109 protein-coding genes and 6 tRNA genes (2 of these 115 cut by a window edge) are annotated in these 115,343 nt (G+C 62.1%); 24 read left to right on the plus strand and 91 right to left on the minus strand.

Features of this window, described 5'->3' with window-relative positions:
• Together GC425_RS00545 and GC425_RS00550 are read left to right on the plus strand one after the other, a co-directional pair.
• Positions 1-136 carry the final stretch of a hypothetical protein gene (locus GC425_RS00545; protein WP_151841524.1) on the plus strand. Its footprint begins 620 nt before the window's first position, so 136 of the gene's 756 nt are visible here — the last part of the coding sequence; its start codon lies off the left edge, out of view; it ends in the stop codon at positions 134-136.
• Between the two features lie 93 nt (positions 137-229).
• A complete protein-coding gene (locus GC425_RS00550) occupies positions 230-985 on the plus strand; it encodes a glutamine amidotransferase (protein WP_151844160.1) in 756 nt (251 codons plus the stop codon).
• On the opposite strand, the gene GC425_RS00555 is transcribed toward GC425_RS00550, so the two are convergent.
• Positions 982-2,613, minus strand: a complete 1,632-nt coding sequence (locus GC425_RS00555) for an ABC-F family ATP-binding cassette domain-containing protein (protein ID WP_151844159.1) — start codon at positions 2,611-2,613, stop codon at positions 982-984. The genes GC425_RS00550 and GC425_RS00555 overlap by 4 nt on opposite strands.
• A 94-nt stretch (positions 2,614-2,707) precedes the next feature.
• Between GC425_RS00555 and GC425_RS00560 the strand changes: the two genes are divergently transcribed.
• Complete coding sequence (locus tag GC425_RS00560) at positions 2,708-3,877, plus strand: lycopene cyclase family protein (protein ID WP_151841527.1); 1,170 nt, start codon at positions 2,708-2,710, stop codon at positions 3,875-3,877.
• On the opposite strand, the gene GC425_RS00565 is transcribed toward GC425_RS00560, so the two are convergent.
• The 7 genes from GC425_RS00565 to GC425_RS00595 all read right to left on the minus strand — a co-directional run bounded on the left by GC425_RS00565 (position 3,856) and on the right by GC425_RS00595 (position 10,275).
• Positions 3,856-4,272 (minus strand): metal-sulfur cluster assembly factor, encoded by a 417-nt coding sequence (locus GC425_RS00565; RefSeq protein WP_151841528.1) that lies wholly within the window; start codon positions 4,270-4,272, stop codon positions 3,856-3,858. The two genes, GC425_RS00560 and GC425_RS00565, sit on opposite strands and share 22 nt — an antisense overlap.
• Before the next feature lie 36 nt (positions 4,273-4,308).
• Positions 4,309-4,785: a Fe-S cluster assembly sulfur transfer protein SufU gene (gene sufU / locus GC425_RS00570; protein ID WP_151841529.1), complete on the minus strand. Its 477-nt coding sequence runs from the start codon at positions 4,783-4,785 to the stop codon at positions 4,309-4,311.
• 22 nt (positions 4,786-4,807) lie between these two features.
• Positions 4,808-6,058: a cysteine desulfurase gene (locus tag GC425_RS00575; RefSeq protein WP_151841530.1), complete on the minus strand. Its 1,251-nt coding sequence runs from the start codon at positions 6,056-6,058 to the stop codon at positions 4,808-4,810.
• Between the two features lie 35 nt (positions 6,059-6,093).
• Positions 6,094-6,849: a Fe-S cluster assembly ATPase SufC gene (gene sufC, locus GC425_RS00580; protein ID WP_151841531.1), complete on the minus strand. Its 756-nt coding sequence runs from the start codon at positions 6,847-6,849 to the stop codon at positions 6,094-6,096.
• Between the two features lie 101 nt (positions 6,850-6,950).
• Positions 6,951-8,147 (minus strand): Fe-S cluster assembly protein SufD, encoded by a 1,197-nt coding sequence (gene sufD, locus GC425_RS00585; RefSeq protein ID WP_151844157.1) that lies wholly within the window; start codon positions 8,145-8,147, stop codon positions 6,951-6,953.
• Between the two features lie 4 nt (positions 8,148-8,151).
• The gene (sufB, locus tag GC425_RS00590; protein ID WP_151841533.1) at positions 8,152-9,588 is read right to left on the minus strand and encodes a Fe-S cluster assembly protein SufB; all 1,437 of its coding nucleotides are present in this window, start codon (positions 9,586-9,588) and stop codon (positions 8,152-8,154) included.
• A gap of 9 nt (positions 9,589-9,597) precedes the next feature.
• Entirely contained in the window at positions 9,598-10,275 is a 678-nt protein-coding gene (locus GC425_RS00595) for a metalloregulator ArsR/SmtB family transcription factor (protein ID WP_151841534.1), read from the minus strand.
• Positions 10,276-10,436: 161 nt separating this feature from the next.
• On the opposite strand from GC425_RS00595, the gene mptB reads away from it, so the two are divergent.
• The 4 genes from mptB to GC425_RS00615 all read left to right on the plus strand — a co-directional run bounded on the left by mptB (position 10,437) and on the right by GC425_RS00615 (position 15,241).
• A complete protein-coding gene (mptB, locus tag GC425_RS00600; RefSeq protein WP_187767964.1) occupies positions 10,437-12,203 on the plus strand; it encodes a polyprenol phosphomannose-dependent alpha 1,6 mannosyltransferase MptB in 1,767 nt (588 codons plus the stop codon).
• 64 nt (positions 12,204-12,267) lie between these two features.
• Positions 12,268-13,221, plus strand: a complete 954-nt coding sequence (locus GC425_RS00605) for an ABC transporter ATP-binding protein (RefSeq protein WP_225733013.1) — start codon at positions 12,268-12,270, stop codon at positions 13,219-13,221.
• Positions 13,222-13,363: 142 nt separating this feature from the next.
• Positions 13,364-14,104 (plus strand): ABC transporter permease, encoded by a 741-nt coding sequence (locus tag GC425_RS00610; RefSeq protein ID WP_151844301.1) that lies wholly within the window; start codon positions 13,364-13,366, stop codon positions 14,102-14,104.
• Positions 14,105-14,170: 66 nt separating this feature from the next.
• Positions 14,171-15,241, plus strand: a complete 1,071-nt coding sequence (locus GC425_RS00615; RefSeq protein WP_374707620.1) for a heme A synthase — start codon at positions 14,171-14,173, stop codon at positions 15,239-15,241.
• A 53-nt stretch (positions 15,242-15,294) separates the two neighbouring features.
• On the opposite strand, the gene GC425_RS00620 is transcribed toward GC425_RS00615, so the two are convergent.
• On the minus strand, positions 15,295-16,233 hold the full coding sequence (locus tag GC425_RS00620) for a heme o synthase (protein WP_151844156.1): 939 nt from the start codon (positions 16,231-16,233) through the stop codon (positions 15,295-15,297).
• Positions 16,234-16,417: 184 nt separating this feature from the next.
• On the opposite strand from GC425_RS00620, the gene tkt reads away from it, so the two are divergent.
• The 5 genes from tkt (at position 16,418) to pgl (ending at position 23,087) form a co-directional block, all read left to right on the plus strand.
• Entirely contained in the window at positions 16,418-18,517 is a 2,100-nt protein-coding gene (gene tkt, locus GC425_RS00625) for a transketolase (protein ID WP_151844155.1), read from the plus strand.
• Positions 18,517-19,623, plus strand: coding sequence for a transaldolase (gene tal / locus GC425_RS00630; RefSeq protein ID WP_151844154.1), 1,107 nt, complete (start codon positions 18,517-18,519; stop codon positions 19,621-19,623). Before tkt ends, tal begins: the two co-directional genes overlap by 1 nt.
• A gap of 71 nt (positions 19,624-19,694) precedes the next feature.
• Complete coding sequence (zwf, locus tag GC425_RS00635; RefSeq protein ID WP_151841538.1) at positions 19,695-21,236, plus strand: glucose-6-phosphate dehydrogenase; 1,542 nt, start codon at positions 19,695-19,697, stop codon at positions 21,234-21,236.
• A gap of 55 nt (positions 21,237-21,291) precedes the next feature.
• Positions 21,292-22,317: a glucose-6-phosphate dehydrogenase assembly protein OpcA gene (locus GC425_RS00640; protein ID WP_151844153.1), complete on the plus strand. Its 1,026-nt coding sequence runs from the start codon at positions 21,292-21,294 to the stop codon at positions 22,315-22,317.
• Complete coding sequence (pgl, locus tag GC425_RS00645) at positions 22,317-23,087, plus strand: 6-phosphogluconolactonase (protein WP_151844152.1); 771 nt, start codon at positions 22,317-22,319, stop codon at positions 23,085-23,087. Before GC425_RS00640 ends, pgl begins: the two co-directional genes overlap by 1 nt.
• A gap of 55 nt (positions 23,088-23,142) precedes the next feature.
• Here pgl and secG read toward each other — a convergent pair whose 3' ends face one another.
• The 44 genes from secG to aspS all read right to left on the minus strand — a co-directional run bounded on the left by secG (position 23,143) and on the right by aspS (position 70,439).
• A complete protein-coding gene (secG, locus tag GC425_RS00650; protein ID WP_151841541.1) occupies positions 23,143-23,376 on the minus strand; it encodes a preprotein translocase subunit SecG in 234 nt (77 codons plus the stop codon).
• A gap of 105 nt (positions 23,377-23,481) precedes the next feature.
• Positions 23,482-24,264, minus strand: coding sequence for a triose-phosphate isomerase (gene tpiA / locus GC425_RS00655; protein ID WP_151844151.1), 783 nt, complete (start codon positions 24,262-24,264; stop codon positions 23,482-23,484).
• A 2-nt stretch (positions 24,265-24,266) separates the two neighbouring features.
• Positions 24,267-25,478, minus strand: coding sequence for a phosphoglycerate kinase (gene pgk, locus GC425_RS00660; protein WP_151844150.1), 1,212 nt, complete (start codon positions 25,476-25,478; stop codon positions 24,267-24,269).
• 112 nt (positions 25,479-25,590) lie between these two features.
• Positions 25,591-26,598 carry a type I glyceraldehyde-3-phosphate dehydrogenase gene (gene gap / locus GC425_RS00665; protein WP_151844149.1) on the minus strand — a complete coding sequence of 336 codons (1,008 nt, stop codon included), beginning with the start codon at positions 26,596-26,598 and terminating at the stop codon, positions 25,591-25,593.
• Positions 26,599-26,687: 89 nt separating this feature from the next.
• Positions 26,688-27,674 (minus strand): DNA-binding protein WhiA, encoded by a 987-nt coding sequence (gene whiA, locus GC425_RS00670; protein ID WP_151844148.1) that lies wholly within the window; start codon positions 27,672-27,674, stop codon positions 26,688-26,690.
• A 109-nt stretch (positions 27,675-27,783) separates the two neighbouring features.
• A complete protein-coding gene (yvcK, locus tag GC425_RS00675) occupies positions 27,784-28,806 on the minus strand; it encodes a uridine diphosphate-N-acetylglucosamine-binding protein YvcK (RefSeq protein ID WP_151844147.1) in 1,023 nt (340 codons plus the stop codon).
• 6 nt (positions 28,807-28,812) lie between these two features.
• Positions 28,813-29,700: an RNase adapter RapZ gene (gene rapZ / locus GC425_RS00680; protein ID WP_151844146.1), complete on the minus strand. Its 888-nt coding sequence runs from the start codon at positions 29,698-29,700 to the stop codon at positions 28,813-28,815.
• 10 nt (positions 29,701-29,710) lie between these two features.
• On the minus strand, positions 29,711-31,813 hold the full coding sequence (uvrC, locus tag GC425_RS00685; protein WP_151844145.1) for an excinuclease ABC subunit UvrC: 2,103 nt from the start codon (positions 31,811-31,813) through the stop codon (positions 29,711-29,713).
• Positions 31,814-31,816: 3 nt separating this feature from the next.
• Positions 31,817-32,266 (minus strand): PH domain-containing protein, encoded by a 450-nt coding sequence (locus GC425_RS00690; RefSeq protein WP_225733040.1) that lies wholly within the window; start codon positions 32,264-32,266, stop codon positions 31,817-31,819.
• 142 nt (positions 32,267-32,408) lie between these two features.
• The gene (ribH, locus tag GC425_RS00695) at positions 32,409-32,891 is read right to left on the minus strand and encodes a 6,7-dimethyl-8-ribityllumazine synthase (RefSeq protein ID WP_151844144.1); all 483 of its coding nucleotides are present in this window, start codon (positions 32,889-32,891) and stop codon (positions 32,409-32,411) included.
• Positions 32,892-32,893: 2 nt separating this feature from the next.
• Positions 32,894-34,153, minus strand: a complete 1,260-nt coding sequence (locus tag GC425_RS00700) for a bifunctional 3,4-dihydroxy-2-butanone-4-phosphate synthase/GTP cyclohydrolase II (RefSeq protein WP_151844143.1) — start codon at positions 34,151-34,153, stop codon at positions 32,894-32,896.
• A gap of 7 nt (positions 34,154-34,160) precedes the next feature.
• The gene (locus GC425_RS00705; RefSeq protein WP_151844142.1) at positions 34,161-34,790 is read right to left on the minus strand and encodes a riboflavin synthase; all 630 of its coding nucleotides are present in this window, start codon (positions 34,788-34,790) and stop codon (positions 34,161-34,163) included.
• Between the two features lie 56 nt (positions 34,791-34,846).
• Positions 34,847-35,917, minus strand: a complete 1,071-nt coding sequence (gene ribD / locus GC425_RS00710) for a bifunctional diaminohydroxyphosphoribosylaminopyrimidine deaminase/5-amino-6-(5-phosphoribosylamino)uracil reductase RibD (RefSeq protein WP_151844141.1) — start codon at positions 35,915-35,917, stop codon at positions 34,847-34,849.
• A 26-nt stretch (positions 35,918-35,943) separates the two neighbouring features.
• Entirely contained in the window at positions 35,944-36,630 is a 687-nt protein-coding gene (gene rpe / locus GC425_RS00715; RefSeq protein ID WP_151844140.1) for a ribulose-phosphate 3-epimerase, read from the minus strand.
• 4 nt (positions 36,631-36,634) lie between these two features.
• On the minus strand, positions 36,635-38,194 hold the full coding sequence (locus tag GC425_RS00720; protein ID WP_151844139.1) for an RsmB/NOP family class I SAM-dependent RNA methyltransferase: 1,560 nt from the start codon (positions 38,192-38,194) through the stop codon (positions 36,635-36,637).
• Between the two features lie 3 nt (positions 38,195-38,197).
• Positions 38,198-39,184, minus strand: coding sequence for a methionyl-tRNA formyltransferase (gene fmt, locus GC425_RS00725; protein ID WP_151844138.1), 987 nt, complete (start codon positions 39,182-39,184; stop codon positions 38,198-38,200).
• A gap of 7 nt (positions 39,185-39,191) precedes the next feature.
• The gene (gene def / locus GC425_RS00730) at positions 39,192-39,695 is read right to left on the minus strand and encodes a peptide deformylase (RefSeq protein ID WP_151841556.1); all 504 of its coding nucleotides are present in this window, start codon (positions 39,693-39,695) and stop codon (positions 39,192-39,194) included.
• Positions 39,696-39,705: 10 nt separating this feature from the next.
• Complete coding sequence (locus GC425_RS00735; protein WP_151844137.1) at positions 39,706-41,775, minus strand: primosomal protein N'; 2,070 nt, start codon at positions 41,773-41,775, stop codon at positions 39,706-39,708.
• Between the two features lie 20 nt (positions 41,776-41,795).
• Positions 41,796-43,016 (minus strand): methionine adenosyltransferase, encoded by a 1,221-nt coding sequence (gene metK / locus GC425_RS00740; RefSeq protein ID WP_151841558.1) that lies wholly within the window; start codon positions 43,014-43,016, stop codon positions 41,796-41,798.
• A 66-nt stretch (positions 43,017-43,082) separates the two neighbouring features.
• Positions 43,083-44,363 (minus strand): bifunctional phosphopantothenoylcysteine decarboxylase/phosphopantothenate--cysteine ligase CoaBC, encoded by a 1,281-nt coding sequence (gene coaBC / locus GC425_RS00745; protein ID WP_231699710.1) that lies wholly within the window; start codon positions 44,361-44,363, stop codon positions 43,083-43,085.
• Between the two features lie 91 nt (positions 44,364-44,454).
• Positions 44,455-44,706: a DNA-directed RNA polymerase subunit omega gene (gene rpoZ, locus GC425_RS00750; RefSeq protein WP_151842376.1), complete on the minus strand. Its 252-nt coding sequence runs from the start codon at positions 44,704-44,706 to the stop codon at positions 44,455-44,457.
• 57 nt (positions 44,707-44,763) lie between these two features.
• Positions 44,764-45,348, minus strand: coding sequence for a guanylate kinase (gmk, locus tag GC425_RS00755; RefSeq protein WP_151841560.1), 585 nt, complete (start codon positions 45,346-45,348; stop codon positions 44,764-44,766).
• Positions 45,349-45,350: 2 nt separating this feature from the next.
• Positions 45,351-45,671 (minus strand): integration host factor, actinobacterial type, encoded by a 321-nt coding sequence (mihF, locus tag GC425_RS00760; RefSeq protein ID WP_151841561.1) that lies wholly within the window; start codon positions 45,669-45,671, stop codon positions 45,351-45,353.
• A gap of 177 nt (positions 45,672-45,848) precedes the next feature.
• A complete protein-coding gene (gene pyrF, locus GC425_RS00765) occupies positions 45,849-46,703 on the minus strand; it encodes an orotidine-5'-phosphate decarboxylase (RefSeq protein ID WP_225723440.1) in 855 nt (284 codons plus the stop codon).
• Positions 46,704-46,705: 2 nt separating this feature from the next.
• Complete coding sequence (gene carB, locus GC425_RS00770; RefSeq protein WP_151841563.1) at positions 46,706-50,026, minus strand: carbamoyl-phosphate synthase large subunit; 3,321 nt, start codon at positions 50,024-50,026, stop codon at positions 46,706-46,708.
• Positions 50,027-50,082: 56 nt separating this feature from the next.
• The gene (carA, locus tag GC425_RS00775; protein ID WP_151841564.1) at positions 50,083-51,219 is read right to left on the minus strand and encodes a glutamine-hydrolyzing carbamoyl-phosphate synthase small subunit; all 1,137 of its coding nucleotides are present in this window, start codon (positions 51,217-51,219) and stop codon (positions 50,083-50,085) included.
• Between the two features lie 123 nt (positions 51,220-51,342).
• Positions 51,343-52,698, minus strand: a complete 1,356-nt coding sequence (locus GC425_RS00780) for a dihydroorotase (protein WP_151841565.1) — start codon at positions 52,696-52,698, stop codon at positions 51,343-51,345.
• A gap of 17 nt (positions 52,699-52,715) precedes the next feature.
• A complete protein-coding gene (locus GC425_RS00785; RefSeq protein ID WP_151841566.1) occupies positions 52,716-53,669 on the minus strand; it encodes an aspartate carbamoyltransferase catalytic subunit in 954 nt (317 codons plus the stop codon).
• Positions 53,670-53,676: 7 nt separating this feature from the next.
• Positions 53,677-54,279, minus strand: a complete 603-nt coding sequence (gene pyrR / locus GC425_RS00790; RefSeq protein ID WP_151841567.1) for a bifunctional pyr operon transcriptional regulator/uracil phosphoribosyltransferase PyrR — start codon at positions 54,277-54,279, stop codon at positions 53,677-53,679.
• Positions 54,280-54,443: 164 nt separating this feature from the next.
• Positions 54,444-55,013: a transcription antitermination factor NusB gene (nusB, locus tag GC425_RS00795; protein WP_151841568.1), complete on the minus strand. Its 570-nt coding sequence runs from the start codon at positions 55,011-55,013 to the stop codon at positions 54,444-54,446.
• Between the two features lie 29 nt (positions 55,014-55,042).
• Positions 55,043-55,606, minus strand: coding sequence for an elongation factor P (efp, locus tag GC425_RS00800; protein ID WP_151841569.1), 564 nt, complete (start codon positions 55,604-55,606; stop codon positions 55,043-55,045).
• An 80-nt stretch (positions 55,607-55,686) separates the two neighbouring features.
• Complete coding sequence (locus GC425_RS00805; RefSeq protein WP_151844135.1) at positions 55,687-56,778, minus strand: Xaa-Pro peptidase family protein; 1,092 nt, start codon at positions 56,776-56,778, stop codon at positions 55,687-55,689.
• A gap of 6 nt (positions 56,779-56,784) precedes the next feature.
• Positions 56,785-57,225, minus strand: a complete 441-nt coding sequence (gene aroQ, locus GC425_RS00810; RefSeq protein WP_151841571.1) for a type II 3-dehydroquinate dehydratase — start codon at positions 57,223-57,225, stop codon at positions 56,785-56,787.
• Positions 57,226-57,277: 52 nt separating this feature from the next.
• Positions 57,278-58,363, minus strand: a complete 1,086-nt coding sequence (gene aroB, locus GC425_RS00815) for a 3-dehydroquinate synthase (protein ID WP_151841572.1) — start codon at positions 58,361-58,363, stop codon at positions 57,278-57,280.
• An 8-nt stretch (positions 58,364-58,371) separates the two neighbouring features.
• The gene (locus tag GC425_RS00820; RefSeq protein ID WP_151841573.1) at positions 58,372-58,878 is read right to left on the minus strand and encodes a shikimate kinase; all 507 of its coding nucleotides are present in this window, start codon (positions 58,876-58,878) and stop codon (positions 58,372-58,374) included.
• On the minus strand, positions 58,878-60,110 hold the full coding sequence (aroC, locus tag GC425_RS00825; protein ID WP_151841574.1) for a chorismate synthase: 1,233 nt from the start codon (positions 60,108-60,110) through the stop codon (positions 58,878-58,880). Before aroC ends, GC425_RS00820 begins: the two co-directional genes overlap by 1 nt.
• Positions 60,111-60,122: 12 nt before the next feature.
• Positions 60,123-60,587 (minus strand): prepilin peptidase, encoded by a 465-nt coding sequence (locus tag GC425_RS00830; RefSeq protein WP_151844134.1) that lies wholly within the window; start codon positions 60,585-60,587, stop codon positions 60,123-60,125.
• Positions 60,588-60,610: 23 nt separating this feature from the next.
• On the minus strand, positions 60,611-61,516 hold the full coding sequence (locus GC425_RS00835) for a shikimate dehydrogenase (protein ID WP_257821579.1): 906 nt from the start codon (positions 61,514-61,516) through the stop codon (positions 60,611-60,613).
• Between the two features lie 18 nt (positions 61,517-61,534).
• Positions 61,535-62,689: an endolytic transglycosylase MltG gene (gene mltG, locus GC425_RS00840; RefSeq protein ID WP_151841577.1), complete on the minus strand. Its 1,155-nt coding sequence runs from the start codon at positions 62,687-62,689 to the stop codon at positions 61,535-61,537.
• Positions 62,690-62,756: 67 nt separating this feature from the next.
• Entirely contained in the window at positions 62,757-63,236 is a 480-nt protein-coding gene (ruvX, locus tag GC425_RS00845) for a Holliday junction resolvase RuvX (RefSeq protein WP_151844132.1), read from the minus strand.
• A gap of 2 nt (positions 63,237-63,238) precedes the next feature.
• On the minus strand, positions 63,239-65,902 hold the full coding sequence (gene alaS / locus GC425_RS00850; protein WP_151844131.1) for an alanine--tRNA ligase: 2,664 nt from the start codon (positions 65,900-65,902) through the stop codon (positions 63,239-63,241).
• 71 nt (positions 65,903-65,973) lie between these two features.
• Entirely contained in the window at positions 65,974-67,365 is a 1,392-nt protein-coding gene (locus GC425_RS00855) for a replication-associated recombination protein A (RefSeq protein ID WP_151844130.1), read from the minus strand.
• A complete protein-coding gene (locus GC425_RS00860; protein WP_231699709.1) occupies positions 67,365-68,633 on the minus strand; it encodes a phosphotransferase in 1,269 nt (422 codons plus the stop codon). Before GC425_RS00860 ends, GC425_RS00855 begins: the two co-directional genes overlap by 1 nt.
• Positions 68,634-68,639: 6 nt before the next feature.
• Positions 68,640-70,439: an aspartate--tRNA ligase gene (aspS, locus tag GC425_RS00865; RefSeq protein WP_151844129.1), complete on the minus strand. Its 1,800-nt coding sequence runs from the start codon at positions 70,437-70,439 to the stop codon at positions 68,640-68,642.
• Between the two features lie 121 nt (positions 70,440-70,560).
• Between aspS and GC425_RS00870 the strand changes: the two genes are divergently transcribed.
• Complete coding sequence (locus tag GC425_RS00870) at positions 70,561-71,508, plus strand: neutral zinc metallopeptidase (protein ID WP_151844128.1); 948 nt, start codon at positions 70,561-70,563, stop codon at positions 71,506-71,508.
• Positions 71,509-71,563: 55 nt separating this feature from the next.
• On the opposite strand, the gene hisS is transcribed toward GC425_RS00870, so the two are convergent.
• Together hisS and GC425_RS00880 are read right to left on the minus strand one after the other, a co-directional pair.
• Positions 71,564-72,868, minus strand: coding sequence for a histidine--tRNA ligase (gene hisS / locus GC425_RS00875; RefSeq protein WP_151844127.1), 1,305 nt, complete (start codon positions 72,866-72,868; stop codon positions 71,564-71,566).
• A gap of 32 nt (positions 72,869-72,900) precedes the next feature.
• Complete coding sequence (locus GC425_RS00880) at positions 72,901-73,578, minus strand: MBL fold metallo-hydrolase (protein ID WP_151844126.1); 678 nt, start codon at positions 73,576-73,578, stop codon at positions 72,901-72,903.
• 122 nt (positions 73,579-73,700) lie between these two features.
• On the opposite strand from GC425_RS00880, the gene GC425_RS00885 reads away from it, so the two are divergent.
• The gene (locus tag GC425_RS00885) at positions 73,701-74,588 is read left to right on the plus strand and encodes a peptidylprolyl isomerase (protein ID WP_151844125.1); all 888 of its coding nucleotides are present in this window, start codon (positions 73,701-73,703) and stop codon (positions 74,586-74,588) included.
• 70 nt (positions 74,589-74,658) lie between these two features.
• On the opposite strand, the gene GC425_RS00890 is transcribed toward GC425_RS00885, so the two are convergent.
• The 25 genes from GC425_RS00890 to GC425_RS01010 form a co-directional block, all read right to left on the minus strand.
• Positions 74,659-76,932: a bifunctional (p)ppGpp synthetase/guanosine-3',5'-bis(diphosphate) 3'-pyrophosphohydrolase gene (locus GC425_RS00890; protein WP_151844124.1), complete on the minus strand. Its 2,274-nt coding sequence runs from the start codon at positions 76,930-76,932 to the stop codon at positions 74,659-74,661.
• 60 nt (positions 76,933-76,992) lie between these two features.
• Positions 76,993-77,568 (minus strand): adenine phosphoribosyltransferase, encoded by a 576-nt coding sequence (locus tag GC425_RS00895; protein WP_231699708.1) that lies wholly within the window; start codon positions 77,566-77,568, stop codon positions 76,993-76,995.
• The gene (locus GC425_RS00900) at positions 77,561-79,159 is read right to left on the minus strand and encodes an ABC transporter substrate-binding protein (protein WP_192930378.1); all 1,599 of its coding nucleotides are present in this window, start codon (positions 79,157-79,159) and stop codon (positions 77,561-77,563) included. The genes GC425_RS00895 and GC425_RS00900 overlap by 8 nt, the downstream gene beginning before the upstream one ends.
• A 59-nt stretch (positions 79,160-79,218) precedes the next feature.
• Positions 79,219-80,418 carry a protein translocase subunit SecF gene (gene secF, locus GC425_RS00905; RefSeq protein ID WP_151841589.1) on the minus strand — a complete coding sequence of 400 codons (1,200 nt, stop codon included), beginning with the start codon at positions 80,416-80,418 and terminating at the stop codon, positions 79,219-79,221.
• Complete coding sequence (gene secD / locus GC425_RS00910; protein WP_225723506.1) at positions 80,418-82,184, minus strand: protein translocase subunit SecD; 1,767 nt, start codon at positions 82,182-82,184, stop codon at positions 80,418-80,420. Before secD ends, secF begins: the two co-directional genes overlap by 1 nt.
• Before the next feature lie 181 nt (positions 82,185-82,365).
• A complete protein-coding gene (gene yajC, locus GC425_RS00915; protein ID WP_151841591.1) occupies positions 82,366-82,677 on the minus strand; it encodes a preprotein translocase subunit YajC in 312 nt (103 codons plus the stop codon).
• A gap of 5 nt (positions 82,678-82,682) precedes the next feature.
• Positions 82,683-83,774, minus strand: coding sequence for a Holliday junction branch migration DNA helicase RuvB (gene ruvB, locus GC425_RS00920; protein WP_151841592.1), 1,092 nt, complete (start codon positions 83,772-83,774; stop codon positions 82,683-82,685).
• 9 nt (positions 83,775-83,783) lie between these two features.
• Positions 83,784-84,416 carry a Holliday junction branch migration protein RuvA gene (gene ruvA, locus GC425_RS00925; RefSeq protein WP_151841593.1) on the minus strand — a complete coding sequence of 211 codons (633 nt, stop codon included), beginning with the start codon at positions 84,414-84,416 and terminating at the stop codon, positions 83,784-83,786.
• 41 nt (positions 84,417-84,457) lie between these two features.
• Positions 84,458-84,955: a crossover junction endodeoxyribonuclease RuvC gene (gene ruvC / locus GC425_RS00930; protein WP_370451967.1), complete on the minus strand. Its 498-nt coding sequence runs from the start codon at positions 84,953-84,955 to the stop codon at positions 84,458-84,460.
• A gap of 130 nt (positions 84,956-85,085) precedes the next feature.
• Entirely contained in the window at positions 85,086-85,838 is a 753-nt protein-coding gene (locus tag GC425_RS00935) for a YebC/PmpR family DNA-binding transcriptional regulator (protein WP_151841595.1), read from the minus strand.
• A 40-nt stretch (positions 85,839-85,878) separates the two neighbouring features.
• Positions 85,879-86,760, minus strand: a complete 882-nt coding sequence (locus GC425_RS00940) for an acyl-CoA thioesterase II (protein ID WP_187767966.1) — start codon at positions 86,758-86,760, stop codon at positions 85,879-85,881.
• A 68-nt stretch (positions 86,761-86,828) separates the two neighbouring features.
• The gene (locus GC425_RS00945; RefSeq protein WP_370451968.1) at positions 86,829-87,296 is read right to left on the minus strand and encodes a hypothetical protein; all 468 of its coding nucleotides are present in this window, start codon (positions 87,294-87,296) and stop codon (positions 86,829-86,831) included.
• A gap of 11 nt (positions 87,297-87,307) precedes the next feature.
• Positions 87,308-88,459, minus strand: coding sequence for a glycosyltransferase family 4 protein (locus GC425_RS00950; RefSeq protein WP_151841601.1), 1,152 nt, complete (start codon positions 88,457-88,459; stop codon positions 87,308-87,310).
• Positions 88,456-89,400, minus strand: coding sequence for a phosphatidylinositol mannoside acyltransferase (locus tag GC425_RS00955; RefSeq protein WP_151841603.1), 945 nt, complete (start codon positions 89,398-89,400; stop codon positions 88,456-88,458). The genes GC425_RS00950 and GC425_RS00955 overlap by 4 nt, the downstream gene beginning before the upstream one ends.
• 3 nt (positions 89,401-89,403) lie before the next feature.
• Complete coding sequence (gene pgsA, locus GC425_RS00960) at positions 89,404-90,078, minus strand: phosphatidylinositol phosphate synthase (protein WP_151841604.1); 675 nt, start codon at positions 90,076-90,078, stop codon at positions 89,404-89,406.
• Between the two features lie 3 nt (positions 90,079-90,081).
• Positions 90,082-90,615, minus strand: a complete 534-nt coding sequence (locus GC425_RS00965) for an HIT domain-containing protein (RefSeq protein ID WP_151842381.1) — start codon at positions 90,613-90,615, stop codon at positions 90,082-90,084.
• 72 nt (positions 90,616-90,687) lie between these two features.
• Positions 90,688-92,685 (minus strand): threonine--tRNA ligase, encoded by a 1,998-nt coding sequence (thrS, locus tag GC425_RS00970; protein WP_151844297.1) that lies wholly within the window; start codon positions 92,683-92,685, stop codon positions 90,688-90,690.
• A 125-nt stretch (positions 92,686-92,810) separates the two neighbouring features.
• Positions 92,811-94,007 (minus strand): Dyp-type peroxidase, encoded by a 1,197-nt coding sequence (locus GC425_RS00975; RefSeq protein WP_151844122.1) that lies wholly within the window; start codon positions 94,005-94,007, stop codon positions 92,811-92,813.
• 30 nt (positions 94,008-94,037) lie between these two features.
• A complete protein-coding gene (locus GC425_RS00980; RefSeq protein WP_151844121.1) occupies positions 94,038-94,367 on the minus strand; it encodes a hypothetical protein in 330 nt (109 codons plus the stop codon).
• A 15-nt stretch (positions 94,368-94,382) separates the two neighbouring features.
• Positions 94,383-94,928 carry a copper resistance protein CopC gene (locus GC425_RS00985; RefSeq protein ID WP_231699707.1) on the minus strand — a complete coding sequence of 182 codons (546 nt, stop codon included), beginning with the start codon at positions 94,926-94,928 and terminating at the stop codon, positions 94,383-94,385.
• Between the two features lie 184 nt (positions 94,929-95,112).
• Positions 95,113-95,188, minus strand: a tRNA-Gly gene (locus tag GC425_RS00990).
• Positions 95,189-95,243: 55 nt separating this feature from the next.
• Positions 95,244-95,315: transfer RNA gene (locus GC425_RS00995), tRNA-Cys, on the minus strand.
• 53 nt (positions 95,316-95,368) lie between these two features.
• Positions 95,369-95,441 (minus strand) — tRNA-Gly (locus GC425_RS01000).
• A gap of 36 nt (positions 95,442-95,477) precedes the next feature.
• Positions 95,478-95,552 (minus strand) — tRNA-Val (locus tag GC425_RS01005).
• Between the two features lie 23 nt (positions 95,553-95,575).
• Positions 95,576-95,648: transfer RNA gene (locus tag GC425_RS01010), tRNA-Gly, on the minus strand.
• A 215-nt stretch (positions 95,649-95,863) separates the two neighbouring features.
• Between GC425_RS01010 and GC425_RS01015 the strand changes: the two genes are divergently transcribed.
• From GC425_RS01015 to msrB, 3 genes are all read left to right on the plus strand, one after another.
• Positions 95,864-95,935: transfer RNA gene (locus tag GC425_RS01015), tRNA-Val, on the plus strand.
• Positions 95,936-96,054: 119 nt separating this feature from the next.
• Complete coding sequence (locus GC425_RS01020) at positions 96,055-97,344, plus strand: glycosyltransferase family 87 protein (protein ID WP_151844120.1); 1,290 nt, start codon at positions 96,055-96,057, stop codon at positions 97,342-97,344.
• A 36-nt stretch (positions 97,345-97,380) separates the two neighbouring features.
• Positions 97,381-97,806, plus strand: a complete 426-nt coding sequence (gene msrB, locus GC425_RS01025; RefSeq protein ID WP_151841608.1) for a peptide-methionine (R)-S-oxide reductase MsrB — start codon at positions 97,381-97,383, stop codon at positions 97,804-97,806.
• Here the strand turns inward: msrB and GC425_RS01030 are convergent.
• Together GC425_RS01030 and hemE are read right to left on the minus strand one after the other, a co-directional pair.
• Positions 97,803-99,206 (minus strand): FAD-dependent oxidoreductase, encoded by a 1,404-nt coding sequence (locus GC425_RS01030; protein WP_151844119.1) that lies wholly within the window; start codon positions 99,204-99,206, stop codon positions 97,803-97,805. The genes msrB and GC425_RS01030 overlap by 4 nt on opposite strands.
• Complete coding sequence (hemE, locus tag GC425_RS01035) at positions 99,203-100,330, minus strand: uroporphyrinogen decarboxylase (RefSeq protein WP_151844118.1); 1,128 nt, start codon at positions 100,328-100,330, stop codon at positions 99,203-99,205. The genes GC425_RS01030 and hemE overlap by 4 nt, the downstream gene beginning before the upstream one ends.
• A 171-nt stretch (positions 100,331-100,501) precedes the next feature.
• On the opposite strand from hemE, the gene GC425_RS01040 reads away from it, so the two are divergent.
• Complete coding sequence (locus GC425_RS01040; protein ID WP_231699733.1) at positions 100,502-101,104, plus strand: DUF3000 domain-containing protein; 603 nt, start codon at positions 100,502-100,504, stop codon at positions 101,102-101,104.
• On the opposite strand, the gene dxs is transcribed toward GC425_RS01040, so the two are convergent.
• From dxs to dut, 5 genes are all read right to left on the minus strand, one after another.
• The gene (gene dxs, locus GC425_RS01045; RefSeq protein WP_151844117.1) at positions 101,101-103,023 is read right to left on the minus strand and encodes a 1-deoxy-D-xylulose-5-phosphate synthase; all 1,923 of its coding nucleotides are present in this window, start codon (positions 103,021-103,023) and stop codon (positions 101,101-101,103) included. The genes GC425_RS01040 and dxs overlap by 4 nt on opposite strands.
• Before the next feature lie 122 nt (positions 103,024-103,145).
• Positions 103,146-104,567 (minus strand): class I SAM-dependent RNA methyltransferase, encoded by a 1,422-nt coding sequence (locus GC425_RS01050; protein ID WP_231699706.1) that lies wholly within the window; start codon positions 104,565-104,567, stop codon positions 103,146-103,148.
• Positions 104,564-105,202 (minus strand): DUF3159 domain-containing protein, encoded by a 639-nt coding sequence (locus tag GC425_RS01055; RefSeq protein ID WP_151844294.1) that lies wholly within the window; start codon positions 105,200-105,202, stop codon positions 104,564-104,566. The genes GC425_RS01050 and GC425_RS01055 overlap by 4 nt, the downstream gene beginning before the upstream one ends.
• Positions 105,203-105,255: 53 nt before the next feature.
• On the minus strand, positions 105,256-105,993 hold the full coding sequence (locus GC425_RS01060; RefSeq protein ID WP_151844116.1) for a DUF3710 domain-containing protein: 738 nt from the start codon (positions 105,991-105,993) through the stop codon (positions 105,256-105,258).
• 3 nt (positions 105,994-105,996) lie between these two features.
• Complete coding sequence (gene dut, locus GC425_RS01065) at positions 105,997-106,446, minus strand: dUTP diphosphatase (RefSeq protein ID WP_151844115.1); 450 nt, start codon at positions 106,444-106,446, stop codon at positions 105,997-105,999.
• Positions 106,447-106,604: 158 nt separating this feature from the next.
• On the opposite strand from dut, the gene GC425_RS01070 reads away from it, so the two are divergent.
• Entirely contained in the window at positions 106,605-107,111 is a 507-nt protein-coding gene (locus GC425_RS01070; protein WP_151844114.1) for a DUF3093 domain-containing protein, read from the plus strand.
• A 34-nt stretch (positions 107,112-107,145) separates the two neighbouring features.
• On the opposite strand, the gene GC425_RS01075 is transcribed toward GC425_RS01070, so the two are convergent.
• The gene (locus GC425_RS01075) at positions 107,146-107,442 is read right to left on the minus strand and encodes a DUF4193 domain-containing protein (protein WP_151844113.1); all 297 of its coding nucleotides are present in this window, start codon (positions 107,440-107,442) and stop codon (positions 107,146-107,148) included.
• 142 nt (positions 107,443-107,584) lie between these two features.
• Positions 107,585-108,616: an inositol monophosphatase family protein gene (locus GC425_RS01080; RefSeq protein ID WP_231699705.1), complete on the minus strand. Its 1,032-nt coding sequence runs from the start codon at positions 108,614-108,616 to the stop codon at positions 107,585-107,587.
• A 46-nt stretch (positions 108,617-108,662) separates the two neighbouring features.
• Here GC425_RS01080 and ppgK point away from each other — a divergent pair, with 46 nt between their 5' ends.
• Positions 108,663-109,427, plus strand: a complete 765-nt coding sequence (ppgK, locus tag GC425_RS01085) for a polyphosphate--glucose phosphotransferase (protein WP_151844111.1) — start codon at positions 108,663-108,665, stop codon at positions 109,425-109,427.
• Positions 109,428-109,566: 139 nt separating this feature from the next.
• A complete protein-coding gene (locus GC425_RS01090) occupies positions 109,567-111,066 on the plus strand; it encodes an RNA polymerase sigma factor (protein ID WP_374707632.1) in 1,500 nt (499 codons plus the stop codon).
• 10 nt (positions 111,067-111,076) lie between these two features.
• Here GC425_RS01090 and GC425_RS01095 read toward each other — a convergent pair whose 3' ends face one another.
• Positions 111,077-112,810, minus strand: coding sequence for a DEAD/DEAH box helicase (locus GC425_RS01095; protein ID WP_151842386.1), 1,734 nt, complete (start codon positions 112,808-112,810; stop codon positions 111,077-111,079).
• A gap of 37 nt (positions 112,811-112,847) precedes the next feature.
• Positions 112,848-113,090, minus strand: a complete 243-nt coding sequence (locus GC425_RS01100; protein ID WP_151841620.1) for a DUF3039 domain-containing protein — start codon at positions 113,088-113,090, stop codon at positions 112,848-112,850.
• A gap of 59 nt (positions 113,091-113,149) precedes the next feature.
• Between GC425_RS01100 and GC425_RS01105 the strand changes: the two genes are divergently transcribed.
• The 3 genes in view from GC425_RS01105 to dtd are tightly spaced (at most 11 nt apart) and all read left to right on the plus strand, a layout consistent with a single transcriptional unit that may run on beyond the window.
• Positions 113,150-113,560: a DUF3099 domain-containing protein gene (locus GC425_RS01105; RefSeq protein ID WP_192930376.1), complete on the plus strand. Its 411-nt coding sequence runs from the start codon at positions 113,150-113,152 to the stop codon at positions 113,558-113,560.
• An 11-nt stretch (positions 113,561-113,571) separates the two neighbouring features.
• Positions 113,572-115,161, plus strand: a complete 1,590-nt coding sequence (locus tag GC425_RS01110; RefSeq protein WP_151844108.1) for a methyltransferase — start codon at positions 113,572-113,574, stop codon at positions 115,159-115,161.
• Positions 115,158-115,343: the start of a D-aminoacyl-tRNA deacylase gene (dtd, locus tag GC425_RS01115; RefSeq protein ID WP_151844107.1), read on the plus strand. The gene runs 270 nt beyond the window's last position; 186 of the gene's 456 nt are visible here — the first part of the coding sequence; the start codon lies at positions 115,158-115,160; its stop codon lies off the right edge, out of view. The genes GC425_RS01110 and dtd overlap by 4 nt, the downstream gene beginning before the upstream one ends.

A 115,343-nucleotide genomic window follows, 5' to 3' on the forward strand; every position in this document is an offset into this window, starting at 1 on the left:
GTTGGAGCCTGAGGCGTTCAATGGATGGACTGTTGCGCGGTGGATTGATGGCCACGAGGAACACACGGCGACCATTGCGACGGGACTGACGCGTCAGCAGATCTGTGCGGGGTTGACGCACGCCGGGGTGCGCTGAGCCTGCGTCAACGGTTCTCCTTCACGCAAAGCACACGGCCGTGGCCCGGCTGAAATCTAGTAAATAGACCAAGCGGTCTGTTATGCTGAGTGTGTGACGTTCGTACTATTGTGTCCTCGCCGCGGCGAAGAGGTCCTCGCCGCCGAATACCAGGACTTCCTCCGCTTCGCCCAACTCTCCGAACACGAATTGGAACAGCGCGCCCTCGACACCCCAGAGGCGACCCTGGGCGACATGACCGGCGTGACCGGCGTGTTTATCGGTGGCTCCCCCTTCACCATCACCGATCCCTACGACGAGCACTGGCAGGACGCGATCTCCCGCAAGCTGGTGGACTTCATCACCTCGCAGGTCGAGGCCGGCGAGGAGGGCATCCCCATCTTCGCCGCCTGCTACGGCACCGCGATGGTCGCTCATTACCTGGGTGGGAAGGTCAATGCGTCCTATTCCGAGACCCCAGGGGTGTCTACCGCATTTTTAACCGACGCCGGCCGCCGCGACCCCCTCACGTCCCGGATCACCTCGCCGTTTCGCGTGATGACCGGGCACAAGGACTCTGTGGTGGAGCTGCCACCGAACGCTACCCTGCTGGCGACGAGCCCTCAGTGCCCCACCCAGATGTACCGCCTGGGAGACACCATGTGGGCTAGCCAATTCCACCCCGAGATGGATGGGGATGCGATTACGCGCCGTCTGAGTTTCTACGAAGAGGATGGCTACGTGGATCCTCAGAAGCTCGCGGCCACGTACGCCGCCTTCAAGGGGCACGATACGTCGGTCTCCAACAGCTTGTTGAAGCACTTCGCTGACTTCTGTAGGGAACGCGCCGCAGCGCGAGCTTCCCGTTAGGCCAACTCCACGATCTCCATGTACTCGTCGTTCCACAGATCCTCGGTGCCATCGGGAAGGACGATGACGCGCTCTGGCTCCAAGGCCTTCACAGCACCGGGGTCGTGGGTCACCAGCACCACCGCACCGGTGTAGGTGCGCAGCGCATCGAGCACCTGCTCGCGCGACTGGGGATCCAGGTTGTTCGTCGGCTCGTCCAGCAGCAGGACATTCGCTCGGGAACTCACCAGCGTCGCCAATGCCAAACGGGTCTTCTCGCCACCGGACAGCGTGCCCGCCGGCTGATCCAGCTGCTCCCCGGAGAACATGAACGCGCCGAGCAGGCCGCGCAGGTCCTGCTCGCCGGCGTCCGGGCAGGCCTCGATGGCGTTTTGCCACACGGATTTCTCCCCATCGATCGTGTCGTGCTCCTGGGCGAAGTAGCCCACCTTCAGCCCGTAGCCGCTGACAATGCCGCCCTCGCCATCGGTTCTCTCCACCCCGGCGAGAAGCTTCAACAGCGTGGTCTTACCAGCGCCGTTGAACCCCAGCACCACCACGCGGCTGCCCTTGTCAATGGCCAGGTCAACGCCCGCGAACACTTCCAGGGAGCCGTACATCTTCGTCAGTCCCTTGGCGTTCATGGGGGTCTTGCCGCACGGCGCCGGCTCTGGGAAGGAGATGGACGCCACCCGGTCCTCTACGCGTACCTCGTCCAGACTGTCCATCATCCGGTCGGCGCGGGCTGCCATCTGCTTGGCAGCCTTCGCCTTCGTGGCCTTGGCGCCGAGCTTATCCGCCTGCTGTCGCAGCGCACTGGCCTTCTTCTCTGCATTCGCACGTTCGCGTCGACGGCGGGCTTCGTCGGTCGCGCGGGCGTCGAGATATTTCTTCCAGCCCATGTTGTACACGTCGGCCTCGCCGCGCACGGCGTCCAGGAACCAGATCTTATTGCAGACGTCCTCCAGCAGCTCCACGTCGTGGGAGATCATGATCAGGCCGCCCTCGTGCTTCGACAGGAAGCCGCGCAGCCACGTGATGGAGTCGGCATCCAGGTGGTTGGTGGGCTCGTCCAGCAGCAACGTGGTTTGGGAACGGCCCGATCCGGACGTCGCTGCGAAGAGAATCTGCGCTAGCTCCACACGGCGGCGCTGACCACCGGAGAGCGTTTTCAGCTGTTGATCCAGCACGCGTTCCGGAAGACCGAGAGCGTCGCAGATGCGAGCGGCCTCACTGTCCGCCTCGTAGCCACCCAGCGCCTGATAGCGCTCCTCCAGGCGGGAGTACTTCCGAATCGCGGCATCCCGCTTCGACTCGGACTCGCTGAACTCCATCAACTCCTGTTGACGTTCCATCTGGTTGCGGATCTGATCCAGCCCGCGGGCGGAGAGCACACGGTCGCGCGCGGTCTGCTCAATATCGCCCTCCTTGGAGTCCTGCGGCAGGTAACCCAGTTCGCCGGAGCGGGTGACGGAACCACCATAGGGCTCGCCCTCCCCCGCAAGGATGCGCATAGTGGTGGTTTTGCCCGCGCCATTGCGACCAACCAAGCCGATGCGGTCACCCGGCTGCACCCGCAGCATTTGCCCTGGGGCGTTCAGGAGGGTTCGGGCTCCAACACGTACTTCGAGGTCATTGGTCACAATCACAAAGAGCCAGCTTAGCAGCCTCCACGCACGGTGGCGCTACCTGTCTGCCGAAGCGGTGGTTGGTGGCATTCGAGGATTGGTTACACTCGGTCGGGTGGACGATCTTCATATCCTTGGCGCCGGCCCCGCGGGTGCGTTCCTTGCTCTGCGCGCCGCGCACCGGGGACTCCGCCCCCATATCCATGATCCACGAGGGCTGCGGGTATGGCCTGCCACGTATGGGATACTCGACGCCCAGCATCTCCCCTCCTGGCTTCTCCCCTATCTCTCGGCCCCCTATGAGTTAAGGGTCGTGGCTCGCGAGACGGTCAGCCCGGATTTTCACTATCGGATCCTGGATAACGCGGCTGTGGTGGAAGCGGTGCGCCAGGTTGCGGTGGTGCACACCGAGAGCGTGGACGCGGAGGGTATTCGGCAACTGTCTTCTGTATCGGCGGCATCTTCTGCACTGCCTGTGGTGGACTGCACCGGTGCCCCACGAGACAACGCGGCGTTTCAGATTGCCGTGGGCGTGGTGATGGATAAAGCCGCCGAGCCTACGTTCATGGATTGGAGCCCCTCGGGGGAACTGCCGTCCTTCCTCTACGTGCAGAACTTGCCTGATGGGACGCTGTTTGAGGAAACTCTGTTGGCGCATCGGCTGCGCCCGTCGGCGGAAGAGTATCACCGAGTGGTGGCGCAACTGCGGGAGCAGCTGAGGGACCGGCTGGATGCTCAAGGCGTGGTCGCCCGGGACGCGTTCGACAGCGCGGTGCTGCGGGAGGAACACGTGTGCATCCCCATGGGCACACGAGCGCAGGCGCGAGACGGCAGCGTATGTTTCGGCGCTCGCGCGGGCTTGATTAACCCCGCGACGGGCTATTCTGTGGCACATTCCGCCGCGTGGGCGGATACGCTGCTGGATGAGATCCTGGGCATACGCCAGTCGTGGCGGCGCTGGGTAGCTGCGCAGGCCAATAAGGAGCTGGCATTCTGGCTGCGAAACCTCGGTGCCGAGCTCATCATGCGTGCAGAGGGTGACACACTCCAGGACTTTTTCCAGCACTTCTTCCGGCTTGAGACGCAGCATCAGGTGGCCTACCTCGAAGGACACAATGGTCTTGGGGTTGCCAGGACCATGTGGACACTGCGGAAACATACAGGAATCCGCCACGCGTTCCTCCAACCGTTGTGGAGGAGCCCGTGGCGGATTCTGGGGCACACCCTGCGCCGGGGCCGCAGGCAGTGCCAGGCCTCGCGGCGTTACACCGAGAAGCCGAGGTAGCGCAGCTGCTCGCGGCCTTCGTCGTTAATCATCTGAGGGCCCCACGCCGGGGTCCACACCCAGTTGATCTGCAGCTCGCTGATCTCATCCACGTTGCCCAGCACCGCGGAGTTAGCCTGATCCTCGATCATGTCCTGAAGCGGGCAGGCCGGAGACGTCAAGGTCATGTTGACCACGGCACGGTGACCGTCCTCAACCCAGATGTCATACACCAGTCCAAGATCAACCACGTTGATCCCCAGCTCCGGGTCAATCACATCCATGAGGTACTCCTCCACCTTCCCGGCAAGAATAGCCATCTCCGCCGGGCGCTCCTTCGGCCCTTCGGGAACAGCCTCTAAGGGGTTGGGGTCCATCTCTGGGGAGGATGGGTTGGGGTTGTCCTGCTCAGTCATGGTTTTACCTCGTCGCTTGTGTTTTTCGTGAGAGTTCTATTCTGCTGTCTCGGCATCGTCGCCTGCTTGCGGTTTGGCGCCCGCGTCGTACGCGGCAGCCTCGAAGGCCTTCCAACCCAGCAGCGCGCACTTCACACGAGCCGGATACTTCGACACTCCAGAAAACGCAACACCGTCGCCGATTATTTCATCGTCGCCGTCCACCTTGCCGCGGGAGGTGATCATGCGCTCAAACTCGGCGAGCTTCTCGAAGGCCTCCCGGACGGGCTTGCCCACGATCTCCTCGGCCATCACGGAGGTGGAGGCCTGGCTGATGGAGCACCCGATGGCGTCGTAGGACACATCGGTCACGGTGGAGCCGTCCTCGGACAGCGTGACACGCAGCGTCAGTTCATCGCCACATGACGTGTTTACGTGGTGCACTTCGGCGTCGAAAGGATCACGCAACCCCGCGTGCTGCGGGTGCTTGTAGTGGTCAAGGATGACCTCTTGGTACATCGATTCCAATTTCATAAAACTACCTTAAGCCCCACTACTACTGTTCCACCGTGCCGAAAAAGACCTGAGCCGAACGGATAGCCTCCGCCAAACGATCCACCTCATCCGTGGTGTTGTAGAGGTAGAAGCTTGCACGTGCCGTGGCCTGCACACCCATGCACGTGTGCACAGGCCACGCGCAGTGGTGGCCCACACGAATGCTCACACCGTGATCGTCCAGAACCTGGCCCAGATCATGAGGGTGAATCCCGTCCACCACGAAGCTCACCGCGCTGCCGCGGGATTCCGTTGTGGTGGGACCGATGATCCTCAAGCCCTCGATCTCTTGAAGCTTCTGCAGAGCATAGTCCGTGAGTTCCAGCTCGTGGTCATGAACGTTGTCCATGCCCACCTCAGACAGGTAATTCACCGCGGCCCCCAGGCCCACTACCTGGCTGGTCATCTGGGTTCCCGCCTCAAAGCGCTGAGGAGCTTCCGTGAATGTGGTTCCCTCCATCGTGACCTTCTCGATCATCGACCCGCCGGTTAAAAATGGAGGCAGCACATTCAGGTGTTCCTTCTTGCCGTACAACACGCCCACACCATTCGGGCCGAGCATCTTGTGCCCGGAGAAGGCCGCGAAATCAACATCCAGGTCATGGAAGTCCACGGGCATATGTGGCACGGATTGGCAGGCATCCAGCACAAACACTGCGCCGACTGCGTGCGCCCGCGAGACAGCCTCGCGAACGTCCAGCACCGCACCCGTCACATTCGACTGGTGCGTGAGCGCAACCACCTTCGTCTTAGGAGAAAGCTCCAGAGAGTCCAGGTCGATGCGGCCATCCTCCGTGGCTGAATACCAGCGAAGAGTTGCGCCGGTGCGCCGGGCGAGCTCCTGCCATGGCACAAGGTTTGCGTGGTGCTCAATTTCGGAGACCACGATCTCATCTTCCGGCCCCACAGCCAGGTCGCCCGAGCGTGGATCGCCCAGAACGAAGGCCACCTCGTTGAGCGCCTCGGTGGCGTTTTTCGTGAAGGCAAGCTCGTTCCATTCGGCGCCCACGAAGTCCGCGATGGCCTCGCGCGCGTCTTCATAAGCATCCGTTGCCTCTTCCGCGATTTGGTAGGCACCGCGATGAACGGGAGCATTGTGTGTCGTCAGGAAGGCACGCTCAGCATCGAGCACCTGGACAGGGCGTTGGGCTGTGGCGCCGGAGTCCAGGTACACCAAGGAGTGGCCGTCACGGACGGTGCGGCTCAAGATGGGAAAATCCTCGCGGATCTTCTCCGTGTTTAGGTGTGACATGTGTCCTTATAAATCTCTGTCGACGTATGCGTGCTTTAGATGAACTTCTCGTAGCCCTCGGCCTCGAGCTGCTCGGCCAATTCCGGACCACCGGACTGAACGATCTTGCCCTTGGCAAAAACGTGCACGAAGTCAGGCTTCACGTAGTTCAAAATGCGCTGGTAGTGCGTAATCATCAGCACACCACCGTTCTCGCGCTCCTTGTAGCGGTTGATTCCCTCGGAGACCACGCGCAAGGCGTCGACATCCAGACCGGAGTCCGTCTCATCCAGGATCGCAAATTTTGGCTTCAGCAGTCCCAGCTGAAGAACCTCGTGGCGCTTCTTTTCACCACCGGAGAAGCCTTCGTTGACGGAACGCTCGGAGAAGGAAGGATCGATGGACAGCTCATCCATCGCGGTGCGTGCTTCCTTGACCCACTCGCGGATCTTCGGAGCCTCGCCGCGCACGGAGGTGGCTGCCGAGCGCAGGAAGTTAGCCATGGACACACCCGGAACCTCAACCGGGTACTGCATAGCCAGGAACAGGCCGGCGCGGGCACGCTCGTCCACCTCCATGTCCAGGAGGTTCTCGCCGTCCAGGAGGACCTCGCCCTCGGTGATTTCGTAGCGTGGGTGTCCTGCGATGGCGTAGGACAAGGTGGACTTACCGGAGCCGTTTGGGCCCATGATGGCGTGGGTTTCGCCGGAGTTAATGGTCAGGTTTACGCCGTGCAGAATGGGCTTGGGCTGCTCATTCTCATCGGCGGGAACCACCTGTGCGTGCAGGTTCTTAATCTCAAGAGTGCTCATTGCGTGTACTCGTTCGCTTTCTTTCAAAATGGTGTTCGCGTGGGGCGAACTGGTGCAGGAACAGTGTTCTTCAAGGACGTCAGTGTGTGAAGGCGCTGGCTCTACAGGACGGTGGAGGCCAATTCGCGCTCCACCTTCTGCTCGAGGTCCTCTCGGATGGATTCAATCGGGATGCGCTTGATCACATCGGTGAAGAATCCGCGGACAATCAGCATCTTGGCCTCGGCAGCGGAAATACCGCGCGACTGCAGGTAGAACATGTGCTCATCATCGAAGCGACCTACCGTCGCGGCGTGTCCCGCGCCCACAATCTCACCGGTCTGGATCTCCAGGTTCGGAACCGCGTCAGCTCGAGCACCAGGGGACAGCAGCAGGTTGTTGTTCTTCTCGTAGGTGTCCGTGCCCGTCGCCTCAGGACGGATCAACACGTCGCCAATCCACGCGGTCCGGGCCTCGGACTTGTCGTCCTCGCCCGTGGACTGCAAAGCGCCCTTGTAGAGCACGTTGGAGCGGCAGTTCTTGATCGAGTGGTCCACCAGCAGGCGCTGCTCGAAGTACTGACCGGAGTCTGCGAAGTACAGGCCCAGCATCTCGGCGTCGCCACCGGGGCCGGTGTAGCGCACGTGTGGAACGGAGCGCACGACCTGGCCGCCGAAGGCTGCGTAGTAGTGACGCACGGTGGCGTCCCGGCCCACCTGGAGGTGGGAGTTGGACAGGTGCACTGCGTCAGGAGCCCAATCCTCCAGCACCACGGTGGTCAGCTGCGCGCCGTCGCCGATGACGAACTCGAGGTTGTCAGAGTGTGCGCCGGAGCCCGTGTAGTGCACAAACACCACGGCCTCAGCGTGAGCCTCCACCTCGATGACCAAGGAACCATAGGACACGGTGTCCTCCCCCGGTCCCTCAATCGTCACCACGACAGGCTCAGAGAGCACCGCGTTGGATGCGACGCGCACGTAATCGGCCTTCGGCGTGTTCTCCCACGCCTGAGCCGCCGCACGATCGACGGGGGCTCCTGCGCGACCGAGCTTGGCGTCGGACATATCCAATTCCTCAACGCTGACGTCGTCGGTTACGCCCGTCACAGAGACCGACGCCCGCTTGCCCTGCGACGCCGAGCCATCGTGGAGACCACGCAACTTGCGCAAGGGGGTGAAACGCCAGTCCTCGTCGCGTCCCTTCGGAATGTCGAAATCTGCGGAGGAAAAGGACGTAAAGCGGTCACCCTTGGTCTGGTGGTCCGTGCCAGCAGCGACAGGGGTGATCGTTGCTTCAGTTTCGTTAAGAGGTGTTGACATAGGTTTAGCCCACCGATCCTTCCATCTGCAGTTCAATCAGGCGGTTCAACTCGAGCGCGTACTCCATCGGCAATTCCTTCGCGATGGGCTCCACGAAACCGCGCACAATCATGGCCATGGCTTCTTCTTCTGGCAATCCACGGGACATGAGGTAGAACAGCTGATCCTCAGACACCTGGGAGACTTTGGCCTCGTGACCCAGCGTGACATGGTCATTGCGAATGTCGTTGTATGGGTAGGTGTCCGACCGGGAAATGGAATCCACCAGCAGGGCGTCACACTCCACGTTGGACTTGGAGTGGTGCGCGTCCTTGTTGATCTGCACCAGGCCGCGGTAAGCCGCGCGTCCACCGGCGCGCGCCACGGACTTGGACACGATATTGGAGCTGGTGTGTGGCGCCATGTGCACCATCTTCGCTCCGGTGTCCTGGAACTGGCCCTCGCCAGCAAAAGCGACGGACAGAACCTCACCCTTAGCCTGCGGGCCGGTCATCCACACGGCAGGGTACTTCATGGTGACCTTGGAGCCGATGTTTCCATCGACCCATTCCATGGTTGCGCCCTCTTCGCACTTGGTGCGCTTGGTCACCAGGTTGTAGACGTTGTTCGACCAGTTCTGGATGGTGGTGTAGCGGCAGCGTCCACCCTTCTTCACGATGATCTCCACCACGGCGGAGTGCAGGGAATCCGTCTTGTAGATCGGAGCGGTGCAACCCTCGACGTAGTGCACGTACGCATCCTCGTCCACGATGATGAGGGTGCGCTCGAACTGACCCATGTTCTCCGTGTTGATGCGGAAGTATGCCTGCAGCGGGATGTCCACGTGCACGCCCTTAGGCACGTAGATGAAGGAACCGCCGGACCACACGGCAGTGTTCAGAGCAGAAAACTTGTTATCGCCGGCGGGGATTACCGTGCCGAAGTACTCCTCGAAGAGCTCGGGGTAGTCGCGCAGTCCCGTGTCCGTATCCACGAAGATCACGCCCTGGCTCTCCAGGTCCTCGCGGATCTGGTGGTAGACAACCTCAGATTCGTACTGTGCCGCCACACCTGCGACCAGGCGCTGGCGCTCAGCCTCAGGAATGCCCAGCTTGTCGTAGGTGTTCTTGATGTCCTCTGGAAGGTCTTCCCAGGTCTGGGCCTGCTTTTCCGTGGAGCGCACGAAGTACTTGATGTTGTCGAAATCAATGCCGGACAGGTCGGCGCCCCAGGTAGGCATGGGCTTCTTGTCGAAGATCTCCAAGGCCTTCAGGCGGCGCTCGCGCATCCACTCCGGTTCGTCCTTCTTGGCGGAGATGTCTCGCACGACCTCTTCGTTGAGGCCACGTCGAGCGGACGCTCCGGCCTCGTCGGAATCGTGCCAGCCATAACCATAGGCGCCGATGGAGTTGATGATCTCTTCATCAGTCTGCGGTTGTGGGGTTTGTGCAGCTTGTGTCATAGGTTCTTGTTAGCTTTCCTTCTTGGGGGAAGGGGAAATGGTCGTAAGCGGAATGTGAGTGGTGCAAATACCGTTACCGTCGGCGATTGTAGCCAAAGGTTGGGTGTGTTGACCGAGCAGTTCCGCAACCACCCGGTGTTCAGCCGCGCAGAGCTCGGGGAACTCGTGCGCAACATCTTGGATTGGGCAGTGATGGCGACAAATCTGTACGCCAGTCGCAGCGTCGTTAACAGTGGCGGCGTAGCCCTTTTCCGTCAGCCGCTCTGCGATGAACCGTGCCCGGGCGACCACATCATCGGAGGAAGGAGCCCCTTCCATCTCTTCTGCAGATCCCAGAAGTTCGATGATGCGTTCGTGAGCAAAGTTTTCAACTGCCTCTTCTCCCCCGGCGTTTCGCAACGCGCGAAGAGCAAGTACAGCCAAGGTGTCGTAATCATGTCCGAATTTCGCCCGGCCCTTATCGGTCAGGCGAAAGAGTTTTGCGGGACGTCCGCGTTGCCCGGATTTGGGTCCGGTGACGGTCTCGGCAAGGCCTTGGGCGACAATATTGTCCAAGTGTCGCCTCACGCCAGCGGCGCTGAGTCCGAACTCGTCACTGATGTCGGTGGCGCTGACGGGGCCGTGCCTAAGTACGTGCATGAGGATGCGGTGGCGCGTATCGGCTTCACTGTGTTGAGTGGTGCTCATGGGGCCTCCTTCGTTCCTCGATCGTACTCCGCAAAAAGGATTAGACAACACGAGTGTGTCGTAAATCTGAGTAATTGTCTACTAAGGTAAGCCTGAAATATAGGGACACACATCGCGAAACAACATCGCTTTTGGGCAACGCGCGGGTAGGCTCAATAGCCATGACGTCTTCCCCGGAGCCCTCAGCGCACGGTTTCTTTCGCTCCTGCGCCGCGCTGATGCCGCGCCTCGGTGCAGCCGGGTCCCGTTTCTCCCGGCTCCACCTGGAGACTTCGCTGGACGACGACGAGCTCACCGATCACAAGCATATGGGTGTGGAGGCCCACCAGTTCCCTGAGTATGTGGAGTGGGATTCAGTGTCCCGGCGCCGCCTCCACATCGCCACCCTGGTGGGAACGATTGGCTCGGTCCTGCTGGCTGTCGGTGGTCTGGGCGCCGGGGCGTTTCCGGTGATCGGCAATCCTTATTGGGAAATCCCACTGGTGGGGATTCTGGCCCGCATGCTGCACACCACTACCGTCATGTGCTTCGTGGGTATCGCCCTGTTGGTGCTGGGATGGTTCCTGTTGGCTCGGTTTACACTGCCGCGCCGCCACCGCGTGATGCTGTATCTTCCACCGCGCACGCTCTGGCGGATTTTCGTGTGCTGGACCTTCCCCATTCTGTTCACGGCACCGATGTTCACCCAGGACATCTATTCTTATCTGGCTCAAGGGTCGATCACCGCGCAGGGCATTGACCCGTATTCCGGAGGGCCGGTGGATCTGCTGGGCGTACACAACGAGTTAGCGCGGTCGGTGCCTCTCATGTGGTCGCACTCCCCGTCCCCGTATGGCCCGGTGGCGATGACGTATGGCGCAGTGATCAGCCTTGTGACCAACGATTCCATCGTGCTGGGGATTTTGTGCCACCGTGTGGTGTCCATCGCGGGCTTATGGATGTCCGCATGGGCGTTGTCCCGCTTGGCGCGTCGCTGCGGAGTGGCCCCACAGACGGCGCTGTGGGTGGGCGTGTTGAACCCCCTGGCGATCCTGCACCTGGTGGGTGGCATCCACAATGAGTCGGCGATGATGGGCTTGCTGTTGATGGGCTTCGAGCTGGTGCTGACGGGGCTGCAGGATCAGGATCGTTCATCCCGACGCCGAGCGTTGGTGCTCGCAGGTTTCATCTTGATGTCGATGGCGGGCTTGGTGAAGGTGACCGCGTTCGTCGCTTTGGGTTTTGCGGGCGTGGCGGTTGCGCTGTGGCGAGGTGGTCGGATTATTGATCTGCTTCGGGCTGCCGTCTTTGCGGCAGTGGTGGCGGCGCTGACGTCGATCACCTTGTCGCTCGTGACGGGAACGGGCTTCGGATGGATCACCTCCCAGGGCGGGGCGGCAGAGATCGTCAGTTGGATGTCGCTGACCACCTTGACGGGGCTGGCCAGCAACATCCTCGCGATGTATTTGGGTTTGGGCGATCACCTGAATGCCTCACTGTTTCTCTTCAGAGCTTTGGGCGCGGGTGTTGCTGCAGTGTGGCTGGCGCGCATGTTGTGGGCGGCGTTTAAGAGCCGTATTCACCCGCTGGGTGCCTTCGGCGTGTCCACGCTCGTGATGATTTTCTTCTTCCCCGTGGTGCAGCCCTGGTATCTCCTGTGGGCCATCATGCCCCTGGCCGCGTGGGCGAATCGGCGGGCATTCCAGCAAGCGACCGTGCTGTATTCCACGGCCTTTAGCTTCGCCATTCTGCCCCGTGGGTTGGGTCTGCCGCCCCTGACGGTGGTGTATATCTATGCGATGTCTGTGTTCGTATTGGCTGTGCTATTAGGGGTGTTCTGGCTGATTGCACGCAGTCATCCGGAGCTACGGCAGGCACTGGCCAGTACCCGCATTCAGCACCTTCAGCGAGTGCGGGAGGCACAGGGGCAGGCGAAGCAACAACAATAATTGTGCGGTGGATCACGCTAGCTGAAGTTCAGGGTGTGAGGGGCACAAACTAAGGTGGAGAATTGTGAAAGAAAACAGCGACACACGGAGCCAGCAGCCAGTCCTGGAGTTGAATCATGTGGTGAAAGCCTTCGGGTCTCATACCGCAGTTAATGATCTCTCGCTGACTGTCCATGCCGGTGAAGTTGTTGCCCTGCTTGGTCCCAACGGCGCAGGAAAAACCACCACGGTGGAAATGTGCGAAGGCTTTCAGAAACCCACCAGCGGAAGCGTGACCGTATTTGGTTTGGATCCCCATGCCCAGACGGACGAGGTGCGCCGCCGCATCGGTGTGATGCTGCAGGGCGGTGGCGCGTATCCAGGCATCCACGTGGGCGAGATGCTGAACCTGGTGGCAAGCTACTCTAGAAACCCCCTGGATACCGAATGGCTGCTCCACACTGTGGGACTGGAGCGGCACGTGAAGACCCCCTACCGTCGCCTCAGTGGTGGCCAGCAGCAGCGCCTTAGTTTGGCCTGCGCCCTGGTGGGCCGCCCAGAGCTGGTTTTCTTAGATGAACCGACCGCGGGGTTAGATGCACAATCGCGCATCGCGGTCTGGGAGTTGATCCGCGCGCTGCGCCGCGACGGTGTGGCCGTGGTGCTGACCACGCACCTCATGGACGAGGCCGAGGCTCTGGCCGATCACGTGGCCATCATCGACCGAGGTAGCCTGGTCGCCTTTGGTACTCCAGCCGAGATGACGGCAGGAACTTCCCAGAGCCAGAGTCTGACCGTCGTTGTGGATCAGGAACTGGATGAAACTACCCTCAACGCTCAGGTCTCGCCGGCCTCCATCGAGGAGATCAAGCCCCTGCATTACGAGTTCACCACGCCGGGGCCGGTCTCCCCTGCCCACGTCACGGCCCTGGCCCAGGCCATCGAGAGCCAAGGCGTGCTGATCCGCAGCCTGAGCGTGGACCGGCGTTCTCTGGAGGACGTGTTCTTGTCCATGACGGGACGAGAGATCCGGCAATGAGACGCAGGACTGACACGGCGAGATCGATGACCAGCCATACCGCGACAGGCCGCACAGAGTACACCGAGACAGACCGCCAAGAGTAAGGAAGAATTCAGTGAGCGAGCGATTTTCCCCCGGCACATTTACCCCTGAGCCGGCCATGGCGTCGAAAAGGACAATTGTTGCCTCCCAGGCCAAGGTGGAGTCCTTGCTCTTCCTCCGGCACGGCGAGCAGCAGTTGTTGTCCATGATCATTCCCTTAGGCGTGTTGATCGGGCTGTCGCTGCTGCCCATCGTGGATATGGAGGATCCGGTCCACCGCGTCTTTCCGATGAGCATGGCCGTGGCGCTGATGGGTGCAGGCTTTACGGGACAAGCCATTGCCGTGGCTTTTGACCGACGCTACGGCGCGCTGAAACGCATCGGCGCCTCTGGCGTTCCCAAGTGGGCGCTGATCAGCGGAAAGGTTGTGGCCGTGCTGGCCGTTGTAGCCGTGCAAGTGGTCATTCTGACGGCTGTGGCACTGCTGCTGGGGTGGCACATGAGTCTGCCCGGCCTGCCAGCGGCACTCATCATCGGCGTGGTGGGAGTGGCGGCGTTCACCAGCCTGGGATTGTTCCTCGGCGGAACATTGAGCTCCGAGATGGTTCTGGCGCTGGGCAACACTATCTGGTTCATCTTCATGGGCGCTGCCGCGTACGTCACGATGGCCACGGAACTCAGCGAGTCCGCCACGCGCTTCCTTATGCTCATCCCCTCCGTGGCGCTCATGGAAGGGCTGCAGGATGCGTTCACCGACGGCGCGTTCAACATCCTGGCCTTCGTGATTCTGGCCGGATGGGGTGTGCTGGGGGCCGGCCTGGCGCTCAAGACGTTCTCCTTCACCATGAACTCGGACTAACTCGATGAACTCACGCACACAGTCACCCGCACAGCCCCTAACAACTTCTTTTAAGGTGCACCTTCCATGAACACTGACCTCATCCCCGACACGCTGCGCAAGCGCCAGGACTCAGCCACAGGCTTCGACCGCATCATGCTGCCTATCTACCGTGGCTGGTATCGCGTGGATGCGTCGATTTTTAACCGACGCTCAAGCGTGCCTCCCATGAAGCGGCAGTTCATCTATGCGCTGATCATGCTGATCGCCCAGACCGGCATCACGTTTACCGGTTCGTTGGTGCGCATTACCGGCTCCGGCTTGGGTTGTGACACCTGGCCCCAATGCCACCCGGGTTCCTTTGTTCCCGTCTCGGGAAGCGCTCCGTGGATTCACCAGCTCATTGAGTTCGGCAACCGCATGCTGACCTTCGTGGTGGCTCTGGCCTGTGTGCTTGCCTTTACGTCGGTCCTGCGTGCCGCCCGTCGTACTCAGATTCTGCATCTGGCGTTCTTCCAGGGAATCGGAGTGATCCTGCAGGCCGTGATCGGTGGAATTACGGTTCACCTGGACCTGGCCTGGTGGATGGTGATGGCCCACTTCCTACCATCGATGATTCTGGTGTTCTTCGCCGCCAAGCTCGTGATTCGTGTGACGGAGCCCGACGATGGTACCAAGACCAACCTCATGGCCAAGCCGCTGCGCATCGCCATGGACCTGTCCGTGCTGGCTTTGGCTATCAACCTGGTCACGGGAACGATGACCACCTCTGCGGGCCCGCACGCCGGTGATGCGGCGATCCTTCCGGAACACCGCCTGCAGATTCCGTTGTTTGAAATGGCGCAGGTGCACGCTCACTTCATGTACCTGTACCTGGGCCTCACGGCCAGCCTCATCGCCGGGTTGTTCGCGACGAAGACCACGCGCCAGGTACGTCGCACCGCATGGTGGGTTGTTGCAGCCATCATCGTTCAGGGCGGAATCGGCATCATGCAGTACCAGCTGGGAGTGCCGCGCTGGACCGTGCCGCTGCACGTCATTGGAACCGGCATCGTGACGGCTCTGGCGGGCCTGTTCTGGGCTCAGAAGTTCCGCTGGACGGGCGGTTCCGCGCACGCTACGGGATCTGTTGAGGGCGACGCCGCCCGCGCCGAATAGCGCTAGACACCCAACGGTGCTAGACGCCGAACCGCGCGAGCGGTCGAGACGGGCTAGAAGCCGAGCAGCTGCCAGACCGTGTCCCAGCCCAACACGGCGTCCACGGACAGAGCCACGAAAAGCACGGACAGGTAGTTGTTCGACAGGAAGAACAACTTCATGGGCTTGACCGGCGTACCGGCCTTCACACCAGAGTGCAGGCGGTGCGCCATAATGATGAACCACGCACCGGAGGCCACCGCCGCGACCGCATAAATCCAGCCCGCAGCCGGAACCAGCAGCAACGACGTGATGACCGTAGCCCAGGTGTACAGCAGAATCTGGCGTGTCACCTCCAGCGGTGGCTTAACCACGGGCATCATCGGCACACCCGCAGCCTCGTAGTCCTCGCGGTAGCGCATCCCCAGCGCCCAGGTGTGAGGCGGGGTCCAGAAAAAGATGATCATGAACAGGATGATCGCCTGGGACCAGGACGCCCAGCCGGCATTCAGCGCACCCACAGTGTTATCGGTGGTGGCAGCCCAGCCAACAATCACAGGCATGCAGCCGGCGGCACCGCCCCAAATGACGTTCTGCCAGGTCCGGCGCTTCAGCCACTTCGTGTAGACAAAGATGTAGAACCAGTTGGTAAGAACAATGAAGAACGCGGCGAGCCAGGACTTGCAGAGGAACCCCAGCCACAGGACGGACAGAATCAACATGGCCCACGCGAACACCCGGGCCTGCCCTACGGTGACGGAGTCCTTGGCGATCGGGCGGCGTCGGGTACGGCGCATCACCTGATCGATGTCGTAATCCGCAACCATGTTGAAGGTATTGGCGGCTGCTGCACCCATCCATCCACCGATCAGAGTCAGCAGAATAAGGCCCAGGTGTATATCGCCGCGTGCGGCCTGCAGCATAGCGGGAATGGTCGCTACCAAGAGTAGTTCGATAACCCTAGGCTTGGTCAAAGCAACATAGGCCTTAACTCTGTCAGCGATCTGATTCACCGCTTGCCTCGCCTCCAATACACGATTTCACACGTCTGTTCTACGCTACCCGAGTTGAGGCTGAACACGAAAACAACACAGGCGTTTCGGACAGATGTGACTATTCGGGGTTAGGATAGGTTTTATCTGTAAAAAACGTGGCGCGCAATTGCATAAGAATTGCAGCATAAGAAAGGCTTCATTCGTGACTCTGTCTCCGGAACTGTCCGCCCTTACCGTCCGTAATTACCCAGCTGAGTGGACTGACACAGACACCCGTGCCGTGGACCTGGCACGCGTTTTGGCCGCCGACGCCGTCGAGAACTGTGGATCCGGCCACCCAGGAACGGCCATGAGCCTCGCTCCCCTGGCGTACACCCTCTACCAGCGCGTGCTGCGCCACGACCCGCAGGACACCCAGTGGGTAGGCCGCGACCGCTTCGTCCTGTCCGTGGGACACTCCTCCCTAACCCAATACATCCAGCTGTACCTCGGCGGATTCGGCCTTGAGTTGGAGGACCTGAAGGCACTGCGCACCTGGGGCTCCAAGACCCCGGGCCACCCAGAGGTGGGCCACACGGACGGCGTGGAGATCACCACCGGGCCACTGGGCCAGGGCCTGGCCTCCGCCGTGGGTATGGCGATGGCGTCCCGCCGCGAGCGCGGGTTGTTGGATCCGGACGCGCCTGCCGGCAAGTCTCCTTTTGACCACTACATTTACGTCATCGCCTCTGACGGTGATGTGCAGGAGGGCGTGACCGGCGAGGCTTCCTCCCTGGCGGGCACCCAGCAGCTCGGCAATCTGATTGTGTTCTGGGATGACAACGGCATCTCCATCGAGGACGACACCACCATTGCCTTCACCGAGGACGTCTCCAAGCGCTACGAGGCCTACGGCTGGCAGACCCTGAAGGTCACCGGCGAGGACGTGGAAGGCATCCTGGACGCCGTGGAGCAGGCCAAGAAGGACACCACCCGGCCTACCTTCATCCGTATGCGTTCGGTGATCGCCTACCCCGCACCCACCAAGATGAACACCGGCGGCTCACACGGTGCAGCCCTGGGCACAGAGGAGATCACTGGCATCAAGAAGGAGCTGGGATTCCCCGATGAGCCGTTCCCCGTCGAGGATGAGGTTGTGGAGCACACCCGCAAGCTCGTGGAGCGCGGCGCCCAGGCGCATGCGCAGTGGAACAAGTCCTTCGACGAGTGGGCCACGGCCAACCCTGAGAAGAAGGCCCTGCTGGACCGTCTGACCGCCCGTGATTTGCCGTCTGATTTCGACGCCGAGCTTCCCACCTGGGACGCTGGTGAGTCCGTGGCAACACGCAAGGCCTCTGAGGCTGCCTTGCAGGCCCTCGGTAAGACCCTGCCTGAGCTCTGGGGCGGCTCCGCGGACCTGGCAGGATCCACGAACACCATCATTAAGGGGGAGAAGTCTTTTGGCCCCGAATCCATCACCACCAACGCGTGGACCACGGATCCGGCAGGCCGTAACTTGCACTTCGGTATCCGCGAGCACGGCATGGCCGCCATTTTGAACGGCATTGCCCTGCACGGCCTGACCCGCCCGTACGGCGCTACCTTCCTGCAGTTCTCCGACTACGCCCGAGGCGCCGTGCGCCTGGGCGCGCTGATGGAGACTGACGTGTACCACGTGTGGACGCACGACTCCATCGGTCTGGGTGAGGACGGCCCGACCCACCAGCCTGTCGAGCACCTGGCCGCGTTGCGTGCGATCCCGAACCTCGCTGTGCTGCGCCCTGCCGATGCGAACGAGACGGCAGCGGCATGGGCTGCAGCGCTGAAGGCGCCAGCCGGTCCGAAGGCTTTGATCCTCACCCGTCAGAATGTTCCCGTGCTGGACGGTACGAAGGACAAGGCCGCCGAGGGCGTCTCTAAGGGAGCGTATGTCCTGGTGGAATCCTCCACGGACACGCCTCAGGTGATCCTTCTGGCCACCGGCTCCGAGGTTCAGCTGGCCGTGGAGGCCGCGCAGGCTCTGGAGAATGAAGGCATCGGCACGCGGGTGGTATCCGTGCCCGTCATGGAGTGGTTCCTGGAGCAGGACGCAGACTACATCGAGTCCGTCTTGCCGAGCGACGTCACAGCACGCGTATCCGTGGAGGCCGGCATCGCGATGCCGTGGCACCGCTTCACCGGCCTGCACGGCCGCAACATCTCCCTGGAGCACTTCGGTGCCTCCGCGGACTACCAGACGCTGTACCGTGAATTCGGTATCACCGCGGACGCTGTGGTCGCCGCGGCGAAGGACTCCCTCAAGCAAGCTGGAGGTGACCAGTAATGGCAGCACCACAGACTATCGCGGCATTGTCCTCGGCGGGAACGTCCGTATGGCTGGATGACCTTTCCCGAGACCGCATTAAGACCGGCAACCTCGCAGAGGTGATCGAGACCAAGGGCGTGGTGGGTGTGACCACCAACCCTGCTATCTTCGCCACCGCTATGACCAGCGGCAACGCGTATGATGCCCAGCTGAAGGAACTGTCCGAAGCCGGTGTGGGAGCGGATTCCGCCGTCTTCGATATGGCTATCGATGACGTTCGGGACGCCTGCGACATCTTCGCACCGGTCTTCCGGGACACCGACGGCGTGGACGGCCGGGTCTCCTTGGAGGTTGATCCCCGCCTCGCCAAGGACCGCGAAGCCACCGTGGCGCAGGCCAAGGAGCTGGCCCACAAGGTGGATCGCCCCAACCTGATGATTAAGATCCCGGCCACGGAAGAGTGCCTCCCCGCCATCACCGATGTCCTGGCGGAAGGCATCAGCGTGAACGTCACGCTGATCTTCTCCGTTGCGCGCTACCGCCAGGTCATGCAGGCCTTCATCGAGGGCATCGCGGCAGCTCGGGACAACGGTCACGATATTTCCACGATCCACTCCGTCGCATCCTTCTTCGTCTCCCGGGTGGATACGGAAATTGATAAGCGTCTGGACGCCATCGGCACCGACGAGGCGCTGGCACTCAAGGGCACGGCCGCCGTGGCCAACGCCCGCCTGGCCTATGCGGCCTTTGAAGACGCGCTGCTCAACAACCCGGACTGGGAGGAGCTTCGCGCGGCGGGAGGCCGGACGCAGAGACCACTGTGGGCGTCGACGTCGGTCAAGGATCCATCCTTGCCTGACACGCTCTACGTCACTGAGTTGTCCGGGCCGCACACGGTGAATACCATGCCGGAGGCCACTCTGGATGCCACGATCGACCACGGTGAGGTCACGAGCGATACGCTCAGCGGCACCGGAGAGGCGTCCCACGAGGTGTTCAGTAAACTCTCGGACCTTGGTATCGACCTCGCTGACGTGTGGACCGTGCTGGAGACTGAGGGCGTGGACAAGTTCGTGGCGTCCTGGCAGGACTTGCTCGCGGCATTGGATGAGCAGCTGCGCTAACATTACGGCGCCGCGTCGTTCTCCAGCACCACTCCCCAACCATTATCGACCCTAAGAGGACAGCATCGTTCATGACTAATGACCACGCCGACCAGTGGACGAACCCCCTGCGCGACAGGCTGGACAAGCGCCTGCCGCGCATCGCGGGACCATCGGGACTCGTGATTTTCGGAGTTACCGGAGACCTCGCACGTAAGAAGCTGCTGCCGGCCGTGTACGACCTGGCCAACCGTGGACTGCTTCCCGCGGGATTTTCCCTCATCGGTTATGGACGACGCGACTGGTCCAAGGAGGAGTTCGAAGGACAGGTCGCGGCCGCGGTCAAGGAACGGGCCCGCACCCCGTGGCGCGAGGCCGTGTGGAAGCGCCTCGCCGAAGGAATCTTCTTTGTCACGGGCGACTTCACCACGGATTCCGCCTTCGATGAGCTGGCGGCCAAGACCCGCGAGATCGACGAGGAACGCGGCACCGCCGGCAACTGGGCCTACTACCTGTCCGTCCCGCCGGACCACTTCCCGCAGGTGTGCCATCAGCTGGAACGCTCCGGCATGGCGGACACGTCGGACGGTGGATGGCGCCGCGTGGTCATCGAAAAGCCCTTCGGCCACGACGAGGAATCGGCTCGCGAGCTCAACAAGATTGTGAACGATGTGTTCCCCGAGTCCAGCGTGTTCCGCATCGATCACTACCTGGGCAAGGAAACCGTGCAGAACATCCTGGCCATGCGCTTTGCGAACCAGCTGTTCGATCCGTTGTTCAACAGCCACTACGTGGATCACGTCCAGATCACGATGGCTGAGGATATCGGCCTGGGTGGCCGCGCCGGATATTACGATGGCATCGGCGCTGCCCGCGACGTGATCCAGAACCACTTGCTGCAGTTGCTGGCTCTGATCGCGATGGAAGAACCCGTGACCTTCCACCCGGCTGAGCTGCAGGTGGAGAAGATCAAGGTGCTGCGCGCCACCAGGCCTGTAGGCCCCTTCGCGCAAACCACCGCGCGCGGCCAGTACACCTCGGGCTGGCAGGGCTCGGAGGAAGTCAAGGGGCTCCGCCAGGAGGATGGCTTCGATCCCGAGTCCACCACGGAGACCTACGCCGCGGCCACCTTTGAAATTAATTCCCGACGCTGGGCGGGCGTCCCCTTCTACCTCCGCACCGGAAAGCGGCTGGGGCGCCGCGTCACGGAGATCGCCTTGGTATTCAAGCAGGCTCCTCACCTGCCCTTCGGGCCCGGACAGATCAACTCCTTGAGCAACAATATGCTGGTCATCCGCGTGCAACCGGATGAAGGTGTGCTGGTGCGCTTCGGATCGAAGGTCCCCGGATCCACCATGGAGGTCCGCGATGTGAACATGGACTTTTCCTACTCAGAGGCCTTCACGGAGGAATCCCCGGAGGCTTACGAGCGCCTGATCCTGGACGCCCTGCTGGACGAGGCGTCCCTCTTCCCCACCAACGAGGAAGTGGAGCTGTCCTGGAAGATCCTGGATCCGATCCTGGAGTATTGGGCCGAGAGCGGCCGTCCGGAGGACTACCCGGCGGGTACGTGGGGTCCTCAGGGGGCCGACGAGATGATGAGAAGAAATGGCCGCGAATGGCGCCGTCCATAGCGAGCAGTGCCGAGAACTTTTGTGGACACCCTAGGAAGAAATAAAGGACGCAAGGATGATTATTGATCTTCCCGATACCACCACTCAGGCCCTCAGCAAAAAGCTACGTGACGTGCGTGAAGAATGGGGCGAGTTAACCATCGGTCGCGTGCTGACGTTGATCGTGGTGGCCAGTGGCGAGGACGACATCGACGCCATTTTGGATACCCTGCACGACGCCTCACGAGAGCACCCCTCTCGCGTGATCCTGCTGGTGTCCCATGGCGACGCGGACAACAACACCCTGGATTGCCAGATCCGCATGGGTGGCGACGCCGGCGCCTCCGAGGTGATCGTGATGCATCTCCACGGCGCCCTGGCGAAGCACTGCGCGTCGGTGGTGACTCCCCTGCTGCTACCGGACACACCGATCGTGGCATGGTGGCCGGGTAAGGCGCCGCGCAATCCTGCCGCGGATCCGATTGGTGCCATCGCCCAGCGCCGCATCACCGATGCGTGTGTGGAGGGTGATCCTGATCCTTTTTATCGACGCCGGCTCACCTATTCCCCGGGCGACACGGACCTGGTCTGGTCTCGCATTACCTTGTGGCGTGCCGTGCTGGCCTCGATGGTGGATCGTCCTCCGCACGAGGAGATCCTGTCCGCGGAGGTGCATGGTCCCGCCCTTGATCCGTCGGTGGATATCGCCGCAGGATGGCTCGCTGACCGGCTGGATGTGCCCGTGTCTCGCATCACCACGGATGCGGACGCGATCCCGCGCGACGACCACGGAGAGATGACCCTGGGTATTCAAAAGACGGTGCTGTACCGCCCGTCCGGGCAGTCCATCGTGGAGATTGTGGATGCGTCCACTGCCTCGTTGACGGTGGCGGGCAAAACGAGCTTGGTGACGTTGTCCCGACGTGTGCTGGCTGACTGCCTGGCAGAGGAGCTGCGCCACCTGGATCCGGATGAAACCTACGGGCGGGCACTGCGCCGCCTCGTGAGGGTGCACCGTCCGGGTCACTCCATGAACCGTGCGGCGGCTACGGGAGTGGCTGCTTCTGATACCACCGACGACTTTGAAGGATCGCATCGCTAATGACTAACTCGGATGTCACCATTCGTGTCTATGAGAACCAGACGGCACTGGCTCAGGCCGCAGCCCGGGAGTTTGTGGCGACGGTGTGCACGCTACAGAACACGAAGAACATGGTGAACGTGGTGCTCACCGGCGGTGGTGCTGGTGTGGAGACGCTGCGCCAGATTGCTGCCCTCGACGCCGCGGCGCGCCAGCAGGCGGAGTCCTTCCCCATTCAGGCTATTGATTGGAATCGGGTGAACGTGTTCTTCGGTGATGAGCGCTACCTTCCCGAGGGTGATCCCGAGCGCAACGATACCCAGGCGCAGGAGGCCTTGCTGGCGCACGTCGACGTGCCCGAGTTCAATATCTTCCGCTACGCAGCCCCATCGCCCGAGGATGATTATGCCGGTGAGGGGCTGGATCGTGCGGCTGAGTCCTATGCGCAGCTGATTCAGGAACATGCGCCCGACGGGTTCGATGTGCACCTGCTGGGCATGGGTCCCGAGGGGCACATCAATTCGCTGTTCCCCCACACCGAGGAGCTCCTCCAGCCGAAGGATTGTGTGGTGCCCGTACGAGACTGCCCGAAGCCTCCGGCCAACCGTGTGAGTCTGTCCATCGACGCGGTCAACGACGCGGACCACGTGTGGCTACTCGTCGCCGGAGCGGCGAAACGCGAGGCTGCCGTACAGGTGGCAGAAGGTGGAAATGGCGCCCAGTGGCCAGCTGCGTTGGCCACTGGGCGCCAGTCCACGGTGTTGTGGGTGGACCAGGAGGCACAGCCCTAATCAATCGTGAGGTGATGACTTCATGGCGGAGGGCTTCTCCGTAGTGGAGGGCGTCTTATCCGTAGTGGAGGACCAAGCCCAGCGCCATGATGGCGATCAGCCACACCACAGCGGTGCCGACCGTCAAACGATCCAGGTTCTTTTCTGCAACGGTGGAACCGGACAAGTTGGTCTGCATGCCACCACCGAAGAGGCTAGACAGGCCACCGCCCTGTCCCTTGTGCAGCAGCACGGACAGGCCCAGCAAGAGGCTGGTGATGACCAGAATGATCTGCAAGGCGAGGATCAATGTCTTCCCTTTTCTTCGCGTCTATAAGTCTAAAGATAACAGCACAAATCTACCCGCCGAGGCGGGGGAAAGCAACGTGACGCGCTGCCTTTTCGCCGTCGAAGGCTAGCGCCTCGCAGCTCCCGCCACGAGGCGAGCAAAGTCAGCGCCGTCGAGGCTTGCCCCACCGACCAGGCCACCATCCACATCAGGCTGGGCGATCAGCTCGCCGATGGAATCGGCCTTGACCGAACCGCCGTAGAGAATCCGGATGGACTGCGCCGTCTCCGCAGAGGTCAGCTCCTCCAGAAGCCCACGGATCGCGTGGCACACTTCCTGCGCATCCGCGGCGGAGGCAACTTTTCCCGTTCCGATGGCCCACACGGGTTCGTACGCGATGACCGTACGGGCCAGATCCTCGGCCGACAGTCCCTTCAGTGATTCGCGGGTTTGCGTTACCACATACTCCACGTGCTCCCCTGCCTCACGCACATCCAGTGGCTCACCCACGCACACGATGGGGCTCATGTTGTGCTTCAGCGCGGCGGTGGCCTTGCGGGCGACAAGCTCATTGCTTTCCCCGTGGTATTCACGGCGCTCGGAGTGGCCCACCACAACCCAGGAGCATCCCAGCTTCGCGAGCATCGCCGCGGACACCTCGCCGGTGTAAGCGCCGGACTCGTGCACGCTCACATCCTGCGCACCATAGGTGAGCAGCAGCTTGTCCCCGTCCACCAGGGTCTGCACAGAGCGAATATCGGTAAACGGTGGGATAAACGCCACGTCCACGTACTCGTAGTAGTCCTTCGGCAGGGCAAAGTCGAACTTCTGAACAACCTGCAGCGCCTCAAGGTGATTTAAGTTCATCTTCCAGTTACCGGCGATGAACGGCTTACGTGTTGCGGCCATGACTAGTCCTCCAGAACTTCCACACCCGGCAGCTGCTTGCCCTCGAGGAACTCGAGGGACGCGCCACCACCGGTGGAGATGTGGCTGAAGCCCTCTTCGTCTAGACCCAGGGTGCGCACTGCGGCGGCCGAGTCTCCACCGCCCACGACGGAGAACGCACCGGCCGCGGTGGCGTCGATAATGGATTGAGCAACGCCCTTTGTGCCGGCGGCGAAGCTCTCGAACTCGAATACGCCCATGGGGCCGTTCCAGAACACGGTCTTGGCGGACGCCAGGATCTCGCCGAAGGCAGCGGCGGACTCCGGTCCGATGTCCAGTCCCATCCAGCCCTCTGGGATGGAGTTCAGATCCACGGTGCGGTGAGCGGCGTCCTTGCTGAAAGTCTCCGCGACCTCCACGTCCACGGGCAGCGCAATGACGTCGCCGAAACGCTCCAGGAGGTCCTTGCAGGTATCAATCATGTCCTCCTGCAGCAGCGAACCGCCGACGGCGTAGCCCTTGGCCGCCAGGAAGGTGAAGCACATGCCGCCGCCGATGATGAGGTGATCGACCTTCGGCGCCAGCGCCTCGATCACGCCCAGCTTGTCGGAGACCTTGGAGCCGCCCAGCACCACAACATAGGGCTTCTCAGGGGCCTCGGAGACCTTCTTCAGGACGTTCAGCTCAGCCTCCACGAGGCCGCCGGCGTAGTGCGGAAGCTTCTTGGCCACGTCGTACACGGAGGCCTGCGCGCGGTGCACCACACCGAATCCATCGGACACGAAGGCGCCATTGTCGGCGGTCAGCACCGCCAGCTCCGCGGCGAAAGCCTCGCGCTCGGCGTCGTCCTTGGAGGTTTCACGGGCATCGAAACGAACGTTTTCCAGCAGCAGAATGTCGCCGTCGTTCAGTCCGTTCGCCCGCTCATGGGCGTCCTCGCCCGTGACATCCGACGCCAACGGCACCCACTGATCAAGGCGCTCCGCCAAAGCCTCGGCCACGGGCTCCAGGGAGAGTTCGGGGCGAACCTCGCCCTTCGGGCGGCCCAGGTGTGCCGCGACGACGACGCGGGCACCGGCGTCCAGCAGCGCACGCAGGGTGGGGATCGAGGCATCAATGCGGCCGGGGTCGGTGATGGTGCCCTCGGACAAAGGAACGTTGAGGTCCGCGCGGACCAAGACGTGACGGCCTTCCACGCCTTCGTTGATGAGGTCCTGAACTGTCTTCACAGTCATGTGGTTGTTCTCCATTTCTTGGTCTGTATCAGTGCCATTAAACAGTGACATCCACCCGTGGTGCGTGATTGCCTCGCGGGTGGAGTCCATAAGGGGGTAGTCGGCTCGTTGCTTAGAGTCGTTCGCCAACGTAGGTGGCCAGGTCGACCAGGCGGCAGGAGTAGCCCCACTCGTTGTCGTACCAGGAGACTACCTTCACCTGGTTGCCGATGACCTTGGTCAAGCCGGAGTCAAAGATGGACGAATGTGGGTCAGTGACGATGTCCGTGGAGACCAGCGGCGCGTCGTCGGAGTAGGACGCGATGCCCTTCAAAGGGCCCTCGGCAGCCTTCTTCAGAGCGGCGTTCACGGTCTCGACGGTGACGGGCTTTTCCGTTTCGATGGTCAGGTCCGTCATCGAGCCGGTGATGATGGGCACGCGCACGGCGTAGCCATCCAGCTTGCCCTCCAGCTCAGGAAGCACGAGGGACACGGCCTTGGCCGCACCCGTGGAGGTGGGCACGATGTTCACAGCGGCGGCGCGTGCGCGGCGAAGGTCGCGGTGTGGTGCGTCGTGGAGGCGCTGGTCGCCGGTGTAGGCGTGAACGGTGGTCATAAGTCCCTTGACGATCCCGAACTCATCGTTGAGGACCTTGGCCAGCGGTGCCAGGCAGTTGGTGGTGCAGGAGGCGTTGGAGATGATGTGGTGGTTCCCCGGGTCGTAGGACTCGTGGTTGACACCCATGACGAAGGTCGCGTCCTCATTCTTCGCCGGTGCGGAGATGATGACCTTCTTGGCGCCGGCCTCGAGGTGGGCCTTCGCGTCCTGGGCGTTGGTGTAGCGGCCCGTGCATTCGATCACGATGTCGGCACCCAGCTCGCCCCACTTCAGGTTGGCCGGATCCTCCTCTTCAGTGACGGTGATGCGCTTGCCGTCCACGGTGATGGACTCGTCATCGTGCTCGACGGTGGCGTTCAACGGGCCTAGCACCGAGTCGCGCTCCAGGAGCGCAGCCAGTGTTGCGTTGTCGGTGAGGTCATTCACACCCACAACGTCAATATCCGCGCCATAATCGCGAATGGCGCGGAAGAAGTTGCGGCCGATGCGGCCGAAGCCGTTGATGCCAACCTTGATAGTCACAGTGGGGACTCCTCGTTGTTGTGGGGATATGTTTACTACCCCCGAGGATACGCGGGAAATGCCCACTGTGCCGGGCAGATCGCAGGAGGCTAGTCCAGGTTGTCCAGCATCTCCGGCTTCACGGCGTGGTGGGTATCCTCGATACCCAGCTCTTCGGCCCGCTTATCCGCGGTGGACAGCAAACGGCGGATACGGCCCGCCACCGCGTCCTTCGTCATGGGCGGCTCGGCCTTCTGACCCAGCTCCTCCAAGGACGCCTGGCGATAACGCACGCGCAGGTGGCCGGCCTCCGCCAGGTGCGACGGCACATCATCGCCCAGGATCTCGAGGGCGCGTTCCACGCGCGCCGCAGCCATCACTGCGGCGCGGGCGGAACGGCGAAGGTTGGCGTCGTCAAAATTGGCCAAGCGGTTGGCGTCCGCACGATTCTCACGGTGCTTACGCTGCTCCTCCCACTGAGCCCGCGAGTTCTCCGCCCCCATCAGGGACAGCAGCGTGGAGATGGAATCACCATCACGAATCACCACACGGTGGATCCCCCGGGCCTCCTTCGTCTTCGCGGTGATATCCACACGGCGAGCACAGCCCACCAACGCCAGCGCGGCTTCGTTGCCGGGGGTGGATACCTCCAAGGCACTGGAGCGCCCCGGTTCGGTGAGGGAACCATGAGCCAGGAACGCGCCACGCCAGGCAGCCACACATTGATCGGTGGTACCGCCAATGATGAAGCGCGGTAATCCCCGCACCGGCCGCCCCGCGCGGTCGATCAGATGCGTACGGCGAGCGAGCTCCGTGCCGCCCTCCGACCACTTGATGATGAAGCGCTGATTGCGCCTCAAGTTTCCAGCGCCGATGGTTTGCATCTCCGCGCGCAGGTGAAAGAGCGTCTCCACCTGGTCCATGACGCGTTGGGCGGTGCACAGGGAGTCCACCTCGGCCTCGACCACAAGGCGGCGGCCCACGACGTGCAAAGCTCCGCAGTAGCGCAATAAGCTGGCAACTTCCGCCACCATGACGTCCGGTTGCGTCACGTGGACGGCAGCTATCTCAGCCTTCACTTCCCCTGTCAGGGCCATCGGGTTGTCCTTTCACCGTTGGTAGTCACACACTAGTGACCACTATACAAATTGACGTTGTCTGGGCTGCCGAGTCACTCATGTGGAGAACCGGCAGCCCGCACACCTGTTAGAGCGATTCCGGAAGTTCCTTCAGCGTCCCGGCCGATTGCGCACAGAAGATTTCTTGGAACACAGTCGCTACCTTGTCCGCCTTGTGCGTATCGGTCCAGCGGCCACGGCCATCGTCTTCACGCACGTCGCGGAAGAGGATCCGCGCCCCCAGCTTTTCCGCGGCGTTGCGCAGCTGCCGTTTATCCCGCGCGTTCGGGACGCTGGACGGATCTGCAATGACGATATCCATACTCAGGTCGTGGGCATGCTGGTGCAGCATGTGCAGGTGGTGCTCCATAGACATGCCGGACATCTCCCCGATCTCCGGCACCAGGTTAAGCAGCAAGACCTTCGGCGCGTCCGAGCCATTCATCGCCTCCACTAGCTGAGGCACCAGGACGTGCGGAATCACGCTGGAAAACCAGGATCCGGGCCCCATCGTCACCAGGTCGGCGTTCGTGATTGCTTCCACAGCGGCCGGCGATGCGTTGGGCTTGTCGGGAATGAGCCGGACGCGCCGCACCTGTCCCACCGTCGACGCCACGGCCACCTGCCCCCGCACGCTCACGATCTCCTGCGGGTCCTCTTCTATATCGGCCACCGCGGCCTCCAGGTCCAGCGGGATCGGACACATGGGGATGACACGCCCGTGCACCCCGAAGAGGTCTCCGATTTCGTCGAGGGCCGCCAGCTCGTCCCCCATCACCTGGGCAAGGCCCGTGATGAGGAAGTTGCCCACGGCGTGCCCCTTCAGGGCGCCCTTACCGCCAAAGCGGTGCTGGATCGTGTTCTGCCACAGCAGCCCACGCTCCGTGTCCTGGGCCAAGGCGGCCAGCGCCATGCGCAGATCGCCCGGGGGAAGGCAGTCAAACTCGCGCCTCATGCGTCCCGAGGAGCCGCCGTCGTCGGCAACGGTAACGATGGCACTCACGTGATCGGCCACGATGCGTGCGGCGCGCAAGGTATTGAACAGGCCGTGCCCGCCGCCCAGGGAAGCAATGCGTGGGATTCGAGGGGCTGCGTGGTTGAGGTCAGTCATGGGAACCTACTTCGCCAGATCTCGGTGAGACACCCGCGCCGTCAACCCCTGCAGGTCGAAGCGGCGCTGTAGCTCCTCGGCCAGGGCCACGCTACGGTGGTGACCGCCGGTGCAGCCTACACCCAGGCTGAGGAACTTTTTGCCCTCGTGGATAAACCCGGGAATTGTTGCCATGACCATGTTTTCCGCGGCATCCAGAAATGCGGTGGAATCCGGCTGACCCAGAACATAATCCTTGACCTGCTGGTCAGTTCCGCGGAATCCCTTGAGCTCGGGAATCCAATAAGGGTTCGCCAAAAAACGCGCGTCGAGCAGCATGTCAATATCCTTTGGAGGCCCATGCTTAAACCCGAAGGATTGAATATTGATCCGGAATTGCGCGCGGCCATCCCCGGTAAAGAGCTCTTCGATAGTGCGGCGCAACTCGTGAACATTGAGGGTGGAGGTATCCAACACGATGTCCGCATTTTTGCGCAGATCCGCCAGGATCGCGCGTTCCTGGTTGATGCCGTGCTGCAACGTGCCCTCTTCCTGCAAGGGGTGCGTGCGGCGTAGCGCCTCGTAGCGGGAAATGAGGGTCTCGTCGGAGGCATCGAGGTACAGTACCGTGGGGCGCTTACCCGCCCGCTGCAGGGTGCTCAGCACCCCGTTGAGGGAGCCCGCGAACGCCAGGGAACGGACGTCGGTGGAAATGGCCAATCGCTCGATGGGCGAGTCATCCTCGCAGGTCATCTCCACCATGCGCAGGATCAACTCGGGCGGCAGATTATCCGCAACGTACCAGCCCATGTCCTCCAGCACTGCGGCGGCGGCCTTCTTTCCCGCACCGGAAATGCCGGTCAGTACAATCAGTGACGGCGATGAATTGTCGGAGGATCGTTCGGCAGCCTGCATAGCGACAATCCTACGTGATCTCCGTGTCCGAAGGTGCCGTTTTCTCCGCGCTGGGGGCGCCCGTATCCTGCAACGCCTCCACAATCGCGGTCGCCAGCGCCGGGCCGAACCCGGGCACAGCACAAATATCGTCTACACTCGCGGATTTCACCTTGGCGACCGAGCCAAAAGCCTTGACCAGTTGTGCCCGGCGTTGCGGGCCGAGGCCAGGAATATCGTCCAGCACACTGCGGCGCATTCTGGCGGAACGCTGCTGGCGATGGAACGTGATGGCAAAGCGGTGTGCCTCGTCGCGAATCTGCTGCACCAGGTAGAGCGCCTGTGAATTGCGGGCCACGATGACCGGATACTCCTCCCCCGGCACCCACAGCTCCTCCAGGCGCTTGGCGATGCCCACCAGGAACACGTCCGTGACGCCCAGCTCCTCCAGCACTGCCGCGGCGGCGTTGACCTGGGGCTGGCCGCCGTCGACGATGAACAATTGGGGCGGGTAGGCGAACTTACGCGCCGCCTGTTCGTCCGTATTTTCCCCCGACGCCGGGCCTAGCTCCTCCTCACCCTCCAGAAGATCGCCGGCTTCGTCTCCGAGCGGCACGGAAGTGGAGTCTGTGTGATGGCGGGCGAAGCGGCGCCGCACCACTTCGGCGATGGAGGCGACATCGTCGGAGTGGCCGTCGCCGGCGGCGTCGCGAATCTTGTAGCGTCGGTAGTCGCTCTTCTTTGGCAGTCCGTCTTCGAACACCACCAGCGAGGCGACCACATCTGTGCCCTGGATGTGGGAAATGTCGATACATTCGATGCGTAGCGGCGAGGTGTCCATCCACAGGGCCTCTTGCAGCTCCTGCAGGGCCGCGGAGCGGGCCGTCAGATCCCCGGAGCGCTTCAGCTTGTGGTGAGCCAAGGCCTGCTGAGCATTGTTTTCCGCGGTGGTGAGCAAGGCCTTCTTATCCCCACGTTGGGGCACCCGCACCGTCACCTGTGAGCCGCGGAGGCTGGAGAGCCACTCGGTGAGTTCGTCGGCCTGCTCCGGCTGGTATTGCACCAGCACCTCCCGAGGAATGTGCTCGTAGCGCAGGGGGGTCTGTTCGAGCGGCCCTTCCGACTGCGCCCGGGGAGCGTCCGAGGCGGGGCTGTCGGCACCGGCGACTGCCGCCTCCGTGGCCTCGGCGAAGGCTGCTTCGTCGCCATAAAACTGGTGAATAAACTGCGCCAGCAACGCCTCGTTGCTGGTCTCTTGCTTCTCGACCACCCAGCCGCGCTGGCCGTGGATACGGCCGCCGCGCACGTGAAAGATCTGAACGGAGGCCTCCAGCTCATCCGTGACAAAGGCGATGAGGTCCGCGTCCGTGGAATCGGAGAACACTACCGCCTGCTTCTCCATCGCCTTATCCATGGCCTGCAGCTGGTCGCGTAAGGACGCTGCACGTTCGAAATCCAGCTCCTCCGCAGCCTGTTCCATATCCCGGCGGACTCTGCGCGTGACGCGATCGGTGTTGCCGGACAGGAAACTCATGAACTGGTTCACTTGAGCGCGGTGGTCCTCAGCGCTGATGTTGCCCACGCAGGGTGCGCTGCACTTATCGATATAGCCCAGCAGACAGGGCCGCCCCATCGCCTGGTGCCGGTTGAAGACAGTCTTCGTGCAGGTGCGCACGGGGAACACCTTGGTCAGAGACTCCAGGGTCTCCCGAATAGCCCAGGCCTTCGGGTACGGGCCGAAGTAGCGAATGCCTTTACGGCGAGGCCCGCGGTACACATAGGCGCGGGGGAACTCCTCGCGCACGCTGACCGCCAGCATCGGGTAGGACTTGTCGTCCCGGTACATCACGTTGAAGCGCGGATTAAAGCGCTTGATCCACGTGTACTCCAGGTTAAGTGCCTCGAGCTCGCTGGCGACCACGGTCCAGCGCACCTGAGACGCAGACTGGACCATCGTGCGCGTCCGCGGGTGGAGACGGTCGTAATCCTGGAAGTAGTTGGACAGGCGCGCGCGAAGGTTCTTGGCCTTGCCCACGTAGATCACACGGTCGTGGGAATCCCGAAACGTGTAAACGCCCGGTTCCGTCGGAATGGTTCCGGGCGCCGGGCGATAAGGAGCAGAGTGTGCAGTCACGAGTTAGTCTTCGTCCGGCATGTACTTGTCTTCGATCCGGCGGAACGCCTCCACCCGATCGGCGATGATCTGCTTGTCATAAATGTTGAGGGCCATCATCGGCACAAACTCAAAGTCGGGGAGCTCCAGGCGAGCCATCTTCGCGGTCGTCGGGAAGGACAATCCATAGATGATGTCCCACGTGTAAAACTGCGCGTTGACGATATTGCGCACCTCTACCCCATGGCGATTCGCGCGCACGCGGGGGCGCAGCAAGCTCAGAGCCACCACGCACAGCACCAGTCCAATGCCGATGAACGCCAGTTGGTCGCTCACGGTCACCGTCACGCCGGTGTTGCCGATGTTCACCACAACTGCCATGAACACGTGAACGGCCATGATCACGAGCACTAAGATCCACGCCAGGCGCTTCAAGAAGGGCGAGGAGAACTCGAGCTCCCAGGATTCATCCACGGCGGACGATGCGCGCTCAGCAACGGCTGAGGACTCACGCTCAGCGTTGGCTGAGGAACCATGCAGCGCGGAGGCAGAGCCTGCAGCCGCGGGGTTCTTCGGGGACTGAGATGGACCGACTGTTTCACTCACGGTGACTACCCTACTCGCCCGCGGCAATCTCGCGTAACACCAAGGCTGTGTGGATCGCCGCCGTGGCGGAATCCGCGCCCTTGTCCTCGGACGCTCCCTCAATTCCGCTGCGATCCAAGGCCTGCTCCACCGTGGAGACCGTGAGCACACCGTTGCCCACGGGCGTGCTGTGATCCAGGGCCACGCGCGTGAGGCCGTAGGTCACGGCGTCGCACACCACACGGAAATGCTCAGTCTCCCCTTCGATCACACATCCTGTGGCGACCACGGCGTCGAAGGAAGAACAGGCCGCAGCCACGGCCACCGGAAGTTCCAGCGCACCCGCCACGCGCCACTCAGACACGGTGGCGCCGGCAGCGGTGGCAGTCTCCACGGCGCGGGTGTGCAGCTTATCGGTGATCTCCGCGTTCCAGGACGCACTAATGACCGCTACCTTCAGGCCCGCAGCCTCGCCGGGGTTTACGGCAATCTGTGCCAATCCGTCGTGGGCCATGGTTAGTGCTCCTTCTCTGGGGCCGAGTGAGGTTCGGTGAGGTGAATATGGTGTCCCATCCGATCGCGTTTTGTGCGCAGGTACACAATATTGTCCGAATTCGCAGGCAATTCCACGGGGATTCTACCCTCAATGGTCACGCCATACTTTTCCAAATCGGTCACCTTATCGGGATTATTCGTAATGAGCTGGATCGACTCCACACTTAAATCATCCAGAATCTGCGCCGCGGCGCTATATTCGCGGGCGTCGGCGGGTAATCCCTGCTCCAGATTCGCATCGACAGTATCGAAGCCCTGGTCCTGAAGCACATAGGCGCGCAATTTAGGGACCAGGCCAATGCCGCGGCCCTCCTGTCCGCGCATGTAAATCACCACGCCCGGACCGTTGGAGGCAATGTGGTGCAGCGCGAAATCCAGCTGCTCCCCGCAGTCGCACCGGCGGGAGCCCAAAATGTCGCCCGTGAGGCACTCGGAGTGCACACGCACGGGTACATTCTTCTTGCCCTCAACATCGCCGGAGACGATCGCCAGGTGCTCAACCCCATTGACCGTGGAGGTGTAGCCCACGCCCGTGAAGGTGCCGTACGTGGTCGGGAGGCGGGCGGCGACGTTGCGCACTACCGTGGGTGTGTGGCCGCGCTTCCATTCGATGAGCTGCTCAATGCTGATGAGTGCCAGTTCGTGCTTATCCGCGAAACGGCGCAGCTCCGGCAGGCGAGCCATGTCGGTGGGGTTTTCCTCACTCACGATCTCGCAGAGAGCTCCCGCAGGCTTCAAACCGGCAGCGACCGCCAAGTCCACGCTGGCTTCGGTGTGTCCCGGGCGTACCAGCACGCCCCCGTCGCGGGCCCGCAGAGGAACCACGTGCCCAGGCCGGTTAAACGTGGCGGCCGAGGACGCGGGATCGGCCAAAGCCCTCAAGGTGTGTGCACGGTCCGTCGCACTAATGCCGGTGGTGATCCCCTCGGCAGCATCGACCGTCACCGTGTAAGCGGTGCCTCGGACGTCCTCGTTGCGCGCCACCATCGGCGGCAGGCCCAAGCGGTCGCACTCATTATGCGGCATTCCCACGCAGATATACCCCGAACTATGCCGAACCATAAAGGCCACAAGTTCAGGAGTTGCCAACTCCGCAGCGAAGATCAAATCGCCTTCGTTTTCCCGATCCTCGTCATCCACCACAACCACAGCTTTGCCCGCTGCAATATCGGCGATGGCCCGTTCCACGGTGTCCAGCTGGATCTGTTCTTTCTCTGACATGAAGTCCTTAGTTCCTTTGGGAGGAGTTGTTCTTGACGGTGCTGAATCGCTCCACGTACTTGGCGATCACATCGCATTCGATATTCACTTTATCGCCCGCGCGTAGGTGGCCAAGCATCGTGTCCTCCAAAGTAGTGGGAATGAGGGACACCTGGAACTCCACGCCTCCATCGTCGAGGTCCGTCAGCTCGGCGACCGTCAACGAGGTTCCGTTGATGGCGATGGACCCCTTGTGGGCGATGTATGGAGCCAGCGCAGCGTTGTCGAGAGTGAAGCGGAAGATCTCCCAATCCTCGCCTGGCGTGCGCTCCACCAGGGTGGCCGTGCCGTCCACGTGGCCTTGGACCACGTGTCCGCCGAAGCGTCCCGCAGCGCTCATCGCCCTTTCCAGGTTCACGGGGTCCCCCTGCGCGAGCGTACCCAGCGTGGAATAATCCAGCGTCACTTGCATGACGTCAGCGGCAAAGCCGTGCGCGTCGATATCGGTGACCGTCAAGCACACGCCGTTGACGGCGATGGAGTCTCCGCGGCGGGCGTCCTCGACCACGCGTGACGCGCTAATGCGGATCTGCGCGGAGTTGTCCTTGAGCGTGATGCGGTCGATCTGTCCTACTTCTTCAACAATTCCTGTGAACATGAGGCCTCTTTTTCGTCGTACTGTTGATGTGTCGTAATTCTTCTTATGGTGTGTGATTATGCGTGCGAAGATTCCCAGGGCCGGGTCATGGTCCACCGATAATCGGAGTGCACTCCGTTCCCCATGCGTTCCATCTGCCGGGGGATAAAACGGACAATATCGTCCATGGAGCGGCCCAAGGTGGTGTGGGCGTGACCAAAAATCCCTTGCCCGCCGCCCAGGATCGCCGGCGCGAGGTACGCATGGATTTCATCCACGCACCCAGCCTCCACGAACGCGCTCAAGAGAGTGGCTCCACCCTCAATGAGGACGGAGACCACACCACGGGAGTGAAGCTGCGCCAGGACGTCGTGCACATCGTGGGAGGAAACCTGGAGGAATCGATCATCCGTGCCGATGATGGCCGCGCTGGAGGGCACCGGAGTGCGTCCCACAACCACGCGCAGTGGCTGATGCTCCACGGGGTACGCTGAGCCGTCGAGTTGGCGGGCGTTTAAGCGAGGATTATCCGCACGGACCGTGCCCGTTCCGACCACAATCGCATCGCGATGCGACCGATCCTCGTGTACGTGGTGGCGCGCCATCTCCCCGGTGATCCACTGACTGCTTCCATCGCGGGCGGCAATGTGGCCATCCACGGTGCTTGCCCACTTGAGCGTCACGTGCGGCCTGCCGAGCAGCACGGAGGTGAGCCATGCTTCGAGCGCCCACACGGGCTGGTCATGAGGAGTTTTGAGGGGGAACTCCAGGTAGGGTCCCTCGACGGTCACGCCGGCCTCGCGTAGAGTTGCCGCGCCCCCACTGGCGGGCTTGTGCGGATCGGCGAACAGAAAATCAACCCGGGACACACCGTGCTCCCGCAGCATCTCACTGCAGGGCCCGGTGCGCCCCGTATGATTGCACGGCTCCAGCGTGACGACCGCTCGGCAGCCTGTGAGCGATCGGCGGCTGCGCAGCGCATCTCTCACCGCCATGACCTCGGCATGCGCGCCACCGGCAGGCTGCGTGGCGCCGCGGCCGATGATGGTGCCTTCCGGGTCGAGGATAAGCGCCCCGACCGGAGGGTTCGGGCTGGTGTTGCCCATGACCTGCCTGGAGATTCTGTCCGCCTCGCGAAACAGCTCCATTGTGGAAAGGTTGTGCACTCCCACTGCTAGTTCGCTGTAGGGCTCGACGCGGATTCCGCGGCCTGGCGGATTGCCTCCACCTGAGCCGTAGGGTCCTCGGCACCGAACACCGACGAGCCCGCCACATAGACGTCCACACCGGCGGCCGCAGATTGGGCGGCGGTGTCCACGCCGATTCCGCCGTCAATCTCAATAAGCGTGGACAGCCCCTCCTGGTCAATGCGGCTGCGAAGCAGCTGAACCTTCGAGAGCACCTCAGGCATGAAGGATTGGCCTCCGAAACCCGGCTCCACGGACATCACCAAGATGATGTCGAAGGCATCCAGGTGATCCAAGAGAGGTTCCACGGGAGTATTCGGCTTGATCGACACGCCAGCCATCGTGCCGGCATCTCTGAGTGTAGCGGCCAGATCGCGCGCGGCGTCGATATCCTTCACAGCCTCCAGATGGAAGGTGACGGAATGGAAATCCTGCGCGTAATCGGGCGCCCAGTGCTCCGGATCCTCGATCATCAAGTGGACGTCCAGATGCTGCTCAGTGTGCCCCACCAGGGACTTCGCGACAGGCAACCCGAAGGACAGGTTCGGCACAAAGTGGCCATCCATCACGTCAATGTGAAGCCAGTCCGCTTCGGGCACGCGCTGAATCTCCTCGACAAGCTTGCCGAAGTCTGCGGCCAGAATGGATGGGGCGATTACCGTCTGTTGAGTCATACCTCTACCCTACTGTTCGATGAGCCTGCTGTTCGACCGGCTTTGTCAGCACAGCGATGAACATCGCATCGGTGCCATGCCGATGCGGCCACAGCTGGATGAACTGATCCTCGCCGCCCGCCGCGGTGGTCGTGGTGTCCTTGAGCTCCGGGAGGACCTGGCGCGCATCCTCGATCCGGGCACCCGTCTTGTGCGCCACGAAGCGCACCACATCACTGGTTTCCGCCCGGTGCGGCGAGCAGGTGGAATACACCACCACCCCGCCGGGAGCGACGGCCTCATACGCAGCCGTGAGCAGCTCCCTCTGCAGGGCCACCAGCTGCGGCACGTCGCCGAGAGTCTTCCGCCAACGGGCCTCCGGGCGGCGGCGCAGCGCACCCAAACCGGAGCACGGCGCATCGACGAGGATTCGGTCAAAGCCGCCATCGGGATAGTCCAGGCTGTCGATGTCCTGGAGCTTACGGCCATCGCCCACGTGCACCGTTACCGGCATGTCCGCATCCAGAGCTTGAGAAATGAGCGTGGCGCGGTGCGGCGTGATCTCCACGGCATCCACCGCGGCCCCCTCACCCACGGCCCAGGACCCAATGAACGCAGTTTTTCCACCAGGACCAGCGCACAGGTCCAGCCAGCGGCCAGTGTCCTGTTTATCCAGTGCCGCGCGCACCAGCGTGAGTGCAATCAGCTGTGAGCCCTCGTCCTGCACGCTGGCCAGCTTCTCCTTGATGGGATCCAGGTCGCGCGGGGCGCCGTCGTCCACATAGACCGCATAGGGAGAAAACCGTCCCTCCGTACCGCCGGAGACTAACGCCAGCTCCTCGGCGCTCATCAAGCCCGGTCGGGCAGCCAGATGCACGATCGGGCGCGCGTCGTCAGCCGTCAGAGCCTCCTCCAGATCGGGCGCGATGCTGGTGGAGCTTCCGCCCAGCGACTCGTTGAATACCTCGCCGATCCACGCCGGGTGGGCGTGGCGCAGCGAGACATCCGCGATGCCGGAGCCACCGGCCACGCGTGCCACCCAGTCCTCGGCGGGCGTGCGGGTTACGGTACGCAACACACCATTGATGAAGCCGCTGGCACGCTGGGCGCCGAAGGCCTTCGCCAGATTCACCGACGTATCCACTGCCGCATGGTCCTCCACGCGGGTTCTCAAGATCTGGTAGGTACCAAGCCTCAGAATGTCCAAGGCCATGGAGTCGATCTTCTCCACTTCGCGGCCGGCGGCCAGTGCAATCACAGCATCCAGCAGACCCGTTGCACGCAGGCTTCCGTAGATCAGCTCCGTGGCGAAGGCCGCGTCCCGGCCCTTCAGCCCCGCGCGGCGAATGGCCTGAGGGGCCACCAGGTTGGCGTATGCGTCCTCCTCCGTCACCTGGCGCAGCACGCTGAGTGCAACATCGCGGACGGCGTCCCCACTACCGCGGAGCTTCGGCTTTTCCTGACGCTCCTGGGGACGACGCTGCTGGTATCCCTTCGCGCGGCCGCCGTCCTGTCCTCGCCGTGGCTGGGACTTCTGAGAGTTCTGCGACCGCTGGGACTCGCTACGTGAGCGAAAACCTGCCATGACTTATCGTTCCTCTCCATCGCGACGCTCGAAGCAGGCACCGCTGCTCAACAGCTCCTGCTGGCCGCGCGCCCAATCCGCGGCGTTCATCATCTTCTTGCCCGGAGGCTGAATACGAGTGATCTTCAGCAGGCCCTCCCCGGTGCCCACCAGCAGCTCCTTTTTCGACGCGTGCAACTCACCCGGCCTCAACGAAACCCCCTGATCCTCCGGTACGGGCAGCATCATCCCGATCTTGACACGCTGCCCCTTCAGCACGGTCCATGCCCCCGGCGCCGGGGTGTGGGCGCGCGCCACGCGCTGAATGACGTGCGCTGAACGACCCCAATCGATCTGAGCATCCGCGCTGGAGATCTTCGACGCATGCGTGGCCTGCGCATCCTCCTGAGGCGTGAGCTCGGCCGTCCCATTCTCCAATGCGTTGAGCGACTGCGCCAGCAGCTCGCGGCCGGAATACGTTAGCCGCGTCAGCAGGTCATCGGCCGTGTCCTCGATGCCGATGGGCTCCGTCACTGCGTCAATCATGGGACCTGTGTCCATGCCCGCAGCAATCCGGAAGGTCGACGCCCCCGTCGTCGCGTCCCCCTCCGCGATCGCTGCTTGCACCGGCGCCGCGCCGCGCCACCGAGGAAGAAGAGAATAGTGTAGGTTGATCCAGCCATGCTGGAACACATCCAACAGATCTCTGGGAATGAGGTTGCCGTAGGCAACGACTGCCGCGGCCGTGGCTCCCTGCTCCGCCAAGGCTTCGAGGGATGCGCGCGCATACTGGCCGTCCGGGGTGTCCGCCTTCAGGGTGCTCCACTTATAGGTGGGAAGCTCATGAGCCGCGGCAACCTCGGCAACCTTCGAGGGGTAGAGAGAGCGTCCTCGCCCGCGCTGGGCGTCGGGTTGAGTCACCACGGCGAGCACCTCGATATCAGGACGGGTCAGCAGATGCTCAAGCACCACGGCGGCGGGTTCAGGGGTTCCAGCAAAGATGATTTTCACAAGCGGCCTACTTAAACCACTCGGACGTGCGGATGGCCTTCATGGCCTCCTTGCGCTGCTCGCTGCTGAGATGCTGCAGGAACATGATCCCATCGAGGTGGTCCGTTTCATGCTGCACGCACCGCGCCAGCAGATCCGTGACCTCGCGATCCACCGGCTCGCCATCCACCGTCACGCCAGTGACCCGCACACGCTGAGCACGGGTCACCTCCCCGCCCACGCCCGGCACGGACAGGCACCCCTCCGGGCCCGTCTGAGTCTCCTCCCCCAGTGCCTCCCATTCGGGGTTGATGATGTGCCCGCGATCGCCCTCGCAGTCGTACACGAACACACGACGGGTGATGCCCACCTGGTTGGCCGCCAGCCCCACGCCGCCGTAGGCATCCATCGTTTCCAACATGTCGTCGACCAGCGTGCGGAGCGTCTGGTCGCCCACCTGGTCAGCCGGAATCTCGTCGGCGACGGTTCGCAGGACAGGGTCACCGAAATAGCGCATCTGAAGGACAGTCATGCCCAACAGCCTAGCCGATGCGCACGGGATCGATCACAACGCGTAGCGGTCCGGAGCCCACCGACCGCGACTGGCTGGACCGCACCGATTGCGCGGTCTTCAAACTGGCGCCGAAGGAGTCCATCTCCGCGCGGGGAATGCGCGCGATCATGCGGCGCGCCTCGGACGCGCGGTGCGGCTCCAGGCCGGCGGGTAGGCGGATGCCCTCGGGCAGCTCCACCGGGCCCAGCAACTCCACACCCTCGGGACGCTCCCAGGAATCCAGAAGCCCCTCGATGGACGAGGACGTGCCGTCAATCGCCGCCACGGACACCGCCGGCGGCAGGGCGGCCTCCGCGCGGGACTGAAGCTCGCGCCGCGCAGCTGCGGCCGGATTCCAGGTCAACAGATCGCGCACCGGAAGCAGATGGGCATCTGCCACGATCACCACGTGTCCGCCCTGATCGGCGCTGTGGACCAGGGCGGCAGCCTCCAGCCATTGCCGCAGCGCGTGCTCCTGCGCCCGCAGGTCCGCGCGGTTCAACGTGATCCAGGGGTCCATGAGCAATGCCGCGCCGTACAGGCCTCCGTCCACCATCGGCTCGGCACCCGGAGTGGCGATGACCAGGCCCCGGGAATCCGGGACGGTGGGATGGATAGTGTTCCCGCCGGAGGTGATCACGGGCACCCCAGGGAAGGCACGCCCCAGTTCCTCTGCGGTGCGATCCTGGCCGATCACCGTCATGCGCAGTGTGTGATTGCCGCAGGAGGTGCAGGTGAAGTGCCCTGCCGTGTGGCCGCACCACCGGCACCGCGGACTCTGCGCTTGCGGGTGGTTGTGCGCGTCGCCGGTGCTGCTGGGCAACTCCAGCGGACCGTTGCACTTCCGGCAGCGCGCGGAGGTTCGGCAGCGAGCGCACGCCAGCCCTGGTGCATAACCCCTGCGCGGCACCTGCACCAGCACTGGGTGGTCTTCAGCGAGTGCCTCACGGAGGGCTTGAAACGCGATCCCGGGCACACGCGAACCCGGCGAGTGCAGCTCTCGCTCTACCGCCAGATCATCCTCCGCGAGTCCACTCATCGTCGGCAGATACGCCTCGAGTGCCGGCCGGGGCATCTCCAGCGGATGGATAAACCCCTCCTCCATCCACTGCTGCACCTCCGCCGAGCGATGCACGTGCGGCAGCAGCAACGCGCAACCTTGCTGCTCGGAGCGCACGCGTGCGATCTCGCGGGCATGCAGATAGGGCGCGCGTGGATCCACCAGAGAATCATCGGACTCCCCCAGCACGATGATCAGCCGCAGGTCTTTCAGCGGCGCCAGCGCGGCCGCACGCGTGCCCACCACCACGCGCGCCTGCCCCTGAAGAATCGAGAGATACCGCCGGTAGCGTGCCGAAGGGCCGTGCGCTGCCGTCATCTCCGTCACCTGCGCGGCGGACATGGACGTCTTCAGCGCCTCGGTCACCCGATCCACGGTGCGGCCGTTCGGGGCGATAATAAGAACCGACGCCCGGCTCACCCACGCCACAGCGCTCGTTATGTGCCCCACCAACTCGGGGATGGAGCGGCCCGGGGGCACCATCATCGAGGCGCGCGCCGGCTTGCCCGCGAGCACGGCATCCAGGTAGGCGCGCCCATGCCTGAACGCGTCCACGGCCTCGTAAGCATTGTGCCGTGCGTGCTCCGTGAGCTCATCCGTGTTGACCAGCGAGCCCACGAGGTCCGGCCAGGGCCGGCCATTGTGAAACAGCCCCGCCTTTTCAGCGGTGGCGTGGCGGGAGGGGATGAACGAGCGCAGTATATCCCCGCGGGTTCCCGCACTTCTGGTGGCCAGGGTATTGACCAGCTCCCAGAGGTACGGAGGCATCACCACCTGGGGAGAAATGACTCTCTCCAGGGGTGAGAGAGCCCCGGTGTGCGCGGACTGTCGGCGTCGTTCAATCACAAACGCATCGATCAAGCGGCCAGAAAAGCGCACGCGGACACGCACGCCCGGCTGGGCCTGCGCGTCCAGTTTCTCGGGCACCGAGTAGTCAAAAAGCCGGTCGAGGTGAGGCACGCCCACCAGCGGCAGAACTCGGGCTATCGGTGCATCCATGAGTAGGGGCTTCTCAGCGCCTACTTCTGGGTGGCCTTCACAGCCGCCTGGAGTTCCTCCACGCGGTCCGTGCGCTCCCATGGAAGGTCCACGTCCGTGCGGCCGAAGTGGCCGTAGGCTGCGGTCTGTGCGTACAGCGGACGCTTCAGGTCCAGGTCGCGCAGAATCGCGTGCGGACGCAGGTCAAAGACCTCGGTGACGGCGGTTTGGATGTCCTCCACGGGAACGGTTTCCGTGCCGAAGGTTTCGACGTACAGGCCCACGGGGCGTGCACGGCCAATGGCGTAGGCCACCTGCACCTCGGCGCGCTCCGCGAGGCCAGCGGCGACGATGTTCTTCGCAACCCAGCGCATAGCGTAGGCACCGGAGCGGTCCACCTTGCTGGGGTCCTTGCCGGAGAACGCGCCACCACCGTGGCGGGCCATGCCGCCGTAGGTGTCCACGATGATCTTGCGGCCGGTCAGGCCCGCATCGCCGGCAGGCCCGCCGAGGACGAAGGAACCGGACGGGTTGACCAATAGCGTGAAGTCATCGGTACGCAGAATGTCCTTCACGCCGGAATCCTCCAGCACGAAGTCCACCACGTGCTCGCGCAGCGCCTCGGCGAGCTCATCAGCGTTCACATCCCGGTCGTGCTGCGTGGAGATGACGATCGTGTCAATGCGGGTGGGCTTGCCGTTCTCGTCGTACTCCAGGGTGACCTGGGTCTTGCCGTCGGGGCGAAGATCCAACACGATACCCTGCTTGCGTACGAAGGTGAGACGCTGGGCCAAACGGTGAGCCAGGGAGATCGGCAGCGGCATGAGCTCCGGGGTCTCGTTGGTGGCGTAGCCGAACATCAGGCCCTGGTCGCCGGCGCCCAGCATATCCTCATCGTCGACGGCGCCACCCTCGGCGTTGCGGGATTCCCAGGAGGAGTCCACACCCTCAGCGATCTCCATCGACTGCTCGCCTACGGAGACGGACACACCACAGGTGGTGCCGTCGAATCCCACCTCGGAGCTGGTGAAGCCGATGCGGCGCAGCGTCTCGCGGACGAGCTGAGGGATTTCTACGTACGCGGTGGTGCGGATTTCGCCGACCACGTGAACGAGCCCTGTGGTGACCACAGTTTCCACGGCCACGCGGGATTCGGGGTCCTTGCTCAGCAACGCGTCCAAGATGGTATCGCTGATGGCGTCGCAAATCTTATCCGGGTGGCCCTCGGTGACCGATTCACTGGTAAAAAGTCGTGGAGACAAGGGGTGTCCTATCCTGGTTAAACAATATTGAGGTTCATACTAGACCAAGCTGTCTATGTTTGTCATCTAAGCGCCGGTGAGTCGGTGGATCTCATCCCATATACGCGCCGCGACGTGGAGCTTCGTACCGGCATCCACCTCCACCACATGAGGAGCGGACCCCGTGTCCTCCTCCCCGCGAGAAATGATCCACCCCTGCGAGTGATCCTGCCCAAACACCTTGCCATCGCCCACGGCATTGCACATCAACAGGTCACAGCCTTTACGCTGAAACTTCGCGATCCCATGATCCAGAGGAGACGCGGAGTCATCGCCGGTCTCCGCCGCAAAGCCCACAATTGCCGTGGACGCTGAAATCTGCCCATCGTGGCGTGCCTGCACCAATCCGGCCAGAATATCCGGGTTCTCCACCAGCTCCAGCGTATCCAGCGCCGTTTCTGATCCCTTCTTGAGCTTGGCCTCCGCCACCGACGCCGGGCGATAATCAGCCACCGCAGCGGCCATGATGACCACATCGGCATCCTGAGCGCGTGCGTCCATCGCCTCCTTCATCTCCAGAGCGCTGCGCACCCTGATGATGTCCGCACCGGATGGAACATCCAGATCTTCCGTCACCCCGGCAACGATCGTTACCTCTGCCCCGCGCTGAGCCGCCACATCCGCCAACGCAAATCCCTGCTTGCCGCTGGAGGCATTGCCGAGGAAGCGAACAGGATCCAGTGCCTCGTGCGTACCTCCAGCACTGATGAGAACCCGTGTGCCCTCCAGATCCCGACGGAACACCTCAGGGTTGTCCACCACCGCCTCGGCCAAGCGACCGATATGCGCCGGCTCCGGCATCCGTCCAGGGCCCGAGTCGGCCCCCGTCAAACGCCCGTGGGCGGGCTCCAACACGATCTTTCCATGACGCCGCAAGGTCGCCACATTGTCCTGCGTTGCAGGATTGAGCCACATCTCCGTGTGCATCGCCGGCGCCAGCACCACCGGGCACGTCGCCACCAGCACGCTCGCGGTCAGCAAATCGTCAGCCCGTCCCTGAGCGATACGCGCCATGCAATCGGCCGTGGCCGGCGCAATAACAATCAGATCCGCCTCCTGGCCCAGCCGGACGTGCTGAACCTCGTCCACCGCCTCGAACACGTGCGTATCCACCGGGTTACCGCTGAGCGCCTCGAAGGTCGCCGCCCCCACAAAGTTCAGCGCTGCGTCCGTGGGAATCACGCGCACGTCGTGGCCCTGCTCTTTAAAGAAGCGCACGAGATGCGCGGCCTTGTAGGCAGCAATGCCACCGGAAACGCCAACGATCACGGACAAAGAAGTGTGGGAGTGCTCAGAGGTTTGATTCACAATCACCCACCATACCCGCCAGGACCTACACACATGTGAACGGCCGCCACCGGATCAGGAATGATCCGGCGACGGCCGCGAATGTGAGAGTCTAGCCCTCAGTGTGCTCCAGAAGATCGCGGTTGATCTCACGCATAGCGATGGAGAGTGGCTTCTCGTGAACGTCAGGAGTCACCAGTGGTCCCACGAACTCAAACACGCCTTCATCGACAGTTTGGTAGTAGTCGTTGATCTGGCGCGCACGCTTAGCAGCGAAAATCGCCAATGCGTACTTCGAGGACACCTTGGTGAGCAGATCATCAATGGGCGGGTTGGTAATGCCCACTGGTGGGTCAAACACCATAGCGTTCGGATTAGTGCCGTGGTTTTCCACAGATATTCCTTCTTTTCTATTGCTTTGCTAGTGCGTCGAAGACTGCGGCATCAACAACGCGGTGATATCCGCAACGGTCTTATCGAGATCATCGTTTACCACAATGTGATCAAACTCTGAACGTGCGTCCATCTCCACCTTAGCTGTTTCCAGGCGACGATCAATGATCTCTTGGGATTCAGTACCTCTGCCGGTAAGGCGCTCCACGAGCACCTCCCACGAGGGAGGCGCCAGGAACACAGTCCGCACCTCGGGCAGAAGCTTCTTCACATTGCGTGCGCCCACCACATCCACCTCGATGAGCACCGGGCGGGACGCGGACAACGCCTCCTCCACAGGGATACGGGGAGTGCCGGAGAGCTGCAATCCGCCATGGATCTCAGCCCATTCCAACATCTCGCCGGCGTCGATATGCCCCTGGAACTCCTCCCGGGTGACGTACAGGTAATCCCTACCGTGCACCTCGCCGGGGCGCGGATCGCGAGTGGTCATGGACACGCTGAAAAACAGATCAGGGACCTCATTGCGCAACCGGCTCACGATCGTGGACTTTCCCACTCCCGCAGGCCCCGCAAGAACGACCGCGCATCCGTTGTTCAGAGACTCGCTCAAGATTAAGCCTCGAAGCCGAAGTGCTCGAGCAGAGCACGACGCTGACGGTCACCCAGGCCACGCAGACGGCGGGTTGGAGCGATCTCCAGCTGGTTCATGATCTCCTCAGCCTTGACCTTTCCCACCTTTGGCAGAGAAACCAGCAGAGCGGACACCTTCATCTTGCCCAGGATCGGGTCGGTCTCAGCGTCCTTCAGAACCTGCTTCAGGTCGGTTCCACCGCGCTTGAGCTTCTCACGCAGTTCAGCACGTGCCTTACGTGCCTCTGCTGCCTTCTTCAATGCTTCTGCGCGCTGTTCCGGGGTCAGCTGGGGAAGTGCCACGGGATCCTCCGTTGTATCAAAATCGGTATGTACTAATTATGCGAGTTAGGTTTCGCGGCTTAAGGGCAGTTGTTGCCTTAAACGTGCAGGCCCCGGAGATATTTCTCGCGTGGAAGCGCAGTGCGTCCGGGGGCTGACGCGAAATAACTCCAGATAGTCTAGCACTATGGTGGCCTGCTATTTCAACAGCTCGGCAGATTGCGTGTCGATCGCCACCCGCAGGTCAGCGATGTCAGGACCCGTGCGAAGCACCGATCGAGACACGTTAGGGGACACTAACGGGTAGCTGGTGCCGGTGAGTCGTTTGACGTCCTGGACCGTGCCACCTTGTGCACCCACGCCGGGCATGAGAATCATGCCGTTGACCTGCGACAAGTCGGGTGCTTCGGTGAGGGTCGCGCCGATCACCACGCCGATGTTGCCCGCCCGCTCATGGTGCCTATTAATGTCCGACGCCCGGTCCACGATGTCCTGGGCTACACTCACTCGCTCACCGCGGATACCCTCCACTACCCCTGCCTGGAGAGAGGGGGCCTCCGGATTAGAGGTTGCTGCCAGGACAATTGCACCCTTGCCGTGTTCCTCAGCCAGCTCGAAGACGGGGTGCAAGGAATCGAAACCAAGGTACGGAGACACGGTGACGGCATCCACCTCCAGCGGGGAACCCGGCCGCAACCACGCCGCGGCGTATCCCGCCATGGTGGTCCCGATGTCACCGCGCTTGGCGTCGGCAATCACGAGTACTCCGGCCTCGCGCAACGCACGAATGGACTCCTCCAGCACGGCAAATCCAGCAGAGCCGAAGGCCTCATAAAACGCCACCTGTGGCTTAACCACGCACGCGCGGTCCGAAAACGCCTCCACACAGATCTCGGAGAAGGCACGCAGCCCCTCCACAGTGTTCGGAAGGCTCCACTGCTCAAGGATGCCCGCGTGCGGGTCCATACCCACACACAGCGGTCCGAAGCGCTCGGCGCGCTCCAGGAAGCGCTGGCCAAACGTCGGTGCTGCGGCGGTTGCCTGGTTACTCACGTCTAGTGCTCCAGATCCTGGATCGGCAGCAGGCTGGTCTCGTGGCTCTGCAGCGCCTCGATACCCTGGACTGCGGCGACCGTGCCCTGAACCGTCGTCACACATGGAACGCCCATGGTGACTGCGGCGGCGCGGATGTCGTAGCCGTCGTGACGGGCTCCAGCGGAACCGGCTGGGGTGTTCAGGATCAGGTCCACTTCCCCATCCTTAATGCAGTCCACCACTGTGCGCTGGTTGGCAGCCTGGCTGACCTTGGCCACGACCTCACATTCCACACCGTTGCGGCGCAGCATGTTCGCGGTACCGGACGTCGCCAGGATCTTGAATCCGAGGGACGCCAGACGCTGGATCGGCAGGATGAGGGTGCGCTTGTCCCGGTTGGCCACGGAGACGAACACCGTGCCGGAGGTTGGCAGCGTGCCAAAGGCACCCAGCTGGGACTTCGCGAAGGCTGAACCGAAGTCCAGATCCAGACCCATGACCTCGCCGGTGGACTTCATCTCCGGGCTCAGCAGAGAATCCAGCACCTTGCCCTCCGCCGTGCGGAAGCGGTTGAACGGCATGACCGCTTCCTTCACCGCGATCGGGTGACCCATCGGCAGGGAGCCGCCGTCCTGGTTCTTCGGCAGCATGCCCTCCGTCTTCAACTCCGCGATGGTGGCACCCAGCATGATGCGGGCGGCAGCCTTTGCCAGCGGCACACCCGTGGCCTTGGAGACGAACGGCACCGTGCGGGAGGCACGAGGGTTGGCCTCGATCACGTACAGAATGTCGTCCTTCAAGGCGAACTGGACGTTCATCAGGCCCTTCACACCAATGCCATGCGCCAGGGCGGCCGTGGACTTGCGCACCTTGTCGATGTCCTCGTCACCCAGGGTCATGGGTGGCAGGGCACATGCGGAGTCACCGGAGTGGATACCGGCCTCCTCGATGTGTTCCATCACGCCGGCGAGGTAGACCTCTTCCCCATCGCACAGGGCGTCCACGTCGATCTCGATGGCAGAGTCCAGGAAACGGTCCACCAGCACGGGGTGATCGCTGGTGATCTCCGTGGCACGCGTGATGTAGTCCTCCAGGGAGGCCTCGTCGTAGACAATCTCCATGCCACGGCCACCCAGCACGTAGGACGGACGAACCAGCACGGGGTAGCTGATGCGATCGGCGACATCCTTGGCCTCCTGGAAGGAGGTGGCGGTACCGAACTCCGGAGCAGGAAGCTTCGCAGCCTCCAGCACCTTGCCGAACTCACCACGATCCTCGGCCAGGTTAATGGCCTCAGGAGACGTGCCCACCACAGGAACGCCCGCATCCGCCAGACGCTGCGCCAAGCCCAGAGGAGTCTGTCCACCCAACTGGACGATCACACCGGCAATGTCACCGGACTGCGCCTCGGCGTGGTAGACCTCCATCACATCCTCGAAGGTCAGAGGCTCGAAGTACAGGCGGTCGGCCGTGTCGTAGTCCGTGGAGACGGTCTCCGGGTTGCAGTTGACCATCACGGTTTCGTAGCCCGCGCGGGACAGCTCCAGTGCCGCGTGCACACAGGAGTAGTCGAACTCGATACCCTGACCAATGCGGTTCGGGCCGGAGCCCAGGATCAGCACCTTCTTGCGATCCTTCTGCGGAGCCACCTCGGACTCAGCCTCGGGGTCCAGCTCGTAGGAGCTGTAGTGGTACGGGGTCTTCGCTTCGAACTCGGCAGCACAGGTGTCCACGGTCTTAAACACCGGACGGATGCCCAGAGACCAGCGCAGCGAGCGTACGCCGTCCTCGCCGGCGAACTCCTTACGCAACGCGGCGATCTGGCGGTCGGACAAGCCCAAGTACTTGGCCTCGCGGAGAAGGTCCACGTCGAGCACGGGGGCGTCGATCAAACGCTGGCGGAACTCCACCAGGTCCTTGACCTCCTCCAGGAACCATGGGTCGATACCGGAGGCTTCGTAGACCTCCTCCACCGTCGCGCCCAGGCGCAGTGCCAGCTCCACGTCGTACATGCGGCCCTCGGTCGGGCGCTTCAGGTCCTCCAGCACCGCGTCCTTGTCCGTCGCGCGATCGCCCGCGAAGGACTCATCCGGCACAGTCCAGAAGCCGGCCTGCTTGGTCTCCAGGGAACGCATGACCTTGTTCAGACCCGTGATGTAGTTGCGGCCCACGGCCATCGCCTCACCCACGGACTTCATGGTGGTGGTCAGCGTGTCATCGGCACCGGGGAACTTCTCGAAGGCGAAGCGTGGGGCCTTCACAATGACATAGTCCAAGGTGGGCTCGAAGGCCGCTGGGGTGACCTCGGTGATGTCGTTGCGCACCTCATCCAGCGTGTAGCCGATGGCCAGCTTCGCAGCCAACTTTGCGATCGGGAATCCCGTCGCCTTGGACGCCAGCGCGGACGAACGAGACACACGAGGGTTCATCTCGATGGTGATGATGCGGCCATCCTTGGGGTTGATGGCGAACTGGATGTTACATCCGCCGGTGTCCACACCCACCTCGCGCAGAATGGCGATGCCCTGATTACGCATGATCTGGTACTCGCGGTCGGTCAGGGTCATCGACGGGGCAACGGTCACGGAGTCACCCGTGTGCACGCCCAGCGCATCCACATTCTCAATCGAACATACGACGACGACGTTGTCCTTACCGTCGCGCATAAGCTCCAGCTCGAACTCCTTCCACCCGAGGATGGACTCCTCGATGAGGACGTTGGCCTCAGGGGAGGCGGCGAGTCCGCCACCGGCGATGCGCTCCAGGTCCTCGTGGTTGAAGGCCAGACCGGAGCCCAAGCCACCCATGGTGAAGGACGGGCGCACCACGACTGGCAAGCCGAGCTCGGCGACCGTCTCGTGCACCTCATCCATGTTGTGGCACACGCGGGAACGCGCCGAGGACCCACCGATCTTCTCCACGATGTCCTTGAACTTCTGGCGATCCTCGCCGCGCTCAATCGCGTCGATATCCGCACCGATCAGCTCCACACCGTACTTGTCCAGGATGCCCAGACGGTCCAGCTGGATTGCCGCGTTCAACGCGGTCTGACCACCGAGAGTGGCCAGAACAGCGTCCACCTTGTGGCCTTCGTCGGCTTCCTTCTTGAAGATCTTCTCGATGTACTCGGGCTGAATCGGCTCGATGTAGGTGTGGTCTGCGAACTCCGGGTCGGTCATGATGGTGGCCGGGTTGGAGTTAATCAGCGTCACCCGTAGGCCCTCTTCCTTGAGGACGCGGCACGCCTGGGTGCCGGAGTAGTCGAACTCGCAGGCCTGGCCGATCACGATGGGGCCGGAACCGATCACGAGTACGTGGTTGATGTCAGAACGACGTGGCATGAGTTTTCACAATCCTTTGTGTCAATAAGTCTGCGCTGTGAGTGTTGTGTGATCGATTACTTGTGGCTGTCGAGCAGCTCGAGGAACTGGTCGAACAGCGGGTTGGCATCGTGGGGGCCAGCTGCCGCCTCGGGGTGATACTGCACCGAGAACGCGGATCCATCCACCAGCGCTACGCCTTCGACCGTTCCGTCGTTGAGGCAGGTGTGGGTGACGTGCGCGTCACCGAATGGCGTGGAGAACACCTCCCCTGCCGTGCCCTTCAAGGCAAAGCCGTGGTTCTGGGCCGTGATGTCAATCTTGCCGGTGAGGTGGTTGAGGACAGGCACGTTGATGCCGCGGTGACCGAACTTCAGCTTGTAGGTCTCCATTCCCAGGGCGCGGCCCAGGATCTGGTTGCCGAAGCAGATGCCGAAGAAAGGAATCTTCGCCTCCAGGACCTTGCGGACCTCAGCCACGGTCTTGTCCGCGGTGGCTGGGTCGCCGGGGCCGTTGGAGACGAATACGCCCTGAGCACCGTGTTCCTTCATGAGCTCTTGAAGCTTCTCGAAGGAGGTATCAGACGGAACTACCACCGTGCGCACACCGCGAACGGAGAACTCGCGAGGGGTATTGCTCTTAATGCCCATGTCGTAGGCGATGACGGTGTGCTTCACCTCGCCTTCAGGCTCCACAATGTAGACCTCGTCGGTGGACACGTCGCCGGCGAGATCCGCACCTTCCATGCTGGGTTGGGAGGCTACCGTGCGCACCATATCCTCGTCGCTGGTCACATCCGCACCGGAGAAGATTCCGGCGGCGATGGAGCCCTTGGTGCGCAGGTGGCGCACAATCGCGCGGGTATCCACGCCCTGGATTCCGATAATGCCCTGGGCGTTCATCTCATCCTCGAGGCTGCGGGCGGCGCGCCAGTTGGAGACGCGCTTGGACAGGTCCCTGATGACCAATCCGGCGACCCAGATCTTATCGCCATGGGATTCGCTGTCCTCATCATTCCAGCCGGTGTTACCAATCTGAGGAGCGGTCGAGACCACGATCTGTCGGTGGTAGGACGGATCCGTCATTGTTTCTTGGTATCCGGTCATCGCAGTGCTGAACACTGCTTCGCCGAGGGTGGTTCCTTCTGCGCCGAAGGCCTGTCCACGGAAGATGCGTCCGTCGGCAAGGACCAAGGCTGCTGGGGTGCGGGTCATGATGTTCCTTCTAGTACACGTTGAGGTGAAATGGTGGGTTCGGGGTGGTGAGCACCAGGGGCACTCACGCGAACACACGTGAAAAGTTCAGTGGGGTTCAAGAGGCTGTGGTCTGAAAAGCTTTTACACACTCGCCTTTCCATCTCGGCACGTGACCTTGCCCCTCAACACAGTGGTGGACACACGCACGGGCATAGTCATTCCTTCATAGGGGGTGTTGCGAGACTTGGATGCCATCTCTTCTCCATACGCTACCCACTCGTCGGAGGTATCGACCACGCAGAGGTTGGCTGGCTCCCCCACCGCGATCGGTCGACCGTGTCCCGGCAGCTTGGTGATCTCCGCTGGGCGCTCCGACATCACGCGTGCCACGAAGCGCCAATCCTGATCTCCATTGAGGACGAAGATCTGCGCAATCAGCGCCAGCGACGTTTCCAGCCCCAGCATGCCCGGGCGAGCTCGGTCAAACTCGCAGCACTTTTCTTCCGAGCCGTGCGGCGCGTGGTCGGTGGCCACGCAGTCGATCACTCCGTCGATGAGGGCCTGCCGGAGTGCCTGAACATCCCGCTGCTCGCGCAACGGTGGGTTGACGCGGTACACGCCGTCATAGGATTCCAGCTTCTCATCCGTGAGCAGCAGGTGGTGAGGAGTGACCTCCGCGGTCAGAGGAATATCCTGCTCCTTCGCCCACTTCAGCAGCTCCACGGTGCCCTCCGTTGAGGCATGGCAAATGTGCAGGCGACCGCCGTAGTCACGGGCCATGATCGCGTCACGCGCAACGATGGATTCCTCCGCCACGCGCGGCCATCCGGACAGGCCCAACCGCGCCGACGTCGCGCCCTCGTGCGCCACAGCCGTCTCCGTCAGTCGCGGCTCTTCGCAGTGCTGAGCCAGCAGTACGTCCACTCCCTTGGAGTACTCGATGGCGCGGCGCATCAGGCGAGGATCGTCCACGCACTTGCCGTCGTCGGAGAACATCCGCACCTTCGCATCGGAATCGGCCATCATACCGAACTCCGTGAGGTCCTTGCCCTCCAGCCCCTTGGAGATGGAACCGACGGGGTGCACATCGCAGAGGTTTGTGTTCTGTCCCTTGAACCACACCGTCTCGGCGATGGATGGGTTGTCGGTGACGGGCGCGGTGTTGGCCATCGTAAACACAGCCGTGAAACCACCCTGCGCCGCCGACGCGGAACCGGTGGCGATCGTCTCCGTGTCCTCACGGCCCGGCTCCCTCAAGTGCACGTGCATGTCCACAAGCCCCGGCAGGAGAATCTGGCCCTGAAGGTCTAGCGTCTCGCCCTCACTGCTCAAGCCTGAGCCGATCTCCGCGATCACACCATCGCGCAGCAACACATCCTGTGGCTCGCCCTCGCCGTAGATCACCACGCCCTTGAGGAGCACTTCACTGTCAGCACCTCGCGGGTGATCCGCCAAGGTTCCCGTGGCCGGGTAAGAATTCTGGTTCTGGCTCGTCATATGAACTATTCCTCTCCTTAAACCCCAGCCGATGAGGCTACCGGGCCTTCGTCGCCTGACTGTCCCACCAGCAGCGTAAACAGCACCGCCATGCGGACATGAACACCTGCCGTCACCTGGTTGAGCACCACGGTGCGCGAATGATCGGCAACATCGTCATTAATTTCCATGCCGCGCAGCATCGGGCCAGGGTGCATCACCAACGCATCCTCGCGCATGGCTTCCCTGCGTGCACGCGACAATCCATAGCGCGTTGCGTATTCACGATGGGATGGGAAGAACCCACCATTCATGCGTTCGGCCTGAACGCGCAACATCATGACCACGTCGGCGTCGTGGATTTCCTCGTCCATGGAGTGGGAGACGCGCACGCCCCACTGATCCACCCCGAACGGGAGCAACGTCGGTGGTGCCACGAAGACTACCTCGGCACCCAAGGTGGTGAGCAGCTGCGCATTGGAGCGGGCAACGCGGGAGTGCAAAATGTCGCCCACGATGACGATCTTCTTCCCGCTGATCTCGCCGAGCTCCCGGCGCATCGTGACCGCATCCAGCAGAGCTTGCGTGGGGTGCTGATGAGAACCATCGCCAGCGTTCACCACGGCCGTGTCCCCCAGCCAACCGGCCACCTGACGCGCCGCACCCGACGACGGATGGCGCATCACGATCGCGTCCGCGCCCACGGCCTTGAGGGTTAACGCCGTGTCCTTGAGCGACTCGCCCTTCTTCACACTCGACCCGGACGCGCTGACATTGATGACGTCCGCGCTCATCCACTTGCCGGCCGTCTCGAAGGACGAACGGGTACGCGTGGAGTTCTCATAAAACATGGTGAAGATCGTCCGGCCACGCAGGGTCGGAAGCTTCTTCACCTCCCTGCCCTCCAAGGCCTCCCGAAAACGGTCGGCCTCATCCATCAGCAGGGTGATCTCCTCAGCGGAAAGATCATCGATACTCAAAAGATGCTTCATAGTCTGCCTATCCCTCGCTGGAGCCGTGAGTGGTCGTGATGCTGCGATGCAACGTCACCAGATCCTGCCCATCGAGCTCGGCCAACTCCACAACAACGTCCTCCCCCGAGGCCGTGGGAATGTTCTTACCCACATAGTCCGCGCGGATGGGAAGCTGGCGATGGCCGCGGTCAATGAGCGTGGCGACCTGCACGATTCCGGCACGGCCCAAGTCCCGGAGCGCATCCAATGCGGCACGGATGGAACGGCCGGAATACAGGACGTCATCCACCAGGATGACGGTGGCGCCGTCCACTCCTTCGTGGGGAACATGGGTGGGCTTCAGCGCACGATGGGCGGTGTTGCGCAGATCATCACGGTAGAGGGTGATGTCTAACGAGCCGTGGAACACGTCTACCCCAGAAAACGTGCGAATATTCTCTGCCAAACGCGCTGCCAGCGGCACTCCGCCTGACGGAATGCCCAATAACACAACCCGGGCAGCCTCGTGTGAGTCCAGGGCAGTTTTTTCAATAATTTGGTGCGCGATGCGCGCGACAGTGCGGGAGACATCATCACTGTCCAGAAGGACAACGCTATGGTCTGCCGCCGCAGAATCTGCCGAGTTCATCGTGACCTCCTTTCCCGCCTCTCTGTGCGGTCCGTTAAAGGATGTCGAAGAATATCAACGCCTTTTACTATACAACGGGTGGCGGACATTCAGCGAAGGCACGAAAAAGACCGGCAGCATGGTGCTGCCGGTCATTTCTTTGGTGAGGCGCCTAGCCTGCGCCTTTAGGTATCGGACGGATCCTCGGGGACAATAAAGTCCCCTACCTCGGGGTTAAAATCCTCCGCCTGGCCCGTGGGGCCATCGGCCTCACGGGCCGCAACCGCCGCATCGGCTGCCTTGATATCGATGTCCCGGGCCACGCCGTCCAACACAGCGTTGACATAGCTGGAGGCCTTCACGTGTGAGTAGGCCGCGGCCAGTTGGATGCCTTCCTTCACTGCTACATCGCGGGGGACATCCTCACCATGGAACATGAGCTCCCAGGAGGACACACGAAGTACCGCGCGCTCCACCGCCGGTAGACGATCCAAGCGCCACTCGGAGGACAAGTGCACGGCAATGGCCTCGTCGATCGCATCCAGATGAACCGCCACGCCCTCGACGATTTTCTGCGTGTATTCCGGCACGGGGTTCACCCGATTGTCAGGATCCTTGGACAGGGTGATGCGGTCCTCAACGATCTCTACCGGATCGATGTCCCGGAACTCAGCCTCGTACAGGATGTCCACCGCCCGGCGGCGAGCCTTGGTGCGGCTACCCAGGCGGGAAAACTTGGAATCTTTGTTCGTCACAGTGTTTTTAGTTCTAGTTTCTGGACTGATTAGTTGTTCACGCGCGACAGGTAGGAGCCGTCGCGGGTATCAACCTTGACAACGTTTCCGGTCTCCACGAACAGAGGAACCTGGATCTCAGCACCGGTCTCCAGGGTTGCTGGCTTCGTACCGGCGTTGGAGCGGTCACCCTGCAGGCCCGGATCGGTGTGCTCCACACGCAGTTCCACGGACACAGGAAGCTCGGCGAACAAAGGCTCGCCCTCATGGAAGGACACCTGCACGGTGGCGTTCTCCAGCAGGAACTTCGCGCCCTCGCCCATCAAGTGAGGAGCCAGCTCCACCTGCTCGAAGTCCTTGACATCCATCAGCACGAAGTTGGTGCCGTCATTGTAGAGGTAGGTCATGTCGCGACGGTCAACGGTGGCCGTCTCCACCTTCACACCAGCGTTGAAGGTCTTGTCGATGATCTTTCCGGACACAACGTCCTTCAGCTTGGTGCGCACGAATGCTGGGCCCTTGCCCGGCTTCACGTGCTGGAACTCGATGATCTGCTGAAGCTTGTTGTCGATCTTCAGCACCAGACCGTTCTTAAAATCTGCGGTGGTTGCCACGTTGCTAACTCCTTGTCCAGAAAAGATTACTTAAGGGGTGCCACTACTTGCGGTGTGTCACTATGTTGATAGCCAAGCGCTCATTCTATCACGTCGATCACCGTGAGCTCCGTGGGCGAGGCCTGGCAGCTCACCGCTCCCTCCTCGGTGATGATGTACGTGTTTTCAATGCGCAATCCCGTCTGACCGGGAAGGTAGATCCCGGGCTCCACGGTGATTGTCATGCCCGGCTTTAACACGCTGTCCTCCGGCACACCGGAAGCTGCCCGCGGAGCCTCGTGGACGTCGAGTCCCACACCGTGCCCCGTGGAGTGCACGAAGAACTCTCCATAGCCGGCCTCCTCAATGACCGCACGGCAGGCGCGATCCACATCGCGCAGTGCCACGCCGGGAGCAAGTGCTTCCTCCCCGGCCTTCTGCGAACGGTAGACAATGTCGTAGAGTTCGGCAGCGAGATCGTTCGGCTGGCCCACGCATACCGTTCGGGTTTGATCCGACGCATAGCCGTTGAGATACACACCGAAATCAACCGTGACCAGCCCCGGAACGATCACGTCCTGGCTCACACCCGCGTGAGGCTTCGCCCCGTTGATACCGCTGGCGAGGATAGTGTCAAAGCTCAAGGCATCGGCGCCGGCCAGGCGCAGGCGGTGTTCCAAATCCGCGGCGGCGTCGATCTCCCTCATTTCAGCCTGGATCCCACCGTCGGCGAGGAACTCCTGCCACACCGTATCGGCCAAGCGGCCCGCCTCCAGCAGGGCCTGCACCTCGGCCTCGTCCTTGATGAGCCGCTCGTCCTCCACCGCATTGGTGAGGACAGAAAGGCTGGACATGTCCCCAATGCGCGCGGCCTGGCCGACCGTCAACCCCGGCTCGACCGCGAACTTGTCTCCCGCGCCAATGACCTCGCCGAACGCGTCGGAGACGATCCTGATGTCCACGTCCTCGGGCTCGCCGGTCTGAAGCTTTATCTGCGTGCTGTAGCGCCCATCGGTGGCGATGATTGCCGACGCGTCGGCGCGCAGCAACAGCACCGCATGTGAGCCTGAGAACCCCGTGAGGTAGCGGATATTCTTTAAATCAGTGACCAACAACGCGCCATGCCCCGCATCGGAGATGCGCTGAGCGACACGCTGACGGCGAGAAGCAAAATCAATGGTGTGAGATGTCACGGTGTGTTAGCCCTCCATTTCTGCGAAATACCGCACAGCCGCACTATAACCGTATGTGCCCAATCCCGCGATCACACCGCGGGCAATATCCGATAGATAACTGTGGTGCCGGAAAGGCTCACGGGCGTGCACATTAGAAATGTGAACCTCCACAAAGCCCAGGCCGTCCGCAATTTCCGCCAAAGCGTCCCTCAACGCCACTGATGTGTGCGTGAACGCACCCGGGTTGATAACCACCCCTGCCCCGTCATCGGCGGCCTGGTGAATGCGCTCCAGCAGCGCGCCCTCGTAATTGGATTGAAAAAACTCCACGTGCACGCCCAGTTCGGAGGCAAGATTTGCCACATCCGCCTCGATGTCTTGAAGCGTGGTGGAACCATAGACGTCGGGCTGACGTTTGCCAAGCCGGTTGAGGTTGGGCCCATTAATGACGACGATATTAAGCATGTGCGACCTTTTCCTTGATAAACATGAGCTCTGCGACGATGAGCTGGTGCGATTAACCCTGTGTCCGTGAATATGCCTGCTGAAGCAATTCCTCTGACGGGCCCTCCAGCCGCGTTGGGTTTCCCACGGCCTCTAGAACAACGAAGCGGATTTTCCCGCCCTTGTTTTTCTTATCCCGTCCCATCGCGGTCATGAGGGTCTCCAGGCTTGCAGCGCCATAGGACGTGGGCAGGCCCACGGACTCCAAAATGCTGCGATGCCGCTGCACATCCTCGGCGCTCAACAGACCCGCCGCCTGCGCCAACTCTGCCTCAAAAACCATGCCGACGGCCACCGCGTGCCCGTGGCGCCACCGGTAATTCTCGTGGTGTTCCACGGCGTGTCCGTAGGTGTGTCCGTAGTTCAGAATCTCGCGGAGGCTGGACTCCTTCAGATCCTGAGCAACGACGTTCGCCTTCACCGTGATGGCTCTGCTGATGAGCTCGGGAAGGCTACCCCGAGGGTCAAGCGCCGCGGCTGGATCCTGCTCGTAGATGTCCAGAATCTCTGTATCGGCAATGAACCCTGCCTTGATGATCTCCGCGCTACCCGCCACGATCTCCTCGGCCGGCAGGGTGTCCAGCACCTCCAGATCGATAATCACGGCGGTGGGTTCATGGAAACTTCCTACAAGATTCTTGCCGGCCTCGGTATTAATTCCCGTCTTGCCACCCACAGCGGCGTCTACCATCGCCAGCAATGTGGTGGGGTACTGCACAACCTTGATTCCGCGCATCCACGTTGCCGCGATGAACCCGGCCAGGTCCGTCGCCGCGCCGCCACCAATGCCCACGATGGCATCCGCTCGTCCCAGCCCGGCCTCCGCGCACGCGTCCCAGCATCGCGCGGCGCTATCGATGGTTTTGCCGTCTTCGGCGTCCTCAATCTGGAAGCAGGTGACGTCCTTTCCCGTCGACGCCAACGCTTCCGCAACCGCCACAGCGCGCGTCTGCAATGCCGGCTGATGGATGATGAGCACCCGACCGGAGTTCGGCAGCGCCTCAGCAATGCTCTGCGCGGCCCACTGGGATCCACGGCTGATGAGGACGTCATACGGAGAAGCGGAGGCTACGTGAATGCTCGAGTGGTCCTGTGACATGGTTGGTCCTATTCTTCGATTTGATTCAGTATGTCGGTGACAACGCGGCGGGGATCCTTCGCATCACACCGCACGGTATAGGTGGCAACTTCCTGGTAGAGGCTGCGCCGGGTGTCGTAGAGATGTTGGTATTTTTCCCGAGGGTTTGGCACGTCCAGCAGCGGGCGGGTTTTCGTGCGCGAGGTGCGTCGCACGCCTTCGTCAACGGAGATGTCCAAGAACACCACGGAATGGTCCTTCAGCAGCTCACGGGTGGACTTGGTGACGACCGCTCCCCCGCCCAAGGACAGGATTCCGTTTTTCTTTAATGCCTCGGCGATCACGTCCGCCTCCACGGTACGGAAGTCCTTCTCCCCCAGAGTGGAGAAGATCTCGCCGCAGGATCGGCCGTCATAGACCTGTTCGATCAACTGATCGCTATCGTTTAGCGGGAGGTTCAGGGCATGAGACAAACGCCGTCCGATGGTGGACTTGCCGCTGCCGGGAAGCCCGACCAGAACAATGCGGGGCGCCATTAGGACGATCCTGGTTCTGCGTCATCCCAGTTCAGGCGCTCGGCCACGTAGTCCTGGTAGGCCTTGTAGTTCCGCTTCGTCTCCTCGATGGAGTCCCCACCGAACTTCTCCAGCACCGCGCGGGCCAGAACCAACGCCACCATGGTTTCGGCCACCACGCCGGCGGCGGGAACGGCGCACACATCGGAGCGCTGGTGAATACCCGTAGCCGCTTCACCGGTGGTCATGTCGATGGTCTTCAGGGCGCGTGGCACTGTAGAGATCGGCTTCATGGCGGCGCGAACAACGAGGGTTTCCCCGTTGGTCATGCCGCCTTCCAGGCCGCCGGCTCGGTTCGTGAAGCGCTCCACGGAACCCGTGTCCTCATTGCGGTGCATCTCGTCGTGGGCCTCGGATCCACGGCGGCGTGCCTCCTCGAAGCCATCTCCGATCTCCACTCCCTTGATGGCCTGAATGCTCATGACCGCTTGGGCGAGCTGTGCATCCAGGCGCTGCTCGCCGGACACATGGGAGCCCAGTCCGATCGGCAGTCCCTGAACGACCACCTCGACGATGCCTCCCAAGGTATCGCCGGACTTTTTCGCGGCCTTGATCTGCTCCACCATGGAATCTTCAGCGTCTTGGGTGAATGCGCGCACCGGTGAGGCGTCGATTTTCTCCAGGTCCTTGAACTCCGGCAGTGGGCCCTCGTAAGGTTCGGAGCGGCCGATGGAGATGACGTGGCTGAGCACCTCTACGCCCAAGACCTCACGCAACACGGCTCGGGCGAGGGTGCCGGCTGCCACGCGCGCTGCGGTTTCGCGGGCTGAGGAGCGCTCGAGGATCGGACGGGCTTCCTCGTGGTTGTACTTCACCATGCCGGAGAAATCCGCATGGCCCGGACGCGGGCGAGTGAGCTGCGCACCACGGCCGCTGGACATCTCCTTCGCGACCTCCTCATCGGAGTAATCCAGTGGGTCCGAGGACATGATCGTGGTCCATTTCGGCCACTCCGTGTTGCCGACCATGATGGCCACGGGGCTACCCAGCGTCTTGCCGTGGCGCACGCCGCCGAGGAGCGTGACCTCGTCGGCCTCAAACTTCATGCGCGCGCCACGGCCATATCCGAGGCGGCGACGGGCGAGCTGTCGGGAAATCTCTTCACGCGTAATCTCCAGACCTGCAGGAAGATTCTCCACCAGTGATACCAACGCTTGGCCGTGCGATTCGCCGGCAGTTGTCCATCGAAGCATGTGAATATCTTACTACCACCCCATCACAATGGCGCACAGTGTCCCCACCGCCATCCCCGGACCGTGCGGAACGCGCGTCTGCTCGTGCGGACGCGACCGGCGGGCTCTGCCCAGCGCGATCCACGCCAGTGTCACCAGCCCGGCGATCCCCATGGCGACGAGAAGCCCCCACGGCTTGTGCATCACTGCCAACGTCCCCAGCGACACAGCGAATTTGGAATCTCCTGCGGCGACCATGCGCTTGCTCGACAGCGCGTTCATGAGGATGGGGAACACACCCCACACCACCCCTCCCCACAGATGGGAGAGCGATAACACCGGATACCACGGCGCGACGCACCCCAGCAGCACCAGCGCGCCGAGCAGTAGCACCAGTGCATTCGGCAGCCTCATCGTGGCCGCGTCCACGATCGCAGCGGCAACGACCAGCCCACTAATCAGCGCTGCGATCCCCACACTCAGCACATCACCATGCACGCCTTCTCCCCCCCCCCGAAAATCTACGGCGCTACAGTTCGCAGCATCAGCCCTTGCGGAGGATACTGACCCGTGAAATAGCGGAACTGCTCCTCAGCTTGTCCCGCCAGCATACGCAAACCATCGGCGTGAGGAATGCCCGTGCGCTGCGCTGCGGCAATCAGGGCCGGTGGGAAGGGATCATAAATCACGTCCACCACTGAGCGTGCGCGCACCAACAGGTCCGTGTACGGTTCGACCGCCGCCGACGGAATGGTGTTGATGACCACGCTAGCCTCAGCGCACCGCTCGGCAACCTGATCGGCATCGAAGGTCAACCACTCGAACTCCATGCCGTAGCTGGTCACCAGATCGCGGACCTGCAGCGCGCGCTCTGACCGGGCTAGCACCGTCACCCGGCTCACCCCGAGCTCCCCGAGGGCCGCGATGGCGGGCCGTGCCGTTCCCCCGTTTCCGACGACCACCGCGTGGGTTCCGGCGTAGTCAATTCCCTCAGCCGCACAGTGCTCCAGGCAGCGCTGCACTCCAACCACGTCGGTGTTATCCGCTAACCACGTGCCGTCGGGCTGCGGCACCAGGGTGTTCGCGCTGCCAATGCGCGTGGCACGCTCGGTCACCTTATCCGCAAGCTCCAGAGCTGCAGACTTCCCCGGCATCGTGACGGAGAACCCGGCCACGGACGCCCCGCTGCCTGTCAGCAGGCGAGACACCTCATCGCGCTCTCCGGCCTCCACGCGCACGTAGAGAAAGTCCTCAATGCCCGCCGCTGCGGCCGCCGTGTTGTGCAACACCGGCGACTTCGAATGCTCGATGGGGCGCCCCAACACCGCACACAGTCGGTCCGGGAATGTCTCCGCGAGCGTCAGAAACTCTTCGATGGATAGGAATGTGCCGGGCTCTGCCCCGCGCACGCCGTCAGCTGCGGACATACTCTTTTCGGTACCTTCCTAGCGGTTGGAGTCCAGCACACCATTGCGGATGGACTCCGCCGTGGCGTTTTGGTGATCATCGAACTCGCGGTTAAACACAGTGGTGCCGTTCTTGTCGATCGTCACGAAGTACAACCAGTCACCCTCGGCGGGATTCTCGATGGCGTGCAGTGCCTGAATGCCTGGGGACGCGATCGGGGTATCCGGCAGTCCCTTCTTCGCATAGGTGTTCCACGGGGTTTCCCGCTGACGATCGGCGGTGGTGGTCGCCACCTCCTGGGCGTCCAGTCCGTAGTTAACCGTGGAGTCGAACTCCAGCTTCATGTCTTCGTTGAGACGGTTCAGGATCACGCGGGCCACCTTGTCGAAGTCGCCCTCCGGCGCCTCGCGCTCCACCAGGGAGGCGGCGGTCAGCATCTCGTAGGGCTTCAGACCCACGGTTGCTGCGGCCTGCTGGATGCCCGTCTTCTCAATGTTCTCCGCGGAGACCTTCAAAATAGAGGTCATGATGGACTTCGCATCCGAGGTGGGGTCGAACAGGTGAATACCGGGAACGATGAGGCCTTCGATGCGTCGTGGATCATTGTCATGAGCGCTGACGGCTTGCACGGCCCAGCTCGGCACGCCCAGATCCTCAGGGCTGGTGGAGGTCACGGCCTCACGCAGTTCATCTGGGCTGATGCACGTGTGCTCGTCCTGGCATGTCTGCTCAGAAATGAGCGAGTAGATGCCCTTGCGTGTCTCACCGTTGACTACCGTGACGTCGTCGAGGGTGAGGCCGTTCGGGATGTCGACAACGCCCCGACGCCGCGTCTCATCCCCCAGGGCCGCGAGTGCAGAGGAAGCGCTCATTTCTTCCTGCATGGCGTAGTAGCCCGCCTGAAGGTTTGGCTGATCCTTGTCGGCTGCATTCATGAGAGCACGCCGGGAGCCCACCACCTTCTTGTCCACCAAGTCAGAGGCGATGGAGGAAATAGAATCACCGGGTTCCACGCGCACCATGACGGTCGTTCCATTGCCCGATCCCTCAAAGTCTCGGTTGCCGACAACGTTGCGCTTGTAATACACAAAGCCAGAACAGACGACCAGCAAAATAACCAAAGCGATGGCCAGCGCAGCGGCATGCTGACGGCGTCGGCGATACTTTGGCTTCACGGAGCTAGTAGGGCTCATGAGGTGGCAATGCCTTTCGTGTAAAACTCGTGAGAAACGTCAAGTACATCCTATTGTTGCACGTTCGTTATAATTCCTCGTTCATAACCCGCCGACGTGCGTCCAACCACCCCTGAAGAATGTGCACCGCAGCGGCCTGATCAATGCGCGAACGACCCTTCTTGGCGCTCACCCCGGAGGCCTGCATGGCCTGGGTGGCGGCCATCGTGGACATGCGCTCATCCACCATCCGCACGGGAATGTCACCGATAACCTGGCTAAGGTCCCGCGCGAATTCCTCAGCAGCGAGGGTGCTGCTGGTGTGATTGCCGCGCAGGGCAACGGGCAGGCCCACGATCACCTCCACCACGAAGTTCTCCTCCACGAGGAAAGCCACACGCTGCACATCGGAAGAGTCGATGGAGGCCTTCACCGTCTCCAACGGCGAGGCCAAGATGCAGTCCGGGTCGCTCAGCGCCACGCCGATGCGCACGCTTCCCACATCTAAGCCTAGGCGTCGGCCACGGCCAGGGTCGGTCTCCCGCGAGGGGCGTTGTGTCTCCGCCATCGCTATAGGTCGGTCTCGACAGCGCTCTTGACGGCCTCCAGACCAGCTTGGATGCCCTCGGCCTGAGTGCCGGAGCCCTGAGCCAGTGCTGGCTTACCGCCTCCGCGGCCACCAACCTTCTCCGCGAATGTCTTGACCAAATCGCCGGCCTTCACGCCCTTGTCCACAGCGGCGGACGTGGCGGCGGCGACGAATGGTACCTTGCCGCCGTCGTTGGAGGTAAACAGCACCACCGCGGCTTCGGAGCTCAGGCGGCCAATCGCATCGGTGGTCAGGGTGCGCAGGTCACCTGCAGCAACGCCGTCGGGCAGCTGCAACGCGATCACCTTCGTGTCGCCGATGGTCTGGCCTTGAGCAATCAAGTCCCCAACCTGGCTGGCCAGCTGCTGGTTGCGCAACTTCTGGATCTGCTTTTCGGCATCCTTCAGCTTGGCGGTCAGAGCATCGATGCGCTCCGGCAACTGCTCCGTGGGGGTCTTCAAACTGGTCGCCAGCTCGCTGACTACGCTCTTTTCTCCGGACAGGAAGCGGAAGGAATCCATGCCGGTGTACGCCTCGATGCGGCGAACGCCCGAGGCCACGGAGGACTCGCCCAGCACCGCAATCGGGCCGATCTGGGAGGAGTGCTCCACGTGGATACCACCACACAGCTCCATGGAGAACGGGCCGCCGATCTCCACCACGCGAACCTCGGAGCCGTAATTCTCACCGAATAGTGCCATGGCACCCATCGCCTTGGCCTCCTCCAGAGAGGTTTCGATGGTGTTGACCTGGTAGTCCGAATCCACCGCGCCGTTGGCGATGTCTTCAATACGACGCAGCTGCTCGTCCGTCAACTGCTCGCCATAGTTGAAGTCGAAGCGCAGGTAGCCGGGCTTGTTCAAGGATCCAGCCTGGACTGCCGTGGGGCCCAGCACCTCGCGAAGGGCGGCGTGAATCAAGTGCGTGCCAGAGTGCGCCTGGCGGGCCTGGTGGCGCCACGCGTTGTCCACGTGGCTGGTGACCGCGTTGCCCACAGCCACGGTGCCGCCGGTGATGGTGGCGTTGTGGACCCAAACCTTCTTGCCCACTTTCTGCACGTCATCCACGCGGGCGCTAAAGCCCTCGCCCTTGATCACGCCGCGGTCGGCCATCTGGCCACCGGCCTCGGCGTAGAAGGGGGTGCGGTCCAGGATGATCTGAACCGTCGTTCCCTCGGAGGCGCGATCCACCAACGCACCTTCAGATATGAGGCCCAGCACCTTGCCCTCATCCTCCAGCTGGGTGTACCCCGTGAAGACAGTGGCGTGGTTGTCCACGAACGCGCGGTACACGGACTGGTCCGCGTGACCCAGCTTCTTGGCGTTGTTGTCTGCCTTGGCGCGGGCCTTTTGCTCGGCCATGTGTGCGTGGAAGCCCTCTTCGTCCACCTGCAGGTTGTTCTCCTGGGCCATTTCCATGGTCAGGTCGATCGGGAAGCCGTGCGTGTCGTGCAGGGTGAAGGCAACGTCGCCAGGAATGGTGGTCTCACCACGGTCCTTCGCGCCGGAGACATACTCGTCGAACAGTCGCGTTCCGGATTCCAGTGTCTTCAGGAAGGACTTCTCCTCGCCCACGGCCACGGCACGAATACGCTCCCAAGAGTCCGCGATCTCTGGGTAGGACGGAGTCATCGTGGTGGATACGGTCTCCATTAGCTTCTCCATCGTCTCGCCGCGTGCTCCCAGCAGGCGTGCGGAGCGGATGATACGGCGCAGCAGACGGCGCAGAATGTAGCCGCGGCCCTCGTTGCCGGGGGTCACGCCATCCAGCATCAGCATCAATCCGGTACGGCAATGATCAGCAATCACGCGGAACCGCACGTCGGCCTGGGCGTCGGATCCATAGGCAGCACCCGTGAGGCGCTCAGCTTCGTCGATCACCGGGCGCAACAGGTCCGTCTCGTAGACGTTGTCCACGTCCTGGAGCAGGCAGGCTACGCGCTCGATGCCCATACCCGTATCGATGTTCTGCTTCGGGAGGGGGCCTAAGATCTCGAAGTTGCCCTTGCCCAGTCCTTCGCCGCGTTCGTTTTGCATGAAGACCAGGTTCCAGATCTCCATGTAGCGTGTGTCATCGGCGATCGGGCCGCCTTCCTTGCCGTGCTCCGGTCCGCGGTCGTAGTAGATCTCGGAGCAGGGACCGCACGGGCCTGGCACGCCCATGGACCAGTAGTTATCCTCCATGCCCAAACGTTGAATTCGCTCGGCCGGAACACCGATCTTCTTCTCCCAGATCTCGGCGGCCTCGTCGTCGTCCAGGTACACGGTCACCCACAGGCGCTCGGGATCCAGCCCGAAGCCACCGTCCTCCACGGATTTGGTGAGCAAGGTCCAGGCGTGGGTGATGGCGCCTTCCTTGAAGTAGTTGCCGAAGGAGAAGTTGCCGGCCATCTGGAAGAAGGTATTGTGCCGGGTGGTGATGCCCACCTCTTCAATATCCAACGTACGCACGCATTTTTGGATGGAGGTTGCCGTCTCAAAAGGAGGAGTTTGCTGGCCCAGGAAGTAAGGCTTGAACGGCACCATGCCGGCGTTGACGAAGAGGAGGTTCGGATCATCCAGGATCAACGACGCGCTGGGAACCTCGGTGTGTCCGGCATTCGTAAAGTGCTCGATGAAGCGCTGGCGAATCTCATGCGTTTGCACGTTTTTTAGACCTCGTTAACAGATAGTGCGAATTGACCTCAATTAGTCTACCTGTCCGTGGGACGAAGGCCTTATTTACCCCGTATCCAGCCACGAACGATCGCGCGCAGACTCTCCAGCCGCGCGGAGATGGTGCGTTCGTGTCCATGCTGCGTGGGCGTGTAGTACACGGCGTCCTGAAGATCATCGGGCAGGTAGCGCTGTGGAACCACGCCCTTGGGATCATCGTGCGGGTACTTATAGCCCACCGCGTTGCCGAGGTCCTTCGCCCCCTGGTAGTGCCCGTCGCGCAGATGCGCCGGGACGGTGTGGCCCTTACCTGCGCGCACGTCCTCCACAGCCCGACCGATGGCGCTGATGACCGCGTTGGACTTGGGTGCGGTGGCCAAGTGGATGGTCGCCTGGGCTAGGTTGAGGCGCGCTTCCGGCATGCCGATGAACGTCACCGCGTGGTGCGCGGCCACGGCAATCTGCAGGGCCGAGGGGTCGGCCATCCCAATGTCCTCCGAGGCGTGGATCACCAGCCGCCGGGAAATGAACCGCGGGTCCTCCCCCGCTTCCAACATCCGGGCCAGGTAGTGCAGCGCCGCGTCCGGGTCTGATCCTCGGATGGACTTGATAAACGCGCTGGTCACGTCGTAGTGCTGATCGCCGTCGCGGTCATAACGCACCACCGCACGGTTGATGGACTGGCGAATATCCTCGGCCGTGACCGCAACGGGCGTGTCCGTTGTGTTCCCCCGTGTGCTCGCTGCGATCGTTGTTTCCGACGCCGCCTCGAGGTATGTCAGACTTCGTCGAGCATCCCCAGCAGATAATGCCACAAGGTAGTCCAGCGCCTCGTCGTCGAGAGCCACGGCGTCGTTCAGCCCTCGTTCGTCGTGGATCGCCCGCTGCAGCACCGTCCGGATGTCTGAATCGGACAGGGACTCCAGCTGCACCAGCAAGCTGCGCGAGAGCAGTGGCGCGACTACGGAAAAGGACGGATTCTCGGTGGTCGCGGCCACAAGCAGCACAGTCCTGTTTTCCACGGCAGACAGCAGAGCGTCCTGCTGGGTTTTGGAAAAACGGTGCACCTCGTCGATGAACAGTACCGTGTTCTCCCCCATCACCAGGCGCCGACGGGCCTCCTCGATGACAGCCCGGACCTCCTTGACACCGGAGTTGAGGGCGGACAGCGCCTCGAAGTGCCGGCCGGAGGCCGAGGAGATCAGAGACGCAACCGTGGTTTTCCCGGTGCCTGGGGGCCCGTACAAAATCACGGAGGTCTCCCCGTGCCCCTCAATCAACCGGCGCAGCGGCGAACCTGCACCCAGCACCTTTTCCTGCCCCACCACCTCATCCAGGCTGCGCGGGCGCATCCGTACCGCCAAGGGCGAGTGGAGGCCTGGGTGGAAGTAGTTGGCCGCAGCGGAGGAGGAGGCCTGCGGGGCATCGTCGTCGGGAGAGAACAGATCGGCCATTAGGCGTCCCGGAACTTCGGCGTGGCGCCCATCCTCTTCAACGCCGCGATCAACCGGCCCGTGTAGGCCACCACCGCTGGGGTGTACACGCACGGCTGGTTTTCCGCGAACCGCAGCACGGCATCCACAGTGGTCGCCAGATCCTCCAACTGGTCAGAGCCCAGCTGCTTCAAACCATGAGTACCCTCGACCAAGCCAAGGTTCGCGCCCTTCAAGATCTCCTCGGCGTGCTGATCAATGGCCAGCCGGCCGTAGTACAGGATCATCAGGGACATGTAGGACCAGCCGATGAGTGCCGAGAGGATGACAGTACGCAGCGTCTCATCGTCGCGGATCTCTGGCCACGACGGTGCAATTTCCGCCCGCCAGCTGGCCAGGAACTCCCGGGCCTCCTCGTCGGTCAAGGCCGGAGTGGAATTGTCCTGAGGGAATCCCGCAATCACGCAGGCCACGTCGAATGTCACCTCGCGGAAGCGCGCCCACTCGTAGTCCAAAAACACCACGTTCTTCGTGAGCATGATGTTGTCCGGTGCCAAGTCGAAGGGTGTAAACGCCTGGAAGTCCGGGCGCTGCTGATGGTCCGCGGCGCGCTCTGCCAGCTCCGTCACCACCGGATCAATTTCCGGATCAATGTGCTCCAGTAATCCCATACCGCCCCGGATCAATTCGGGAATGTTGAGATCGAACTCCTCCAGTTGTGCGGGGTCCAATTGGTGCTTGTGGCACTGGCGCCGATAGAGCACGTTGAACGCCTCGGTATCCCCAAACGTGTGGGCATGCATCCGGCCCAGCGCCTTGCCCAGCTTGCGCACCGCCTGCTGGCGGTCGTTGTCTGAGAAGTAGTTGAGAACATCTGTGAAGTTCTCCCCGTCCCCCTCGTCCGAGAGGATCAGGACGCGCTCATCAATGGAGTACGCAAGCAACAATGGACCCGGCCGGGCGGCCTCGGACAAGGTGTTGGTGTACTGGTACGCCACCACTTCACGGATCAAGGCCACCTGGTTAGGGCTCAACTCGTCACCGCGTACACGAGCCGCCTCTGTCCCATCGCTAGGCTCTGCCTCGGTATCTAACGGCAAGCGCTTAATGACCACGGACCGCTCCTGGAGGAACGGGTTCGGTGCCACGCGGCAGCGAAGAACCGTCGCCACGCCCGAGCCGCCCAAATCCTCCGGATTGGACAGCTCGGCCGTACCACCGAAGCGTGTGGACAGCAGCTCTTCGGCTACCGAAACAGTTGACTCGATTAAGGACTCAGAGGCAGACACGACACCCTAGGCCTTCTTGTTTTGTGCGTTCTTTACCTTTGCATCAATGCCAGATTCCTTGCGCTGAGCAGCGGAAATCTCACCAGGAGCATCGGTCAATGGATCCACTCCACCACCGGACTTCGGGAAGGCGATGACGTCGCGGATGGAATCGAAACCACCCAGCAGGGACACGATGCGGTCCCAACCAAAGGCGATACCGCCGTGAGGAGGCGCGCCAAAGGCGAAGGCGTCCAGCAGGAAGCCGAACTTCTCCTGGGCCTCCTCCTGGCTGATGCCCATGACCTTGAAGACACGCTCCTGAACATCGGGGCGGTGGATACGGATGGATCCACCACCGATCTCGTTGCCGTTGCACACGATGTCATAGGCGTAGGCCAATGCGGAACTCGGGTCGCTATCGAAGGTGTCCAGGAACTCCGGCTTTGGAGAGGTAAACGCGTGGTGCACGGCGGTCCAGGAGGAGTTGCCCAAGGCCACATCGCCGGAGGCCGTGGCGTCCGCGGATGGCTCGAACAATGGTGCGTCCACCACCCAGGTGAAGGCCCAGTCGCCGTCCTTGATGAGGCCCAGCTTCGAGGCGATCTCACCGCGAGCCGCACCCAGCAGGGCGCGGGAGGCCTTCGTCTCGCCGGCGGCGAAGAAGATGCAATCGCCAGGCTTTGCTCCGACGTGGTCCGCGATGCCCGCACGCTCGGCGTCGGTCAGGTTCTTCGCAACAGGACCGGCGAGCTGCCCGTCCTCGCCCACCAGGATATAGGCCAGGCCCTTGGCACCACGCTGCTTCGCCCAGTCCTGCCACGCATCCAGCTGGCGGCGAGGCTGCGACGCACCACCCTCCATGACCACGGCGCCCACGTATTCGGCCTGGAACACACGGAAGGTCGTGTCCTTGAAGAACTCGGCGCACTCGGTGATCTCAATATCGAAACGCAGATCCGGCTTATCGGAGCCGTACTTGCGCATCGCCTCGGCGTAGGTAATGCGCGGAATTGGGGTAGGAATCGTGTAGCCAATCTGCTCCCACACAGCAGACAGGATGTCCTCGGCCAGGGAGATCACATCCTCCTGGTCCACGAAGCTCATCTCCACATCCAGCTGGGTAAACTCCGGCTGGCGATCCGCACGGAAATCCTCGTCGCGGTAGCAGCGAGCAATCTGGTAGTAACGCTCCATACCGGCCACCATCAGCAGCTGCTTAAACAGCTGAGGCGACTGCGGCAGTGCGTAGAACGTTCCGGGCTTCAGTCGGGCGGGTACCAGGAAGTCACGCGCACCCTCCGGGGTGGAGCGGGTCAGCGTGGGGGTTTCAATCTCGGTGAAATCATGCTCATCCAACACGCGGCGGGCAGCCTGGCTCACCTTGGAACGCAGACGCAGGGCATCGCCCTGGGACTTGCGGCGCAGGTCCAGGTAGCGGTACTTCAGGCGGGTCTCCTCGCCGACCTCGCCACCGGCCGTGGACGGATCATCGATCTGGAAAGGCAGTGCGGCGGACTCGTTGAGGATCTCCAACTCGGTGACATTGACCTCAATCTCACCCGAGGCAAGGTTCGGGTTCGCAGAGCCCTCCGGACGAGCCTCCACCGTTCCGGTGACCTTGATGCAGAACTCGCTGCGCAGGCCGTGCGCGCGTTCGGCAACCTCGGACTCGCGGAACACCACCTGGGCCACGCCGGAGCGATCCCGCAGATCGATAAAGATAACGCCTCCGTGGTCGCGACGACGGCCAACCCAACCGGTCAGCGTCACTTCTTGAGCAATGTTTTCGGCGCGGAGTTCGCCCGCGAGGTGAGTACGAAGCACTTTGTGCTTTCCCTTTCGATATGGATTCATTGAGTTCAGCCCTTCAGCATACCGGACGCACCCCAGCGATCCCACATGAGCCTTCCCCCACGGCCGTGCAAAATATGGCAACATCAACCACGTGACTTTCAATAACAATCTGGGAAACGACTACGGCAGTCGAGGATCCACGGGCGGCTCCGGTAGCTCCGGCGGATTCGGTAACGGTTTTGGCGGAGGACCTCGCCGCGGCGGCGGTATGTTCATGAGCCTGCTCGGCGGAATGATCGGGCGAAAGTTCGGCATCCCAGGGCTCATCATCTTCGCGATCGCCGTGTTCCTCTTTTCTGGCGGTGCGCGGATGCTTCCCGGTGTGGGGGATTCTGGCCAGCAGACGCAGGGACGAACAGGAGCGGGACTGGAGCACTGCAAAACCTTCGAGGACGCCAACGACAATGACGATTGCCGCATCCTCGCGACCCAGGAGTCCCTGGACCGGATCTGGGGCGAGATCCTCCCCCAGGAAGCCGGCATTAAGTACACGCGCAATGAACTCACGATCGCGGAAGGGCCTATGTCCACGGGCTGCGGGCGCGCCAACGCCTCGGAGACCGGGCCCTTCTACTGCCCCGGCGATAACACTGTCTACATGCCCGTAGAGTTCTTCCAGCAGCTCAAGCGCATGGGCGGATCCGATGGTCCGTTCTCCCAGATGTACGTCACCGCGCACGAGGTGGGCCACCACATCCAACACTTGGAAGGCACCCTGGGGCTGTCCGATTACGACAACCCCGGTCAAGATTCCAATGCGGTGAAGATCGAGCTGCAGGCCGATTGCTATGCCGGGCTGTGGGCCTCCCAGGCGGATAAGGGCCCGAATGCGGTGTTGGATCCGCTCACACAGGATCAAGTGGAGCAGGCCGTGACGACCGCCCGCTCGATCGGCGATGACGCGATCCAGAAGAACTCAGGGCAAAACGTGGATCCCGACGCCTGGACTCACGGCTCCGCCGAAGACCGCGTGAACTGGTTCATGCGCGGCTACCAGGGTGGCACCATGAAGTCCTGCGCGCAGGACTTCAACCGCTAACGCGGACATAGCCGCGACGCAGCCACGGCTAAGACTCAGCACAAGCAAGGCAGAGCTACTGCTCCTGCGCCACGCCCCGGAGCACCTCGTCCACCACGGACTCCATCGGCAGCGAACGCTGGTCGTGGGCGCGCAGGTCCTTGAGCACCACGGTGCCCTCGGCCAACTCCTGATCCCCGAGCACCAGAGCATAGAGCGCTCCAGCACGATCGGCACCCTTCATGGCGCCCTTCAGACCGCGATCACCATAGGACATGTCCGTGGCAACACCTGCTGCACGCAGCGTATCCACCAGGCCCACCATCGTGCGCTTAGCCTCCGCACCCATGGCCACGCCAAACACATCAACCCGCCGGCCCGTGGACGCCTGAACCTCCTCGGCTTTCAGCGCCAACAGCGTGCGATCCACGCCCAGGCCAAAGCCGATGCCTGAGAGATCCTGGCCGCCCAGCTGTGCCATGAGTCCGTCATAGCGGCCTCCGCCACCAATACCCGATTGTGCTCCCAGTCCGTCGTGGACGAACTCGAAGCAGGTCTTGGTGTAGTAATCCAGGCCGCGCACCATGCGGGGGTTGATCGTGTACTCAATGCCCATGTCATCCAGGTGTCCGGTGACGGTCTCGAAGTGCTCGCGGGAGGAGTCGCTCAAGTGATCCAGCATCAGGGGTGCCTCGGCCAGCATCTCCTGCATCTCCGGGCGCTTGTCGTCTAGCACGCGCAAGGGGTTGATCTGCGCGCGGTGGCGGGTGGCCTCGTCCAGCGGCAGCGTGGCCAGAAAATCCTGGAGCCTCTGGCGATATGCAGGACGGTCGGAGGAATCTCCGAGGCTGGTGAGCTCCAACCGGAAGCCCGTCAGCCCCACGGACGTAAAGCAGCGGTGTGCCAGGGCAATGACCTCGGCATCCAGCGCCGGGTCATCCACGCCGATGGCCTCCACACCCACCTGCTGCAGTTGGCGGTAGCGTCCCGCTTGGGGCCGCTCGTAGCGGAAGAAGGGGCCGTTGTAGGTGAGCTTGACCGGCAGCTGACCTCGGTCAAGTTTGTGCTCGATGACGGCACGCATCACGCCCGCGGTGCCTTCGGGGCGCAGCGTGACGGAGCGGTCGCCGCGGTCAGCGAATGTGTACATCTCCTTGGAGACCACGTCGGTGGACTCTCCCACGCCGCGTGCGAACAGGGCAGTTTCTTCAAAGATGGGCAATTCGATGTGTTCATAGCCGGCATTGTGGGCTGCGGTAGTGAACGCCTGCTTGATGGCGTGGAACTCCGCGGAGACCGGTGGATAATAGTCCGGAACTCCCTTGGGCGCCTTGAGTGCCGTGAACGAGGATGCCTTACCTGAAGAATCTTTAGTAGTCACAGCGATTTAGCTTAGCAGCCCTCACGTGCTGGCTAGACCACTGACGACAGGTAGGAATTCGTGGCCTTTTCCTCACCGATGGTGGTCTGTGGTCCATGTCCCGGGAGTACCACGTCTGCATCATTAAATTCGACGCCCAGCTTCTTTAGCGACAGCATCATGTCCTCTGGGGAGCTAAAGGGAAGATCGGTGCGTCCGATGCCGCCCTTGAAGAGCACGTCTCCTCCGATGATGAGCCCGTCTACTCGGAACATGACGTGTCCTGGGGAGTGCCCGGGCATGTGGTGCACCGTCCAGGTTGTCCCGCCCATCTCTACGGTGTCCTCGAGATAACTCACGGTGTCTGGAAGGCTCATGGAGTCCACGTCGAACAGTGGCGCGAAGGGGCTGCCGCTTAAGTCCTGCGTCATGACGGGTTCGTCGAGTTCGTGGATCTGAACCGGCACGCCCAGGGTGCCCGCGTCGCGGATGTGGTCGATGTGTCCATGGGTGAGCACCACGTTGGTGACGGTGAAGTTCTTCTCCTCGGAGAGCGTGGCCAACACGTCGGCTGCTCCGTAGCCCGGGTCGATCACTGTGGCGGAGGCTGATCCATCGCTCGTGGTGTTGGCGTGGTCGATGAGGACGAAGCAGTTGGTCTCGAAGGGGCCGACCACGAAGCCGATCAGCTCGGTGGTCTCTGGGAGTCCGGGAATGGGAGTGTGATTCATGCCACCACTGTACTCCACGTGGCATACAGCGCTCATGCTCTTTCGAGGAGGTGTTCGTCGAGACCGACGCTTCGATACGGCATAATACAGAGGAATGTCTTTTCAACGAAAGGTCACCGTCCGTGTCTGACAACGACAAGAACTCTCTTCCTCACGAACGCCGTCAGGATGAGGCACTCACCGAGCTGAGTAAGGCCATCAAGTCCCGCGAGCGCCAGGCGAAAACCGCGCCCCTGCTGGTGGTGTTCGCCACGGTCGCTGTGTTGGCCCTGATTGTTGGCGGCATCTGGTTCGCCGCTACATATCAAGGCAGCAACGATGAGGACGCTACGGCACAGTCTTCGTCCACCTCCCCCACCACCACCGAGCCGGAGGTCAAGACCGCGGCGATGCCGTCGGGTCCGCTGGAGCCGTATGGAGACAGCGTGACCTGTGAGTACGTCGCGGGTGAGAAGGCTGCGAAGGAGGTCTCCCGCCCTGAGGGTGAGAACGTTCCTGCGACGGGGACCCAGAGCGTCACCCTGTCCACTTCTGATGGCGATGTGAACATCACCCTGGACAATTCCCAGTCTCCGTGCACCACGCATTCCTTCGCACACCTGGTGAAGGAGAAGTTCTACAACGACACGGTTTGCCACCGCGCAGTGAAGAGTCCGAACATGGCCATCCTGCAGTGTGGTGATCCATCCGCTACCGGTACCGGCGGCCCTGGCTACTCCTTCAACGATGAGTTCCCCACCAATGGCGTGAAGCCCGATGCCCTGAACTCCCCTGTCACGTACAAGCGTGGAACCCTGGCCATGGCCAACTCTGGTGAGAACACCAACGGCTCCCAGTTCTTCCTGGTGACGCAGGACACCACCTTGCCGCCGAAGTACAACGTCTTCGGAACCATCTCGGAGGAAGGCCTGGCAACGCTGGACAAGATCATGGACACCAAGGTCAAGGAGGGCGCTGATGGTGCTCCCGAGCCTGAGGTGAGGATCGAGTCCGCAACCCTGAACTCCTAGAATCCCAGCACCACAGATCCTGCAGCAACACTAAAAGCCGGCGCACTCCGCGCCGGCTTTTGTTCGTGTCCTATCCCCCGGACGTCAGGCGGTAGACGTCAAACACGCCTTCTACGTTGCGCAACTGGTTCATCGTATAACCCAGCTGCTTGGTGTCTGATACCTCGAAGGTAAAGCGAATCATCGCCACGCGATCGGGCGAGGTGTGAGAGTTCGTGGCCACAATCGGCAGCTTCTGCTCCGTCACCACGCGTGTGACCTCAGCCAACAGACCGTTGTGATCGAGGCCCTCGATTTGAATCGTGACAGTGAACACCGCGTTGTGGAACGTGCTTGCCCAGGACACCTCGATAATGCGCTCGGGCTCCAAGTGCAGTTTGTCCGAGTTGGTGCAGTCCGTTCTGTGCACCGAAATGCCACCGCCCTTGGTGATAAAGCCGAAGATCTGATCTCCGGGAACGGGAGTGCAGCACTTCGCCAGCTTGGCGGAGAAGTCCGACTGTCCCTGCACCAGGATTCCCGAGCCGTCGCCGCGTCCTTCTTGCGGCGTGTTCGAGTTCTTCGACGGCATCGCCTGCGGTGGCTGGAATACCTCGACCTCGTTCTCGTCTTCGTCGGCGAACATCTCGATGATGCTTTTGCAGACGTGCTCGGCCGAGACTTCGTTGCGTCCAATGGCCGTGTAGAGCGCCTCAATGTCTGGGTAACGCAGCTCGGAGGCAATTGCCCGCATGGTCGACGGAGTCATGAGCCTCTGCAGGCGCAACCCTCCTCGCTGTACCTCAGCGGCGAGGTAGTCGCGGCCCTTTTCGGCAGCCTCTTCACGCTGCTCCTTGGCGAACCACTGGCGAATCTTCGCCCGCGCCCTCGGCGAGCCCACGAACTTGGCCCAGTCTTTCGACGGCCCGGCGTCCTTATCCTTCGAGGTAAAGATCTCGACCTTGTCGCCCGTCTTCAGCTTGGATTCCAGCGCCACCAACTTTCCGTTGACCTTGGCACCAATACAGCGGTGCCCGATCTCGGTGTGCACGCTGTAGGCAAAATCCACCGGGGTGGAACCGTTCGGCAAGGTGATCGCATCGCCCTTGGGAGTGAAGACAAAAATCTGATTGGTGGACAAGTCATAGCGCAGGGAATCCAGGAACTCATTCGGATCAGCGGCTTCCTTCTGCCAATCCAGAAGCTGGCGCATCCACGCCATCTGATCCACCTCGGCGCTATCGCCCTTGTGACTACCCTTCGTCTCCTTGTACCGCCAGTGCGCGGCAATGCCGAACTCCGCATTGTGGTGCATGTCGTGGGTGCGGATCTGGATTTCCAGCGGCTTGGCGTCCGGGCCAATGACCGTGGTGTGCAAGGACTGATACACGCCGAAGCGAGGCTGGCTGATGTAGTCCTTGAATCGGCCCGGCATGGGCTGGTACACGCTGTGGATCACGCCCACGGCCGCATAGCAGTCCTGGACAGAGTCCACCAGGATGCGGATACCCACCAGGTCGAAAATCTCGTCGAAGTCCCGGCCGCGGACAATCATCTTCTGGTAGATCGACCAGTAGTGCTTCGGCCGCCCCACCACCTCGGCCACCACGCCCGAGCGCTTCATGGTGCTTTCAATCTCGGACTTCACCTTCAGGATGTACTGGTCGCGCTTCGGCGCGCGATCGGCCACCAGCCGGACGATCTCTTCATACTTCTTCGGGTACAGGATCGCGAAGGATAGGTCCTCCAGCTCCCACTTCACCGTCGCCATACCCAGGCGATGGGCCAGCGGTGCAATCACCTCAAGGGTCTGCTCTGCCTTCTTTGCCTGCTTTTCCGGCTTCAAGAAGCGCATGGTCCGCATGTTGTGCAGGCGGTCTGCGACCTTGATGACAAGCACGCGCGGGTCGTTGGCCATGGCCACGATCATCTTGCGAATGGTCTCCGCCTCTGCCGCGGACCCCAGGACCATCTTGTCCAACTTCGTCACGCCGTCCACCAGGCGCGCCACTTCCTCACCGAAGTCCCGGGTCAGGTCATCCAGGGAGTAGTCGGTATCCTCCACCGTGTCGTGAAGAAGAGCCGCCACCAGCGTGGTGGTGTCCATGCCGATTTCCGCGGCGATGGTGGCCACAGCCAGAGGATGGGTGATGTACGGCTCGCCGGATTTCCGCTGCACCCCCTCATGCAACCGCTCGGCCGTCGCATAGGCACGATTCAAAATCTCCGGGTCAGCTTTCGGATGGAATCGCCTGTGCACGGTCAACAAGGGGCTGATCACAGGGTTGATCTTCTGCTTGCTGCTTCCTGTCAGACTGCGCGCGATACGCGACGCCATCCACAGGGAACCCTTTTCGTTGCTCATGATGTGTGACCGTCTCTTCTCTAGCCCGTCAGCTGCAATCCCACATGTCGCGGGGTACGTCTATGTATCCCCTGATGATACTTCGTGAGTGTTCAAAACGAACAACGGAACATCGGAGAGTCTCTCCCGCCCGTGCAATCCATCCACCTCGAGTACAACGGCCAGGCCCGCCACTTGGGCCCCCGCCTGCTCCAGCAACTCGCGGGAGGCATGCAGGGTCCCACCGGTCGCCAACACGTCGTCCACCAGCAGCACCCGCTTGCCGCGCAGATCAATGCCCGAGCTAGGAATCTCCAACTGCGCGGAGCCGTACTCCAGGTCGTAGCTGATGGTATGCACCGGTGGGGGTAGTTTGCCTCCCTTGCGGATCGCCAACACACCCACGCCCAGCTCGTAGGCTACCGCGCTGCCCAGCAGGAACCCCCGGGCATCCAAACCGCCAATCAGGTCGATGTTCTGGCTGCGGGCGAACTCCGCCAGCACGCGCACGATGGCCCGGTAAGCCTCCGGGTCAGCCAACACGGGCGTGAGATCCTCGAACACGATTCCCTCGGAGGGAAAATCGTGGACAATCCGCGTGAGATCCCTTAACGCCCCCTGCGCCTGGTGCAGGGAGGACAGCATCGCGTTATTCATGGTGATCCTCCGTGCTCTCCACAGGATGATCCTGTTCGGTCCAGCGATCCATATTCCATGCCAGGCCGGCGTCGGATCCATTATCGGTGACATAATCCACATGGTGTTCCACGGCAATCTGGCGTGGCTCGGTGGTCAGGGGGATGGTCATGGAGTCCCGCTGAAGGTTCTCCTCGGAGGCGCGGATGGCCTCCAGGCGGGAGAACACGTTGGTGTTTTCGGAGGAATTGCGGCCGAAGGAGCCGCGCGTATCCAGCAGCACGTCGTAGTCCTGCCCCAGCGTGCCGTAGCTATCGGCGCTGAGCGCGGTGGGTTGCACCTCAATTCCCGCGTCTGCGCAGCTAGCCTGGATGCTCTCCACAATGGTCTTGTAGCGCGGCGTGGAATCAAGGTAGCCGATGCGGATTTGCTGGCCGCCCAGGTGCTCACGGGCGCTGTCGAGGTTCACGGCCATGGCGGCGTCGTTGGTGGGCTGCAGCTGCGGAGCGAGCGCGTGTGTTGGGGGCACCACGCGCAGGCCCGTGGGTTGCACGTCCATGCCCGTGGCCTTCTTCACGTCTGCGGCGATGCGGGCCCGATCCACGCATTCCCCGAACGCGCGGCGCGCCTCCTCGCTCTCCAGCTGGTTAATGCCGCTGAGTCGCAGCGTATCCACGCGTTCCGAGGTTGGGGTCTGTACCACCCAGTCGTCGCCATCCAGGCCTACGTCTTGCGGGTGAACGTCCGTGTCCAGATCCGCCACGCCTAGCGCGCGGTCTTCTGCCAGTTTTTTCACGTCCACGGTGCTCGGGTAGACATACAGCGGATCCTGCACGGGCGCGGGACCGGCGTAGTGCGGATTCGCCACTAGCTTCAGGTGCCCGTCCTCTCCCCTCTCAGCCACGCTGTAGGGCCCGGACGTCGGCACGCTCGCTGGGTCCGTGCGGGTGACGTTAAACGTATCCTGCCATGCTTGGGCGATGCGGGTCTTCGCCTCCTGATCCTCCGACGCCACAGCGCTCACTACATCAGCCACCTCCGCCTTCTCGGCGACGATGTGAGCCGGCATGACCGTTCCCGCAGAGAACAGCTCCATGTAGCGGTTGCCGAAGCCCTCCTTGAAGTGGACCGCGAACTGCTTATTGCCGGGCGCGCAATCAATGTTTTCTACCTGGTAGAACAGCGGAAGATCCGATCCGAAGAGCGCGGGGTCGCTGCTTGCGGCCTGGGTGAGCAGGAAATCATCGCACACCACGGGCTGGCCGTCGGAATACTCTGCCTTGTCGTTAATGACGTAGTCCACGCGGCGGGGATCATCGGCGGCGCGCGTGGCGGTCACGATATCGGGGTTGGGCAGCAGCTGGCCCTCCGGGCCGGCGATGGATGCGCCAGGATAGAGCCGGGCGGACACTTTGGCGGCGTCCGTGGCCACACCGAGCGAGGTGCCCGCATTCGTGGTCATGATGGGGTTCGGAACCACGTAGCCCAAGCTCTCCAGGCGGGCCGAGTCCTCATCACCGGAGGAGCACGCCGCCAGGCCCGCGGAGGCGATCACCACACCTCCCACCACGGCTGTTGCGACTCGTGCGGCGTGTGCAGTGAATCTCTTCACCGTTGTCATGATTCCTCCCGTGTGACCTGTGCGAGTGAGCTGTTCAGATTCTGTACGGTTTACATCCCTGGGCGCCAGGTTTTTCCGTCGCCTGGCAGTGCCTCGTGATCGCCGGCGGCGTCGGTATGCTCGTCGGTTGCCACGGGGCGCGACGTTGGCGTCTGGACGCTTCGACGGCCCTGGGGTGCGGCCGACTGCTGAACTGCTTCCGTGGATGTTGCGTCAGTTGCTGGAGAGTCTTCGCGCTGCGCACGTGCCTCAAGCACCTTCTGCGCGTGGTTCCGGTACTTCGCCGAGCGCATCTTGAAGAACACCAGCAGGCCGGCGGCGAAGAAGATCGAGCTGAAGGTACCGGCGATCACTCCGAAGAACTGCACCAGTGCCAAGTCCTTGAGGGTACCCACGCCCAGAATGTAGACGGCCACAATCAGCAGAGAAGCGATGGGAACCAGGGAGAAGATGGAGGTGTTCAGCGAACGCATGATGGTCTGGTTCACCGCAAGGTTCACCTGCTCCTCGTACGTGGAGCGCCTGCTGTTGAACAGCCCGGTGGTGTTCTCCTGGACCTTGTCGAAGACCACCACCGTGTCGTACAGCGAGTACGCCAGGATGGTCAGCAGACCAATCACCGTTGCTGGGGAAACCTCGAAGCCGATCAGGGCATAGATGCCGGCGACCACGGTCATGTCCATGATCAGACAGATGATCGCAGCCAGAGCCATGTCGCGCTCAAGCCGCAGCGCAATGTAGAGGAACACCGCCAGCAGGAACACGCCCAGGGCGATAACCATCTTCTTGGTGATGGAGGAACCCCACGATTCAGAGACGGTGGAGTCACTGATCACGTCCTGGTTCTCCTGGCCGGTGGCGTCGGTCGGCTTGAACTCCTCAAACAGCGCCGAACGAACCTGGCGAATCTGGGATTCGTTGAGCAACTCGGAGGTTACCTCAATGGCCTGCGCATTACCGGAACCCACCGTGGTGGTGGACTGAGGCGCGATGCCGGTGGCCTCCTGGAAGACTTCCGCGACGCGATCCTCCGTGGCAGTGGCTGATGGTGGGATGGAGATTCGGGTGCCGCCCTCAAAGTCGATGCCGAGGGAGAAGCCACGGATGCCGATGACGGCAACGCAGAACACGAACAGCAGGCCCATCACCGTAAACCAACGCTTGCGATGAGGAACAATCTGAAAATCGCCGTCGCCGTTGTAGACCTTGTTCCAGAAGCCGAGCTTCTGAGTATCAGCCGAAGTAGTCATTACTCGGAGTCCTTTCGCTCGGTGTGTGCAGTGGTGTCCGTCGCTCCGGCAACTGCAGCGCGCTGCGCCTCACGCTCGGCGGCGCGGAAAGCAGAACCCAGACCGTTGACCTTCGGGTTTGCGAAGAACGGTTTCTTCGACAGCAGAATCACCAGTGGGGCGGACACCAGGAACGCGATCACCACGTCGAAGAAGGTGGTGAGACCCAGCGTAAAGGCGAATCCCTTCACTTGGCCGATGGCCAGGAAGTACAGGATCACCGCGGCGATCAGGGACACGAAGTTACCCGTGATGATCGTGGAGCGGGCGCGCGTCCATGCACGAGGCACCGCGGAACGGAAGGTGGCGCCCTGCCTGATCTCATCCTTAATGCGTTCGAAGTAGATCACGAAGGAGTCCGCCGTGGTTCCGATACCGATAATCAAACCAGCGATACCGGCCAAGTCCAAGCTGTAGCCAATCCAGCGGCCCAGCAGAACGATGAAGCCGTAGATCAGGGCAAACGCGGCGACCAGAGACACGATCGCCACAAAGCCCAAGCCGCGGTAGTACGCCAGGGCGTACAGGGATACGAGCACCAGGCCGATGAGGCCTGCGATCAGACCAGCCTTCAGAGACGCATCACCCAGCGTGGGCGAGATCGTCTGAGTAGTTCCACCCTGCTCGCCGTTTTCTCCGGTGAAGCTCAGGGGCAGAGCACCGTACTTCAGGTTGTTGGCAATATCGACTGCCTCTTGCTCTGGGAAGTCACCCGTGATCTGGGAGGTCTCACCCGGAGGCGTGGGCGACTGGATGCGTGGCGCGGAGATCACCTCGGAGTCCAACACGATGGCAACCTGCTTCTGTAGCTGCTCACGGCCCAGGGCATACCAGGTTTCACCACCGGGGGTGGCGTCACCGGTCTTGAAGCGGAAGGTGATCGCCATCTGCTGGCTCCGTGTATCCAGGCCACCGGTGATCTGAGAATTGGTGTCGATCATCGAACCATCCAGGCGGCGACCGTGCTCCTCGTCAGTCTCCCCCTTCAGCAGTGGGGCTGGCTCCAGAATCAGGGCGCCCAACTTGGAGCAGGCCACAAGAGGCTTGGAGAGGTCATCAGCTCCGGACAGTGGATCTAGCCCGTCACATGGCAGCAATACCGCGGCGGCCTGCTGAACATCCGCGTCTGCGGACTGGCGATCCTTTAAGGACACCTGCACCTGCTTCTCGCGCAGCGCATCCTTGTCCTTGTCCGTCTTGGGCTCAGCGGGAGCCTTTTCCGTGACCTTCATCTCCTTGGGAGGATTTTGGATACCCAACTTGCCCAAGTTCGGCAGGAATTGGGCCAACTTGGCGTTGGCCTCCTCAGGAGTCAGGATTCCGTTTTCCACCCAGCGGTTCGCCATGTCCTCCAACACGCGGGGGAAGTTCTGGCTGGGCGGGGTTGGTTGGGACACAGCCCGGAAGCTCAGCTTGGAGGTCTTGCCCAAGGTACGAGCCTCGCCGGCGTCCTCACCGGGAACGCTAATCACCAGGTTGTTACCGTCGGTCACCACTTCGGCGCCGGACACGCCCATGCCGTTGACGCGGTTTTCCAAGATCGATCGCGCCTGCGACAGCTGATCCTGCGTGGGCTGATCACCTTGAGGAACCAGCGTCACGCGGGTTCCTCCCTGCAGATCAATACCCAGTTTGGGGGCAAATGACTTATTGCCTGTGAAGGCAATAAGCGCGGTTACAACAATCGCAATCAGCAAGAACAGGGCTAGCGCACGCTTGGGCCACACCTCAAAGGTGTTGGGGGTGAGGTGCTTAGCCGGGTTCTTTTGCTGAGACGTTGCACGGCTCTTGTCGCCCTTTGTCGTCTTAGCCACGATGAATCTCCAATAGCATTGTGCGTCACTGCCACTCGGCAGGCGTGTGTCAGTAAGTGAACCTTTAAGATCTTAGACCTTTTCAGCTCAAAATCTACGATGGGTTGCCGTTTTCCGTGTCAGTGCCCGGTTCCAGCACCTCAGGTTGGGGGTCGTTCACCTTTTCGAGGATCGCCAGCTTGTCCCACGTGGTGGTGACACCCGGTGCGATATCCAACTCGACGGTAGCCTCATGCACTGCAGACACAACACCGTGAATTCCGGAGGATGTTTTCACTTCATCGCCCACGGCGAGGGTGGCCTGGAAGGCGCGGATCTCGCGGACCCTCTTGTTCTGCTTCCTGATTTGCAGTAGTGGGAGGCCCAAAAAGACCGCGATGATCAGAATAATAAGTAATGCATCCATGCTGGCTAGTTTGCCATACCCAGGGCATCGTCTGGCGGTTGGAGTCCCAGATGCCTCCACGCAGCCGCCGTGGCGACGCGTCCGCGCGGGGTGCGCGCGATCATTCCCGCCCGGACAAGGTAGGGCTCGCAGACCTCTTCCACCGTTGAGGGCTCCTCGCCCACCGCCACAGCCAAGGCGTTGACACCGACCGGCCCGCCGCCGTGCCCCTTGATGAGGGACTCCAGGACGGCCTTATCCAACCGATCCAACCCTGCCTCGTCCACGTCAAACACCAGCAGGGCCGCCCGAGCGATCTCTACCGTGATGCGCCCGTCGGCGTTGACGTCGGCAAAATCGCGCACGCGCCGCAACAGGCGGTTGGCAATACGTGGCGTTCCACGAGACCGTGACGCGATTTCGGCGGCGGCGTCGTCATGAATATCGACGCCCAAGATCCCGGCCGCACGGGTCACGACCTGGGTGAGGTCGGAGACGTCATAGAACTCCATCTGCGCGGTAAAACCGAAGCGATCGCGCAATGGTCCGGTGAGCATGCCCGCGCGTGTGGTGGCTCCCACCAGCGTAAATGGCGCGATTTCTAGAGGGATGGAGGTGGCTCCCGGCCCCTTGCCGACGATCACATCAATGCGGAAATCCTCCATGGCCATGTACAGCATCTCTTCGGCGGGGCGGGCGATGCGGTGGATCTCGTCGATGAACAGGACGTCACCCTCCATCAGATTGGAGAGCATCGCCGCTAAGTCCCCGGCACGCTCCAGGGCCGGACCGGAGGTCATCCTTAAGGAGCTGCCCAGCTCTTGGGCGATGATCATGGCCATGGTGGTTTTGCCGAGTCCCGGAGGGCCTGCCAGTAGCACGTGATCGGGACTTAAGCCTCGGCTGCGCGCACCTCCGAGAACCAAATCCAATTGCGCCCGGACCTTGGGCTGGCCAATGAACTCACCCAAGGAGCGTGGGCGCAGCGAGGTTTCCACATCGCCATCGCCGGGCATGGGGCCCGCACTGAGGTCGGGATTGATGCTGTTCGCACCACCGCCGGAGGGAGCGTGTTCCTGCTCCGGGAGCTTAAACTCTGTCCGTTCCACGTCACCCATAGCTCTACCCTACTTCGTGCCCATCGTAGCCAGAGCTTGGCGCAGCACCGTCGAGGCGTCCACCTGATCTGCACCTGCCTCCACCAACGCCTGGATGCTGGCCTGTGCCTGCGCGGAGGCCTTGGATTCGGGAAATCCGAGCCCCACCAGCGCCTCGGTGACCTGGGCCTGGACGGACTCGTGGACATCGACCGGCAACTGGGGATCCCCGGCTGCACTCTGGGGCGCTGCCTCGGGAGCGATGGCGCCCACTTTGTCCCGCAGCTCCAGCACCATGCGTTCGGCGAGCTTCTTCCCCACTCCGCTGGCGCGCTGAAGGGTCTTCAGGTCTGATTCCCGGATCGCGCGGACCAGCTCATCGGGGGTGACCACCGCCATGATGCCCAGCGCCGTCTTAGCCGCAACCCCGCTGACGGTCTGCAGTAGCGTGAAGATGGTGCGCTGGTCAGTAGTGGAAAAGGCGAACAGGAGTTGCGCGTCCTCGCGGACCACCATGGTGGTGTACACGAACGCCTCCTCACCGCGTGAGAGGTGAGCCAGCGTCTCGGGCGTGGCCGAACAGAGGTAGCCCACGCCGTGACACTCGATCACGGCGAAGTCCAGACCTTTATCAATGACGGTGCCGCGCAGGGAAGCGATCATGAGGCAACTCCTAATGTGTTGTGTGACTTATGCATGCTGGCTCAACGATCGTTTATGAGCGCATGCATCGGTGCGCGCCAGCAATGGCACACGGCCAGCGCGAGGGCGTCGGCCGCGTCGGCGGGTTTCGGTGGCGAGGACAAGCCCAGAATGCGTGTCACCATCGCCGTCATCTGGGCTTTATCGGCGCGGCCGTTGCCGCTCACGGACTTCTTCACTTCTGAGGGCGTGTACATGTACACCTCCACCCCGCGGCGAGCCGCGGCAAGCATGAGAACCCCCGAAGCGTGGGCGGTGTTCATGACCGTGGACACATTAGAGCGCTCGAAAACACGTTCCAACGCCACCACATCAGGCTTGTAGTCGTCCATCCACTCTTCCACTGCATTGGACAGACGTAGGAGGCGCCGAGCTAGATCCTCCTCCGCGGGCGTACGCACCACACCCACCGCGATGGGGTGCACGGTGCGTCCGGTACCTGCTTGCACCACAGACAGGCCGCAGCGGGTAAGTCCGGGGTCGATTCCCATCACGCGCATCCCAGCAATGCTCACCGGCGCGTGGGGCGCCTGGGCGCCCGCGGGCTGGCGCGGAGGAGGGTGCGGCTGACTCGAAGTGTTCATCGCACCCAAATATAGCACGGGTGTTCCAAAAAATGGAGTGGAACTGTTATGCGTCCAGCTCCGCCAGAACCTCGTCGCTGAGGTTCATGTTGCTAAACACGTTCTGGACATCATCGGAATCTTCCAGAACATCGATGATGTGCAGCACCTTCTTCGCCGTGGCAGCATCCACAGGAACCTCCATGGAGGCGCGGAAGTCAGGCTCCAGAGAGTCGTAATCGATCTCGGCGTCCTTCAGCGCATCACGCACGGCGTTCATATCAGCGGCTTCGCACACAATCTCGAACTTCTCGCCCAAGTCCGTGACCTCTTCGGCACCCGCATCCAGAACAGCCATAAGGATGTCGTCCTCGGTGTACTCCCCCTTGTCCAGGATCGCCACGCCCTTGCGGGTGAACATGTAGCTCACCGAGCCAGGATCCGCCATGTTGCCACCGTTCTTGTTCACCGCGGTGCGCACGTCCGTGGCCGCGCGGTTGCGGTTATCGGTCAGGCATTCGATCAGCAAAGCCACGCCATTCGGGCCATAGCCTTCGTACATGATGGTTTCCCAGTCAGCGCCGCCCGCCTCTTCACCGGAGCCACGCTTGCGAGCGCGCTCGATGTTATCGTTCGGCACGGACGACTTCTTCGCCTTCGTGATGGCATCCTGCAGCGTGGGGTTCGCAGCAGGGTCTCCACCGCCCGTGCGTGCAGCTACTTCGATGTTCTTAATGAGCTTGGCAAACTCCTTGCCACGCTTGGCATCATTTGCTGCCTTCTTGTGCTTGGTCGTTGCCCATTTTGAGTGACCGGACATGATCCTCTTTCATTCGTGGAATTAATTGCTTACTAATCTATCAGTTGGACTGCTCGAGCAGCGTAATGGGAACTCCCACCTGCCCTTTATTCAGGTAGCGCGTCAAGCCCTCCTGCGTCACCATCGCCACCAGGTCGCCCCGCTGATTAAAGATGCGGCCGTGGGTCAGAGCGCGACCCGCGTGTGCCGACGGCGAAATCTGGTCGTAGAGCAGCCACTCGTCGGCCCTAAACGGCCTCAAGAACCACATCGCGTGATCCAAGCTTGCTTCCTGGAACTCGCCCTCGTGACGGTGAGGAACCAGCGCGGAGCTCAGCAGCGTCATGTCGGACATGTACGCCAACGTGCAGACATGCACTGTGTCCTCATCCGGAAGGCGGGACTTCGAACGGAACCACACCACCTGCTGGGTGGGCGTGTACTTGTTGTGCTCGAATTGATCCTGCGGAACGATGCGGATATCCCAATCTTTCCACTCGTCCATCATCGCCACCTGGATGGGGCTCAACTCTTCCGGATCCACGGTAATGGATTCAGGATCCGGGACGGTGCGCATTAAGTCGGAGTGCTGCGGGCCATTGTCATCGCGGACGTGGAAGCTGGCCTGCATGATAAAAATCGCCTTGCCATTTTGCACGGCCTTCACACTGCGGGACACAAAGCTTCGGCCGTCGCGGATGCGGTCGACGAGGTACACGGTGGGAATATCGGGACGCCCCGGCCCCACGAAGTAACCGTGCAGCGAGTGCACTCCGTGCTCTGGCCCTACGGTCTTGGTCGCGGCGACCAAGCACTGTGCTGCCACCTGGCCTCCGAAGGTGCGTTGAAAACGCGAGGGGATCACTTGGCCGCGGAAGATATCCTTATCCACAGCCTCCAGATCCAACACATCATTGATGCGGGGGTAGTGCTTTTCGGTCACAACTCTCTCCTGTTGACTCCAGACCTTGTCCACGAACAGTGTAACGGGCTCCGCGCATGCAGAAACATTTACCGCGGATTTCCGGCGGCCATCGCCTCATAGTATTCCGGCAAGGGCGCGCTTCCGGCGAGCTTCAACCCGCGCACCGCGGGACGGTGCCGAAGCGTGAGCGTGGCGCCGACGGCGTCGTTATAAAACCTGGCCGCAAGGTCCACCCGCGTGGCTGCTTCGATGAACGAGGGATGGGTGAGCACGTCCTTGTCCAGTCGCGTCAGTAGCGCGTTCTCCGCATCGGAGCGCGCGCTCATGTCACTGGCCTTCAAGACCACACGGCTGGCCGCCTTTGCCTGTTCGGACAGCTCCGGCTGCACCGCGGCGATGACCGCCGCACGCGCCGACAGCGCACCCTCCAGGCTCAGCCGGGCGGAGTCCGTGCGAATATGCAGCCGGTTCAGGCGGTTGGCCATGCCCACCGCCATCAGGGCTGCCACCGCAATAACCACCACGGCGAACACTATGATGGTCAAGGCCCACACCGGAATCGTGATCATGAGAGCGTCACCTTCCTTCCCCGTGTCGCCACCGTGTTATACACCTGCTCCACCTGCGTGGCCACCGTCGACCAATCAAAGTCCGCCGAGCGCAGCACTCCCCTGGCCGCCAGCGCGTGGCGCTCCTGCGCATCGTTCAGAAGATCCACCGCCTGCTCGGCCAGGCTCTGCGCGTCCTCGTTGCGGAACAACCGTGCGGAATGCCCCTGCTGCCCCACCGCCGCGAACGCAGGAATATCGCTGGCCAACACGGCCGTCCCACTGGCCATCGCCTCCACCAAGACGATGCCGAAGCTTTCGCCGCCGGTGTTCGGGGCAACGTAGATGTCACTCGACGCCAAGGCCTGCGCCTTGACCACATCACTCACACGTCCCAAGATGCGCACGCTGGCGGCTGTTCCTGCGCGCTGTGAATGAGTCAGGCCCAGAGAATCCAACCGGCTTTCCAGTTCCTCCACGGAGCCACCACCGGCAATCACCAACTCCACCTCCGGAACGCGCTTCACGATCTCCGGGAATGCCTCCAGCAGGACGTGCAGTCCCTTGCGTGGTTCCTCAAAACGCCCGAGGAACATCATCCTCACACGCCCCGGAGCCTTATCGTCCAGGGCAACAGCATTCTTATATAGGGACGTGTCCACCCCGTTCGGGATGAGTACCGGATCACCCGACAAGTTCTCCACCTGCCACTTGCGGGCCTGCTCGGACACGGCGATACCACCTTGAATCCTATCCAGCAACGGGCGCAGAAAAGGCAAGGCCAGCTTCAGCAGCCTCGACTGATCGGCGGACGCATGATACGTCGCCACAATCGGGCCCTCGACCTGGGTCAGCGAGAGCATCGAATAGGACGGCGAGTTCGGTTCGTGAATGTGCAGAAGATCCAGATCCTGCTCGGTGATCCATCGCCGGATTCGGCGCACCGTCCGGGGGCCGAAACTCAACCGAGCCACCGACCCGTTGTACCGGATCGGGATGGATGCACCACCCAGCTCCACGAAGTCGGGCAGGCTGCCTCGGATCTTCCCAGGCCCCAGCAGGGACACCTCATGGCCACGCCGCTGGAGCTCCTGGCATAGCTCCAGCGCATGAATCTGCACGCCACCGGGCTCGTCAAAGGAATAGGGGCAGATCATTCCCACCTTCATGAGCGAGCCCCTCCCTCCGGATCAAGTCCGAGGCGCGCACGGCGTCGGTCGGACAGGTCAGCGGCAAACAGCGGTTGGAGCATGTGCCAGTCTGCGGGATGGGCGGAGATAAACTCCTCGAAGATGCTGGCCTGTTCCTGCACGATCTCCTCGACGGGTCGGTCCAGGTTCGTGATCTCGCGAACGCGCTGCACCCACCGCTCGTGCCCATCGGCGGTCTCGTCAAAGCCCAGACCAGCCACGATCAGACGGGCCCCGGTGCGCTGAGCAAGCAGTGCGGCACCCCGCGGCATGAAGGCGGTCTCTCCAAAGAACCGCACGGGCACGCCATGACCACTTAAGTCCCGATCGCCCATGAGGCAGACGATCCCGCCCTGGTTCAGGCGCTTCTCCAGCATGTGGAAGGGCGACTCTTGTGTACCCTCGTGCGCAATAATCTCAAAGCCCAGGGACTCGCGATACTCCACAAAAGCATCAAACAGGCTTTCCGGCTTCAGACGCTCCGCCACGGTGGAAAACGGGCCCGCGCGATCCACCAGCCACATGCCGGCCATGTCCCAGTTGCCCATGTGCGGCAGCACAAGAACAAGCCCCTGGCCTGCCTTGATGGCCTCCAGGACGGTCTCATTGCCGCTGTCCACGAACCCCTCATTCACGCGGTTGGCCAGGTCGTGCCCCGCCATCGTGGGAAGGCGGAAGGCCTCTCGCCAGTAGCGCATGTAGCTGCGCATACTCCGGCGCATCAAGTCCGTCGTGACGTTGTCCTCCCCCACCACGCGCGCGAGATTCTTGCGAAGCTGCTCCGGCTGCGTCCCTTTTTTCGACGCCAGGTCTGCGATCCCATTGAACATCGCTCGAGCCAGACGGTCCGGCAGAGCCGCCGTCACCTTCCAGCCTGCGATATAACCCCACGCAGAGATACGTTGTCGAAGATCCGCCACGGCTTATCGGTCCTCGGCGTGATCGAAGGTGCGGGCGCCCGCGGGCGCCGCAATGTGCTCGCCAGCCTTGGGATCGCGGGACGCGATCACCAGCCGCTCCACCACCGTGTACACCGAGCCGGCGGCCAACACCCACAAGCCCCATGCCAGCACGTGAGGAACCCCTAGACCGTCAAGGCCCAAACACACCAGGGAGATGATGAGCCGCTCCGGGCGTTCGACCAGACCGCCGACGATCTTGATACTGGAAGCCTCGGCGCGTGCCTTGACATAGCTCGTGACCTGGCTGGCGACCACGATCACCAGGCACACGGCCATGAGCGGGTAATCCGGGACCACGTTGGCGTCGTTAATCCCGGCGAACCACAGGCACAGCGCCCCAAAGATCGCCCCGTCTGCGATACGGTCGCAGGTGGCATCCAGCGTGGCGCCGAAGTTCGTGCCGCCGCCACGCAAGCGCGCCATGGTGCCATCGACCATATCCGTGGCCACAGTAATCCCGATGAGCACCGCAGCGGCGAAGTGATGGCCTGTCGGGATCAGCCACAACGCCAGGGCCACCGAAATCACGGTACCGATGAGGGTCACCGAATTCGGGGTGAGTCCCATCCGGGTCAGCCACTTGGCGATAGGCTCCACCACCACCGCAGCGGGTTTTCTCCCATGTACGCTCAGCATGGTCTACGAGTGTGTCCTTTCGCTCTCGGCTATGCCGGGCCATGCGTCGGCCAGCAGTGCTCGGGTCTCCTGAAGAGTCTGGGGCAACACCTTCGTACCACTGAGCACCATCATGAAGTTCGCATCCCCCACCCAGCGAGGCACGATGTGCTGATGGATATGGTCGGGAACGCTGCCCCCGGCTGCCTTACCCAGGTTCAGGCCCACCGTCACCGCATCAGGATGGGACACGGCACGCAGCGTCCGGAGGGCGTGCTTGGTAAACTCCGCCATCTCCAGGGTCTCCTCATCGGTCAGCTCCGTGTAATCGGCCACCTTGCGATACGGCACCACCATCATGTGACCCGGATTATAGGGAAACAGGTTGAGCACGCAGAACACAGTCTGCCCACGGGCAATGATCAGGCCGTCCTCATCACTGCGCTGAGGCAGCTCCACAAAAGGATCATCCGCGCGACTACTTTCGGCGATATACGCCGTGCGGTACGGAGCCCACAAGCGTAGTAGCCCATCATCTCGGCGGGGTTCATCCCCCATGCCGCGATCAATATAAGTGTCCGTCACGTCGTGGTCCTTTAGTTGAGTGTGGTGCCTGGTGTGCTGTGTGGATTACGCCAGTTCCTCCAAAACGCTCTCCACGTTGTCCTTCGTGGGCTGTTCGTTACGACGGGACGCCACCCAGCGAACGATCATCTCCACGGCCTTGTCCTTCGGCACGCCGTTGACCTGAGTTCCGTCGATGAAACGGAAGGACACAGCGCCTGCCTCCACATCGCGTCCGCCGACCAGCAACATGAACGGAATCCTGCTGGTGGTGTGATTGCGGATCTTTTTTTGCATGCGGTCATCGCTGGTATCCACCTCGGCGCGGATGCCCTCCGCACGCAGCTGCGTGGCCACGTCCTCCAGGTATCCGTTGAAATCGTCAGCCACGGGGATGCCCATGACCTGGTGAGGAGCCAGCCATGCTGGGAATGCGCCCGCGTAGTGCTCCAGGAGCACACCGAAGAAACGCTCGATGGAGCCGAACAGGGCGCGGTGGATCATGATCGGACGCTGCTTGGAGCCATCCGGTGCCGTGTACTCGAGGTTGAAACGCTCAGGCAGGTTGAAGTCCAACTGCACCGTGGACATCTGCCACGTACGGCCGATGGCGTCCCGCGCCTGCACGGAAATCTTCGGACCATAAAAGGCAGCGCCGGCAGGATCCGGCACCAGCTCCAGTCCGGAGTTGGTGGCCACACGCTGCAGAATCTCCGTGGACCGCTCCCAAATCTCGTCGGAGCCCACGAACTTCTTCGGGTCCTTCGTGGACAGCTCCAGGTAGAAGTCGGTCAGCCCGTAGTCGCGCAGCAGGGAGATGATGAAGTCCAGAACCGTCGTCAGCTCCTGCTCCAGCTGGTCTTCGGTGCAGTAAATGTGCGCGTCATCCTGGGTGAAGCCGCGTGCGCGAGTCAGTCCATGGATCACGCCGGACTTCTCGTAGCGGTATACCGTACCGAACTCGAACAAGCGCAAGGGAAGCTCACGATAGGAGCGGCCGCGGGATGCGAAAATCAGGTTGTGCATCGGGCAGTTCATCGGCTTGGCGTAGTAGTCCGCGCCTGGCTTGGTGACGTTGCCCTCGTCGTCGTACTCCGCGTCCAACTGCAACGGAGGGAACATGCCCTCCTTGTAGAAGTCCAGGTGGCCGGACTTCTCGAACAGCTCGCCCTTGGTGATGTGCGGGGTGTTCACGAAGGAGTAGCCGGACTCGATGTGGCGGCGGCGGGAGTGCTCCTCCATCTCCAGGCGGATGATGCCGCCCTTCGGGTGGAAGACCGGGAAGCCGGAGCCGATCTCGTCGGGGAAGCTGAAGAGGTCCAGCTCTGCGCCCAGGCGGCGGTGGTCACGCTTTTCCGCTTCCTCCAGCAGCGCCTGGTATTCCTCCAGCGCCTCCTTCGTTTCCCATGCCGTACCGTAAATGCGCTGCAGTCCGGCATTGTCCTGGTCGCCGCGCCAATATGCGGCGGAGCTGCGGGTGATGGCGAAGGCCGGGATGTACCGGGTGGTGGGCACGTGGGGGCCGCGGCACAGGTCGTACCATTCCACCTCGCCGGTGCGGGGGTTGATGTTCGAGTACGCCGTGAGCTCCCCCGCCCCTACCTCGGTGGCCTCATCGGAGTTGGGGTCTACGTTGCCCTTGTCGTCGATGAGCTCCATCTTGTAGGGCTCTTCCTGGTACTCGCCGCGCGCGTCCTCGATGGAGTCATAGGCCTTGCGCTCGAACTTCTGCCCGGACTTGATGATCTTCTTCATCGTCTTTTCGATGCGCTGCAGGTCCTCTGGCGTGAAGGGCTCCTTCACATCGAAGTCGTAGTAGAACCCATTCTCGATCGCCGGTCCGATGCCGAGCTTCGTTCCTGGGAACTCTTTTTGCACAGCCTGGGCGAGCACGTGAGCCGTGGAGTGGCGAATGACGGAGCGGCCTTCCTCGGTGAAGGCTGGCACTGCGGTGACCTCAGTGTCCTGTGCTGGGGTCCACGCCAAATCGCGCAGGTTACCCTCTGGGTCCTTTACGCACACGATGGCGTCGGCTCCCTTGTTGGGAAGCTCCAGTGGGCGCATGGCACTACCTGCTGATTCTCCAGCGGGTACGAGGAAAGAAACGGGTTGACTCACGGTCTTCGTGCTCCTTTAAGCAACTTGAGAAGGCGGTCACATACCTGGTGACAGCCATTGACCCAACTAGTCTACTCTGCCAGGAGCGATTCTCCCCAGTAGGACTCGGCATCGGTGCCAGGAACTATCCAAAACACCGCGGAACCGATGTGCGTCATCCACGTGTTCATGCGGTCGTTGGCCGCCAGCTTGCGCTGCAGCGGGGTGAAGGCGTGATCCGGGTCGTTCTGGAAGCAGATGAATATGAGCCCTGATTCGGCATCCAGTGTGACATCGTTGTCCCAGTTAAATGCACGCCGACGCATGGTCGTGCCCAGCCCGGCTGCGATGCCCACGTGACTCTTCGGGTCGATGACAGGCAGGCCGGTGGCGTCGGTTTTAGATAGATCCACGTCCTCGAACTCGTCGCTACCCCCGAGCGGCGCGCCCGTGTCGACGTGCCTGCCGAACGCGGTTTCGCGGTCGCTCCTGCTGAGTTTCTCCCAGCCGGGGATGTCGAATACCACGCGGCGCACCACCATGGCCGTGCCGCCGAATTCGTCCCAGATGTTGTGGTCGTAGTCGTCCTGATTTCGCGGTTGGGCCGTGCCGTCCTTGAATCCCAGCAGGTTGCGGGGAGTGTGACCGTCGGGGGCGTCCAGGAATCCGCGTTGGGTCCAATGGGGTGTGCAGTAGTGGGCGCCTGCGCGGGTGAGATGCCGTGCGGCGTGGGACACACTGGTGAGGTTGTCGCCGCAGATCTGCAGGATGATGTCCCCGCCCACCCATTGCTTCTGTAGCTGATCCGTGGGAAATGAGGGGATGCCGTCCACGTACTTGGGCACCCACGTTGGAATTTTTGAATCCGACGCCAAGCCTAACGCCGCGAGAAGCTCCGGTGACAGGCCGAAGGTGATGGTCAAACGGGCACCGGGCTCGTTCATATCGTGCTCGAGGTCAGCCAGGGGCTCTCCCCCAGCACACAATGCGCGCGCGTCTTGCGTCCAGACCTTCAGCAGGCGCCGCAGGTCCTTCTTCAGATCAGCAACCGGGGCGTCTTTCTTGGCCAGGTTATAGGCGATCAGGATGGCATTGGACTGCGGAGGAGTCTCCACGCCGGCCTGGTGGGCGCCATCGAAGGCGATCGGCTGGTCGCTGTCGACCTGTTGTCCAGCGGTGCGCTTGCTCTGGGCGTGGGTGTCCTCCTGGCAGGAGGCCAGCACGGTGGCGGCACCAGCGAGGCCCACCCCTGCAAAAAATCCTCGTCGTGAGATTCGGTGGTCATTCATTACAGGTGTGGGCCTCCTTGTTGGTCAGTGTTACTGGAGGTATTGACCGGAAGTGGATTGGCTTCCGGTGTTACCAAGGTTGGTGGAGTTCTCCAGCTTTTGGTTCTCCATGCCGGTGGCGTCCTGAGCTCCGGCCTCTGCCTCAGCTGCCTCGTCAGCAGGAGCGGTGGCGGTGGCCTCTGCACTCGAGGTGGTCCGTGCCTCCTGAGCCGGGTCAATGGACGGCATAGCTGGACCCTCGGTTGCGGTGTCCGGCTTCTGGCTCGTCGAGTCATTCTGGTGAGGAGGGGTGCAAGCGGACAGAGCGAGAGCGCCGGTCAGGGCGAGAGCGGCAAGTGCAGCAGTGCGGGTGTTCTTCACGGATAGTCTCCTGGTTTAGTCGTCTTTCAGTCCGCGCCAACGCGCAATAGCCATGATAAGCGCGGCTCCAATGACGACGATACCTCCCACAGGCAGCAACCAGGTAGGCACGCCACGCGTGGTGTCCCCCGAACTCTCCCCCTCCTTGGCTGCCTCGGTCTCCGTGGCACCAGCGGAGGCGTTGGAATCCTTGGAGTCGAGAGTGAACTCAAAGCTGCCTCGGGTGGCGTGTCCATCCGAGCTGGTGATCTGATAGCCCACCGTGTATGTGCCGGGTTCCTCGGAGACGTCATTACCGAGAGGCAGCGACAGGACACGGCCATCGCTGGTGGGTTCACCCTGGGTGAGCACCTGACCATCGCGGGACAGAGCAATGGTGTTGAACCCGTCTTGAGGCTCACCGGAGAAGGTCAGCTCCAGCGTGTCAGGCAGTTCGGTGACGTGGCTATTGGCGCTGGGGTTGGAGCTCACCACGGAGTCGTGTGCGAACGCTGGCCCCATTCCCATCAGTCCAGCGGTAGTGATTGTGCTGAGTGCCAGTGCGATGCTGCGCTTCTTCATAGTCGCCAGTAAGCCTTTCTGTTTCTTTTGCCCTGGGATGGAATGCCCATGCTCGGGTTTGATCCACATGCCACGTTATTCAAGTAGTCGGGCTGGGCGGCTGAAAGGTTCCGTGATTTTCAACACACCCTGAGTGCCGTGGTGCAGGCATGTAAAAACCGGGATGGATGACCATCCCGGTGTGTGGAGCGGATGACGAGACTCGAACTCGCGACCCTCACCTTGGCAAGGTGATGCGCTACCAACTGCGCTACATCCGCATGGGGTACGCCAACCAATTCAAAAACGTGTAACAGTTTCTGTTTCAGTTGTGTGAGGTGGAAACGGGAATCGAACCCGTGTACACGGTTTTGCAGACCGTTGCCTAAGCCACTCAGCCATTCCACCGCTGTCGACTTTCGCAAGCCTGACATGTATCAGTCCATCGAACAATGAACGTGAGCGGATGACGAGACTCGAACTCGCGACCCTCACCTTGGCAAGGTGATGCGCTACCAACTGCGCTACATCCGCATGATTCTTTTTATTAAGGCCAGTGAATCTTCTGGCTGGTGCGCACTACTGGGATCGAACCAGTGACCTCTTCCGTGTCAGGGAAGCGCTCTCCCGCTGAGCTAAGCGCGCGCACATCACGATGGTGTGATGGGAGCGGATGACGAGACTCGAACTCGCGACCCTCACCTTGGCAAGGTGATGCGCTACCAACTGCGCTACATCCGCGTGCAACTTAATGTGATGTGGAGGTTCATCGATCGGCTTGTCATGATCGATGGGATTGTCATGTTTGAACTTCCGCACTTTAAGTTGCGAGATAAGAGCCTATCTGCCAACGCTGTAATTTACAAATCGCCAGGTAGGGGCGTCAATTTGGTACTTATGGTTCTAGTCATGCTAGATTCATTACGCAGCCAAGAGCGCGAGCACCTGGCTTACACGGTTCCATAGCTCAGCGGGAGAGCGTTCCGTTCACACCGGAAAGGTCGCTGGTTCGATCCCAGTTGGAACCACAGATAACCTCCCTGTCCAGGGAGGTTTTTCTTGTGTTAGTCAAGTGTTAGTCAAGATTGTTGGGCACGCACAGCGTGGCGTTGTATGGACGGTCACCACAACTATTAAGCTGTAGCCGATGTCTGCCCATGCACTCAAAGCCCCCGCAAAGCGCCGTCGCGTGCCTCAACGCGGCCCGCTGGCCCACGGATCTACGCTTGCCAAGATAGCATCGCTTGCGCTCTGGCCGCTTGCCCTCATCGCCTTTATTCACAAGACGTTTATCACGCCCTTTAACGGCCCGGAGACCGATGACTTCACTACGGTCATCAGCGCCTTGTACCGTTTCCGTGAGGGCATTCCGGTCTACAACGAGCAATATTGGCAGGTTGATCCCCACTACCTGTATTCGCCGGGGGCTACCCTGCTGCTCAGCCCATTGGCGTGGCTGCCGGAACAAGACGCCAGCCGCATGGCGTACATTGTGCTGAACTCCATAGCGGTGGTCTGTGCCTGTGGGCTTCTCACGAAACTCTTTGATCTGCCACTGAGCAGCCCTGTTTTTCCGGGTAGTGTATGGCTTCTCTTTAACACAGAGTCCCTTCAAAATACGTTGGCGTTTTCCAATATTAACGGTTTACTGCTGTTTTTGGAGGTCGTGTTTCTCTGGGGATTACTACGCAGACACCCCTGGCTTGGCGGCATTGCACTGGGTCTCGCCATCACCATTAAACCTCAGTTTGCGCCACTGTTAGTGTTGCCACTATTCAAAAAACAATGGGCAACATTTGTTCCTGCCGTAGGAATACCGCTGTCATTGAATCTGGCAGCGTGGCCAATGATGACCTCGCCCGAGGACTTTTTCACCAAGCTCATGCCTTATCTGGCAGAAACCAGAGATTATGCCAATAATTCCATCACGGGCATGGCGGCGTACTTTGGCTGGTCCGAAGGTATGACCTGGTTCTGGCGTATTTTTGGCGCTCTGGTGGTCGGAACCGCTCTGTTCCTCTTGCTTCAATGGAGGCACACCGAAGAGCTTTTTTGGGCCACAACCACCACGTCCCTCATTTTGATCGGAGTGTTCCTCCTCAGCTCTCTGGGGCAGATGTATTACACCATGCTAGCCCTGCCCATGTTTTTCACTATTCTTTTGCGCCGGTCGGTGATGCATAATCCGATGACGTGGCTGGGCATGTATTTTTGCCTCACCTTAGATAGCTGGAAGTCCGAGGAATTTGAATGGTTCGGATACACCATGGAAAATGTGCGGGGGACTATCGGTTGGGCGCTCATCATGCTGTCGGCCACCACCATGATTGTGGTCTGGACGGTGAAAGAAAAGCCCTGGACAAAGCCTTCCCCCTCCACGCAGGTGCACAAACCCTCGCGACAGCCGTATCCTCGTTCTTACCAAGACGAGAACTAGCCACCCCCAATCCCCCCTGCATAGAGGAGCACCAGAATGTCTATCGCTGATTTTGATCCTGTTGATTTCCGATCCCTCTCCGACGAGCAGTGGCGTAGCCGCCTCTCCCCCGACGAGTACGCCGTTTTGCGCCAAGCCGGCACAGAGGCCCCTTTCACCGGCGAGTACACGGACACCACCACGCACGGAGTGTACCGTTGCCGGGCGTGCAACGCAGAGCTCTTCCGCTCCACCGAAAAGTTCCATTCGCACTGTGGATGGCCGAGCTTCTTCGATCCGAAAGACTCCGACGCCGTCCTCACCCGCGAGGACAGGTCCTTAGGCATGGTCCGCACCGAGGTGCTCTGCGCGCAGTGTCATAGCCACCTGGGACACGTCTTTGCCGGCGAGGGCTACGACACTCCGACCGACCTGCGTTACTGCATCAACAGCATTTGCCTCACCCTGGATACAGAGGCTTAAGACAGGTCCTGAACAATCTTGCGCGCTGCGGCAACACCGGACTGAGCTGTCGCGGGAACGCCCACACCCTGATAGGCAGCACCAGCCAACGCGAGCCCGGCCACGCCCTCAACATCGTTGAGGGCCTGGCCCATACGCTCCATGTGCCCCACGCCGTAGCACGGCAAGCCGCCCCACCAGCGTTGCACGAAGAACTCCTGGGGCTGTTTGCGCTCACCCGTGACCTTTTCCAGATCGTCCACGGCATAGGACAGCAGGGCACGGTCATCGGCTTCGAGGTACCACGGCTGCTGGAGAGTACCAAAGGAGGCGCGGACGATCGATCCACCTTCCACATTCAGGTGCGGCCACTTGCGGGAGCTAAAGGTAAAGGCCTTCGCTTCCGTAGGCGCATGCTCCCCGAGCAGCACTCCGGAGCGCTGCGGGATGCCGTGATCCGACGCCAAACGCATGCCGACCACCACGGATGAGGCCAGCTCCACGGAGGCCAAGGCGTCGGAGGCAACAGGAGCAACATCCTTCACCAGCACGCCAGCTGTGGGTGCTGGCGTGGCGACGACGGCGGCGTCGAACTCCCCGATGGGTTCCACGTACCATCCACGCGATGTGCGGCTGAGCGATTCCACGCCCGCGTTGTAGAGGATTTCAGGCTTGGCCGCGTCGATGAGCGCATCCACGACGGCCGCGTATCCGCCGTCAATGCTACGGAACACGGGGCCGCTGGCAGGTGTTTGACGTCGCTTGTCCAGGATCGCGTCGATCACGTCCACGAGGTAGAACGGAGAGTCTTGCTGGCCCCAGCGGTCGAGCTCAGCAGCGAGTTGCGGCAGGGTTGCCCGGACACTGAGGTCATCGGCGGAGCAAGAATACACTCCACCGAGCATCGGCGAGACAAGCTGATCCACCACGGCACGTCCCAGCCGCGCCTCCACCAACTGACCGACGGTCGTATCCTGCCCAGGCGTCCACGTCATGGCCTCACCGGTGCGTTCCGCATCGATGCGTTGAGCGGCCTGCTCTCCCAGCACCTGCCGCACGGCATCGCCGGAGGCCGGGATACCCATGACAGTATCCTTAGGCGCATCCACCAGCGCCCCCTCAACAAACAGACCGCTGGGCAAACCAGATGGGGTGCGCAGCGCGCCCCCCAGTCCCAGCTCCTCGAGTAGCGCTGTGAAATCTTGTCGGAAACCCAGATAGGCCTCAGCACCCATGTCCACCGGCCCGGTGCTGAAGTTCACCGTCTTGAGTTTGCCACCGAGGCGGTCATAGGCCTCCACGATGAGAATGCGGGCGTCCGGGCCCAACTGCTTGCGCAGTTCGTAAGCTGCGGTAAGTCCGGCGATACCACCGCCGATGACAGCTACCCGCGGTGTGTTGCGGCCAACGTTGGTGTTCACAGTTGGTGAACCTCCTCAAAAGCTCGAGTGATGGCGTCCGGGTCCGTGTGCGGCAGCACGCCGTGGCCCAGATTGAAAACGTGACCGCGGGCATGGCCCGCGTCGATGGCGGCATCGGCCTCCCCACAGATCCGGCGGATGTGGGATGCCACGGCATCCTGCGACGCACACAGCACCGCCGGATCCAGGTTTCCTTGAAGGGCCTTGGAACCGCTCACTCCCCCTGCTGCGACGACGGCGTCGTTGATCCGCTTCGCAGCAGTATCGAGAGGCACGCGCCAATCCACGCCCACAACGTCGGGGCCGGCCAGCGCCATATCCGCCAGCAGCTCACCGGTTCCCACACCAAAGTGGAACATCGGAATTCCATAGGGGCGCACTGCATCGAAAATCTGTTGGGAATAGGGCTGCACGAACTCGCGGTAGTCGGCGGCTGAGAGGTAGCCAGCCCAGGAATCGAACTGCTGGATCGCATCCACGCCGGATTCAATCTGGACCTGCAGAAAGCGAATGATCGTCGGCGTGAGCTGGCGCATCAGGGCGTGCCACACCTCGGGCTGCGAGTACATCAGTGACTTCGTGGTCTCGTGGTTCTTCGAGGGTCCTCCCTCCACGAGGTAGGAAGCCAGGGTGAACGGCGCGCCTGCAAAACCGATGAGTACCTGGTCGGGACGCAGCCCCTCCAGCACCCCTCCGATGCCCTCCGCCAGGGCAGACAGTTGTTCCCGCTCCACGGTGGGCAGGGCGTTCACAGCGTCCAGTGTGCGCACCGGGTTCTCCACCACGGGGCCGCGTCCGGGAACGATGTCCAAGTCCACGCCGGCGGCCTTCAACGGCACCACGATGTCCGAAAAGAGGATGGCCGCATCTGCATCGTGACGGCGCACTGGCTGCAGAGTAATCTCCGCCAAAATGCCTGGCTGGAAGCAGGAGTCCAACATCCCGATGTTGGCACGAATCTCCCGGTATTCAGGAAGGGAACGCCCAGCTTGTCGCATCATCCACACCGGCCGACGCGAGGGTTTCTCACCCCGCACAGCGGCCAGAAGAGGGGCGTCATGAGCGGCGCGGCGGGCCGCCGCTGCCCCGTCAAGATCATGGGCAAAGGGCGCGAATTCTGTCATGAGCACTATTATGCCAGCCGGTTCCTACAAGCCCCATTTGCCAGGACTGTTTGGGGTTAATGGACCACGCACGGCGCGCCTCCAGAGACTCGGCAACCCTAAAGGCTAGGTTTAGACCTTGTGAATCAAGAGACCGATACCCCGCAGTACTTCGAGGATGCGATCCGCTCCATGTCGCAAGCGCAGGTTCGCTCCGGCATCAGCCTCGGTGACATTCGCCCCCCTCGGAATCTCGCTCCCTTGAGTTATGCAATTGGCCTGGAAGTCGTCCGCAACAGCTTCAGTGACGAATCCGGCTTCGTGCCCGAGTTTTCCTCCCCTGACGAGGCCACCGGTGGCGACGCCTTCGGCCGTCTCATCCTCCTTCACGACCCCCAGAGCGAAGACCAGTGGGCGGGAGACACCGGTGCTGGATCGGACCCCACCTCTCCCAAAATGCGCATGGTGGCTTACATCCAGGCCGATATGGATGCCACCGTGGCCTCCGATCCCCTCCTGCCCGACGTGGCGTGGGATTGGCTGACCGAAGAACTAGATTCCCCAGAATGCGAGTTCTCAGACCTGGGTGGAACCGTCACTACCACCGCCTCCGTGCGGTACGGCGACATCGGCGGTCCCCCGCGAGCATTCCAGTTGGAGATGCGTGCAAGCTGGACTGCCACTGGAACTGACCTCGCGGCCCACGTTCAGGCGTTTGCCCAGGTGCTGGCCAATGTGGCAGGACTTCCTCCCGAAGGGGTATCCCGCTTAAGCTTCGGAACCACGACGGCTTAAGAACTCAGCGCCTCTACCCACGCAGCCACGCGCTGCGTGACCTTCTCCACCGACATTCCAATCTCATCCAGCACCTCGGTGCGCGACGCGTGGGACAGGAACTCCTGCGGTATCGCAATGTGGCGAACCGGGACGTCCACACCCGCCTGATTCAGCACCGTGCTCAGGTGTGCACCGGCACCGGACTGGATGCCATTGTCTTCGACCGTGACCACAAGATCCGCATCCCGCAGGGCATCCACGATCCCGTCTGCCACGGGAATCACCCACGTCGGGTCGATCACCTCAGCGTCCCATCCGGCGTCCTCAGCAGCATGAGCTGCAGCACAAGCCTGCGGGGTCAAGGCGCCGTAGTTGACCACGACCACCTTTGGACGCGCGCCGTGGGCGTCGGTCTTTGTATTATCGGCAGCATCGGAACGATACAACACGTCGTAATCCTGCGTGGAATCCACAGCCTCCAGAGGCAGCGGGATATTGCCCTTCGGGAAACGCACCACGGTCGGGGCGTCATGGATCGCCGTGCAGCGCTCCAGCGCCTCCTCCAGCCGCTGGCCGTCGCGCGGCGCCGCAATGCGAATCCCCGGAACAATGGAGGCAATCGACATGTCCCACATGCCATTATGGCTCGGCCCGTCGGAGCCGGTCACGCCCGCACGGTCCAGGACGATTGTCACACCCAGCTTGAGTAGAGCCACATCCATGAGCATCTGATCGAAGGCACGGTTGAGGAACGTGGAATACACGGCAACCACAGGATGCATGCCACCCAGCGCCAAACCGGCAGCCGACGTCATCGCGTGCTGCTCAGCAATGCCCACGTCATAGGTTCTGTTCGGGTAGTGCTCAGCGAAATGCGCCAAGCCCGTAGGACCCGCCATCGCCGCGGTGATCGCCACCAGGGAATCATCCTTGCCGGCCAGGTCTATCAGCTTCGTGGAAAACACGTTGGTCCACGACCGCGCGCCCTCCTCCTTGGTGCCGATCGACTTGCCGGTCACAGGGTCAATCACGCCCGTGGCGTGCATCTGATCCGCCTCATTCTTCTCGGCCGGATCGAAGCCCTTGCCCTTCTGGGTCACCGTGTGGACGATGACGGGGCCGCCGTAGTCCTTTGCATAGCGCAGGGCATTCTCCACCTGGCGGTTGTCGTGCCCATCCACCGGGCCGATGTATTTCAGTCCCAGGTCAGGGAACATCTCCGTGGGCAGCACGCTGTGGCGCACCCCGGCCTTCAGACCATGCATGACCTGGAACGTGCGCTCGCCAATCCAGCCCATGCGTCCGAGCGCATTCTTCCCGCCGTCCATGACCTTGTCGTACACAGGCTGCAAGCGCAGTGCGGCCAGGTTCTCCGCAAGGCCACCGATCGTGGGCGAGTAGGAACGGCCGTTATCGTTAACGATGATCACCACGTTGCGGTCGCGGGCAGCGGCAATATTGTTCAACGCCTCCCAGCACATGCCACCCGTGAGTGCGCCATCGCCGACCAGAGCCACCACGTGGCGATGGGTTTGACCCGTCTGCTCAAACGCCTTGGCCAGGCCATCCGCATAGGACAGCGCGGCCGACGCGTGGGAGGATTCCGTCCAGTCGTGCGGTGACTCGCTGCGCTCGGGGTAACCGGACAGGCCATCCTTTTGGCGCAACGTATCGAACAGATCCCGCCGACCCGTCAGAATCTTGTGCACATAGCTCTGGTGACCGGTATCGAAAATCAGCGGATCCGTGGGCGAATCAAACACACGGTGCATGGCGATCGTCAATTCCACCACACCGAGATTCGGCCCCAGGTGCCCACCCGTGGCGGAGACCTTGTGAATCAAGAACGTGCGGATCTCAGCTGCGAGCGCGTCCAACTGGTCAGCAGAAAGTCGCTTCAGATCTGCTGGTGAATTGATGCTGTCCAGAATGCCCATGCTGATGGTTCGTCTCCATTCTTTGGGTAAATGTCTCGTGCAGTTGTGACTAGTATGAACGCCATTCTAGTTGGCTCCGCGCTGCAGTGTGCCAACGTCCTGGCCAGGGGGCTCAGAGGGCGTCAATCCCTTGGGCCCCTCTCCGTGACTTTCGGCGTGAGGTACGCCAACAGCTCCACATGATGGGTCAAGGCAAAAGCATCCACAACCTCAAGGTCGCGTACCTCATATCCTTGTTCCTCCCAGGCTCGGAGGTCTCGTGCGGCTGTGGCCGGGTCGCAGCCAATGTGCACCACGTGGCGAGGATGCGCCGCGGCAATAGCCTCGATGACCCGTGCCCCGGCACCGCCACGCGGCGGATCCAGTACCGCGGCCACAAGCTCGTGGTCTACATCGGCGCCGCACAACGTCGGCACGACCGTTGCGACATCACCCGGGGTGAAGCGCACCCTACCGTCCGCGACGAGGCGCCCCAAGGCCTGCTCTCCACTGCGCGTGGCCGCAGACGCGATATCGACCACCTCAACTACGCCGCACGGAACGATGTCGCTCAACACCGCCCCAAACACCCCGGCACCTCCATAGAGATCCCAGGCCACCGCGGTCTCATTCACGCTAGTGCTTTCCACGCGCGGAATGTGTCGAGCGATCCAGTCGGCATAATACTGGGTGGCATTCTCATGCCCCTGCCAAAAACTATCTCCGGGAATCTCCCACACCAAGTCCTCAGTACCCACGCGCACGTGGCGTTCAATGCTCTGAGGCCCCTCAAGGACCCGGCGGGTTGCCGCAGCACGCGAGCGATGACGACCGCCCGATCCACGGCGCTTCGTGCGTGCCTGGCGCCGGGGGTTCGTGCGCTGGGCGTCGGATACTTCGATGATGGAGCGAGCCGGCGCGGGAGTATCTTCGGTGGCGTCATCCCCCACCGCGACCACCAGATCCGCACCCGGGGTGAACGTCTCCGCAGCCTGCAGACGCTCCAGCTGATCCGCCAATCCTGTCACCAACGTCGGGTGAAGTTGCGCGCACACAGCCTCCGCCAGCGGGATGATGTCTCTGCTGCCCCGTACGCGGGTGCCTATTCGCCCTTTCCGATCGACGCCCAAGCGCACCTTTTTGCGCCATCCCGTCGAGGGGTGCAGCGCAGTACTATGCCAGCGACCTGCGTTCTCGAGGCTCGCGACATCCAGGCGCCCGATGCGCTCCAGTTGGTCGCGGACCACGCGCGTTTTGAACTCCAGGGAGCCTAAAGAATCCACAATGTCCAGGTCACAGCAGCCGGCGCCGCGAGCGGCGGCCTCGCAGCGATGTGCCACGCGGTGCGGGCTCGGGTGCTCGATGGATACCGCACGGCCGGTGCGGAAGGACTTCTTCTTAGACTGCGGGTCCAGTTCCACCCGCACCCCGCGCTCGCCGGGAAGGGCGCCTGCCACGAAGATGACCTGGCCGTTGTGGCGTGCCACGGTCGTCCCTCCATGGGCGGGATTATCCGTGTCCACCACGAGTGTGTCCTGTGAAGCGTTCACCATAGGATCGATCACGGCAGGTCGCTTTCCTGTGCACGGTTCTCAGCGGCACGGTTCTCAACATCGGCGGTGGCAGGCTTGTGTTTACCCTCAGCCTGATTCGCCGCACGGACGGCGAAGACCGTGATGAGCACAACGATGACCGTCAGCGGCCAACCCATCGCGATGCGCGCAACACCCAGGGCATCTGTGTTGTCCTGGGCGTACAGCCACTGCTGCACGCCAAAGCGGGCGAAAAACACCACGGCCCAGGCAAGGGTCGCCAGAGAAAAGGCTTTCACGGCGCCCCTATTGGTGCGCCAACGCTGGTCCTCGCCATTGATACCGCGCCAGATCACGCCCACCATCGGCCACCGCACCAGCACAGACACAGTGAAGACAATGCCGGCAACCAGCGAGTACCAGATGCCGTAGGCGAAATAGCCCTTCGCGTCTCCCATGATCCACGCAATGACGGCGCACAACGCTACTCCCAGAAATCCTGAGATGGCCGGCTGAAGATTTTCCTTGCGGACCAACCGCCACACGAAGATCGCCAAGGCCACGCCCACAGCGGCGAGCAGAGCCGGGGTGAGCCCCCAACGAGAGTTGATGGGCACCAAGACCAGGACTGGGAGCGTGGAGGAGACCAGTCCAGAGAGTCCACCCATCTGTTCTAAGAGGGTGCCCTCCTCCCGGGGTGTTACCGGGGTGCGTGAGTCAGTCACTGGTCGCTGGGCCCCTCGTGCGTGGGATTCTGTGCGGCTTCTGCGTTCTGTGCGCGCTCCTGCATGTGCTTGGCCAGCTCCTCTGCCATGGCCTCTGGCATCTGGATGGGCAGGGAGTTACCAGCCGGAATGGGGTCCTGTCCGCGGCGGACAAAGGTCCTGCTGATAATGCCGCGGGCCAGTTCAGCAAGCTCTGCCGCGCGATCCGTGGGGCCTGCCAGAGTGAGGCGGAACATCCAGCGCGGACCATTCGCACCTATCACACGCATCGTTCCGTTGCCTGCGTCCGCGACCACTTCCGGACCCCACGGGCCTTCCTCCTGGCTAACGGTCATGCCGTCGTTGGTCATGCCCTGGACGATCTCCTCGACGGCTTCGGACCACAGGTCGCCGTTGCGAGGTGCGGCAAAGGCTACGGGGGTTACTCGTCCGAACGGGGTCACCACGTGGATCATCTGGGGGCCTTGCTCATTCATCTCCACCTGAACTTCGGCCTCGTGAGGAACTGGAACCAGAACCGAGCCCAAGTCCAGCCCGCCCTTGGCAAAGTCAGAAAAGTCGAAGGCACGGTAGTCCACCGAGTCGGCATCGAACGGGCCGAAGTCTCCGTTGATGGGGTCGAATACAGGCTCCGCAGGCGTCTCCGCCGTGCCAGGCGCCGCTGCAGCGTCCACTGCCGGCTGCTCGCTCTGCTGCGGTTGTTGGTTATCGCGCTTCTTTTTACGTCCAAACATTGATCAATTCCTTCCTGTCGAGCCGTATCCACCGTCGCCACGCTCCGTGGCTCCGAGGTCCTCCACGCTGTCCACTTCGTCCACCTCGCACAGCACAACGTGCTGCACAACCAACTGCGCGATGCGGTCACCGCGCCGAATCGAGACGGATTCTTCCTGATCCAGGTTGATCAGGCAGACCTTCACTTCGCCGCGATAGTCGGCGTCGATCGTGCCCGGAGTATTCACGATGGACAAACCGTGTTTCAGGGCCAGTCCGCTGCGGGGGTGGATCAAGCCCACGGTTCCCGGCTCCAGGCCCAGGGCAATACCCGTTCCGACCAGCACTCGCTTCCCCGGTTCGATGATAACGTCCTCTGCGCTATACAGATCGATGCCCGCGTCCGTGGGATGCGCGCGTCGCGGAAGAGGAAGGTCTTTGTCCAGGCGGACAATTCTGAGCTTTTCAGTCATAGTGTTTCACTCTACAAGGTTCGCCCTACACGGAACATGCGGACGTGAGACTCAACTGCCCACAGGCAAGACAGTGTGGGCTAACACCTCCGCGGTATCACGGGGTAAACTGTGAGCGTTATTCTTCTCACGCCCAGCGATAAGAATTGAGGAACACCGTGGCACAGGATGAATCCGTATCTCCATCCCCCTCGAGGGCACAGCAGATACTGTATTCAGAGCGCCAGCCCGTTCCTTTCACCTGGTGGCTTGGCGCCACGGGCGTGGTGGCGTTGATTTCTTATCAGGCTCAAATGCAGCGTGAGATCTGGGCCGCCATTGCCTGCGCTGTGGTGTTCGGCGCGTTGGCCCTCTGGCTCTTGCTGAAGTTTTCCCGCACCACCATTTCCGTTGTTCGCGAGAGCGACGGGGAAATCTGGTTGCATGCCGGGGACGCCCAACTTCCCGCCAGCGTGGTGAGCCGGTCGCTGGTCATCCCACCCACCGCAAAGCAGGCAGCCATGGGGCGCCAGCTGGATCCTGCCGCGTTCGTGGTGCATAAGCCATGGATCCCCACGATGGCCATGTTCGTGTTGGACGACGCCGACGACCCCACCCCCTACTGGCTCATTTCCACCAAGGAGCCCCAGGCGCTCGTCGATGCGCTGGGACGCCCGGTCTACTAGCCCGTGCTACTGTTCCGGGCTGGTTCTCTCATTGTTAAGCGCAGTCACGGCAGATGAACTCGTCGCCGTCGGACTCAGCAATCCGGCTGCGGTGCTGCACCATGAAGCACACGGAGCAGGTGAACTCGTCGCTCTGGCGTGGGATCACTTCGCCGGACAGCTCTTCCCCGGACAGGTCTGCCATGGGCACGTCAAATGGTTCAACAATTTCTCCATCGTCGGTGTCAGACACAGCCGGCTCCGCCTTTTCTGCCGCCTTTAGACCCTCGAGGGAGTCAGTCTCGATATCGTCTTCCGCACGGCGGCGCGGTGCGTCATAATCAGTCGCCACGTCGGATCCTCCTCGGTGTTATGGCCCCGCTGCGCGGTGGCAGCGTAATTCGTCACAATGGGCTCACAGTGTGTGGGTATTTCCTTGTCTCGAACGCGGATAATAAATGACGATTAGCGCGTTGTCGACCCCGCCATGCAGATTACTTTTCCAGCGGGTGTAAAACTCCCCCCGGAGCCTCCGTCCATACCAGGTTGAGCAGCTCGTCAGCGATGCTTGTCCGCGCCGCACAGATCGGTGCCCCTTCCCTGCTCTCCACGCTCAACAGCGGCATCGTGACCTGGGCACCTGCACGAGCTGCAATGAGGCTACCCGCTGCGTGATCCCAAGGTCCCAGGCCATGTTCGTAATAGCCATCCACCTCGCCCGTGGCAACCCTCACCAGGTCCAGCGCAGCCGAGCCAATGCGACGAATATCACGTACTTTCGGGAGTACCTGGGTGAGCAATTTCGCCTGCGACGCCCGCCGTCCTGCGTGGTAGGCGAATCCAGTGGCGATGAGGGCCGTGCGAAGGTCGGCGGGGTCGCTAGGCTGGGGCACGGTGTTGAGCGAATCCGCTGTAGTCGTTGCCTCGCCATCTCCCTCAATGGGGCTGATGATCACGCCGGCGCCCATGGCCGTGGAGTACACCGTGCCTGCACAGACGTCGGCGATCGCTCCGGCCACAGGGATGCCGTCGTAGGTTGCCGCCACGCTGACGGCATAGGCGGGCACTCCGTACATAAAGTTCACTGTTCCGTCGATGGGATCCACCACCCACAGCACGTCCGCATAGCCTGCGTTCTCCGAGCCCTGCTCGTTGCCGGAGGGGCTCGCACCCTCCTCTTCCCCCAAGATTGCGCTTCCTGGCGCGCGTTCGTTCAGACGCTGGCGAATGAACGTCTCCGATTCGCGGTCCACCACCGTCACAGGATCCACCTCAGAGCTTTTCGTGGCTGCGGCCCGCACTCCGCCCCCGTCGGACGCGAGGTCTGTCCGGCGCTGCTCCACCAAGCGCGCAGCTTCTGCGGCCACGTCACGGGCAATCTCGGCCAGGTGTGCGGCGTCCACCCCGCACTCCCTTAAGCGTTCATAGATAGCGTGATCAGTGTTTTTCTGAGTCAGCAGAATATGTTTATCGGATACAGGACGAAGATCGGAATTGAGGTCTTTCACGGTCTCGAAAAATCGCATGCCTCCATCATGCCTAGAAACGTGGAAAAACGGTACGATCGCAGGCATGGCAGAAAACAACCCCCATCACGGTTTTGGAGTAGACATCGGCGGTTCCGGCATCAAAGGTGCCATTGTGGACCTTTCTACGGGGGAACTGGTCAGTGATCGCTTCAAGATTAAAACCCCTCAACCAGCAACTCCCGACGCAGTGGCGGAAGTCGTGCGCACGCTCGTCGATATGGCCGCGTGGGACGGCCCCGTCGGCATTACAGTGCCCGCTGTGGTCCGCGGTCACATTGCCCGCTCGGCGGCGAACATCGACTCATCCTGGATCGGCACCGATGTCCTCGCGTTGTTCTCTCATCACCTGGATGGTCGCGCTGTGAGCGTGTTGAACGATGCCGACGCCGCCGGTATCGCAGAGGTAGAGCTCGGCGATGAGGAGGCGAAACGTGGGGCGGTGCTCCTCCTCACACTGGGCACAGGCATTGGTTCGGCCATGCTGTACAACGGCACGCTCTTTCCGAACACCGAGCTGGGCCACCTGCCTTTCGGAGACACGGAGGCGGAGAAATGGGCGAGCTCTGCAGTCCGCGAGCGTGAGGACTTGAGCTACAAGGAGTGGGGCCGCCGGGTGGACCAGGTCCTCCACCGTTATTCCGCGCTGTTTAGCCCAGATCGCTTCATCATTGGCGGGGGTGTGTCCCGGAAGTTCGATAAGTGGTCACAGCACCTCACCGTGGAGCAACCCGTCGCGGCAGCGCAGCTGCGTAACCAAGCGGGTATAATCGGGGCTGCTATAGCGGCACGGGATGGCATTCAGCCCTAAAGCGGCCATGGACGCTCGGCCGAACGTGAGTGAGAGCGTCACCACCGCAGTCCCCTGACAGGCGGTGTGGGAAGCTAATTCTTTACACATACGTTATAATAGGCGGTCGTTCATCAAATAACGCCCACACACTGCATTTATATTAAGAGAAAGGGCTTCTGTGGCAGAGAAGAACTCATCCGACGAGACCCAACAGGACTCGTCTACGGGCACCGTTGCCAAGAAGACTGCTCGAAAGACGTCCAAGAAGACGGCAGCCAAGAAAACGGCTGCGAAAAAGACGGCAGCTAGGAAGACAGCGGCGAAAAAGACCGCGAAGAAGACTACGCGCAAGGCCACCAAGAAGACTGCGGCGAAGAAGACCACGGCCAGAAAGACCGGAGCGAAGAAGACCGCAGCCAGGGGACGCGCAGCGGCGAAGACCGACGACGAGGATGTGCTGACCACCTCGACCACCGAGGGCGTGAATGAGGACATCAAGGACGACCTCGCCCCAGAACTTGACGATGATCTGGATCCGGACTTGGACGGGGATCTTGATGACGATCTGGATGACGACCTCGACGATGGGCTTGAGGATGATCTAGACGATGACCTCTCCGACGAAGATTCCGATGAGGACGAGGAGTCCGAGGAGGACGACAACGACGGTAGCTTCGTCTGGGACGAAGACGAGTCCGCAGCCCTCCGCCAGGCCCGCAAGGATGCCGAGCTCACGGCGTCTGCGGACAGTGTGCGCGCCTACCTGAAGCAGATCGGTAAGGTGGCCCTGCTGAACGCGGAGCAGGAGGTGTCCCTGGCCAAGCGCATCGAGGCCGGCCTGTACGCCCGTCACCGGATGGACCAGATCAAGGAGTCGGGAGAAAAGCTCTCCCCGATGAGCCGTCGTGACCTGCGCGAAATCGAGCGGGATGGTCGGCGCGCCAAGAACCACCTATTGGAAGCCAACCTTCGTCTGGTGGTATCCCTGGCTAAGCGCTACACGGGCCGCGGCATGGCCTTCCTGGATCTGATCCAAGAAGGCAACCTGGGCCTGATCCGCGCGGTGGAGAAGTTCGACTACGTCAAGGGCTACAAGTTCTCCACGTACGCCACGTGGTGGATCCGTCAGGCCATCACCCGCGCGATGGCTGACCAGGCCCGCACGATCCGTATCCCTGTCCACATGGTGGAGGTCATCAACAAGCTGGGACGTATCCAGCGTGAGCTTCTCCAGGATCTTGGCCGCGAGCCTACCCCAGAGGAACTGGCGCGCGAGATGGACATCACCGTGGATAAGGTGATGGAGATCCAGCAGTACGCCCGTGAGCCGATCTCTCTGGACCAGACCATCGGCGACGAAGGCGATTCTCAGCTGGGTGACTTCATTGAAGACTCCGAGGCCGTGGTGGCTGTGGACGCGGTGTCCTTCACCCTCCTCCAGGATCAGCTGCAGGATGTCCTTCACACGCTGTCGGAGCGTGAGGCCGGCGTCGTAAAGCTACGTTTCGGTCTGACCGACGGCATGCCACGGACGTTGGATGAAATCGGTCAGGTCTACGGCGTAACGCGCGAGCGTATCCGCCAGATCGAGTCCAAGACCATGTCCAAGCTGCGCCACCCGTCGCGCTCCCAGGTGCTGCGCGACTACCTGGACTAGCAGCCCCGCATTACCAGCGTCGCAGGTACGCGATCCGGTCCCGCAATTGCTCTGCAGTGCACAGAGCGGTCGCGGGACCTCCGCAATTGCGGCGGACCTCGTTGTGAATCGCGCCATGCGGCTTGCCGGTGCGCGCCGCGGTCATGGACACCAGCGTGTTGAGTTCCTTGCGTAGTGCGGGAAGTTCTTGGCTCGCCACCCGCCGGGCGTGCAGGTTCGCGCCGCTGCCCTCCTCGGCAGCTGCCTCGGCTTTCTTCGCCGCGCGCTCCTGCTCCTCCGCGAGCTTCGCCTTGCGATCCCGTTCGCGCGCATCCAGTTGCTCCTGTTGCCGTTGGCGCAGCAGCGTACGCATCTGCTCGGCATCCAGCAGCCCGGGCAGACCCAGGTAGTCCTGCTCCTCCGCTGAGCCCGCCATCGTGGCCGTACCGTAGGTGGAACCGTCGAAAATCAGCGAGTCCAGCTCGGCTTCCGCGCCGACCGACTCATAACCGCGCTCTTCGCCCGGTTCGTTCTGCTCGCGATTCGCCGCCGCCAGCAGATCGTCATCGAGCCCGTCAGACGGCCGATCCGGGTTAGCCAGCACGTGGTTGCGTTGTTTTTCCATTTTCGACGCCAGCTCGAGCAACACCGGCACACTCGGCAAGAACACGCTCGCGGATTCTCCCGGCCTGCGGGAGCGCACGAAACGCCCAATGGCCTGCGCGAAGAACAGCGGCGTGGAGGCGCTCGTGGCGTACACGCCCACGGCCAAGCGCGGGACGTCCACGCCCTCGGAGACCATGCGCACTGCGACCAACCACTCGTCCTGATTATCGTTGAACTGCTTGATGCGGTCGGACGCGCCGGCTTCGTCGGACAGCACCACGGTCACGGGCGTGCTGCTGAGCTGTTCCAGGATCTTCGCGTAAGCGCGGGCGGTCTGCTTGTCCGAGGCGATGACCAGCCCGCCAGCATCGGGGGTGTGCTCGCGCAGCTGCTGCAGGCGCGTGTGGGCGGCCTGCAACACTGCGGGGATCCAGTCGCCGCGCGGATCCAGGGCCGTGCGCCACGCACGCGCTGTCTGCTCAGCGTTCAGTGGCTCGCCCAGTCGCGCTTCGAACTCTTCTCCGGCACTGTTGCGCCAGCGCGCCGTGCCGGAGTAGGTCAGGAACACGACCGGCCGCACCACGCCGTCCTTCAGGGCCTCCGAGTAGCCGTAGGTGTAGTCCGCGGAGGATTGCAGACCGCCTCCCCCGATGTCTTCGTAGCGCACGAAGGGGATTTGCGCATCGTCAGAGCGGAACGGCGTACCGGTGAGGGCCAACCGTCGCTCCGCGTGCGCGTAGGCGAAGCGCACGCCGTCGCCCCAGCTTTTGGCGTCTCCTGCGTGGTGGATCTCGTCCAGAATGACCAGCGTCTTTTGCGCGGTGGCCACCTGGTAGTGCTTGGTGGGCTTCATGCCCACCTGGGCATAGGTCACGGCCACGCCATCGAAGGCCTGGTTGAAGGCCGAGGAGTTACTAAAAGACGGGTCGATGGAAATGCCCTGGGCGGCCGCAGAAAGCGACCACTGGAGTTTGAGGTGTTCGGTGGGCACCACGATGACGATCCGCTGCACCACTCGGGTATCCAGCAGCAGGCGTGCTGTGGTCAGCGCGAAGGTGGTCTTACCAGCGCCTGGGGTTGCGACCGCGAGAAAGTCCTGGGGGTTGTCCTCCAGATATTTCTGTAAGGCTTCGCGTTGCCACAGACGCAGATGATCCAGCGAGGGACTGTGGGTAGACGTGACAGCTCCCTCCCCTTTAACGCCTACGCAGGGACTGGTAGATCTGTTCGCAGTCAGGGCACACGGGGGATCCGGGCTTGGCCTGCTTGCGCACGGGGAAGGTTTCACCACACAGGGCAACAACCATGTTTCCCATCACTGCCGATTCGACGATCTCGTTTTTCTTCACGTAGTGGAAGAACTTCGGGGTGTCCTCGTCATTGCGCTGGTCAGTGGTTACTTCAGGGCGCTCAATTGTCGTTGTGCTTGGTGTACTCACAGTGTTCCATCATGCCCTGTCACTGTCCCAATTTCCAGCTGCGTACTAGTGTGGAGACCATGGCTGCAGGTGGCAGACGCGAACACGACGTCGAATTGATTACGGACGCTCGGAGGTCTCCCCTTGAGGGATGGCACCGGCGTCGCCGCCTGTATATGATCCTCCAGGCGATTCGCCTCCCGCTGTTCCTGGCGTCGGGGTTGGTGTGGTGGCTCCTGGGTAATCAGGTGCTCGCAGTGGTGATTGTGTGCATTTCCCTGCCGCTGCCCTGGGTGGCGGTGCTCCTAGCTAATGAGCGCGGCGAGGCCGATAAGAAGTCCCGCTCTGTCTATAAGCCGGGCCTGGTGCGGGAGAACCGGGCTCGGGTGGAGTCGGCCCGCCGGGCGGCCTTGGAATCCGGGGAGACTCACGCTTCGTCGTCCCCGGCGCCAGTGGTGATTGACCATGACGGCCGCTCGCAGGACCGTTAGGATTAGTCCTCGTGACTCTTTGTGACCCCACCTCTCCTGCCACGCAAGATATCCTGCGTGCGTTTGTCTCCGCTCTGGCACAGCGCGGTTTTGGTTCGGACATCCTCACCACCGTGCTGGGCCCCGAGGGCTACGCCGCCATGCTCGCCGGCAATCCGGCTGGCGCGGTGTGGGCCGTTGACCACGGTGACTATGCCCCGGACAGCGTGGAGTACACCTGCGTTGCGGGCGTTGTCCTGCGCCGTGATCTGCCGCAGGATCAGTGGCGTGGCATCTACGGCGATGTGGACGGCTTGCTCGCCGCGGGCGTGCTCGAGGCCTCGCCCACCGACGCCACCCGTGCACACATCACCGTCGACATCCGACCCGTCGCCGCCCGCGGGACGGAGAGCGCCGAGGTGCTCATCGTCAGCGATCAGGATTCTTCGATGACTGCACGCACCCCCGCCCCGAATCACGTCCCCGGCGTGGGCAATGCCCCGTTATCGTTACTCTCCGTCCTTCCCCCTGTATCCGACGCCCAGCGCGCTGGCTCCCCACCCCTTCGTGTGTTGGATCTCGGCACGGGTTCGGGAGTTCTTGCCACCGTGTTAGCCACCTCTCATTCCGCCGTCGAGGTCACGGCGACCGACATCTCCTCCCGCGCTTTAGGGTTTGCCCGCTGCGCGTTCCCCCAGCACGCGAGCATCGACTGGGTGGAGGGCAGCTGGTTTGAGCCCGTCGAGGGACAGCTCTTCGATCTCATTGTCTCCAACCCGCCCTTTGTGATCGGCCCGGACTGCGGCTTAAGCTACCGCGAGACCCCGCTTGACTTCGATGGCGCCAGCCGACTGGTCGTCGAGCAGGCCGCGCAGCACCTGGCAAACCACGGCACGGCGCACCTGCTTGCGGCCTGGGCGCTCACCGAGGCCGACTCCGCAGCCTCCAAGGTCACGGGCTGGATCCCGGGTGAGGACATCAGAGCCTGGGTTGTGCAACGCGACCTGGTGGACATCACCACGTACGTTCACACCTGGCTCACTGATGAAGGGATCGACACCCGCTCGTCGGAGGGAATCAAGCGCACCGCAGACTGGTTGGACTATTTCATGGGCGCCGGTATCACCCATATCGGCATGGGCTATGTACACATGAAGCGCACCACGGGAACCAGCAGCGAGGTCACGTTCGAGGTGATGGATCAGGCCCTCCAGCCGGGCACCTTCTTAGGCCACGAAACGCGCGAGTGGTTCGCGCGTGCCGAGTGGTTGGATCGTCAGGATGCGCACAGCGTCCTGGATACGCAGTATGCGGCGCGGCCCACGCTGGCGTTGGAACATGTATCCGTCAGTGATGGAGACTTGGGCGTCGGATTTAAAGATTATGCACTACGGCTGAGCAGGACGGACGGGCCGGCGTGGAGTCACGAGGTCGACCAGCACGTGGCTGCGATCGTCAAGGGAATCAACCCAGATGGGTTGACGCTGCGGGACATTGCCGAGCTCTATGCAGCGGTCAACGGCCTGGACGGGGACGCCTTCACGGAGGCACTCGCGCCGATCGTGGTGGACCTGGTGCGCCACGGCCTGATTCTTCCGGCAGATATAGTAGAGGAACTATGAAGGCAGTCATCAGTACCGTAAGCCACGCGTCCGTCACTGTAGAGGGCGAGGTTGTCGGCGAAGTGGAAGGGCCAGCGTTGCTGGCCCTCATCGGCGCCGGGCGGGAGGATTCGCCAGACGCGTGGGAGACTGTCGCGAGGAAAATCGCGGAGCTTCGCCTGTTCCCGGAGCGTGACGCGCCG

Origin of the sequence: Corynebacterium sp. zg254, assembly GCF_024701495.1 — a bacterium.
GTDB classification, from domain to species: Bacteria; Actinomycetota; Actinomycetes; order Mycobacteriales; family Mycobacteriaceae; genus Corynebacterium; species Corynebacterium zhongnanshanii.

What these genes read in the sequence shown, in the direction of transcription:
- GC425_RS00615 (WP_374707620.1), top strand. Translation starts at nt 14,171, where the DNA reads ATGAACACTGACCTCATCCCCGACACGCTGCGCAAGCGCCAGGACTCA.
- pgl (WP_151844152.1), top strand. Translation starts at nt 22,317, where the DNA reads ATGACTAACTCGGATGTCACCATTCGTGTCTATGAGAACCAGACGGCA.
- secF (WP_151841589.1), bottom strand. Translation starts at nt 80,418, where the DNA reads ATGACTACTTCGGCTGATACTCAGAAGCTCGGCTTCTGGAACAAGGTC.
- def (WP_151841556.1), bottom strand. Translation starts at nt 39,695, where the DNA reads ATGACTGTCCTTCAGATGCGCTATTTCGGTGACCCTGTCCTGCGAACC.
- msrB (WP_151841608.1), top strand. Translation starts at nt 97,381, where the DNA reads ATGTCTATCGCTGATTTTGATCCTGTTGATTTCCGATCCCTCTCCGAC.
- GC425_RS00985 (WP_231699707.1), bottom strand. Translation starts at nt 94,928, where the DNA reads ATGAAGAAGCGCAGCATCGCACTGGCACTCAGCACAATCACTACCGCT.
- sufU (WP_151841529.1), bottom strand. Translation starts at nt 4,785, where the DNA reads ATGAAATTGGAATCGATGTACCAAGAGGTCATCCTTGACCACTACAAG.
- ruvA (WP_151841593.1), bottom strand. Translation starts at nt 84,416, where the DNA reads ATGATCGCTTCCCTGCGCGGCACCGTCATTGATAAAGGTCTGGACTTC.
- aroB (WP_151841572.1), bottom strand. Translation starts at nt 58,363, where the DNA reads ATGTCACAGGACCACTCGAGCATTCACGTAGCCTCCGCTTCTCCGTAT.
- sufD (WP_151844157.1), bottom strand. Translation starts at nt 8,147, where the DNA reads ATGTCAACACCTCTTAACGAAACTGAAGCAACGATCACCCCTGTCGCT.
- ribH (WP_151844144.1), bottom strand. Translation starts at nt 32,891, where the DNA reads ATGGCCCACGACGGATTGGCACAGATTGCCGTAAACCCCGGCGAGGCT.
- aroC (WP_151841574.1), bottom strand. Translation starts at nt 60,110, where the DNA reads ATGCTTCGATGGACAACTGCCGGCGAATCGCACGGCCAAGCGTTGGTA.
- tpiA (WP_151844151.1), bottom strand. Translation starts at nt 24,264, where the DNA reads ATGGCCGCAACACGTAAGCCGTTCATCGCCGGTAACTGGAAGATGAAC.
- ruvC (WP_370451967.1), bottom strand. Translation starts at nt 84,955, where the DNA reads ATGCGCGTGATGGGAATCGACCCCGGACTTACCCGCTGCGGCCTGTCT.
- GC425_RS00780 (WP_151841565.1), bottom strand. Translation starts at nt 52,698, where the DNA reads ATGACGAGCCAGAACCAGAATTCTTACCCGGCCACGGGAACCTTGGCG.
- mltG (WP_151841577.1), bottom strand. Translation starts at nt 62,689, where the DNA reads ATGAGCCCTACTAGCTCCGTGAAGCCAAAGTATCGCCGACGCCGTCAG.
- GC425_RS00700 (WP_151844143.1), bottom strand. Translation starts at nt 34,153, where the DNA reads ATGTCAGAGAAAGAACAGATCCAGCTGGACACCGTGGAACGGGCCATC.
- ribD (WP_151844141.1), bottom strand. Translation starts at nt 35,917, where the DNA reads ATGGAGCTGTTTCGCGAGGCGGACAGAATCTCCAGGCAGGTCATGGGC.
- GC425_RS00965 (WP_151842381.1), bottom strand. Translation starts at nt 90,615, where the DNA reads ATGGGGGATGAACCCCGCCGAGATGATGGGCTACTACGCTTGTGGGCT.
- GC425_RS00575 (WP_151841530.1), bottom strand. Translation starts at nt 6,058, where the DNA reads ATGTCACACCTAAACACGGAGAAGATCCGCGAGGATTTTCCCATCTTG.
- GC425_RS01105 (WP_192930376.1), top strand. Translation starts at nt 113,150, where the DNA reads ATGGCTGCAGGTGGCAGACGCGAACACGACGTCGAATTGATTACGGAC.
- GC425_RS01020 (WP_151844120.1), top strand. Translation starts at nt 96,055, where the DNA reads ATGTCTGCCCATGCACTCAAAGCCCCCGCAAAGCGCCGTCGCGTGCCT.
- sufB (WP_151841533.1), bottom strand. Translation starts at nt 9,588, where the DNA reads ATGACACAAGCTGCACAAACCCCACAACCGCAGACTGATGAAGAGATC.
- GC425_RS00565 (WP_151841528.1), bottom strand. Translation starts at nt 4,272, where the DNA reads ATGACTGAGCAGGACAACCCCAACCCATCCTCCCCAGAGATGGACCCC.
- rapZ (WP_151844146.1), bottom strand. Translation starts at nt 29,700, where the DNA reads ATGCAGGCTGCCGAACGATCCTCCGACAATTCATCGCCGTCACTGATT.
- ppgK (WP_151844111.1), top strand. Translation starts at nt 108,663, where the DNA reads ATGGCAGAAAACAACCCCCATCACGGTTTTGGAGTAGACATCGGCGGT.
- pyrR (WP_151841567.1), bottom strand. Translation starts at nt 54,279, where the DNA reads ATGAACTCGGCAGATTCTGCGGCGGCAGACCATAGCGTTGTCCTTCTG.
- zwf (WP_151841538.1), top strand. Translation starts at nt 19,695, where the DNA reads ATGACTAATGACCACGCCGACCAGTGGACGAACCCCCTGCGCGACAGG.
- rpe (WP_151844140.1), bottom strand. Translation starts at nt 36,630, where the DNA reads ATGACTCAACAGACGGTAATCGCCCCATCCATTCTGGCCGCAGACTTC.
- GC425_RS00935 (WP_151841595.1), bottom strand. Translation starts at nt 85,838, where the DNA reads ATGTCCGGTCACTCAAAATGGGCAACGACCAAGCACAAGAAGGCAGCA.
- GC425_RS00705 (WP_151844142.1), bottom strand. Translation starts at nt 34,790, where the DNA reads ATGTTCACAGGAATTGTTGAAGAAGTAGGACAGATCGACCGCATCACG.
- mptB (WP_187767964.1), top strand. Translation starts at nt 10,437, where the DNA reads ATGACGTCTTCCCCGGAGCCCTCAGCGCACGGTTTCTTTCGCTCCTGC.
- GC425_RS00735 (WP_151844137.1), bottom strand. Translation starts at nt 41,775, where the DNA reads ATGGATGCACCGATAGCCCGAGTTCTGCCGCTGGTGGGCGTGCCTCAC.
- dut (WP_151844115.1), bottom strand. Translation starts at nt 106,446, where the DNA reads ATGACTGAAAAGCTCAGAATTGTCCGCCTGGACAAAGACCTTCCTCTT.
- yajC (WP_151841591.1), bottom strand. Translation starts at nt 82,677, where the DNA reads ATGGATGCATTACTTATTATTCTGATCATCGCGGTCTTTTTGGGCCTC.
- GC425_RS01040 (WP_231699733.1), top strand. Translation starts at nt 100,502, where the DNA reads ATGTCGCAAGCGCAGGTTCGCTCCGGCATCAGCCTCGGTGACATTCGC.
- GC425_RS00820 (WP_151841573.1), bottom strand. Translation starts at nt 58,878, where the DNA reads ATGGCGCCCCGCATTGTTCTGGTCGGGCTTCCCGGCAGCGGCAAGTCC.
- GC425_RS00975 (WP_151844122.1), bottom strand. Translation starts at nt 94,007, where the DNA reads ATGAATGACCACCGAATCTCACGACGAGGATTTTTTGCAGGGGTGGGC.
- yvcK (WP_151844147.1), bottom strand. Translation starts at nt 28,806, where the DNA reads ATGACTGACCTCAACCACGCAGCCCCTCGAATCCCACGCATTGCTTCC.
- GC425_RS00855 (WP_151844130.1), bottom strand. Translation starts at nt 67,365, where the DNA reads ATGGCCGATCTGTTCTCTCCCGACGACGATGCCCCGCAGGCCTCCTCC.
- GC425_RS00640 (WP_151844153.1), top strand. Translation starts at nt 21,292, where the DNA reads ATGATTATTGATCTTCCCGATACCACCACTCAGGCCCTCAGCAAAAAG.
- ruvX (WP_151844132.1), bottom strand. Translation starts at nt 63,236, where the DNA reads ATGGCGGAGACACAACGCCCCTCGCGGGAGACCGACCCTGGCCGTGGC.
- GC425_RS01080 (WP_231699705.1), bottom strand. Translation starts at nt 108,616, where the DNA reads ATGCGATTTTTCGAGACCGTGAAAGACCTCAATTCCGATCTTCGTCCT.
- GC425_RS00835 (WP_257821579.1), bottom strand. Translation starts at nt 61,516, where the DNA reads ATGTCCGCAGCTGACGGCGTGCGCGGGGCAGAGCCCGGCACATTCCTA.
- aroQ (WP_151841571.1), bottom strand. Translation starts at nt 57,225, where the DNA reads ATGCTTAATATCGTCGTCATTAATGGGCCCAACCTCAACCGGCTTGGC.
- GC425_RS00890 (WP_151844124.1), bottom strand. Translation starts at nt 76,932, where the DNA reads ATGAGCAACGAAAAGGGTTCCCTGTGGATGGCGTCGCGTATCGCGCGC.
- GC425_RS01060 (WP_151844116.1), bottom strand. Translation starts at nt 105,993, where the DNA reads ATGTTTGGACGTAAAAAGAAGCGCGATAACCAACAACCGCAGCAGAGC.
- whiA (WP_151844148.1), bottom strand. Translation starts at nt 27,674, where the DNA reads ATGGCCCTGACAGGGGAAGTGAAGGCTGAGATAGCTGCCGTCCACGTG.
- GC425_RS00720 (WP_151844139.1), bottom strand. Translation starts at nt 38,194, where the DNA reads ATGGCAGGTTTTCGCTCACGTAGCGAGTCCCAGCGGTCGCAGAACTCT.
- thrS (WP_151844297.1), bottom strand. Translation starts at nt 92,685, where the DNA reads ATGCGCCCACTGGAGCTTCCCAACAAGGGAGCCGACGCCATCGTGTGC.
- GC425_RS00785 (WP_151841566.1), bottom strand. Translation starts at nt 53,669, where the DNA reads ATGAAGCATCTTTTGAGTATCGATGATCTTTCCGCTGAGGAGATCACC.
- GC425_RS00880 (WP_151844126.1), bottom strand. Translation starts at nt 73,578, where the DNA reads ATGAATCACACTCCCATTCCCGGACTCCCAGAGACCACCGAGCTGATC.
- GC425_RS00895 (WP_231699708.1), bottom strand. Translation starts at nt 77,568, where the DNA reads ATGAATAACGCGATGCTGTCCTCCCTGCACCAGGCGCAGGGGGCGTTA.
- GC425_RS00595 (WP_151841534.1), bottom strand. Translation starts at nt 10,275, where the DNA reads ATGAGCACCACTCAACACAGTGAAGCCGATACGCGCCACCGCATCCTC.
- GC425_RS01055 (WP_151844294.1), bottom strand. Translation starts at nt 105,202, where the DNA reads ATGGGTGGACTCTCTGGACTGGTCTCCTCCACGCTCCCAGTCCTGGTC.
- rpoZ (WP_151842376.1), bottom strand. Translation starts at nt 44,706, where the DNA reads ATGGTGTTTGACCCACCAGTGGGCATTACCAACCCGCCCATTGATGAT.
- sufC (WP_151841531.1), bottom strand. Translation starts at nt 6,849, where the DNA reads ATGAGCACTCTTGAGATTAAGAACCTGCACGCACAGGTGGTTCCCGCC.
- pgk (WP_151844150.1), bottom strand. Translation starts at nt 25,478, where the DNA reads ATGACTGTGAAGACAGTTCAGGACCTCATCAACGAAGGCGTGGAAGGC.
- hemE (WP_151844118.1), bottom strand. Translation starts at nt 100,330, where the DNA reads ATGACAGAATTCGCGCCCTTTGCCCATGATCTTGACGGGGCAGCGGCG.
- dxs (WP_151844117.1), bottom strand. Translation starts at nt 103,023, where the DNA reads ATGGGCATTCTGGACAGCATCAATTCACCAGCAGATCTGAAGCGACTT.
- GC425_RS00950 (WP_151841601.1), bottom strand. Translation starts at nt 88,459, where the DNA reads ATGAAGGTGGGAATGATCTGCCCCTATTCCTTTGACGAGCCCGGTGGC.
- carA (WP_151841564.1), bottom strand. Translation starts at nt 51,219, where the DNA reads ATGACCCGCACCCCAGCAGCCTTGGTCCTTGCCGACGGACGCATCTTC.
- carB (WP_151841563.1), bottom strand. Translation starts at nt 50,026, where the DNA reads ATGCCACGTCGTTCTGACATCAACCACGTACTCGTGATCGGTTCCGGC.
- ruvB (WP_151841592.1), bottom strand. Translation starts at nt 83,774, where the DNA reads ATGGGTGACGTGGAACGGACAGAGTTTAAGCTCCCGGAGCAGGAACAC.
- tal (WP_151844154.1), top strand. Translation starts at nt 18,517, where the DNA reads ATGGCAGCACCACAGACTATCGCGGCATTGTCCTCGGCGGGAACGTCC.
- GC425_RS00610 (WP_151844301.1), top strand. Translation starts at nt 13,364, where the DNA reads ATGGCGTCGAAAAGGACAATTGTTGCCTCCCAGGCCAAGGTGGAGTCC.
- pgsA (WP_151841604.1), bottom strand. Translation starts at nt 90,078, where the DNA reads ATGCTGAGCGTACATGGGAGAAAACCCGCTGCGGTGGTGGTGGAGCCT.